Annotated in this window: 97 protein-coding genes and 3 tRNA genes (1 of these 100 running past the window's edge); 41 read left to right on the top strand and 59 right to left on the bottom strand. The window is 48.7% G+C overall.

Annotated elements, in window-relative coordinates; all coding sequences use genetic code 11:
* Positions 1-19: 19 nt before the first annotated feature.
* From J3999_RS05610 to tig, 8 genes are all read right to left on the bottom strand, one after another.
* Positions 20-95, bottom strand: a tRNA-Val gene (locus tag J3999_RS05610).
* Positions 96-183: 88 nt separating this feature from the next.
* Positions 184-260 (bottom strand) — tRNA-Asp (locus tag J3999_RS05615).
* 1 nt (position 261) lies between these two features.
* Positions 262-337 (bottom strand) — tRNA-Val (locus tag J3999_RS05620).
* Between the two features lie 121 nt (positions 338-458).
* Complete coding sequence (locus tag J3999_RS05625; protein ID WP_173286989.1) at positions 459-731, bottom strand: HU family DNA-binding protein; 273 nt, start codon at positions 729-731, stop codon at positions 459-461.
* A 105-nt stretch (positions 732-836) separates the two neighbouring features.
* Positions 837-3,248, bottom strand: coding sequence for an endopeptidase La (gene lon, locus J3999_RS05630; protein WP_371811869.1), 2,412 nt, complete (start codon positions 3,246-3,248; stop codon positions 837-839).
* A gap of 183 nt (positions 3,249-3,431) precedes the next feature.
* Entirely contained in the window at positions 3,432-4,685 is a 1,254-nt protein-coding gene (gene clpX / locus J3999_RS05635; protein ID WP_208126955.1) for an ATP-dependent Clp protease ATP-binding subunit ClpX, read from the bottom strand.
* 17 nt (positions 4,686-4,702) lie between these two features.
* Positions 4,703-5,302, bottom strand: a complete 600-nt coding sequence (clpP, locus tag J3999_RS05640; RefSeq protein WP_208126956.1) for an ATP-dependent Clp endopeptidase proteolytic subunit ClpP — start codon at positions 5,300-5,302, stop codon at positions 4,703-4,705.
* 281 nt (positions 5,303-5,583) lie between these two features.
* Entirely contained in the window at positions 5,584-6,903 is a 1,320-nt protein-coding gene (gene tig, locus J3999_RS05645; protein ID WP_208126957.1) for a trigger factor, read from the bottom strand.
* Positions 6,904-7,201: 298 nt separating this feature from the next.
* Between tig and J3999_RS05650 the strand changes: the two genes are divergently transcribed.
* On the top strand, positions 7,202-7,411 hold the full coding sequence (locus tag J3999_RS05650) for a DUF2892 domain-containing protein (protein WP_173284956.1): 210 nt from the start codon (positions 7,202-7,204) through the stop codon (positions 7,409-7,411).
* 108 nt (positions 7,412-7,519) lie between these two features.
* Here the strand turns inward: J3999_RS05650 and J3999_RS05655 are convergent, their stop codons facing one another.
* The 4 genes from J3999_RS05655 to J3999_RS05670 all read right to left on the bottom strand — a co-directional run bounded on the left by J3999_RS05655 (position 7,520) and on the right by J3999_RS05670 (position 14,255).
* Positions 7,520-8,677, bottom strand: a complete 1,158-nt coding sequence (locus tag J3999_RS05655) for a peptidoglycan-binding protein (RefSeq protein WP_208126958.1) — start codon at positions 8,675-8,677, stop codon at positions 7,520-7,522.
* A gap of 271 nt (positions 8,678-8,948) precedes the next feature.
* Positions 8,949-11,525 carry a bifunctional aconitate hydratase 2/2-methylisocitrate dehydratase gene (gene acnB / locus J3999_RS05660; RefSeq protein ID WP_208126959.1) on the bottom strand — a complete coding sequence of 859 codons (2,577 nt, stop codon included), beginning with the start codon at positions 11,523-11,525 and terminating at the stop codon, positions 8,949-8,951.
* Between the two features lie 123 nt (positions 11,526-11,648).
* Entirely contained in the window at positions 11,649-13,493 is a 1,845-nt protein-coding gene (locus J3999_RS05665) for a cyclic nucleotide-binding domain-containing protein (protein ID WP_208126960.1), read from the bottom strand.
* A gap of 186 nt (positions 13,494-13,679) precedes the next feature.
* On the bottom strand, positions 13,680-14,255 hold the full coding sequence (locus tag J3999_RS05670; protein ID WP_208126961.1) for a hypothetical protein: 576 nt from the start codon (positions 14,253-14,255) through the stop codon (positions 13,680-13,682).
* A 505-nt stretch (positions 14,256-14,760) separates the two neighbouring features.
* Between J3999_RS05670 and purB the strand changes: the two genes are divergently transcribed.
* Complete coding sequence (gene purB, locus J3999_RS05675; RefSeq protein WP_208126962.1) at positions 14,761-16,161, top strand: adenylosuccinate lyase; 1,401 nt, start codon at positions 14,761-14,763, stop codon at positions 16,159-16,161.
* Between the two features lie 68 nt (positions 16,162-16,229).
* Here purB and J3999_RS05680 read toward each other — a convergent pair whose 3' ends face one another.
* The 4 genes from J3999_RS05680 to J3999_RS05695 are packed head-to-tail and all read right to left on the bottom strand — an operon-like array spanning position 16,230 to position 21,560.
* On the bottom strand, positions 16,230-17,375 hold the full coding sequence (locus J3999_RS05680; protein WP_208126963.1) for an ABC transporter permease: 1,146 nt from the start codon (positions 17,373-17,375) through the stop codon (positions 16,230-16,232).
* Positions 17,372-18,529, bottom strand: coding sequence for an ABC transporter permease (locus tag J3999_RS05685; protein WP_243755330.1), 1,158 nt, complete (start codon positions 18,527-18,529; stop codon positions 17,372-17,374). Before J3999_RS05685 ends, J3999_RS05680 begins: the two co-directional genes overlap by 4 nt.
* A gap of 7 nt (positions 18,530-18,536) precedes the next feature.
* On the bottom strand, positions 18,537-20,480 hold the full coding sequence (locus tag J3999_RS05690) for an ATP-binding cassette domain-containing protein (RefSeq protein WP_208126964.1): 1,944 nt from the start codon (positions 20,478-20,480) through the stop codon (positions 18,537-18,539).
* 3 nt (positions 20,481-20,483) lie between these two features.
* Positions 20,484-21,560, bottom strand: coding sequence for an HlyD family secretion protein (locus J3999_RS05695; protein WP_208126965.1), 1,077 nt, complete (start codon positions 21,558-21,560; stop codon positions 20,484-20,486).
* 369 nt (positions 21,561-21,929) lie between these two features.
* Here J3999_RS05695 and J3999_RS05700 point away from each other — a divergent pair, with 369 nt between their 5' ends.
* The 3 genes from J3999_RS05700 to J3999_RS05710 all read left to right on the top strand — a co-directional run bounded on the left by J3999_RS05700 (position 21,930) and on the right by J3999_RS05710 (position 24,182).
* Positions 21,930-22,316, top strand: a complete 387-nt coding sequence (locus J3999_RS05700; RefSeq protein WP_208126966.1) for a DUF6858 family protein — start codon at positions 21,930-21,932, stop codon at positions 22,314-22,316.
* A 192-nt stretch (positions 22,317-22,508) separates the two neighbouring features.
* The gene (locus J3999_RS05705; RefSeq protein ID WP_208126967.1) at positions 22,509-23,678 is read left to right on the top strand and encodes a cupin domain-containing protein; all 1,170 of its coding nucleotides are present in this window, start codon (positions 22,509-22,511) and stop codon (positions 23,676-23,678) included.
* 39 nt (positions 23,679-23,717) lie between these two features.
* On the top strand, positions 23,718-24,182 hold the full coding sequence (locus J3999_RS05710; protein WP_208126968.1) for a DUF1810 domain-containing protein: 465 nt from the start codon (positions 23,718-23,720) through the stop codon (positions 24,180-24,182).
* Between the two features lie 7 nt (positions 24,183-24,189).
* Here the strand turns inward: J3999_RS05710 and J3999_RS05715 are convergent, their stop codons facing one another.
* From J3999_RS05715 to dnaE, 20 genes are all read right to left on the bottom strand, one after another.
* Positions 24,190-26,091, bottom strand: coding sequence for a TIGR00341 family protein (locus tag J3999_RS05715; protein ID WP_208126969.1), 1,902 nt, complete (start codon positions 26,089-26,091; stop codon positions 24,190-24,192).
* Positions 26,092-26,347: 256 nt separating this feature from the next.
* Positions 26,348-31,873, bottom strand: a complete 5,526-nt coding sequence (locus J3999_RS05720; RefSeq protein WP_208126970.1) for a hypothetical protein — start codon at positions 31,871-31,873, stop codon at positions 26,348-26,350.
* A 516-nt stretch (positions 31,874-32,389) separates the two neighbouring features.
* The gene (locus tag J3999_RS05725) at positions 32,390-33,220 is read right to left on the bottom strand and encodes an EAL domain-containing protein (RefSeq protein ID WP_371811862.1); all 831 of its coding nucleotides are present in this window, start codon (positions 33,218-33,220) and stop codon (positions 32,390-32,392) included.
* Positions 33,221-33,384: 164 nt separating this feature from the next.
* The gene (locus tag J3999_RS05730) at positions 33,385-36,306 is read right to left on the bottom strand and encodes an insulinase family protein (protein ID WP_208126971.1); all 2,922 of its coding nucleotides are present in this window, start codon (positions 36,304-36,306) and stop codon (positions 33,385-33,387) included.
* Between the two features lie 194 nt (positions 36,307-36,500).
* On the bottom strand, positions 36,501-38,591 hold the full coding sequence (gene pnp / locus J3999_RS05735) for a polyribonucleotide nucleotidyltransferase (RefSeq protein ID WP_208126972.1): 2,091 nt from the start codon (positions 38,589-38,591) through the stop codon (positions 36,501-36,503).
* A 271-nt stretch (positions 38,592-38,862) separates the two neighbouring features.
* Complete coding sequence (locus tag J3999_RS05740) at positions 38,863-39,354, bottom strand: hypothetical protein (protein ID WP_208126973.1); 492 nt, start codon at positions 39,352-39,354, stop codon at positions 38,863-38,865.
* A 145-nt stretch (positions 39,355-39,499) separates the two neighbouring features.
* Positions 39,500-39,766: a 30S ribosomal protein S15 gene (gene rpsO / locus J3999_RS05745; RefSeq protein WP_173284928.1), complete on the bottom strand. Its 267-nt coding sequence runs from the start codon at positions 39,764-39,766 to the stop codon at positions 39,500-39,502.
* A 346-nt stretch (positions 39,767-40,112) separates the two neighbouring features.
* Positions 40,113-40,604: a Crp/Fnr family transcriptional regulator gene (locus tag J3999_RS05750; protein ID WP_208126974.1), complete on the bottom strand. Its 492-nt coding sequence runs from the start codon at positions 40,602-40,604 to the stop codon at positions 40,113-40,115.
* Between the two features lie 24 nt (positions 40,605-40,628).
* Positions 40,629-41,510, bottom strand: coding sequence for a methyltransferase domain-containing protein (locus tag J3999_RS05755; protein WP_208126975.1), 882 nt, complete (start codon positions 41,508-41,510; stop codon positions 40,629-40,631).
* 24 nt (positions 41,511-41,534) lie between these two features.
* Positions 41,535-42,431, bottom strand: coding sequence for a tRNA pseudouridine(55) synthase TruB (truB, locus tag J3999_RS05760; protein WP_208126976.1), 897 nt, complete (start codon positions 42,429-42,431; stop codon positions 41,535-41,537).
* Positions 42,432-42,447: 16 nt separating this feature from the next.
* Entirely contained in the window at positions 42,448-42,813 is a 366-nt protein-coding gene (gene rbfA, locus J3999_RS05765) for a 30S ribosome-binding factor RbfA (protein WP_173284920.1), read from the bottom strand.
* Between the two features lie 90 nt (positions 42,814-42,903).
* Positions 42,904-45,402 (bottom strand): translation initiation factor IF-2, encoded by a 2,499-nt coding sequence (gene infB, locus J3999_RS05770; RefSeq protein WP_208126977.1) that lies wholly within the window; start codon positions 45,400-45,402, stop codon positions 42,904-42,906.
* A gap of 17 nt (positions 45,403-45,419) precedes the next feature.
* Positions 45,420-46,907 (bottom strand): transcription termination factor NusA, encoded by a 1,488-nt coding sequence (nusA, locus tag J3999_RS05775; RefSeq protein ID WP_208126978.1) that lies wholly within the window; start codon positions 46,905-46,907, stop codon positions 45,420-45,422.
* A gap of 61 nt (positions 46,908-46,968) precedes the next feature.
* Positions 46,969-47,421 carry a ribosome maturation factor RimP gene (rimP, locus tag J3999_RS05780; RefSeq protein WP_208126979.1) on the bottom strand — a complete coding sequence of 151 codons (453 nt, stop codon included), beginning with the start codon at positions 47,419-47,421 and terminating at the stop codon, positions 46,969-46,971.
* Between the two features lie 215 nt (positions 47,422-47,636).
* Complete coding sequence (locus J3999_RS05785; RefSeq protein ID WP_208126980.1) at positions 47,637-48,296, bottom strand: 3'-5' exonuclease; 660 nt, start codon at positions 48,294-48,296, stop codon at positions 47,637-47,639.
* Positions 48,297-48,306: 10 nt separating this feature from the next.
* A complete protein-coding gene (locus J3999_RS05790; RefSeq protein WP_208126981.1) occupies positions 48,307-50,220 on the bottom strand; it encodes a putative nucleotidyltransferase substrate binding domain-containing protein in 1,914 nt (637 codons plus the stop codon).
* A gap of 117 nt (positions 50,221-50,337) precedes the next feature.
* Positions 50,338-51,993, bottom strand: a complete 1,656-nt coding sequence (locus J3999_RS05795) for a cation acetate symporter (RefSeq protein ID WP_208126982.1) — start codon at positions 51,991-51,993, stop codon at positions 50,338-50,340.
* Positions 51,993-52,298: a DUF485 domain-containing protein gene (locus tag J3999_RS05800; RefSeq protein ID WP_208126983.1), complete on the bottom strand. Its 306-nt coding sequence runs from the start codon at positions 52,296-52,298 to the stop codon at positions 51,993-51,995. Before J3999_RS05800 ends, J3999_RS05795 begins: the two co-directional genes overlap by 1 nt.
* Positions 52,299-52,574: 276 nt before the next feature.
* Positions 52,575-54,524 (bottom strand): acetate--CoA ligase, encoded by a 1,950-nt coding sequence (gene acs, locus J3999_RS05805; RefSeq protein WP_208126984.1) that lies wholly within the window; start codon positions 54,522-54,524, stop codon positions 52,575-52,577.
* Between the two features lie 192 nt (positions 54,525-54,716).
* The gene (dnaE, locus tag J3999_RS05810) at positions 54,717-58,190 is read right to left on the bottom strand and encodes a DNA polymerase III subunit alpha (RefSeq protein WP_208126985.1); all 3,474 of its coding nucleotides are present in this window, start codon (positions 58,188-58,190) and stop codon (positions 54,717-54,719) included.
* 200 nt (positions 58,191-58,390) lie between these two features.
* Between dnaE and aat the strand changes: the two genes are divergently transcribed.
* The 7 genes from aat to infA all read left to right on the top strand — a co-directional run bounded on the left by aat (position 58,391) and on the right by infA (position 63,393).
* Positions 58,391-59,170 carry a leucyl/phenylalanyl-tRNA--protein transferase gene (gene aat / locus J3999_RS05815; RefSeq protein WP_208126986.1) on the top strand — a complete coding sequence of 260 codons (780 nt, stop codon included), beginning with the start codon at positions 58,391-58,393 and terminating at the stop codon, positions 59,168-59,170.
* 314 nt (positions 59,171-59,484) lie between these two features.
* Positions 59,485-59,874: a succinate dehydrogenase, cytochrome b556 subunit gene (gene sdhC, locus J3999_RS05820; protein ID WP_208126987.1), complete on the top strand. Its 390-nt coding sequence runs from the start codon at positions 59,485-59,487 to the stop codon at positions 59,872-59,874.
* A gap of 31 nt (positions 59,875-59,905) precedes the next feature.
* On the top strand, positions 59,906-60,259 hold the full coding sequence (gene sdhD, locus J3999_RS05825; RefSeq protein ID WP_208126988.1) for a succinate dehydrogenase, hydrophobic membrane anchor protein: 354 nt from the start codon (positions 59,906-59,908) through the stop codon (positions 60,257-60,259).
* 14 nt (positions 60,260-60,273) lie between these two features.
* Positions 60,274-62,094 (top strand): succinate dehydrogenase flavoprotein subunit, encoded by a 1,821-nt coding sequence (gene sdhA, locus J3999_RS05830; RefSeq protein WP_208126989.1) that lies wholly within the window; start codon positions 60,274-60,276, stop codon positions 62,092-62,094.
* 18 nt (positions 62,095-62,112) lie between these two features.
* The gene (locus tag J3999_RS05835) at positions 62,113-62,823 is read left to right on the top strand and encodes a succinate dehydrogenase iron-sulfur subunit (protein WP_208126990.1); all 711 of its coding nucleotides are present in this window, start codon (positions 62,113-62,115) and stop codon (positions 62,821-62,823) included.
* 2 nt (positions 62,824-62,825) lie between these two features.
* Positions 62,826-63,119: a succinate dehydrogenase assembly factor 2 gene (locus J3999_RS05840; RefSeq protein ID WP_208126991.1), complete on the top strand. Its 294-nt coding sequence runs from the start codon at positions 62,826-62,828 to the stop codon at positions 63,117-63,119.
* Between the two features lie 55 nt (positions 63,120-63,174).
* Positions 63,175-63,393, top strand: a complete 219-nt coding sequence (gene infA, locus J3999_RS05845) for a translation initiation factor IF-1 (RefSeq protein WP_173284891.1) — start codon at positions 63,175-63,177, stop codon at positions 63,391-63,393.
* Positions 63,394-63,566: 173 nt separating this feature from the next.
* On the opposite strand, the gene clpA is transcribed toward infA, so the two are convergent.
* The 3 genes from clpA to J3999_RS05860 form a co-directional block, all read right to left on the bottom strand.
* A complete protein-coding gene (gene clpA, locus J3999_RS05850; RefSeq protein ID WP_208126992.1) occupies positions 63,567-65,810 on the bottom strand; it encodes an ATP-dependent Clp protease ATP-binding subunit ClpA in 2,244 nt (747 codons plus the stop codon).
* A complete protein-coding gene (gene clpS / locus J3999_RS05855) occupies positions 65,810-66,127 on the bottom strand; it encodes an ATP-dependent Clp protease adapter ClpS (RefSeq protein WP_173284887.1) in 318 nt (105 codons plus the stop codon). Before clpS ends, clpA begins: the two co-directional genes overlap by 1 nt.
* A gap of 87 nt (positions 66,128-66,214) precedes the next feature.
* Positions 66,215-67,123, bottom strand: a complete 909-nt coding sequence (locus tag J3999_RS05860; protein ID WP_208126993.1) for a DnaJ C-terminal domain-containing protein — start codon at positions 67,121-67,123, stop codon at positions 66,215-66,217.
* Positions 67,124-67,388: 265 nt separating this feature from the next.
* Here J3999_RS05860 and J3999_RS05865 point away from each other — a divergent pair, with 265 nt between their 5' ends.
* From J3999_RS05865 to J3999_RS05875, 3 genes are all read left to right on the top strand, one after another.
* Complete coding sequence (locus J3999_RS05865) at positions 67,389-67,955, top strand: alkylphosphonate utilization protein (RefSeq protein WP_208126994.1); 567 nt, start codon at positions 67,389-67,391, stop codon at positions 67,953-67,955.
* A gap of 76 nt (positions 67,956-68,031) precedes the next feature.
* Positions 68,032-68,748 carry a YebC/PmpR family DNA-binding transcriptional regulator gene (locus J3999_RS05870; RefSeq protein WP_208126995.1) on the top strand — a complete coding sequence of 239 codons (717 nt, stop codon included), beginning with the start codon at positions 68,032-68,034 and terminating at the stop codon, positions 68,746-68,748.
* A gap of 512 nt (positions 68,749-69,260) precedes the next feature.
* A complete protein-coding gene (locus tag J3999_RS05875; RefSeq protein WP_208126996.1) occupies positions 69,261-69,674 on the top strand; it encodes an H-NS family nucleoid-associated regulatory protein in 414 nt (137 codons plus the stop codon).
* Positions 69,675-69,898: 224 nt separating this feature from the next.
* On the opposite strand, the gene J3999_RS05880 is transcribed toward J3999_RS05875, so the two are convergent.
* Positions 69,899-72,124, bottom strand: a complete 2,226-nt coding sequence (locus tag J3999_RS05880; protein ID WP_208126997.1) for an NADP-dependent isocitrate dehydrogenase — start codon at positions 72,122-72,124, stop codon at positions 69,899-69,901.
* Positions 72,125-72,375: 251 nt separating this feature from the next.
* Between J3999_RS05880 and J3999_RS05885 the strand changes: the two genes are divergently transcribed.
* From J3999_RS05885 to J3999_RS05900, 4 genes are all read left to right on the top strand, one after another.
* Positions 72,376-73,110: an rRNA large subunit pseudouridine synthase E gene (locus J3999_RS05885; RefSeq protein WP_208126998.1), complete on the top strand. Its 735-nt coding sequence runs from the start codon at positions 72,376-72,378 to the stop codon at positions 73,108-73,110.
* Between the two features lie 105 nt (positions 73,111-73,215).
* Positions 73,216-74,337 (top strand): tRNA 2-thiouridine(34) synthase MnmA, encoded by a 1,122-nt coding sequence (gene mnmA / locus J3999_RS05890; RefSeq protein ID WP_208126999.1) that lies wholly within the window; start codon positions 73,216-73,218, stop codon positions 74,335-74,337.
* Positions 74,338-74,393: 56 nt separating this feature from the next.
* Positions 74,394-75,092, top strand: coding sequence for a high frequency lysogenization protein HflD (gene hflD, locus J3999_RS05895; RefSeq protein WP_208127000.1), 699 nt, complete (start codon positions 74,394-74,396; stop codon positions 75,090-75,092).
* Between the two features lie 56 nt (positions 75,093-75,148).
* Positions 75,149-75,433: a cupin domain-containing protein gene (locus J3999_RS05900; RefSeq protein ID WP_243755331.1), complete on the top strand. Its 285-nt coding sequence runs from the start codon at positions 75,149-75,151 to the stop codon at positions 75,431-75,433.
* Between the two features lie 96 nt (positions 75,434-75,529).
* Here J3999_RS05900 and J3999_RS05905 read toward each other — a convergent pair whose 3' ends face one another.
* From J3999_RS05905 to mutL, 10 genes are all read right to left on the bottom strand, one after another.
* Positions 75,530-77,431: a SurA N-terminal domain-containing protein gene (locus J3999_RS05905; protein WP_208127001.1), complete on the bottom strand. Its 1,902-nt coding sequence runs from the start codon at positions 77,429-77,431 to the stop codon at positions 75,530-75,532.
* 219 nt (positions 77,432-77,650) lie between these two features.
* Positions 77,651-78,973, bottom strand: a complete 1,323-nt coding sequence (locus J3999_RS05910) for an adenylosuccinate synthase (protein WP_173284866.1) — start codon at positions 78,971-78,973, stop codon at positions 77,651-77,653.
* Positions 78,974-79,092: 119 nt separating this feature from the next.
* Complete coding sequence (locus J3999_RS05915; protein WP_208127002.1) at positions 79,093-80,259, bottom strand: ATP phosphoribosyltransferase regulatory subunit; 1,167 nt, start codon at positions 80,257-80,259, stop codon at positions 79,093-79,095.
* Positions 80,260-80,324: 65 nt separating this feature from the next.
* Complete coding sequence (locus J3999_RS05920) at positions 80,325-80,510, bottom strand: DUF2065 domain-containing protein (protein ID WP_173284860.1); 186 nt, start codon at positions 80,508-80,510, stop codon at positions 80,325-80,327.
* 39 nt (positions 80,511-80,549) lie between these two features.
* Entirely contained in the window at positions 80,550-81,419 is an 870-nt protein-coding gene (gene hflC / locus J3999_RS05925) for a protease modulator HflC (RefSeq protein WP_173284857.1), read from the bottom strand.
* Complete coding sequence (hflK, locus tag J3999_RS05930) at positions 81,419-82,624, bottom strand: FtsH protease activity modulator HflK (RefSeq protein WP_208127003.1); 1,206 nt, start codon at positions 82,622-82,624, stop codon at positions 81,419-81,421. The genes hflC and hflK overlap by 1 nt, the downstream gene beginning before the upstream one ends.
* A 159-nt stretch (positions 82,625-82,783) precedes the next feature.
* Positions 82,784-84,124: a ribosome rescue GTPase HflX gene (hflX, locus tag J3999_RS05935; RefSeq protein ID WP_208127004.1), complete on the bottom strand. Its 1,341-nt coding sequence runs from the start codon at positions 84,122-84,124 to the stop codon at positions 82,784-82,786.
* A gap of 111 nt (positions 84,125-84,235) precedes the next feature.
* Positions 84,236-84,508, bottom strand: coding sequence for an RNA chaperone Hfq (gene hfq, locus J3999_RS05940; RefSeq protein ID WP_173284851.1), 273 nt, complete (start codon positions 84,506-84,508; stop codon positions 84,236-84,238).
* Positions 84,509-84,831: 323 nt separating this feature from the next.
* Positions 84,832-85,830 (bottom strand): tRNA (adenosine(37)-N6)-dimethylallyltransferase MiaA, encoded by a 999-nt coding sequence (gene miaA, locus J3999_RS05945; protein WP_371811863.1) that lies wholly within the window; start codon positions 85,828-85,830, stop codon positions 84,832-84,834.
* Positions 85,831-85,844: 14 nt separating this feature from the next.
* Positions 85,845-87,785 carry a DNA mismatch repair endonuclease MutL gene (gene mutL / locus J3999_RS05950; RefSeq protein WP_208127005.1) on the bottom strand — a complete coding sequence of 647 codons (1,941 nt, stop codon included), beginning with the start codon at positions 87,783-87,785 and terminating at the stop codon, positions 85,845-85,847.
* 229 nt (positions 87,786-88,014) lie between these two features.
* Here mutL and apbC point away from each other — a divergent pair, with 229 nt between their 5' ends.
* From apbC to J3999_RS05990, 8 genes are all read left to right on the top strand, one after another.
* The gene (gene apbC / locus J3999_RS05955; RefSeq protein WP_208127006.1) at positions 88,015-89,145 is read left to right on the top strand and encodes an iron-sulfur cluster carrier protein ApbC; all 1,131 of its coding nucleotides are present in this window, start codon (positions 88,015-88,017) and stop codon (positions 89,143-89,145) included.
* Between the two features lie 212 nt (positions 89,146-89,357).
* Complete coding sequence (gene metG / locus J3999_RS05960) at positions 89,358-91,466, top strand: methionine--tRNA ligase (RefSeq protein WP_208127007.1); 2,109 nt, start codon at positions 89,358-89,360, stop codon at positions 91,464-91,466.
* A gap of 85 nt (positions 91,467-91,551) precedes the next feature.
* Entirely contained in the window at positions 91,552-92,127 is a 576-nt protein-coding gene (gene rsxA / locus J3999_RS05965; protein ID WP_173284844.1) for an electron transport complex subunit RsxA, read from the top strand.
* Entirely contained in the window at positions 92,127-92,735 is a 609-nt protein-coding gene (gene rsxB, locus J3999_RS05970) for an electron transport complex subunit RsxB (protein WP_173284842.1), read from the top strand. The genes rsxA and rsxB overlap by 1 nt, the downstream gene beginning before the upstream one ends.
* The gene (gene rsxC / locus J3999_RS05975) at positions 92,736-95,243 is read left to right on the top strand and encodes an electron transport complex subunit RsxC (RefSeq protein WP_208127008.1); all 2,508 of its coding nucleotides are present in this window, start codon (positions 92,736-92,738) and stop codon (positions 95,241-95,243) included.
* Entirely contained in the window at positions 95,243-96,301 is a 1,059-nt protein-coding gene (locus tag J3999_RS05980; protein ID WP_243755332.1) for an RnfABCDGE type electron transport complex subunit D, read from the top strand. Before rsxC ends, J3999_RS05980 begins: the two co-directional genes overlap by 1 nt.
* Positions 96,302-96,310: 9 nt before the next feature.
* Positions 96,311-96,967, top strand: a complete 657-nt coding sequence (rsxG, locus tag J3999_RS05985; protein ID WP_371811864.1) for an electron transport complex subunit RsxG — start codon at positions 96,311-96,313, stop codon at positions 96,965-96,967.
* Positions 96,960-97,724, top strand: a complete 765-nt coding sequence (locus J3999_RS05990) for an electron transport complex subunit E (protein ID WP_208127009.1) — start codon at positions 96,960-96,962, stop codon at positions 97,722-97,724. The genes rsxG and J3999_RS05990 overlap by 8 nt, the downstream gene beginning before the upstream one ends.
* Position 97,725: 1 nt before the next feature.
* Here J3999_RS05990 and J3999_RS05995 read toward each other — a convergent pair whose 3' ends face one another.
* A complete protein-coding gene (locus J3999_RS05995) occupies positions 97,726-98,814 on the bottom strand; it encodes a sialidase family protein (protein ID WP_243755333.1) in 1,089 nt (362 codons plus the stop codon).
* Positions 98,815-99,079: 265 nt separating this feature from the next.
* On the opposite strand from J3999_RS05995, the gene nth reads away from it, so the two are divergent.
* The 10 genes from nth to J3999_RS06045 all read left to right on the top strand — a co-directional run bounded on the left by nth (position 99,080) and on the right by J3999_RS06045 (position 105,436).
* Positions 99,080-99,712, top strand: coding sequence for an endonuclease III (gene nth / locus J3999_RS06000; protein ID WP_208127010.1), 633 nt, complete (start codon positions 99,080-99,082; stop codon positions 99,710-99,712).
* A gap of 15 nt (positions 99,713-99,727) precedes the next feature.
* A complete protein-coding gene (locus J3999_RS06005; RefSeq protein WP_208127011.1) occupies positions 99,728-100,159 on the top strand; it encodes a DUF1841 family protein in 432 nt (143 codons plus the stop codon).
* Positions 100,160-100,169: 10 nt separating this feature from the next.
* Positions 100,170-100,673, top strand: coding sequence for an RNase H family protein (locus tag J3999_RS06010; RefSeq protein ID WP_208127012.1), 504 nt, complete (start codon positions 100,170-100,172; stop codon positions 100,671-100,673).
* A 151-nt stretch (positions 100,674-100,824) separates the two neighbouring features.
* Positions 100,825-101,553, top strand: coding sequence for an NYN domain-containing protein (locus tag J3999_RS06015; RefSeq protein ID WP_208127013.1), 729 nt, complete (start codon positions 100,825-100,827; stop codon positions 101,551-101,553).
* Positions 101,554-101,677: 124 nt separating this feature from the next.
* On the top strand, positions 101,678-102,004 hold the full coding sequence (locus J3999_RS06020) for a hypothetical protein (RefSeq protein WP_208127014.1): 327 nt from the start codon (positions 101,678-101,680) through the stop codon (positions 102,002-102,004).
* A gap of 44 nt (positions 102,005-102,048) precedes the next feature.
* On the top strand, positions 102,049-102,432 hold the full coding sequence (locus J3999_RS06025) for a DUF4260 domain-containing protein (RefSeq protein WP_208127015.1): 384 nt from the start codon (positions 102,049-102,051) through the stop codon (positions 102,430-102,432).
* A 458-nt stretch (positions 102,433-102,890) separates the two neighbouring features.
* On the top strand, positions 102,891-103,262 hold the full coding sequence (locus J3999_RS06030; RefSeq protein ID WP_208127016.1) for a TIR domain-containing protein: 372 nt from the start codon (positions 102,891-102,893) through the stop codon (positions 103,260-103,262).
* A complete protein-coding gene (locus J3999_RS06035) occupies positions 103,262-104,248 on the top strand; it encodes a caspase family protein (RefSeq protein WP_208127017.1) in 987 nt (328 codons plus the stop codon). Before J3999_RS06030 ends, J3999_RS06035 begins: the two co-directional genes overlap by 1 nt.
* A gap of 114 nt (positions 104,249-104,362) precedes the next feature.
* A complete protein-coding gene (locus tag J3999_RS06040) occupies positions 104,363-104,938 on the top strand; it encodes a potassium channel family protein (RefSeq protein WP_208127018.1) in 576 nt (191 codons plus the stop codon).
* A gap of 87 nt (positions 104,939-105,025) precedes the next feature.
* Positions 105,026-105,436: a hypothetical protein gene (locus J3999_RS06045; protein ID WP_208127019.1), complete on the top strand. Its 411-nt coding sequence runs from the start codon at positions 105,026-105,028 to the stop codon at positions 105,434-105,436.
* Between the two features lie 40 nt (positions 105,437-105,476).
* On the opposite strand, the gene J3999_RS06050 is transcribed toward J3999_RS06045, so the two are convergent.
* From J3999_RS06050 to J3999_RS06065, 4 genes are read right to left on the bottom strand one after another with little or no spacing between them, the layout of a single operon-like run.
* A complete protein-coding gene (locus J3999_RS06050) occupies positions 105,477-106,598 on the bottom strand; it encodes an ABC transporter permease (RefSeq protein ID WP_208127020.1) in 1,122 nt (373 codons plus the stop codon).
* Complete coding sequence (locus J3999_RS06055; protein WP_208127021.1) at positions 106,598-107,728, bottom strand: ABC transporter permease; 1,131 nt, start codon at positions 107,726-107,728, stop codon at positions 106,598-106,600. Before J3999_RS06055 ends, J3999_RS06050 begins: the two co-directional genes overlap by 1 nt.
* Positions 107,725-109,506, bottom strand: a complete 1,782-nt coding sequence (locus J3999_RS06060; RefSeq protein WP_208127022.1) for an ATP-binding cassette domain-containing protein — start codon at positions 109,504-109,506, stop codon at positions 107,725-107,727. Before J3999_RS06060 ends, J3999_RS06055 begins: the two co-directional genes overlap by 4 nt.
* A 16-nt stretch (positions 109,507-109,522) precedes the next feature.
* A complete protein-coding gene (locus J3999_RS06065; protein ID WP_208127023.1) occupies positions 109,523-110,572 on the bottom strand; it encodes an efflux RND transporter periplasmic adaptor subunit in 1,050 nt (349 codons plus the stop codon).
* Between the two features lie 237 nt (positions 110,573-110,809).
* Here J3999_RS06065 and gpt point away from each other — a divergent pair, with 237 nt between their 5' ends.
* The 4 genes from gpt to J3999_RS06085 all read left to right on the top strand — a co-directional run bounded on the left by gpt (position 110,810) and on the right by J3999_RS06085 (position 113,676).
* Positions 110,810-111,289: a xanthine phosphoribosyltransferase gene (gene gpt / locus J3999_RS06070; protein WP_208127024.1), complete on the top strand. Its 480-nt coding sequence runs from the start codon at positions 110,810-110,812 to the stop codon at positions 111,287-111,289.
* A gap of 115 nt (positions 111,290-111,404) precedes the next feature.
* Entirely contained in the window at positions 111,405-112,550 is a 1,146-nt protein-coding gene (locus J3999_RS06075) for an SO_0444 family Cu/Zn efflux transporter (RefSeq protein WP_208127025.1), read from the top strand.
* A gap of 277 nt (positions 112,551-112,827) precedes the next feature.
* Entirely contained in the window at positions 112,828-113,040 is a 213-nt protein-coding gene (locus J3999_RS06080; protein ID WP_173284812.1) for a cold-shock protein, read from the top strand.
* Between the two features lie 234 nt (positions 113,041-113,274).
* A complete protein-coding gene (locus J3999_RS06085) occupies positions 113,275-113,676 on the top strand; it encodes a hypothetical protein (protein WP_208127026.1) in 402 nt (133 codons plus the stop codon).
* Positions 113,677-113,715: 39 nt separating this feature from the next.
* Here J3999_RS06085 and J3999_RS06090 read toward each other — a convergent pair whose 3' ends face one another.
* The 4 genes in view from J3999_RS06090 to J3999_RS06105 are tightly spaced (at most 49 nt apart) and all read right to left on the bottom strand, a layout consistent with a single transcriptional unit that may run on beyond the window.
* Positions 113,716-113,859 (bottom strand): hypothetical protein, encoded by a 144-nt coding sequence (locus tag J3999_RS06090; RefSeq protein ID WP_208127027.1) that lies wholly within the window; start codon positions 113,857-113,859, stop codon positions 113,716-113,718.
* A gap of 16 nt (positions 113,860-113,875) precedes the next feature.
* On the bottom strand, positions 113,876-114,493 hold the full coding sequence (locus tag J3999_RS06095; RefSeq protein ID WP_208127028.1) for a LysE family translocator: 618 nt from the start codon (positions 114,491-114,493) through the stop codon (positions 113,876-113,878).
* 49 nt (positions 114,494-114,542) lie between these two features.
* Positions 114,543-115,262, bottom strand: coding sequence for an SIMPL domain-containing protein (locus J3999_RS06100; protein ID WP_208127029.1), 720 nt, complete (start codon positions 115,260-115,262; stop codon positions 114,543-114,545).
* Positions 115,263-115,290: 28 nt separating this feature from the next.
* Positions 115,291-115,343, bottom strand: the 3' portion of a protein-coding gene (locus J3999_RS06105) for a DUF3010 family protein (protein WP_208127030.1). Its footprint extends 445 nt past the window's final position; the window shows 53 of its 498 coding nt (coding positions 446-498); its start codon lies beyond the right edge, outside the window; its stop codon occupies positions 115,291-115,293.

Raw genomic sequence — 115,343 nt, forward strand, 5'->3', positions numbered from 1 at the left:
ACTACCGCTCCGAATTGTATGGTGGGTGATACTGGGCTCGAACCAGTGACCCTCGCCTTGTAAGGGCGATGCTCTCCCAACTGAGCTAATCACCCGGAGTGAAGGCAAAATACATTGCCTTTCAACCGAATGCAAGTTTACGAACTTGCATAAAAAAACGAGTTATAAACTCGTTTCAGAAACTGGCGGAGCGGACGGGATTCGAACCCGCGACCCCCTGCGTGACAGGCAGGTATTCTAACCAGCTGAACTACCGCTCCGTGGTGGGTGATACTGGGCTCGAACCAGTGACCCTCGCCTTGTAAGGGCGATGCTCTCCCAACTGAGCTAATCACCCAATTAGACTGGCTTTCAACCGTTTTGGTTAAGTGCCTCGCTAATTGATGTGGCGTATTATAGGGTGTTCGGAGAGCATGTCAAACGTTTTTTAAGACTTTTTTACGGTTTTATTTACCGACTTAATTAACCGCGTCTTTAAGTGCTTTACCTGGCTTGAATTTTGGAACCTTAGCCGCAGGAATCTGCATCTCTTTACCTGTTTGCGGGTTACGACCAGTACGCGCAGCGCGCTCACCAACAGCAAAAGTACCAAAACCTAGAATGGCAACAGAATCGCCAGAGCTTAGTGCTTTAGTGATCGCGTTAACAGTCGCATCCAATGCTTTACCTGCATCCGCTTTAGTTAGTCCTGATTCTTCTGCGATTGCACTGATTAGTTCAGATTTATTCATCATTTTCTCCATGAGTTTTCGTTTTATAGTATCCAGCTGAAAAGCTTTAGCATTTATAGCAATCTAGACTCTACAGTGTCAAGGAAAAACACCTAAAAACGCCAATTAATGATGGGCTGAGGCATTTTCAACAGCTGTTTCATGATCCGAATCATTAAATCCCTCTACTGGAGCAGCTTCTGCACCTTCTTGTGGCAGGGCTTCGGGCATCTTTGTCAAGGCGATTTTCAGTACTTCTTCAACCCATTGCACCGGACAGATATTCAATTCGTTTTTGATTTCCTGAGGCACATCGGCCAAATCACGAACGTTATCTTTCGGAATCAATACCGTCTTAATCCCCCCTCTCAAGGCCGCCAAAAGCTTCTCTTTTAAACCACCGATCGGCAAAACTTCGCCACGCAATGTAATTTCACCCGTCATGGCCACATCGGCTTTAACCGGCGTATTGGTTAATACAGAGGTAATCGCCGTACAGATTGCGATACCGGCACTTGGCCCATCTTTCTTGATTGCGCCTTCCGGAAAATGCAGATGTAAATCGAAATTTTCATAAAACTCTTCTTTCAGACCCAGTTTCGCAGAACGCGAACGAATAACGCTCATCGCCGCCTGTACTGACTCCTGCATGACAGATCCCAACTGACCGGTACTGGACAATTTGCCTTTTCCAGGCATGGCGGTCGCTTCGATTCGCAGCAAATCCCCGCCGACACGCGTCCAGGCCAGACCTGCCACCTGACCGATACGGTTCTCGTCATCCGCCAGACCAATACGATATTTGGCGACGCCCAGATACTCTTCCAGATTATCCTGCTCGACCGCAACCGGTGCTTTTGCCTCGCCGGTATCCAGCTTTTTGACGACTTTACGGCAAATTTTGGCCAAATCACGCGCTAGAAGGCGCACACCGGCCTCCCGCGTATAGGTTTGAATAATGCCCAGAATCGCCTCTTCGCTGACTTCGATTTCGGCTTTTTTCAATCCATGATCTTTAATCGCTTTTGGCAGCAGGTGCTTCTGAGCGATATTCAGTTTTTCCGCCTCGGTATAACCGGCCAGATTGATAACTTCCATACGGTCAAGCAAAGCTTCCGGAATATCCATTGAGTTGGATGTCGCGATAAAAAGCACATCCGAAAGATCGTAATCCACTTCCAGATAATGATCGTTGAAAGTATGGTTCTGTTCAGGATCCAGTACTTCCAGAAGCGCCGAAGCCGGATCGCCACGCATATCACTGGACATTTTATCGATCTCGTCCAGCAGGAACAGCGGATTGCGCGTACCGGCAGAATGCATTTTCTGAATAATTTTTCCCGGTAAAGCGCCAATATAGGTCTTACGATGCCCGCGAATCTCGGCTTCATCCCTTACACCACCGAGCGCCATACGGACATATTTGCGGTTGGTTGCTTCGGCAATCGACTTAGCCAGCGAAGTTTTACCAACCCCTGGTGGCCCGACCAGACAAAGAATCGGCCCTTTCATCTTGCGCATACGCTTCTGCACCGCCAGGTACTCAACGATTCGTTCTTTAACCTTTTCCAAACCGTAGTGCTGCTCATCCAGAATCTTCTGTGCACGATTCAGATCCTTGGAGACGCGGCTGCGTTTTTTCCAAGGCACCTCAAGCAACCAGTCCAGATAATTACGCACAACGGTGGCTTCCGAAGACTGGGCTGGCATCATTCGCAATTTTTTCAATTCGGATTTGGCCTTGCTTTTAGCTTCTTCAGGCATCCCAACTTCTTCAATCTTCTGAGCCAATTGATCCGCTTCACTCATCTCTTCCTCTTCACCGGAGAGTTCATAGTGGATCGCTTTGATTTTTTCGTTCAGATAGTACTCGCGTTGAGTCTTATCCATCTGTTTTTTAACGCGGGAGGTGATGCGTCTTTCCGATTCCAGAATTTCCAGCTCGGTTTCCACTATCATCAAAATCTTTTCCAGCCGATCGCTGATGGTCACCATTTCAAGAAGTGACTGTTTCATTTCCAGATCAATTGCGATATTGGCGGAAATCAGATCGACCAGTCGGGACGGATCATCTTCGTTTTGCACCGAACGTTTGACTTCAGAAGGCACTTTTTTCTTCAAATCCGCATAGGTAGAAAAACGTTCTTTAAGTGCACGAATAAGAACCTTAACATCCAACTGATCACCCTTTTCGACGGCCATTTCTTCAATATCGCCCAGCAGAACACTGTGATCCATATGCAAGGCGGTCAGGCGAAAGCGCTGAATCCCTTCGACTAAGACCTTAACGGTACCATCCGGTAACTTAATCAATTGCAGGATATTGGCCATGGTTCCGACCTGATACAGATCTTCCAAGGCAGGGACATCAAGATCCGCACGTTTTTGTGCTACCAAAAAGATCTTCTTATCCCCGTCCATCGCTTCATTCAAAGCCTGGATCGACTTTTCACGCCCGACAAAAAGCGGCATGACATTTCCGGGAAATACCACTACATCCCTTAGAGGCAAAACTAACACATTCATTTTCATACTGATTTGATCCATATCCATCGCTCTCATCCCTTTTGTTTTTATTATTTTCCCACCCGTCCGATTCCTCTATTGGACGCAAGATAATTAAGTTGAATTTGCCCCTGATAGCAAAAAACCCAGCCAAAGCCGGGTTTTGAGGTTCAAAACGCAATGCAACCGTTGGTCCACAATCAAGAAATCGATCGCTTACTCGCTTGCCGCTTTTTGCTCTGACTCTTTATAAACCAGCATTGGCGTCTTTTTACCTAGCACGACTGCTTTATTGATAATGACTTTTTCAACATTTTTCAAGCTTGGCAGGTCATACATTGTTTCAAGAAGAATTTGTTCAAGAATCGAACGCAGTCCACGCGCACCGGTTTTACGGGCAATCGCCAGAGATGAAATCTCTTCCACCGCATCCTTACGGAACTGCAATTCAACACCTTCAAGTTCAAACATTTTCTGGAACTGTTTAACCAAGGCGTTTTTAGGCTCGGTCAAAATCTGCACCAGCGCCTTGATATCCAACTCTTCAAGCGAAGCGATCATCGGCAAACGACCGACGAATTCCGGAATCAGACCGAACTTGACCAGATCTTCCGGCTCGATCTGCTTGAACTTGTCCGACAATGTCGGCTTGTTGTCGCTGGAACGAACAGTAGCCGAGAAACCGATACCGGTATCGGTTTCGGTTCTCTGCTCGACAATACGGTCCAGCCCTTCAAAAGCACCACCGACAATAAACAGAATTTTCGACGTATCGACCTGAATCAGTTCCTGATTAGGGTGTTTTCGACCACCGTGCGGAGGGACAGATGCCACCGTACCTTCAATTAATTTCAGTAACGCCTGCTGAACACCCTCACCGGATACGTCTCGGGTAATCGAAGGGTTCTCCGATTTACGGGTAATCTTGTCGATTTCATCGATATAGATAATACCGCGTTCCGCTTTTTCCGGATCGTTGTCGCAACGCTGCAACAGTTTCAGCAGAATACTTTCGACATCTTCACCCACATAACCCGCTTCTGTAAGCGTAGTGGCGTCCGCCATGGCAAAAGGCACATCCAGAAGTCGTGCCAATGTCTGCGCCAGCAAAGTCTTACCTGATCCTGTCGGACCGATCAGCAAAATATTACTCTTAGTCAGCTCAACATCATCTTTAACATGCGATGTTTGCAGACGCTTGTAATGGTTATAAACCGCTACCGACAAAACCTTTTTCGCCTGTTCCTGGCCGATAACGTAATCGTCCAGAGTCGTTTTAATCTCATGCGGCGTCGGAAGATTCTGCAGATCCAGCTCGGTGAAATCGCTGTGTCCGAACTCTTCATCAAGAATATCGTTACAGAGTTCGACACATTCGTCACAAATATATACAGATGGCCCCGCAATCAGCTTGCGAACCTCTTCTTGCCCTTTCCCGCAGAAGGAACATTTTAGATTTTCATCACTCATTTTCTACCACCCGAGAATTAGCGCTCACTGAGAACTTTATCGATCAAACCGTATTCACAAGCCGCATCCGCACTTAAGAAGTTATCACGATCCGTATCTTTTTCAATTGTTTTAATATCCTGCCCGGTATGATCGGCCAACGCCTGATTTAAACGTTTTTTAATATCCAGAATTTCTTGTGCATGGATCTGGATATCACTGGCCTGACCTTGAAAACCGCCCAATGGCTGATGGATCATCACTCTTGAATTAGGCAAAGCATAACGCTTACCTTTAGTTCCGGCCGACAAAAGGAAAGCGCCCATACTTGCTGCCTGCCCGATACACATGGTACTGACGTCAGGCTTGATGAAACGCATCGTATCATAAATCGCCATACCGGCTGTGACGCTGCCGCCTGGAGAATTGATATACAAACTGATGTCTTTGTCAGGATTTTCAGATTCAAGGAATAACAACTGCGCGACAATCAAATTAGCCATATGATCTTCGACAGGCCCTACCAGAAAAATTACCCGCTCTTTTAGCAGACGGGAATAAATGTCGAATGATCGTTCCCCACGGCTGGTCTGTTCAATAACCATTGGGATTAATGCGTTTTGAATCGAACTATCCATAAATCTCTATGTATCCTTTAGGCAATTTTTTATTTTTTCCCCGCAAAAGTATGCCAGCCTGTTTGCAAGGTTTCCGTTTTCGGCAAGATCAAAAGCCGATAACACTCCAAAATCACTCAAAGTGCTTTCAACCCCTTGTTTTCAGCTATCTTAGCTTTTTTACGGGCAAAAAAAAACTTAACCTCGATGACAAATCAAAGATTACATCACCAAGATTAAGTTTTTTTGTGGTTTTACTTTAGATTCCTGGTGGCGGAAAATTATTCCGCCAAAGGTAAAGCTTAACCCGCGAAGTTACGATTCAGAACTTCTTCGAAAGATTTGCTGACTTCAGAAACCTTCGCTTGCTCTTTAACCATTTCAGCAACTTTGTTTTCTACCAGTACTGAACGGATCTCGAAACGAGCACCTGGGTTTTGCGCATACCACTTGATCACTTCTTCAGGATCTTCATAAGATGACGCCTGTTCAGAGATGTAGGCTTCAACTTCTTCGTCCGAGGCTTCAAGGCTGTTCGCTTTGATGATATCACCAAGGATCAAACCAAGCTTAACGCGTTTCTTGGCATCTTCTTCAAACATTGACGCTTCCAGTTTAACATCTTCAGCTTGCATACCTTGCTGCTGCATATTCTGAAGCGCACGATCCATAAGACCTTTAACTTCCTGATCAACCAGCGACTTAGGCATTTCAACATCAACCACCTGCTGAAGTGCTTCCAGTACAGCAGTACGGTTATGAGCTTCAACAGCACGATCAAGTTCTTTGGTCATGCTCTCTTTGATCTCATTCTTCAACGCTTCTTCGGTACCTTCTTCAACACCGAACGATTTAACGAATTCTTCGTCGATATCAGGAAGTTGCTTGGTTGAAATCGAGTGAACAGTGATATCAAAAGTTGCCGCTTTACCTTTCAGGTTTTCAGCATGGTACTCTTCTGGGAAAGTAACTTCGATAGTTTTCTCTTCACCTTTTTTCATACCAACGATTCCGTCTTCAAAACCAGGAATCATGCGGCCAGAACCGATTTCAAGCGGAACGTTTTCAGCAGAACCGCCTTCAAAGGCTTCACCGTCTACTTTACCGACGAAATCGATAATTACCTGCTCGCCTTTTTTCACTTTCTTAGCGGCACTCTTAGAAGGCTTCCACGCCATACGTTGTTCACGCAGACGGTTAACCATAGTGTCGACATCTTCATCAGTCACTTCAGACTTAATAACTTCCGCTTCAACAGAAGAGAATTCAGGAAGAGTGATTTCCGGATAAACTTCGAAACGCGCAATGAAAGTCACTTCGTTGTCGTTATCTTTCAGATCGTCAAATAGCGGATAACCAGCTACCTGCAAAGACTCTTGCTCGACCGCATCATAAAATGCTTTCTGTAGAGCTTCGCCCATAAGCTCTTGACGAACTTCAGCACCATGACGTTGTTTCACCAGTTTCATCGGAACTTTTCCAGGACGGAAACCGTCGATGCGAACTTTACGGCGGATTTCGTTTAAACGTTTTTCAACTTTTGCAGCCATATCTTCGGTTGCGAAAGTCACTGTCATTTTGTGTTCAAGGCCTTGTTCCGGCTTTTCTACAGTTACTTGCATTTTATTTCTCAAAGTTCAAAGTTAATTCAAATTAACCGACCGCCTTCTGATTTCTCAGGCAGCACGGAGCAAATTTAGGGACAAAATTATACTGACTAAACAATGAAAATTAAAGCAAAAGAATAAAACCCTTGAAAAAACAACAACAAAAGTCCTGTAATCAAAATTTCAACAACAAAAGTTTAATGCTAAAATAGCGCCAAATTGTGTATCCGAGCTCAATTAAGCGGAAAACAACACAAGAAAGGTTTAAATAAAATTCAAAACTCCACGAGTTTCTAACCGAGGTTTACTTAATATGTCAGTAGAAAAAATCGTTCTATTATTAGCGGGTACTATGGTTCTGGCCGGCTCTATCCTTACTGTTTACCATGCGCCGGAATGGGTATATCTAACCGGTTTTGTCGGCGCAAACCTGCTGTTTGCCGGTATGACGGGATTCTGTCCGATGGTGAAAATCCTGCGCAAATTCGGTGTTAAAAGCGGTAACGCCTTCCACCGCTCATAATTGCGAATTCGGAAGTTTCAGATCGTTTACAAACAGCGATCATAAAAAAACCGCTCAATTACGAGCGGTTTTTTATTTTCCAACGTATTGAAGAACAACAGCAACTGGCTATTTCATAATCCCCATAAAATGCAGCACCTCGAAAGTAATCGCTCCTTCAGCCAGGTTATTATCCCGCTGATAGCGACTTAACGTCTTGGCTGTATTCGGCCCCCACAAGCCATCGATAACATCAAGATCGTTTGGCGGGCTAGGTTTCAGATACCCTTCTTTCTCAAGCACAATTTGAATACGCTTGACCAACTCTTCGCTTCTTTCCGCCTTACAGACCACTTTGCGCGTTTCCGTGCGAGCCTCTTCGATCTTGACGCGTTTTTCAACGGTTTCGTATTTTGCCGCCGAAGTTACCTGCATCGTTTTCGGTTTGGCAATCAACTCCTTGGAAGTGACTGTTTTATACTTGGCCGGGATTGTTTTATAAACGACTTTTTCAGGCTCAACCAGTACTTTGCGCTGAACTTTTTTGGTTTCGGCCGGAATCAACTCCTTGGTAACCGATTTGGCCTTAACCAGCTTTTTCTGTTTAACGGTTTTATATTCATCTGCAACTTTAACCAGGCAGCGATATTCACCGTCTTTCAAAGTTGCACCCGGAGAAGTTTTAAAACACGGCTGCCACTCTTCGTAGCCATCCTTAACCTTAATACGAACATCGCGAATTTCATATTCGGCCGGAACCGACACCCATCGTTCACGGGCAGGCGTAACAACAATTTCTTCAGTTACAGTTTTATATTTGGCCGGAACCACCTTATCGACTAACTTCTGTTCAGGCTCAATCTCGATTCGTTTTTCAACCGTTTTATATTCGGCAGGTTCGAATTCCTGATGTGTTGACTCCGGCTCGACCAGAATACGCTCTTTATCAATGCGATACTGAGCAGGAATAGTCAGTTGTGCCGTACATGCCTTATAAATTCGCCCATCGATATTGCCGGCAATCGACGAATCATCGATTGTCATAGCCTCAGGCTGCGTCTGCTGTTTTTTCAATAAAGCGAATACTTCCGCTTGTTTCTTCTGTCGCGACTGCTCCGCCAGAATCCTCTCGCGCTCTTCCGCCTTGGCTTTTGCAATCAATAAATCGATATCTGCGGGAGAAACAACCTCTTTTTTCGTCTCTTCCTGCTGAACCTGATCCGATGGCACACACCCGAATAATCCCGTTATCGTTAAGGAAAGCGCCGTCAATTTAAAAAGTTTCATCCGTTAAATACCTTATTGATTTTAACCATCACCGTATTCTAACTGATACCGGCGCAAAATAAATCTCATTCCCGGTTATTAGATAATTTGTTTTGTTTTTGCTTCCACTTATATGAAATTCAAGGCAAAGGAGCTATTGTTTGTTTTTATTAAATGTATGATGGGGTAATAACTCTACGCATCATTAGATTCATTGTGCCGAATATAAAAAAAGCCGCTTGAGCGTTGAGTTCTCAAGCGGCTTTAATCGCCAACGAAAATGCTGTATGGATTAGGCTACAGCAACTCCGATTTCATCCAATGATTTCGGCGATTCAACCTTGTAATCCGCCATTTCATCAAATTGCAGATAACGATAGATATCGCCGGACATGGTATTCAGCATGGATACAGCGTCCATGTATTCCTGGACCGTCGGAATCTTACCGGTGGCCGCACAGACCGCAGCAAGCTCTGCCGAACCAAGATATACGTTCGCCCCATTCCCCAGACGGTTCGGGAAGTTACGTGTCGAGGTTGAGAAGACCGTTGCGCCATCCGCTACACGAGCCTGGTTACCCATACACAGCGAACAACCCGGCATCTCGGTACGAGCACCGACTTTACCGTAAGTGCTGTAGTAACCTTCTTCAATCAGCTGACGCTCGTCCATTTTAGTCGGTGGCGCGATCCATAGGCGGGTTGGAACATTTGACATACCTTCCAGTACTTTACCTGCGGCACGATAGTGACCAATATTGGTCATACAGGAACCGATAAAGACTTCGTCAATTTTGTCGCCCTGAACTTCTGACAACAACTTAACGTCATCCGGATCGTTCGGACATGCAACGATCGGTTCTTTAATGTCAGCCAGGTCAATCTCGATGACTTCCGCATATTGCGCATCGCCATCTGCTTCCAGTAGCTCAGGGTTGTCAATCCAAGCCTGCATTGCATCGCGACGACGCAACAAGGTACGCGCATCCTGATAACCGTTTTCAACCATCCAGTCGATCAGCGCCATATTGGACTTCAGATATTCAATAATAGGCTCTTGACCCAGTTTGACCACACAACCGTTCGCCGAACGTTCTGCAGAGGCATCGGAAAGTTCAAACGCCTGTTCAACTTTCAAATGCTCCAAACCTTCAATTTCCAGTACACGACCGTTAAAGCAGTTGATTTTGCCTTTTTTCTCAACCGTTAACAGACCTTGCTGAATGGCTGCATATGGGATCGCGTTAACCAGATCACGCAAGGTAATACCCGGTTGCATTTCGCCTTTAAAACGCACCAGTACCGATTCCGGCATATTCAAAGGCATAACACCAAGTGCGGCGGCAAATGCAACCAGACCGGAACCGGCCGGGAAAGAGATGCCTATCGGGAAACGGGTATGCGAATCGCCCCCGGTACCGACTGAATCCGGAAGAAGCAGACGGTTCAACCATGAGTGAATAACACCGTCACCAGGACGAAGCGCAACCCCCCCGCGACTGGTCATGAAATCCGGAAGCGTATGCTGTAACTTAACATCAACCGGCTTAGGATAAGCAGCTGTATGACAGAAAGACTGCATAACCAGGTCTGCCGAAAAACCAAGACACGCAAGTTCTTTCATTTCATCACGCGTCATGGCTCCGGTTGTATCCTGTGAACCAACGGTCGTCATATGCGGTTCGCAGAACATGCCTGGACGCACACCTTCAATTCCACACGCTTTACCGACCATTTTCTGAGCGAGAGTATAGCCGTGATCTGCTTGTGATTTATCCTGCGGACGGATGAATTTATCTGAAGGTTCCAGCCCCAATGAACGACGGGCTTTATCTGTCAGTCCACGGCCGATAATCAGAGGAACACGACCACCGGCACGTACTTCATCCGGCATGGTATCCGGCGCCAGTTCGAAAGTTGAGATCGTTTCACCGGCTTCGTTAGTGATCTTACCTTCATACGGATAGATGGTAATCACATCACCCATATTCATTGAATCGACCTCACACTCAATCGGCAAAGAACCTGAATCTTCGGCGGTATTGAAGAAGATCGGAGCAATCTTCCCACCTAGAACCACACCACCCTGACGTTTATTCGGTACATACGGAATATCGTCACCGAAATACCACATCACCGAGTTCATGGCCGATTTACGCGAAGAACCGGTCCCGACAACGTCACCAACGTATGCAACAGGATGCCCTTTTGCTTTAAGGGATTCGATTGTGCCTTGAACATCTTCCATACGTGCCGCAAGCATTTCTTTAGCGTGCAACGGGATATCCGGACGCGACCAGGCCGCCGTTGCCGGAGACAGATCATCGGTATTGGTTTCGCCGTCTACTTTAAAGACGGTAACTGTAATGCTTTCCGGCATTTTAGGCTTGGCTTCAAACCATTCCGCATCCGCCCAAGACTGCATGACGGCCTGAGCCGCTGCATTGCCGGCCTGAGCTTTTTCTTCGACATCATGGAATGCTTCGTATACAAGAAGTGTTTTAGATAGCGCTTTAACCGCTTCTTCCACTACGGCCGCGTTGTCCGAATCCAGACAATCGATCAACGGTTGAACATTGTATCCGCCCATCATGGTTCCAAGAAGGAAAGTCGCTTTTTCTGGAGTAATAAGATCAACCTGAGTCTTGCCAGCAGCAACATCCGCCAAAAAACTCGCTTTGACATAAGAGGCTTCGTCAACACCCGGTGGAACACGCTCCACCAGCAAATCCATAACGAACTCTTCCTCTCCGGCAGGCGGGTTCTTAATCAATTCAATCAGCTGCGCAGTCTGCTCGGCATCCAGTGCCAGAGGAGGAATGCCCTCTGCTTCACGCTCGACAACATGTTTGCGATAAGCGTCTAACATAATCACTATTACTCCAAGTTTTTAAAAAAATCGTGGCGACATTTTACCACAATTTGCCGTCTCCACAGCCGATGAATAACGAAAACTAATGGCTGCCAAGGGCATTTTCATTTCGATCAAACTTCAGGTCGTTTCGATCGCCTTAAATAGTAGTGCTGCAAGAAAGCCCAACAAGGTAATAAAACCAATAATTGAACCTCCTTTATGATAAGCCTCGGGCAGCATGGTTTCAGCAATAACCGTCAGCATGGCACCCGCCGCCATACCGTTTATCAAGGCGAAAGTCGCATCGTCCGCGTCATGCAGAAACACCACGCCGAAAGCGGCGCCAACACCGGTAAAAAGCATCAAGCTGAACCAGGCCATAAAAATTCTCAGAAAAGGAATCCCCTGAGCGCGCATACTGGCCGAGCTCGATAACGCCTCGGGAAAGTTGGATAAGAACAACCCCATAATTAGGCTTAAACTGACTGCCGATTCCAACGTCATCAGACCGCCGATGGTCAGAGATTCTGGAATCCCGTCCAGAAAGATACCGAGCCAGATGGCCAAGTAGGCGGTGTGCTTCGGGAGCACCGGTTCCTGCCATTCGGACAGATTCGGTAATCGATCAGGCCAGAGGTGCCGAACCGTCTGATTCAACCAGATGTGTGCCTGAGGAGTTGATAAATTCTGATTTTCGACCAGATAAGTGTCGATGGCATCGTTTTTTATAAATTTTTTCAGCACGCTTCTCAGCGCCTCGGACTGTTTAAGCAACTGGGCAAAGACATTTCTTTTCAAAACCCAGTATTCAATATCGGTTTTGGCTTCAACCGTCATTGCTTCTTTAGCTCCAAGCAGAAAAGCCCGGACTCCGAAAAAATCCCCGCCGGAATGGGTTTGTATCAAGCCGGTTTTATCGTGCGGGTTCCAGTAATTGACAACCCCTTCTTCCAGCCAATACAGCTGGTCGGAGTGCACACGACCTTTATACAACGTATCGCCTGCTTTCAGCGTGCGCCATTCAAACCCCCGGGCAAACAGTTTCAACTCTTCCTCGGGAAGGGATTTAATCCATGGCAACCGCTGAGCCAGTTTGAACAGGGAAAAGTTCAGCTCGTGTTCAGGATAATGATGCGGTTCAAGCTCGCGGTACTGCAACAGATGAGCTTGAATGTCGCAGAGATATTCCTGCGCCTGTTGTCGAGAAAAGAAATGACGCTGTTGCAAATATTCCAGCAACTCCGTGTTATAGCGATCTTCTTGAACATAAAAATCGAGCAGCGTTTGATAGAGTTCCGGACTTTCCTGCAACACATCGTTAACACAGTGATAATCGACACACCACAAGATACAATCGGATTTGGCAACCGCCATGGTTGCATTATTCAATCCTGTAAAAAAGGCCATGCGCCCAAAGGTATCGCCCTTTTCCAACTGAATAATTTTCTGTAGATGTTTTTGCGGATCGAGAATTGATACCACACCGTCACACAAAACATAAAAAGAACCGGCACGGTCGCCGTGATGGTAGATAATCTGTCCGGCTTTCACCTCAACCACATCAATCGCCGCAACCAATTGGTGAAGACTTTTTTCGTCCAGTGAGTGAAAAATATTCAGGCGTTTCAAGGAACGCAACATTTCAGTTCTCTGCCGGCGAACACGATTGCGGAAAAACTGCAGGGTCGTCGCGCGCTTGCGCAAAAAACCACCCTTTTGATTTAACAGATAGTTCAGCCCTAAATAGACCAGACTACCGATAATCGCCCCCACACTGACCGTTAACGCCATGCCTGAATTCAGCATAGGCGCAAAAAGATCGATGGTCAGTGCAAAGAGCAGTGCTCCGGCACCGAATGCCATCAACAACGCAATATGGCGCTGCCCCGGTTGCCAAACATAAGTAACCAACGCGCCTAACGGCAGAGAAACCGCGCTGATAATACCAATCCAGAATGCTTGTACAGCAACAGATTCAAGCAAAACTTTCTCCCAAAATAACGGTCTGAAAAATTATCGCCCTTATCTTAATCGTTTACAGAGACAGTTTGATGAAAGCACCGCAAAAAGTTTTCAGCCTGCTATTCTTTTAACTCTTTAATGACATAAATTACAGTGCTAAAGCAAGCGTACCGACTCGCAGAGGATAAAAGGCGTGAAGGGCTTAGTTTAATGCTGAACTGCGACCTCTTTGAGATCGAGCGGGTAGATTCTTTTATCTATTGCGCACTCCTCATTAAATGAAGTCACTCCGGCGTTGTAAGACAGACTCATCTGGTTATATTTTTCCAACATATTGTTATAACCGACCAGCTTTTCTTGCAAATCCGCTACCTTCTGGTTGTATTGCTGTAACAGCGTATTATGCTGTTCATAATTTTCTTTCTCGACCAAAGAGTGCGTTTGCTCTTGCTCAATTTCCTGTTTAATTTGTTCGATTTCTTGGTTCTGCTCGTCAATCTGTTCTCTTTGCAGAACAATTGATGCCTGTAAGTCCTTAAGCGCATTTTTCTGTTGCTCAAAACTGGTCTGCATTTCCATGCAACTTTGCAGTTTTTCAGGCGTCAACACCTCATAGCCGTTTTGGCTGCCATACTCTCGTAACCCGGAAAAAGTACTGTACTCCACCTTTTTCTCGGCAACGGGTTGTTCTTGCTGGGTCGAACAGCCGCTCGTTAAAACTAATCCGACACCAGCTAGCAAGCTCATCGCTAGCGATATTGAATGTGTAGAAAGTCTCTGCATAAATCCCCCTTGAATATTTAAACGCGCTCGCAACCTTGGTTTATCTTATTAAGACTCTCACTGCCTCTCAGAAGAGCTTTACAGACACATGCAAAGCGCCATGCCCGTTCGGAAAAACCCTATTAATACAGCAATTAAAAGATATTTATACAATTAAAGCCTACACAAATGAGAGTCGCAGTTAACCAATCTTAATCCTCTTGGATTCTATAGACCTCCCCGGATAATGACAAATACAGAGTAAATAATATTTATTTCAGATCATTTTTATCCTTTGTACCGGTCTAAATCCGTTTGCTTCCGCAGTTTCAGCAAGACCATTCGTCAAGGGCATCGCTCCCTCTGTAACACAACACTAAATACTTGCTCGTGCACGGCGATTTTTAATGATTTTCCTCCTCAACAAGTCTCTTGCCTGCTTTAGACGGAATCCGAGCAGAATCCACAAAGACTTTAGGCTATAATGTCGAACTGTTTTTCATCTTATTAACAAAGGGTTTGTGGAATGTTACTGTCTGAATTGACTGCGATTTCCCCGGTAGACGGCCGTTATGGCGCTCGTCTTGGTAATCTGAAAGAAATTTTCAGTGAATATGGTCTGATTAAAAACCGCGTAAAAGTGGAAGTTTTCTGGCTGCGTATGTTAGCCAACCACCCGCAAATTAAAGAAGTGCCTCAGTTGAGTTCCGAAGCGGAGCAACATCTGATGAAACTGGTCGACGAATTCACACTGGAAATGGCGCAAAGAGTCAAAGAGATCGAACGCACCACTAACCATGATGTGAAAGCGGTCGAATACCTGATTAAAGAACATTTCGCAGACAACGAAGAACTTATGTCTGTCAGCGAGTTTGTCCACTTTGCCTGTACTTCGGAAGACATCAATAACCTGTCCTATGCACTTATGCTTAAAGACGCGCGTGAGTTCGTCATTATTCCGGGTATGGATGAAGTCATCGGCAAAATTTCCGAAATGGCGGCAGATATGGCCGACATTCCGATGCTGTCCCGTACTCACGGCCAACCTGCGTCTCCTACGACTGCCGGTAAAGAGTTCGCCAATGTCGCCTACCGCCTGCAACGCCAAGCCAAGCAGCTTATGGAAGTGCGTATCATGGGTAAAATCAACGGTGCGACCGGTAACTACAATGCGCATCTGGCTGCCTATCCTGAAATTAACTGGTACGAGCTTTCGGAACAGTTTGTTAACAGTTTGGGTCTGATGTGGAATCCGTATACCATTCAGATCGAACCACATGACTATATTGCCGAATACTTCCATGTTATGCAGCGCTTCAACACTATTCTGATCGATTTCGATCGCGATGTCTGGGCCTACATTTCAAACGGCTTCTTCCGCCAGAAGACGGTTGCCGGCGAAATCGGTTCCTCGGCCATGCCGCATAAGGTCAACCCGATCGACTTCGAAAACTCCGAAGGAAATCTGGGGATCGCCAATGCTATTTTCGATCACCTTGGACAGAAGCTTCCGATTTCACGCTGGCAGCGAGATCTGACGGATTCCACCGTCCTGCGTAATCTGGGTGTCGGTGTTGCGCACACAATGATTTCCCTGCAAGCGACCATGAAAGGTCTTGGCAAACTTGAAGTGGATGCTAAAGCGATGGCAAACGACCTGGATAATAACTGGGAAGTCCTGGCTGAAGCGATTCAAACGGTTATGCGCCGTCACGGCTTTGAAAAGCCTTATGAGAAGCTTAAAGATCTGACTCGCGGTCAACGCGTCAACAAAGAGATCATGCAAAACTTTGTCGACTCTCTGGAAGGACTTCCTGAAGATGCCAAACAGCGCTTGCGTGAAATGACTCCGGCAACCTATATCGGTAACGCCGCACAGCAGGCCGCCAATATCGAATTGGCTTTAACCATGGTCAAAGGCCGTTAAGCGTTAAAACTGCTATTGATAGAAAAGCCGGCTTCTGCCGGCTTTTTTTTGCGCTGTTTTTTTTCAGCTTATCTTTCGAACTGTCGATGAAACAGCCAGATACCAAACAGAAACAGTACGCTGCCGATCGCGAACAGGGACAGCAGATCCTGCCAGATCAGACTCAAGTCATTTCCTTTCAGAATAATTCCGAAGCCCATATTGATGTAGTAATACAGCGGCGATAATTGAATCAATGGCTGTTCCCATTCAGGCATGGCTTCCGGCGGAGTAAAAGCCCCGGATAACAGAACAATCGGCATAATCAACAGGATCGAGACAATCATTACCTGCGCCAGGTTTTTACTGATTGTGGCTATGAAAATACCTAAACCGGACATGGCGTAAATATAGACTGCAGAAACAAGAAAAAATAACCAGTACTCCCCCTGAAAAGGTACCTCGAACACGGGAATGACAATCAGAAACAGTGACATTGCAATCCCACTTAACAGTATCATCTGCACCGCTAAAATTTTCGGCAACAGGATTTGAAATGGCGTTAAAGGCGCAATCGAAAGCTGTTCAATTGTCCCTCTCTCTTTTTCCTTGACCAGAATCGCTGCGGTCAGAAACAGTGACAGCATACTCAGCACCGTCATCATTTCCGAGATCGACATAAACCAGGAACTTTTCCCGTCCGGGTTATAAAGAATAATCTGTCTCGCCTCGATTGCCGGAACTTGCATCTGATCAGGCGAAACTACTTTAAGCCGACTTAACATCCACTCCTGATTGGAATGGGCATTTGCCAACCCGACGTAACTGTCCGCCAGGTTCCCCAAGATGACATTACTGGCATCCAGCTGAAAACCGATTGAGGTGGATACGCCATTCAGTAAATTTCTTTCGAAATTTTCCGGAATATCCAGCACGCCGAGCAGCAAGCCTTCGTCCAGTAAATACTGAGCCTGTTTTTCGTCCGTGACCTGTCCTTTCATATCAAAATAAGGCTGTCGCAGTTTATTCAGCCACTCGCGACTGCTCAGAGACTGATCATGATCCATGTAGCCCATGGGGGCATTGATCAAATCAAAACTGACGCCTTTACCACCGATGAAAACCTCACCGGTAAAAAAGTACAGCGTCGCCAATACCAGAATAAGATCACGACTGAACTGCAGCAGCTCTTTTTGGGTCAAGGCAAAAATTCTGCGCCACCATAAAATACTCATTCATCCACCCTCTTATGGAAGCGCAATATCGCCAGACTCCAAAACAAAAGTACAAACCCGAACAGAATCAGAATATTAAACCAAAGCTCTGACCACCCTTGTCCTTTCAGAAAGGCTCCCCAAATGATCTCCAACTGATACATTGCCGGAAAGGCGTGTGCTTCGACCACCGCTTCGGCCGACATGGATTCAACCGGCATCATCAAACCGGAATACATAATTCCCGGGATCATGGTTCCCAGCATGGAAATCAGCGCCGCCGCGGCCTGGGATTTTACGAAGGTCGAAACCAGTATGCCGATCGCAGCCGCACTGGCGACATAAAACAGATTTGCTACCAGCAGCAACGACAACTCGCCCTTGAATGGCGCTTCAAAAATCCATAGCGCCAACAGGCAGAGAATCGAAATATTGATATAGGAGATCAAAACATAAGGCAGCAGTTTGCCGGTAATAAACTCGGCACGGGAAACCGTCGAGGCGTAAATATTGAAAATCGAGCCGGTTTCCTTTTCGCGTACAACGCCCAATGCAGCGAGCATTGCCGGAGAAACCAGCATTACCAGAATAATCAGTCCTGTCCCGGTTGACCAGATACTTTTCAGCTCATTGTTGTACAGGTAGCGGGTTTCAAGACTCACCGGCGACAGCATGGCTTGAACCTCATGTTCGGTCATACCGCTGTTTTTCATGGCCCATGACCGCATTAACTGCGCATTATAATGGCCGTTGATCGCCGCAAGATAACCGGAAACCATTGATGCGCGATAAGTAAACATACCGTCAATCAATGCCTGAATCTGCGCTCTTTGTCCTCTTTTAATCTTTTGCGAAAACTCCGGCGGAATCACCAGCACAAAACGGATATCCGCCTTGGCGACCAGGGTCTCGGTTTCCTTGGTCGAACGGGCATGACCTTTATAGTCGAAATAGCGCGAACTGGTAAATTTGTACGAGTACTCGCGACTCTCGTCAGAATTATCATAATCGACAATCACAAACGGCATTTTTTCGACATCAAAACTTAAACCGAACCCCAGTACCAGCATCATGACCACCGGAAAAATAAACGCCATCGAGAAATAAACACGATCACGCCATATTTCAAGCCACTCTTTATACGCAAGGGTTTTTACAGTATGCAAATTCATCATGATTTCACTAAGCTTCCCTGCTATGGCTAGATTCGATTTTTTCGATAAAAACATCCTCTAGAGATGGCTGAAGGATCATCACATCGGTGATTTCAATGCCTTTATCGGCCAGCAGAGCGGCGACATCTTTGCCAACCGTTTCCGGCTCCTGACTGAAAAGCCGGACGCGACTGCCGTACAGCGCCACTTCCGAATAACCGTTACTCTCAAGAATGGATTGTGCCTGATAAGGACGGGAAACTTTAAGGCTCAGTACCTGACCTTTCTGTTGTTTAAGCGTTGCCTTGAGATTTTTCGGCGAATCATAGGCCACAACTTTGCCCGCCTGCATTAAGGCCAAACGATTACAGTGCTCAGCCTCAAGCATATAGTGGGTCGTCACCAGAATAGCCACTTGCAACTCTCCGGCGAGTTGTACCAGAATCCGCCAGAATTCCCTGCGGCCGATCGGATCGACGCCGGAGGTCGGTTCATCAAGAAACAAGACCTTCGGCTGGTGAATTAACGCACACCCTAATGCCAGACGTTGCCGCTTGCCCATTGGCAGACTGCCTGCGGAGGTATTGCATTCCTTTTGAAGATGACCGATCTGCAAGACCCACTGATGCCTTTCTTTAAGGCGTTTACCGCTCAGCCCGTAAATTCTGCCGAACAGATCGATATTCTCACTGACCGTCAAATCCAGATAGAGCGAAAAGGCCTGCGACATATAGCCGATACTCTCTTTGATCGACATGGACGAGGTAGCCATATTATGTCCGGCAACAAATCCCGCGCCCCCCGACGGCGGCAAAATCCCGGTCAGCATTTTTATAACGGTACTTTTCCCCGCACCATTTGCCCCGAGCAGTCCGAAAATTTCCCCGGCACGCACATCGAACGAAACCTGATCGACGGCGGTAAAGCTGTCAAAACGGCGAACTAAATCCTCGGCTCGAATTAATGTATCTTGAGAATCCGTGCTTACAGCTTCTTTTCTATGCGAGGAGCGATTTTCGGTCAGGCGCATCTGTGGCGTGTTTTGCGAACGGTTATCGAGCTTTTGGATGAATATCTCCTCAAGACCGATCGGGGAATAAGACCAGCTTTCAGTGCCGTCTTGCAGAATCATGCCCAAGCGCCGTTCCGCTTCGGCGGACTGCAGTGCAAAGCCGCCGATACGGATCATATCGCCGAGCTCTTCAACATGTTCGAAAGCGTCGTTGAGCGCCGGCAGGAGTTCTCGGCTTCTGGCGCTTTCGATTTCAATCAGCCAGCCGGGAGTACGACGGATAATCTCGTCGGCTGTCCCCTGATCCAGCACTTTTCCCTGATGCATCATAGACAGGCGGTTAAAACGACTGGCTTCATCCATATAGGCGGTTGAAATCAGTGCCGTCATACCTTCCTCACGCACCAATTGGTTCAGCATTTCCCAGAAATCCCGTCGCGAAACCGGATCGACTCCTGTTGTCGGCTCGTCCAGAATCAGCAGTCTCGGCTGATGAATCAGGGTACAAACCAAACCGAGTTTCTGTTTCATGCCGCCGGAAAGGTTTTTCATAGCACGGTTTTTAAAGGAAGACAATCCTGCTACATCGAGCAGTTTCGCCTTCCGTGTATGTAGAATCTCCGGCGCCACGCCACGCAGATTGGCAAAGAAATCGATGTTTTCATCAATACTCAAATCCGGATACAGATTAAGACCGAGTCCTTGAGGCATAAACCCGAGTTGCCGCTTGATGCGATTAGCGGACGCTTCCGAGTCGATTTTCTCTCCAAATACCGTGATTTCACCTTTTTCGAAGCGCAAAACACCTGATACGGCTTGCATTAAAGTACTTTTTCCGGCGCCGTCGGGACCGATCAAACCGTATATTTCCCCACTTTGAATGGTCAGCGAAACGTCTTCTACGGCGATCGTTTTTTTAAAGCGTTTCCCGAAGCTTTTTACTTCAACCGCTGTCTGCATGGCTTATTGCACCTGTATAAAGGCATCGGCAGGTAAACCGGGGGTGATTCTCTGCTGAGGATTCTCGTCAAGATACAGTTTGATCGCATATACCAGCTTGACGCGTTCATCCAGTGTCTGAACCTCTTTCGGAGTAAATTCCGTTTGTGCGGCAATATAACGGACCGTTGCCGGGAAGTCGCGATTAGGAATGGAATCGATGCGAATATTCGCTTTTTGACCTAAATGCACCAGGCCTACCTTTCCCTCGGCGATGTAACCTTTGAGATAGACCTCTTGCAAATTAACAATGTTGAACAGGCTGGCACCGGACGCGATAACCTCGCCCTGATTAACCAGTCTGGTCGTCACGATTCCGTCGGCCGGAGAACGGATCTGCATATCGTCCAACACACTCATCGCTTCCATCAGCGTTGCCTGAGCCTGCAAGGTGGATGCCTTTACGGCCATCACTTCCTGTTGTTTTGCTTCAACCTGTTGCCAGCCAAGTAGCGTTTCGTTAAGCGCTTTCTGCGACTGATTCAATGCGGTTCGGGCAATACGGACATCGTCATCGGCAATCCTTTTGGCCAATAACGCACTTTCGTGCTGATGTTTCTGCACGGTACCGCGCTGATACAGCTGTTTATAGCGTTTTTCATCCAGCGCTGCCTGGCGGGCTTTGGCTATGGCACTGTTCAGTACCGCCTCGGCATGTTTGACCGATGACTCGGCGGTTTCAATCTGTAAAGGAACCTGCTCTTTAAGCACGTTCAAGGCTGTTTGAGCGGCCTTCAAACTGGCCTCAGCCGCACCGTAAGCCGCAGCAGCCTGAGTCACTCGGGCGCGCACCTGAGCGTCGTCCAACAGTGCCAATAGTTGACCGCTCTTAACCTCATCACCTTCCCGAACCTTGAGTTGCAAAACCTTTCCGGCAACTTTGGTCGACGCCAGATAGTTATCAGCCTCAGTACGACCGTTCAGTTTTACAGTCCCATCGGGAAGACTGTTGTCCTGCTGCAAATAATAGAAATACCCCGTCGCGGAGGCAGCAACGATCAAAACCAATAGAATCAATGGCGCCTTATATTTTGTAATCATGACACTATCCATGTGTGGAAATAAGAAGATATGGAAAACAGAGAGACGAGAACAGAATCACGGAACCGCGAAACAACATTCAGAATCTACGAACGATAATCTCATACCTCAGTACAAATTAGTATGATCAATATCAAGCGGCCTCTAAATAAGCTTATATCAAAGCCGTTTAAATCGCTGTTATAACGCCATAATCCCTAATATTTATCTAAATCAGCACTCTACTTGCGTATCTTTTCATAGCGATTGCCATCACGGATTGGCAGCATTTATTAGCGCTTATAAATTTTTTCGAATAGCTTGTTTATAAATTATTCCTATAATACATAAAATAATTTAATACCAAGATTCAACACCCGAGGACTTGCTATGCAACAGAAAATCTTTAAAGAAAAATACCCTATTTTCTCTCTTGAATTCACCAAGGCAGAAGCCAAATTCGATACGGTTCCGGCAATCCTGGATTACCTTCAAGAGCAGGTAGACAATCACCCTAAAGCAGTTTTTATTGCCCGTTTTGACCATTTCAGCCACACGAAAAACATCGGTGGTGAAATTGGCGCCGGCATCGAAGATGCACAAAACCTGATTCTCTGCTTCGGTATGCAACTGCCTTCGGCTGATCCGGTTGCGGTTCGACCACGTTCAATCGGTGTTACCGATATGGGCGATAAATTCATCGTCAACTTTATGGAAGCACCAAACCCGATCGCCAACGACACTATGGAAGCCTGGGTTAAATCTCTGGTCAAATAAGATTTAAATTCATCAGTAAACTCCCCCTGACAGCAAAGCCTGCGCACTCCCCTAAAGTGACTCTCCTATTTTTTTGCAGGCTTTGTCTTTTTCCGCTTCCTGCCCTATTAATTACCTCCTTGTCGTCGCGTTAATTCGGTATCATTAGCGTCATTAACTTTCCAATCTATTGATGCAGAATAAAGAGCCGACATGATTCATTTTGAACAACTTGACCTTCCGACTTTTCTCAAAGATTACTGGCAGAAAAAACCAATTCTTTTACGTAATGCTTTGCCCGGTTTTGAAACGCCAATCAGTGCTGAAGAACTGGCGGGACTCTCTCTTGAAGAAGAAATCGAAAGTCGTATTGTTGTCCAGCATGGTACTGAAGATTACGAACTCAAACGCGGCCCTTTTACCGAAGATGACTACGCTGCCTTGCCTGAACAGAACTGGACACTATTGGTTCAAGGATGTGACCGTCTTCTTCCGGAAGTCGCCGATATTCTGAACGACTTTGACTTTCTACCGCGATGGCGCATCGATGACATTATGATCAGCTATGCAACTCAGGGTGGCAATGTAGGCCCGCATTTCGATCACTATGACGTTTTTCTGTTGCAGGCTGCCGGACAGCGACACTGGCATCTTACGACTCAGGAGTGTACAGAGGACAATTACATTCAAGGGGTAGACCTGCGGCTGATGAAAACCTTTGCAGTTGAACAGGACTTCATCCTCAATCCCGGCGACATCCTCTATTTACCGCCAAAGATCGGCCACCATGGCGTGGCACTCGATGATCAGTGCATGACTTTCTCTGTCGGCTATCGTTCCTACCGAGGACAAGAGTTGTGGGACAGTCTCGGCGATCATCTGTCGGAAATGTCACTTTTCAAGGAGCTCTATTTCGACCCTGAAATGCCGGCGAATCTGAACCCCGGCGAAGTGACTAGGGACGCGGCTCTACAGGCCAAAAAACTGCTTGCCGACAAACTTCAGGACGATAAGTTACTGCACACCTGGTTTGCGCGTTTTGCAACACAATTGGATCAGAGCGCCGCCCAGCAGCTTCCGGAACCGCTAAGTGCAGAGGAAACCCCGACACAACAGGAGTTTATCGACGCCTTGCACGGTGAACACGGCCTGATTAAGGATGCCGTGTGCCGTTTTGCCTATACTCAGATTGATGACGAAACGAGCCTGTATATCAATGGCGCCATCTGGAACTCTTTTGGCGCTGACGCGGAATTTATCCGCCTGCTTGCTGACAACAACTTCCTGACTCAGGAAATGCTGACGCCTTATCTGCAAACAGACCAGGTTCAGGCTCTGCTGTTCGACCTTTGGAAACTGCAGTATCTGGTCTTTATCGAATAAAGCCGGACATCCGATCAATTTCTGCTGCGGAGAATTACAATGGATGACGTTTTGAAAAAGGACGACCTTTCGGATGATCCTTATAAGCTGCAACGCTTTATCGACGGGCAGAGTCAGGTTTACGACACCGTCCTGAGTGAACTTCATGCAGGCCATAAGCAAACCCACTGGATGTGGTTTATTTTCCCGCAGCTGGATGGCCTCGGCAGCCGTCCATGGACAGTTTTCTATTCGATTAAAAGTATCGGGGAGGCACGCGCTTATCTGGAACACCCTTTGTTAGGCGAACGCCTGATCAAATGTACCGAAACGGTTATGCAGCACCGAACTAAATCCTTGCTGGAGATCTTCGGCAAACCGGATAACCGTAAATTCTGCTCCTGCATGACGCTCTTTGCCGCAGTCAGCGATAAGCCTGTTTTCCAACAGGCGATCGATAGCTTCTGTAATGGACAGGCGGATGAGAACTCACTGGCTCTTATCCGCAAACTGACGTATTCCTGAAACCGCTCTAACGTAATATCGACAATGCCGCTTCCAGCTGAATCTCGCGGTCAAGACGACGTTCCATTTCATCTTTGATCCGATCAACGTCCTCCGTTTGCAGATTATGATCGGCAACCAGAACCGCGTTGATTTTCAAAGGATCGCCGCGGCGAATATGCACCGAGCGGATTTCCACTTTCGTCTGCTGCTGGACAAGTACAACCCCTTCCAGTTGCGACACCATGCGCTGCTCTTGCACCATCGAATAGAAAGCCCAGCTCAAGGGCAAACTGACCAAGGCCACGACCATCAGTGAAAGCACCAGACCGCGTTTGGCCAGATGGAACGGACTGAAACCAAGAAGTAAAAAGGTCGCGGCGGCGGCCAGTACGATTCCGAAAAGGTTGGTAATAAACAGCAGCATAGCGCCGGAAAAGACATGCCAGTCCCACCAGCCGATACCGATACCGGAGATGACTAGCGGCGGAACCAGTGCGACGGCAATGGCGACACCCGCAAGGCTCTTCGCAACCTCGGAGCGTGCGCTGGCATAGGCACCGGCTACACCGGAAATAATCGCTACAGCAAGATCCAGCAAGGTAGGACTTAAACGCGCACCGATCTCGGAATTAAGGGATTGCAGCGGCATCACCCAGGTAAACAGCGTCGCTCCGAACAAGGTCAATAATATCCCGAAAATCAAGGTTTTGGAGCTGGTTACAATCAGATCCACTTCCTGACGCAGTACCCCCATAGAGAGCGATATAATCGGTGCCATCAAAGGAGCAAGAATCATCGCACCAATAATCACCGGCGCGGAATTGGCAAACAGCCCCACCGTTGCCAAAAGCGATGAAAGCGCCATTAGTACCAGATAGGTCTGGGTAAATTTGGCGCTCTCCTTGAGGCCGATAAAAGTCTCTTTAACCTCCTCCGGATCGGTATGGTAAATCCACGGCAAGGGACGAGCAATCAAAGAGCTGACAAGCTTACCTTTGGGCAGGCTTTTAACCCGAAAAGACTCTTTGGTTTCAGTCGACCGGCTTGAGGGCAGTCCTTGATGTAATAATCCGATCTGCGTCGGTTTGACGACACATTGCAGTTTTTCCGATTCCGCTTCTTCGGAATCAAGCCGAATACTGACCGGCTTCTGAAAAACAATGTCCAGGGTTTGCGTTTTAATATGTCCCAAATAATTATTCAGCGGCATATCTCTTTTGCTTACTGGTAGCAAACGGGTAATCACGAAATGCAATATTTCAGAAATGGAACGCGGTGAAATCACCACCGCATGCATACTTGGTTCATCAATATCGCTATTGGCAATGACTCTGTGACTAAAGGCATTATCACTGGGTTTATAAACCACGCACAAACCGAGTGCCGCAGTCTGTAATTGCGACTCTTTTCCGGTTGTGAAATTCACCTCAAACAGCCGCCCCCTGATCATATGCAGCATAAGGTGCCAGATGAAAAGCAGGCGCGCCACAAAATGCTTCTGGATTTTTAACGCAGGTTGCATCGCTTCCCTGTCACCGGCGAGAACCGAAGACAGGACCAGTTCGTTATTACAGTAAAGGTTATCCACGATTCTTGGTGTATCGCAACCATCAATGTCCTGCAGCGCCTTATCCAAATTATCGGCAATCTTGAAGCGTTTTTTCGCGAACGGCGCCTGCGGATGCGGAAGCAATCCAATATCGATTTCCTCTACCTCTTCAAGAAAGATTTTAAGGTTACGGTCCGCGAGACTTAAAAGATATAAATCATCGGTGTTGAGTGATGCGACGTGTAAATCTCTAAATTGGATCACGCCCTGAAAATGCCATCCCTTCTGTTCGCAATAGCGCTCGGTATTCTGCCATAGCGTTTCGGGGGTATGGGAATCACAAATAAGCCAGATGTTTTGGATGGTGAACTCGGCCATTACGCCTCCATCAGTTTGAATTGCTAGCTATCATCTCAAAAATTCACAGGAGTGCGTATAAAAGCTTAAACTTATTGAGCGAGTCCAAGTTTTACGGATTGTATAGAGGCGGAAATTACCGCTTGGAAAAGAAAACCGGTGCAAGGCGCCTGATGAACGCACTGAGCACCGGTGAGGTATAAAACCAATTCGGCCCGAAGAATGCGGGCCTCTTTGGATGGCGGGTAGTCCTGATTTTCAGGTCACGACAAGCGTCTTAGACAAATGCAGGTGGAACCGGCCACTGTCTATCCAAATGCGCCTGATTAACCGCCAGAAATTTGTTGATTTTACCGATACCGTGATCGATGAAATCATCCGGATGAACCGGACTTTGCTGGGCGGTGTTTTCCATTCCCGTACGCTGTTTGAAATTACGATCCAACCCACGATTCATAATATCACCGCTAATCGATGGCGAATTATGCCCGCCCTGACCTTTAATGTCGTCCCAAAGCAGTGCGTGACCGATTTCATGACTCAGGGTCTCACCGATCAAACGGCCGAATACTTTAATGGCCACAGGAATCAAACCGTCTTCATCTGTTGTGATGCTGCTTTCGAGCTGCAGAACAATACCTTGCGTTTCCGTATCGACGTCGATGGCATTCGGCAATTGATACACGCCGGGATAGAGTACGATCGTTTCGTTGAACAGATCGGATGAAGAAGATCCGGTTGTGACGCCGGCAACGCCGTTATTGCCCGGATCGGTATTTTTAATCTGCGTGCTGACCACCATCGTGTTCGGGACATGCGCCGGAACGCTCTCGCTGTAACCGCCGAACTTCCAGAATACGCGAACATTCGCGGTCGACAATAGCTGATCGGATACCTTTTTCATTTCATCAACGACATTTGATTTCACGCTTAATAGCTGGAATGCGTTGAGCGCGGCATTAAACAGACCGGCATCCTCGTCAACCGTAACGCACTGAGGCACTGAAAGTTGCACTCGTTTGCTGACCAGTGTATTACCGCCGGCATCCGCAAGTTTTGCTATCAACACCTGCTTACCGGGTTTAATTCCTTTAACACGGGTCAGCAGCGCATTCGGCGAATCCACTTTAAGTGCGCTTGCATCTTCGGCTACCCATTGAAGCGTCGCGCCTTCCGGCGCGTTTTGCAGACTGGCGCCGACTTCGATAATCAGAGATTTATCGTTTTTCGCAGGATTGAAAGCACGAACCTCGGCAGTTAGATTACTAGAAAGAACTATTTGCGGTTGCATACTGTCGTTCGATGTCTTGGCGTCGACTTCAATTTTTTCGCCATCGGGTTTGGCGATTTTTACCGAGGCCTTGTTTGCGCCGGCAGTTTTGGTCAACTCCTTGGCTTCACTGGTCGCCGTCGATTTACTGTCTTTGGCGGTCGGTTCGCCAACCATTGAACTCAACGCTTTATAGGCAAGCTGATTTGCCTGATCTTTGCTGATCTGCCCGCTCTTCTGAGCCTCCTGAACCGCTTTCAATGTTTTACCGATATCCTTTTTCATCGCATTCTGTTTTTGGAAATCTACAGCCATTCCTGCCAGATCGGTTACGCTTTTCGATGTGGTTTTCAGCGCTTCCAGCGCATTGGTCTGAGTACCGGAAAGCCCGGTCATATCCTTAAAGGCTTCGCTTTTACCCAGAAGTTCAAAGGCGGCCCCCAGCCCTGTCGGATCAGGCGCATTCGGTGCATTTTGCATGGTAATAATATTCGCTGGAAGATCCTTGACCTGAAGGTCACCGATATCGCTGCGGCGGCTTTCCGTCGAGAGCGGATTGATCGCTGTCGGTGTCGTGCCGCAAGGAACGTCTTCAAAGCGCCAGTGACGACTGTCATCAATTTCTTCACAACTGTTGCATTTACCCATTACCGATTCCGCATAAACGCCTTTAGTCGGCACACTGATACGGTATGGATCCGGACGTGTCGTCGGCTTGTAGTAAGCCATCAGATTGGTAATACTCTTGAAGACCGGATCCAATCGCTCACCGGGGACGACCTTCAAGACCAGGTTATTGCCAACCACGCCGATCACTTTATTCTCGACGACGCTGGCAACACTCTTACTGCCCGAATTCGGGGCAATATAACCGTCCAGAAGACCGAACAGACGGCTCGAATCCAAACTTGACCAGATGACCTTATGCGCCATCTCCATATGTTCATTGAGAAAGCCGAGCAGTTCTGTCGCCGCTGCACGATCCTCCTTACGTGGATCGCGTAATTCGGCGTCTGACAGCGGCGTATACATCAAGGCCGCATCGGTAACGTAGTCGACATCGATATCAAACAGGCCGGAGACTTTGACATCGATCACGTTTATCACATCATTGTTGATCCGCGCATTGCGAATAATGCTTCCTCCTGAATACGCCGTCCGGTAATGCAGGTAAGCAGCACGCAAAATAATTTTCGATGACGCATGCACTTGCGTATTGGCGCGCAAACGCAAATATTGAATCTGCCGCCGGGTGATCTGCTGCATACTGCGGCTGGCAATTTTGACCTGAATCTGTGCACCGCGGCGGTAGTTAGAAAGTTGAGTATAATCCAGATCCAAACGCACTTCCGATCCGTCTTCCGCCACCGCATAGATGTCGATCTTCTCAATGAATTTACGTACGATATCGGCGGCATAGTCCGCCTCGAAAACGGCATCTTTCTCTGCTTCGGTTAAAGGGACTTCCTTGTCGTAGCTAATTTTGAAAACTCTGTCGAACCACGGGAACCAGTGCTTAAGCTCGATGGTTTCGGTAATCGTTTTTGTCTGTTCCTCAATCGAAGCGATATAGGGACGCTGCAATTCAAAAGTCATTGAAAAATGCCCGCTGAACATCTTAATGGTTTCATCGGCATAACTGCCGATCGGCATATCCGAATCCGCATAATGACTGCTAATCCTTTCAATGGCATCAAAACCGCGCTGCAATTTCTGCCCGGCAACCGCTCTACGCAAAGTATTTTTCCAGCGCAGCACCTTGGCATAATCGAAGTGACTCATCGGTAAAGGCACAAACAGGCACTCCTGCACATCTACCAATTCCTGTTCGATCGCATAGTGCTTGAGCACTTCAAAATATTCGACCGTCATCGCATGGCAATGGTTGTTGTTTTTAATCACCTCTGTCTGCGCACTCACAGTTTCATGCTGACCGACCGTCTGCACAACGGTGCTGCGCTGACTGCGCAACGCCGAAGCTGACTGTGAAATACTGTCCTGCAGACGGTTAAGCGTACTGCCGGAAAGATTTCGCGCCGAATCCTGCGAAGCGGATGACGACGACGAACTGCCCGAATGCGAAACGCCTCCAAATAAGCCGCCGACAAACTTGCCGACCGAGCCCATAATTCCCCCACCGATCCCGGCACTGGTCCCGCTGGTTTCGTTATGCGAACTGGCGCGGATATTTTCCGAAAAAGTGGAATTAATGATTTCGCTGATATCCCGGTCGCGGGAAATGTCGGCCGCGAGCGATTCAGTAACCGTTTGTGCTTCCGAACGTTGCGCACGCTCTTCCCGATCCCAATCGATAATGGCGATCTGTTTTTCCTGACAGGGAGCCAGTGGCAGGCTATACAGCAGATCGCCCAACGAATAGCCGTCCGCCTTCCATTTTTGTTTAAAGTGCAGAATATGTCCGTGTGCAATGGTTGTATTCTCATACACTGTCGGCGTATCGTCCCAGTCGACGCTGTTTTCAGCACTCAACTGCTTGCGCCCCGGATGATTGCTAATGTATTCGGCCTGAATAGCTTCAATCTTACTGATTGCTGTAAAAATTCGCCGTTTAATGGTCTGCAATCCGGCACGGATCGCATCATAATGTTCGATGAAATAGCGGTCATCGAGCGAGATAAAAAGATCGGAACCAGACTGATAAAAATTATGGAACTTTTCCAAAAGCCCGGTAAACGCGCTGATACTCGCGATATAAGTGTCATAGTTGGCACGGATAGACAGAATCTCTCCTAGCGTAAAAACCGCTTTGTTACGCAAAGTTTCTCGTATATCGTCAAATTGCTGAACCAGACAAAGAATGCCCATAGTTGCAGTTTTACGCGTCGGGCAAGGTTCGAAATTATGCGAATCTTTGCCCGCTGCCTGCGAAAGCTGGTGAATCAGATCGCGCAGATAACCGAGCAACTCCTCCTGATCCTGAACTTCTTTGCTGGCGTGATCAATGCTCAGCAACATTTTTTCAGCGCGTTTCTGCGTAAGAGAGATCACTTCGCCTTCGACATTTGACTGCTGCATGATTTCTCTGACATCCTCGACAAAACGCAGCAACAGTTTAGGAAGTACCTTGTCTGCAAAAAGATGATGCGTCGGATCAAACTGCGCATACCGCTCGATATGCCCCAACAGCGAAAGAATGGTGGCACGATTCAGTGAATCTTCAGCGCTGAGGGTTTCGCAGTAACTACTTGCTTCTTCCGCGCCGTTTTTGCCGCAGTAAGCCGCAGCCAGTTCATGATGCAAACGCTGCAGCTTGGCGCGGCGTCGAGCCTGCTCGGCCAGAAACTTGGCAATCGCCGTAAAATCAAAAGTTTTCGGCGTAGCCAGCTTGATATTATCGATCCCCGTGGCGATTTTTAAATGATACACCGGCTTGTCGAATGTTGCCGTCGCCACGCTGGCAACCTTCAATGTCTTGGGCTGGACACTGATCTCGGCGCCTGATGCGTCAGTCGAATGATCGGATGATTGTGTAGCTGTCGCAACGCTCACTTGTTCCTCTTCATCAACGGTAATCGGCAGCAGATCCATTGAGCTCATCGAGTTGTTCATACGGTTAAACACCGTAAAGAGTTCGTCGGAGATCGAATCAAGCTCGGTAATGAACTGTCTGCTCTCCTTGGAGGTAATCGTCAATCCACGGATTTCCGGTTCGGTCGTGCGTACCGTATGATAAAAACTGAACTCTTCCAGTGTCCGGTTGGGAATCGTGAAATCGACGCACTGCCCGCCGATGTCCTGAGAAAAGGTTCCGTTACCGATCATATCTTTGGCTTCAGGTAATTTTGGCGTACCTTCCGTACTGCTCACTGTCGCTTGCAAATTTGCCAGATCCGCAACCAGAATAAGTGTTTCCGGAATTTTTTTATCTTCCAGCTCGACATGAACCGGCGCATCCTGCAGACCGGCGAGCAGTCCGTACGCCTGCTCATATTCCCGGCTGTCGGCGCGCCCGAAAAAACGTCCGCTCTGATCGGTCTGTAAGGTCAATACCGGCTGAAAGCTGTCATCATTGATCACTGCCGAAGATTCGTCGCTGGCCATAATCACAATCTGCACACCGGCAACTTTATTTTCACCGGAAATGTCGACCAGTTTTCCGCTGATATTACGCTGAATTTCCCGAATCTGATCGCATTCGCCACCGGGACAAAATTCAACGATTTTAGGGTCTACCTGAATACGAAAAGGCGTGCTGTCGTCTTCGGCACTTTCCGCAATGTCCGCGGCATAGAGACTGCCGATACTGTAGTTCTGACTGCCAAGCAGTGCACCATCTGGGGCGAACACTTCGATTTTGATCGACTTCCCCTGAAGCAAATCTTCCTTAGGCAAGGCAAAGCGGAATGCACCTCCGCCCCCGACATCGACACGGTCTTTGGAAAAGACCGTCTGCTGGGAGATCAGCTGACTGTAGCTGATCTTAAGAAAATGTCCGATGTATGGATCATCAATTCCATCAATCACCTGATTATTTACCGGCTGTAAAAAACCGTTGACGCTGACACTGCTCATGACGCACTCCTAAATAAAACAAAATGGCAGGAAGGAGTTCCATACTACATTGCCAATACATTTTATTATTGATTCACATCAATTCTGCAAGTCGATAAATTTTACTCCTATTTAAAAGAGCTTTGTGAGAGACACGATTAAGCGTCAATTATTTTCGTATACAGGCACGAGTCCACCATAGATAATGCAGGGAGGCTTCAAATAAAACAACAACATTTCACACTTGAGTGAGCAATAGCGGTTAAGCGCAGGCGTTCAAATACGCTCCCATTATTCAATCAAGTCAATGTCGATGCTGGCGGAGAATTGCATGTAAAGAAATGAAACAGAGGAAGCGATGCAAATTTTGTAATCTGTTGATCAGATAGCACGATTCTAGTGGGATTATGGCGTGCACGAGTTTGTTACAAGGCACTGAAACGCAACATAATACACAACCCGAACGGGTCAAGCATTAAGGTCGCATACGAAGGAAAAGATCACTCTCAAGAAAGATTTTTACAGCTGTACGACCGATCATAAATATACAGACCAGTCGTCGATAACCGGCAGCGATTCAAAGCCGGGTTTTGCAAACAGATACCCTTGATACAGTGACACCCCTAAAGTGCGGATAAAATCTAACTCTTCACGGGTCTCAACCCCTTCGGCCAGTACAGTGACATTCAGTTCCTGACAAGTTTGCACCAGATGTCTGACAATCACCTGCTTAACCGGGTTGGAATCAATATCGTGTATTAACTCCCGGTCGATCTTAAGTATCTGCGGTACAAAGCTGGCCAGCATATTCAGCCCAGCATGCCCGGCGCCGAAATCATCGAGCGCAACGATAAACCCTTGCGCCTGATAGTAGCGGAAAATATTGGTCAGATGTTTTCGATCCACCACCTCTTCGGATTCGGTGACTTCAAACATTAATAGGTGCGTCGGGAAATTCACCTCATTCGCCGCGCGCAAGGTACTTTGAATACAGTGCTCCGGCTGATAAACCGCATTCGGCAGGAAATTGATGCTTAGAACCTTATCCAATCCAAGTTCACTGGCGATACGGATCGCCTTCTGACGGCAGATCTGATCGAAAGCATAGCGGTTTTTTTCGTTGATTCTGGAGAGTATTTCTCCAGCTGGCTCGTTATTAACACCCCGCACAAGTGCTTCGTATCCGAAAATTTCCTGCTTATCGAGATCGACAATCGGCTGAAAGGCATAACTGAAATCGAAATCAATGCAGGCCGCGCACTTTTCGCAATCCAATGTGAATTTACGCCCCGCGGAATCACGGTAACGCAACAAATTCTCGCCTTTCATCAGTTCTAAAGTACCGAATTTCTGCTCCACTTCTTTCACTCTCGATACACTCTCTCGACATAGCCCAAAAGTCATTTTAGCTTACCATAAAGTAAAGACGACATAACTTGAGGCAAATAAAAAAACCGTCAGTAATAGCCTCACTTGCAAATATAGCGCAAGCGAGACAAGCACAGACGGTTCGTTGGGGCTAATCCTGATTGTTACAGCTGGAAGCAGTCGAAGCCTTGATCTTTAAGCATTTCCTGCGACGCAGCCTGCGTCAGGACGGCATAGGATGCCCGCTCTGCTTTGAAATACTTGTCAGCCAACTCACGCAATTCCTCAATGGTCGTTGAAATAACGCCTTGACGGTAAGCCATACGGATCTCATAAGTACGGCCGTACAACTCCTGGAAAAACGCTTTTTTCACTTCACCGGCCGGCGATCCCGGTTTGTCCATTGCCGAAATCACATTCAGAATCGCCTCATCGACTTTCGCCTGAGTTGCTTCAGCAGACATCAACCAATCCTTGGCGCGTGCAAAGTCGTCGTAAGTTTCCAGCAAACGCGGATCGCGATAAGAATAGAAGACAAATCCGGAGGCTTCAGGGTTGTAAGTCGCTCCGCCGCCATAGGCACCGCCCTTTTCACGCACCGCAGTATGTAAAAAGCCGTTGCGCAGACAAGCACCCAATACGGCCAGTTTCGGAGCGTCCGGATGTCCGGCTGCCACCGTCGGATAGGCCATGGCACAGAAGTTGACCTGAGTACTGGTAATCCACGCCTGTTTGACAGCCTTTCCGGAAGCGCTCAAATTAAATTCGGTCCGTGAGCCGGCCGTAGCCTTATCCTGCCAGAAGGATTCTACAGCCGCCAAGGCATTGTCGATGCCGTTCTCGTCACTGACGACCAGCGCCTGCTTCGAAGCCGAAGCGATCTTATCGGCAATCCCCTTAAGATCGCTGGACAGCTGTTCAATCTTTTCCGGCGACGCCTGAAGATCCTGATAGAACTCTTTAATAAAACGAATACCGGCAAACCCGCTGCGTTCGAATTTCCAGCGGGCGATCGGTGAGAACTGCTGCATCGACGCCATCATGGCGTGCATATGGCCGCTGCCGGTAATACCTTGATCAATGCCGGCACGAATATGCGCAAACAGATCCTGCAAACGGCTATGCTCCGAATAATTCGGCTGGTAAAGCGTCTCGGCGAGCAATTCGCTCATAGCAGAGACATTGCGGTCCAATGCTTTGGAACTCAATACATAGTGGCTATGGAAACGGTCGCTATCGGTCAGATCCTCGCGCAGCGCCGTTCTGGCACCAAATCCGCCGGTCACCGCGGCCTGATACGCCTGAGTTTCAAGATAACCACGCCCGGCCGAACCGATTTCGGTCAGGGTACTGCTGAACAGCGGCATAATCGCCTGTTCGTGCTGGCTTAATTCCGGCAGCTGCATAATCATCTGCTGGTAAGTGATACCGTTACTGCCGCAGACAAAATCGGTCACCGGGAGAGCGCCGAGACAACGTTTTTCGCCCTGCGGATTTTTAATATCAACCGGAATATCCTCTTTAGTCACCTCAGGCAACAGCGAAGGGTCATCGTGCATTCCCTGACGTTCATGCAGAGCCAAAGCCTGTTCAACAATTTCCTGCTTTTCTTCATCCGTCAATCGAGCCTGGATCTGGGCTAGTTTTTCTTTTTCCGCCTGCTCTTTTTGCGCCGACAATTCCTTATCCGGAACCATCGTTAAGGTGACTCTGTGCGGGTTATCCAGCAACCAGCTCTGAACCAGCCCCGGGATAAAATTCGGATTCTTGATCTCTTCTTCGAGTTCTTTCAACGCCGCGTCGACATCCAGCAGAGCGATCGGATCGCCGCCATGCATTGCACCGGACAAAGCATGCAGGATCAACTGCAGACCGTACGGGTAAGAGTCGCCACCGACTTCGCGTTGAGAAAGTTCCAGCTGATGCAGCATCGCTTCCAACTGTCCCTGATCAACGCCTTCCTTGGCAATGCGTTGCAATTCATCGAGAATCAGTTTTTCGAAGGCCTCGGTATGCTCCGCCTCAGAACCCTGCACACCAAGCACAAACGCCATCTCTTTATTGGATTCTTCGAAACCGCAAAGCGGTGACGGTGCTTCGGCCAGATCGGTGTTTTCCAAAACCTGACGCATTGGTGAGGCGGAGTTATCCAGCAGAACGGCCGACAAAAGATGCCCTTTCAAGACTTCCAAAGGATCTTTGTTTTCACCAAGCAACCAGGCAACATTGATATAGGTTTTTTTCGCCGTTTCCTCCTCATCCAGAGCGTAGCTGTGCTGCACACGCTTTGGTTCGGCGTACCGCTGTTCGGTCGATACTTCGATCTGTTTTACCGCATCTTTGAAACGTTGCAGAGCCAGTGCTTCAAACTGTTCCTGATGTTCATAGGCAGAAATATCACCATAGGTCATAAACACTGAATTGGACGGGTGGTAATGCAACTGATGGAAATCTTTAAGCTGCTGATAGGTCAAATCCGGAATATCTTCCGGCTCCCCTCCGGAATTGTAGTGATAAGTACTGCTCGGATAGAGTTCTGTTGTCAGCGTCTGCCACAAGGTAGAAACCGGTGAACTCATGGCGCCTTTCATCTCGTTGAAAACAACCCCTTTATAGGTCAGTTTCGATTGCGGGTTATCCATCTCTTCAAACTCGAAACGGTGTCCTTCCTGCGCAAAATCCAGTGGATCGAGATTCGGAAAGAAAACCGCATCCAGATAGACCTGAAGCAGATTTTGGAAATCCTTGCGATTCTCGGTGGCAAACGGATAGGCGGTCCAGTCGCTCGAGGTGAAAGCATTCATAAATGTGTTCAGGGAACGGCGGATCATCATAAAGAAAGGATCGCGCACAGGGTATTTTTCCGACCCGCACAACACCGTATGCTCAAGAATATGCGCTACACCGGTGGAATCCATCGGTAACGTACGTAAAGCCACCATAAAGACATTCTGCGGATCGTCTGCCGCCAGGTGGTAATGCTCGGCTCCGGTGATTTTATGGCGGTAGTGTTCAACCGAAAGTTTCAGGGTTTCGATTTCTGTTGCACCGATATATTCAAAGGCGGGATGTAGTTTTTGACTCATATATTTATATCTCTGTTGTTTGCAGTCCGAAGTAAAATACAGCAGGATTCCGAGTTTAAAAACTCACCACATCCCTTTGATTTTATTATTGTTTCAACAAATTAATCGCGTGTACTTCGGAGCAAATTTCTTTCCTTCTGTAGACAAAAAAGCCATTCATAAGAATGGCTTTTCAGGACAATGATTACAACCGCTTAGTCTTCAACGGCCGTCATTGAAAGCTTGACTCGTCCCTGCTTGTCGATGTCGGTCAGTTTGACACGGATCTCCTGACCCTCTTTCAGATAATCGTTAACGTCTTCAACACGCTCTTTGGCGATCTGTGAAACATGCACCAGACCTTCGCGACCCGGCATGTAAGCGACGAAAGCACCGAAATCAACAATCTTCTTAACCACTGCGTCATAAGTTTTTCCGATTTCCGGTTCAGCGATAATTTCGTTGATCTTGTCGATCGCGATTTGCGCAGCGTCACCGTCAACAGCGGCAATTTTCACATTACCATCGTCATCCAGCTCGATAACACAACCGCTCTCTTCGGTAATCGAACGAATCGTTGCCCCGCCTTTACCGATGATTTCGCGTACTTTTTCCGGCTTCACTTTCATGGTGAAGAAGCGTGGTGCCGTTGTAGCGACTTCCTGATTCGAGTGCGTGATCGCCTTGGCCATTTCACCGAGAATATGCAGGCGTCCGGCTTTTGCCTGATCCAATGCAATGCGCATAATTTCTTCGGTGATACCGTTGATCTTGATGTCCATCTGCAGAGCGGTGATCCCTTGATCGGTACCGGCTACTTTGAAGTCCATGTCGCCCAGGTGATCTTCGTCACCCAGGATGTCGGACAGAACCGCAAAACCGGATTCTTCCTTGATCAAGCCCATCGCAATACCCGCGACCGGAGAAGCAATCGGAACACCGGCATGCATCAGAGACATGGAGGTACCGCATACAGAAGCCATGGAGCTTGAACCGTTAGATTCGGTAATTTCCGATACTACACGGATGGTATAAGGGAATTCCGCTTCGGTCGGCAGCATTGCAGCAACACCACGACGCGCCAACATACCGTGACCGATTTCACGACGCCCAGGACTACCGACACGACCGCATTCGCCCACCGAGAATGGAGGGAAGTTGTAATGCAGCATAAAACGGTCATGGTAGGAACCGGTCAGTTCGTCAACAATCTTGGCATCTTTTTCCGTACCGAGCGTGGTTACCACCAGAGCCTGGGTTTCACCGCGGGTAAACAGCGCTGAACCGTGAACCTGAGGAAGAACACCGACCTGACAGTCGATCTGACGAACCGTCTGAGTGTCACGCCCGTCGATACGCTTCTCACCGGCGATAATACGGCCGCGAACAATACTTTTCTGTACCTTGGCAAACATCCCTTCGATCTCTTTGTCGCTGAAACCGTCAGGATTTTCATCACTTTGTACCAAAGTTTCCAATGCTTTGCTTTTCGCAGCATCCAAAGCCGCATAGCGATCCATTTTGTCAGAGATCAGATACGCTTCGGCAACATCGGCTTCTACCAGATTGAAAACTGCGTCTTTCAATTCGGTATTTTCCGCAGGTGGCTGCCAATCCCATGAAGGCTTACCGGCTTCAGCAGCAAAGCTTTCGATCGCTTCGATCGCGACCTGCATTTCCTGATGACCGTGAACCACGGCACCCAGCATGATGTCTTCAGATAGCTCGGACGCTTCGGACTCTACCATCAGAACCGCTTCCTTGGTACCGGCGACACTCAACTCAAGATCCGATTCCATCAGTTCTTCTTTACTCGGATTCAGCAGGTATTCACCATCCTTGTAACCGATAATTGCCGCACCGATCGGGCCGTTGAACGGAATCCCGGAAATCGCCAAAGCGGCCGAGGTTCCCAGCATAGCCGGAACTTCGGAACCGACTTCTGGATCCAGAGCGACTACGGTCGCAATAATCTGCACTTCGTTATAGAAACCCTTCGGGAAAAGTGGACGGATCGGACGGTCGATCAAACGTGAAGTAAGAGTCTCGTTTTCGGATGGACGCCCTTCGCGTTTCAAGAAGCCGCCAGGAATCTTACCGGCCGCGTAGGCTTTCTCCTGGTAATTAACCGTTAACGGAAAGAAGTCCTGACCTTCGTTGGCGCTTTTCGCAGCAACGACCGTAACCAGAACGCGGGTATCCCCCATGCCGATCATAACGGCACCATCGGCCTGACGCGCGATTTCACCGGTTTCTAGAGTAACTTGATGTTTTCCGTATTGGAAAGCCGCAGTGATTTTTGACATGCAAAATCCTTTAATTAGGTTTCAGAAGATAAACTTGAGTCCGAAACCTGAATCCCTAAAACAGCGTTAAAGCGGACGATAAAACGCATGCTTGATAAAACATCTGCCTTAGGGATTCAGGCTTGTTAGGGTTTACAGACTCAATTCAAACAATAAATCGGTTACAGGGCTAACATTCTACTGACTTTGACAAAAAAATAGGACAGAAAAAACAATTTTTTCTGTCCTATTTTCGCACTGTGCACAGGGCGCTCTGACATAACCTGACAATTTACCAGAGCTTCTCGCCCGATTCGAGCTTGTGCTGAAGCCATTCCTGAAAGGCCGGCGGTCCATGTGCCAGCGTCAACGGATTCTTGACCAGTTTGCGTCGATTAACCGGCTGTTGCTGATAAATCAGCGGTCGCATCTTCTGCTCGGCATAACTTTTTAGCCAATTCAACGTTTCCTGCGGAATTTCCCGGCCGACCGGAACGGCAAGATCAACTTCCATCCCCTGCCATTGCAAAATGCTGTCGATTACCAGCGCGCCGCACTGGTCGGGTCTGAAATCGTCCGGAAGGTAAGAGTCCTCTTTAACCCATGCGCATTCAAACTTCCGGCACGGATCTACCGGCCGGTTGTGATAATCGTCACAACCACTGCCGGTACTATGTGGGCAGGGTCTTCCCGGATAAGCTTCGCAGCCTTTGACCTTTATTTGCACCCAGCCGTCACAACAGGCGGTACACGGCTGACACACTCTATTTGTTTTCAGTGTCATTTCTTCTCCTCTAAAAGAGGCTATAAACTATCACACGCAAGAATGCTTGTCACATAACGGTAATATTTATTTAGCGGATACAAAAAAACCCCGACAATGCGGGGTTTTTTCAGTCATCCAAAGTGGATTACAAGTGCGTAAAAGCTTACTTACGTAGACCTAGACGCTTGATCAATGAAAGGTATCTTTCACCGTCTTTCTTGTGAAGGTAATCCAAAAGCTTACGACGACGGCTAACCAAACGCAAAAGACCAGTACGAGAATGGTTATCTTGTTTGTGTGCTTTAAAGTGCTCAGTTAGGTAAGTAATACGGTGAGTTAGAAGTGCTACTTGAACTTCTGGTGAACCAGTATCGTTTTCACAAGTCGCGTATTCAGCGATGATTTTTGCTTTAGTTTCAGCATCAAACATGGGTTATCTCCAATTAGATCGGTTTTAATAAAAGCTTATTTCCGCAACCGATGACAGAAATAAGCCGTGAATTTTAATGGTTTTCTTTGAAAAGTCAAACAGAACAAAGGGTTATCAAACTATAAATTTAACCCAAACACCGAAAACATAAAAATTGAGATAAAACATTTCTAGCCAAGGCGAAGGCGGCAGGCAATAGTTATCTATCTCCAAATCTACGGCCGAGCCTCCTCTGCCTTTCTGAAGACGATAAAAAGCCCTCAATCAAGGCGCACTAAGCGCAGTTTAGTAAAACTAAATAAGCGAAGTGCAACAAAGAGTGAGGGCTTTTTAGCTCTTTCAGAAACTATTGACGGCCAAAACCGTGCATGTAATGTCCCAGCGCGGAGATATCTTCGCCCATATGGCGTACCAGATTATCCAGACTGACGATCGTGTTCTCCAGAATGTTTACCGCAATAAACGGCTCTTCGACTTTCAAACGGTCATACATAGGACGGGTCAACATCAGAATGGTCACCCCTTCCTTACCGCAGGCTTTCATTCGCAAATCACGAGGTTTGCGGTCGAAGAAAGACATTTCACCGATTAGAGAACCTTCACCTTGAGTACCTACTGCAACATTGTCCTTGTCAGGACCAATAAACTGTACGCGACCATTCATAACGAAGCCAAGTGCGTCTCCGACTTCCCCGATATCAAAAATCACTTCGTCTTTTTTGAAATCTCTTTCCTGCAGATAAGCCATCAGCTTTTCCACTTCCTCAAGGGTCAAAGATTCACAGATCAAGTGATTCTGGAAAAAACGGAACAACTCTTTGGCAGTCATCGATAACATAGGCACTCCTTTTCTTGTCTTTTTTTATTTGTCATCACCGAGCGGTTTGCGAGCGATAAAAGTATTCAGTGGTCGTCCATCGTCCAACCGCTGTATTCTATCAACAATCATTTCAAAACCTGAAAAAACTTGCTGCAGCTCGCCTTGTTTCAGTAAAAAATTCGGATTTTTAGGGGACTCGATCGGCTCACCGATATCAACAAAGGTCTGCCAGAGAAGATAACCGCCAGGTGCCAGCTGTTTTTTCAATTGCGGCAAGAGTTCACGGTTCAGATAGCGAACACCTACAATGACGTCGAAATGTCGTCCTTTAACCTCTTCGGGGATGCAGCTTGCCTGTTTCAGGTCACAACACTTGAACTGAAGCTGAGCACCACTGGCACGAGCCAATTCTTTAGCACGCTTTAATACCCGACTTTCCTTGTCGATCGCCACCACCTGAGTACGCTGCTTGGCAAGAAAAACCGCATCACGCCCCCCGCCGCAGCCGATATCCAGAACCAGTGGACGTTGCTTTTCCGGCATTCTTCCCTGCAGTTCAGAAAGCCAGTTAGCGGCAAATTCCTGTACCACCGAACTGGGTTTCCAGAGCATTTTCGACTCTTTCCCGCTACACCAGAACTCGGTCAGCTGTTGCGACCAGAAATCAATATCTTCATGATTCTGAAAAACCAGAGAGCCTTTAACCTCATACCCTTTGGCATCGAGAAAAAGCGTGGCGGTATCGATCTGATCCTTGTCGCCAACCAGAAACAGTTCAGCCGGAGGTGCCGGAAGCTGGTTAAGACTCTCAAAAAGGGATTCGAAAGGCATCGAAGTCGATTCTTTAAGGTGTCCCGACTGATAATCCGCAACCGGGCGCAGATCCAAAATGCCATCGGCGGTAATAAAACGCATCTGTTCCATGATTGGGCCCTTAATCACTACTATTTAAAGGTTAAACAAACGCTTGGGTTTGAGGAGTTGCTTCTCTTCATGCCACTCGCCGACTCCAATGCAGACATTTTGCTCGTTATAAAAACGTACCAACTCACTGTCCGGCTGCGGCAGGCGCAGCATACCGCCATGCAACAGATGCTTGCTCTGTTCTGCATTGAGGTGAACCGCCGGAAGATGTTGCAGCGCAATATCGATCGGTTTCAGACACCTTTCTTTCTGTTCTTCAATCTCTTCAAGCGTCAGCATGTCATCGCCGCTGAGGCTACCGGTCTGGGTACGATGCAACGCGGTCAAGTGACCGAGAGTGCCCAAGGCTTTAGCGATATCTTCACCCAGGGTTCTGACGTAGGTTCCCTTTGAGCACAGTACATCAAACACCAACACCCGTTCTTGCAAACTCTTGAGCTGGATGTCAAAGACGGTGATTTTTCGCGCCGGTCTTTCTATTTCGATGCCTTGGCGTGCATACCAGTAGAGCGGCTTGCCCTGATGTTTCAAGGCCGAATACATCGGCGGAATCTGTTCGATCTGACCCATAAACTGCTGCAGAACCTGCGCGACCTTTTGCTCATTCAATTCAGGAACTTCGGCGGTAGCGACAATTTCCCCTTCGGTATCACCGGTATCGCTCTGTTCACCGAGTTTCAGAGTCGCCGTATAGCGCTTATTGGAGTCGAGAAGCAGGCCGGAAACTTTGGTTGCCTCGCCGAGACAGACCGGAAGCAGACCGGTTGCGAATGGGTCCAGAGCGCCGGTATGCCCCGCCTTTTCCGCATTAAAAATACGTCTGACCTGTTGCATAATGCCGTTGGACGAGACTCCGGCCGGCTTATTAAGAAGAACGATACCGTTCACCTTTTGTTTTGGAGGATTGCGATACTGAGCCATGAATTCCGTGCTTATGTTATTTTTTATTGAGCGCCTTATTGATCAGGTCTTCCATGTATTGGACATTTTCTGGAACCGTATCGAAATAGAAACGCAGATCCGGAACAATGCGCAATTTCAGGCGCTTGCCGATTTCGGAACGCAGAAATCCTTTGGCTTTATCCAGCGCTTTCAGGGTCTGCTCGACTTCCGGATCCGTCGAGTTATGGCCGATCAGGGAAAAGTGAATTTTTGCGATACTCAGGTCTTTGGAAACCTGACAATCGGTAATCGTAATATTTTGAAAGCGCGGGTCTTTCGCTTCCTGTAATAGCAGAGTCGCTAGAGTTCTGCGGACTTCCTGAGCTACGCGAACCGGGCGACTGACAGTAGAGTTTGCCATCTATGTAATCCTTTTAAACGATGTGAATACTAAAATGCCCCGTTTACAACAAACGAGGCATTGATCGGAAATTAATTGTCTCGTCTTGAATTAATCAAGCGTACGCTTAACTTCTACTCGTTCATAACATTCGATCTGGTCACCGACCTTAACGTCATTATAGTCTTTAACGCCGATACCACACTCCATGCCTTTCTGCACTTCGTTGACATCGTCTTTAAAGCGACGTAGCGACTCCAGAACGCCCTCGTAGATAACCACGTTATCACGCAGTACGCGAATCGGGTTATTACGCTTAACGTTACCTTCGGTAACCATACAACCGGCAATCGCTCCGATCTTAGGCGCTTTAAAGACGTCACGAACATCTGCAACACCGACGATATCTTCACGGAAGTCCGGAGCCAGCTTACCTTCAACCGCACGTTTCACTTCGTCAACGATTTCATAGATAACGCTGTAGTATTTCAGGCTGATGCCTTCGCTATCGATAATACGTTTGGCAGAAGCATCGGCACGAACGTTGAAACCGACAACCAGCGCTTCGGAAGCCAGAGCCAGGTTGGCATCCGTCTCGGAAATACCACCTACGCCGGAAGCGATCACATTAACCTTAACTTCGTCGTTGGACAGTTTAACCAATGCATCGGTAATCGCTTCGATCGAACCTTGAACGTCCGCTTTAAGGATAATGTTGATATTCTGGATATCCCCTTCGGCCATCTTGTTGAACATATTGTCCAGCTTCGCTTTCTGCTGACGGGCAATTTTCAACTCTTTGTGTTTGGCCTGACGGTACATAGCCGCTTCACGCGCTTTACGTTCAGTATCAACCGTGATCATTTCATCCCCGGCAACCGGAACACCTGAAAGCCCAAGAATTTCCACCGGAATCGAAGGACCGGCTTCGTCAACGCTTTCACCAGTATCACTGACTAACGCTCGAACACGGCCATATTCCATACCGCATAGCGCGATATCGCCTTTCTTCAAAGTACCGGACTGAACCAGAACCGTAGCAACCGGACCGCGCCCTTTATCCAGACGTGATTCGATAACAACACCTTTTGCGTGACCTTCGGTCGGTGCTTCAAGCTCAAGGATTTCCGCCTGCAACGAAATCGCATCCAGAAGATCGTCGATCCCCATACCGGTTTTCGCTGAAACCGGAATAAACTGCACGTCTCCGCCCCAATCTTCCGGAACAACTTCTTCCGCAACCAATTCTTGTTTTACACGCTCAGGGTTAGCCGATTCTTTATCCATCTTGTTGACGGCAACGACAATACCGACACCGGACGCTTTGGCGTGCTGGATCGCTTCTTTAGTCTGCGGCATAACACCGTCATCCGCCGCAACCACGATAACGACCACGTCGGTAACCTTGGCACCACGTGCACGCATGGCGGTGAAAGCCGCGTGACCCGGAGTATCGATAAAGGTCAAACCACCCATAGGGGTATCTACATGGTAAGCACCGATGTGCTGTGTAATTCCACCGGCCTCGCCATGAGCGACTTTAGCGTTACGGATATAATCCAGCAACGAGGTCTTACCATGGTCAACGTGACCCATAATGGTTACAACCGGAGAACGCTTAACCGTCGCACCGTGGTATTCCTGTGAAGTAACTTCGTCTTCGATAGTTGTTTCGGTAAAGGCAACGGCCTTGTGGCCCATTTCATCTACGATCAACATCGCAGTTTCCTGATCCAACACCTGGTTAATGGTCGCCATAGTCCCCAGTTCCATCATCATGTACTTGATGATTTCACCTGACTTGATCGACATAGCGTCAGCCAGAGCAGCCAGAGTGATGCTTTCCGGAACCTTAACTTCACGGACTACCGGTGCAGTCGGTTTCTGGAAGGCGTGCTCATTTACCTTGGACTTGCTGTTGCGTTTGGAACCACGCGCTCCAAGACGTGAAGGCTTGTTCTCGTCATCCAGGTCAATGCGCTTGCCGGCTTTTTTCTTAGGTGCAACAGCTTTTTTACCTTTGCCACCATCTTTAGCCTGGCCCATTTCGCGATTTTCCTGATGTTTTTTATCTTTTTTCTTCTTAGCCGCTTTTGAATGATCTTCCTTCGGAGGCAGAGGTGCAACCTCGCTTTCCTGAGAAGGATCTTCCGAGCCAGCTGCAACCGGAGTGTTTTCATCTGTTGCAACAGATTCTGCACCCGCTGTTTCAATGTTCTGTTCAACCGCTTGAGCTTCGATTTCCGGCGCAACTGTTTCCAGTTGCGTCTCTTCGATCACGTCTTCCGATTCGTCGACCATAGTCGGCTCTTCTTTTTTAACGTAGGTGCGTTTCTTACGAACTTCTACATTAACGGTACGCTTTCCGCTGCCCGAACCCGTTGACAGATTCAATGTCTGCTTACGACGCAGGGTCACTTTTTTAGGTGCACCTTCTGCCTTTTCTCCGTGCAGACTCTTCAGATAATTCAATAGTGTCAATTTTTCTTCTTCGGTAATGGAGTCATCCTCACTTTTACCTTTGACACCTGAATCAGCCAACTGAGTCAGTAGCTTATCAACAGAAAGGTTGAGCGTTTCTGCAAACTTCTTAATTGTAACTTCAGCCATTAACCTCTCCCTTTGTGTTATTCGAACCAAGGCGCACGCGCTTTAAGAATCAACTCCGCCGCCTCTTTTTCATCTATTTCCAGAATTTCCAATACCTCGTCAGTACCTAGTTCTGCCAGATCTTCCTGAGTAATGACACCGTTCGAAGCGAGTTTTTTCGCCATGTCCAGATTCATTCCTTCGAGGTCGATCAAGTCTTGCGCCGGTTCAGCCAGCGCTTGTTTTTCTTCTTCAGCGATTGCCATCGTCAACAGCGCATCTTTCGCACGCTGTTTAAGTTCGGTAACGATCTCTTCGTCAAAGCCATCAATTTCCAGCATTTCTCCAGCCGGGACATAAGCCACTTCTTCCAAAGAGGTAAAACCTTCGGCAACCAATACTTCGGCAATTTCTTCATCAACATCCAGGCTGTTGATAAAGATATCGATCTGGCCTTTAGACTCAAGCTCATGCTTCTCGTTCATTTCGGACTGGGTCATTACGTTCAGTTCCCAACCGGTCAATTCCGAAGCCAGACGGATATTCTGGCCGTTCTTACCAATCGCCTGTGACAGCTGTTCGTCTTCAACCGCCAGATCCATAGTGTGCTTATCTTCGTCTACCATGATCGAGGTAACTTCGGCAGGCGCCATCGCATTGATAACAAACTGGGCATCATTAGCGTCCCACATAATGATATCGATACGTTCACCGTTCAGTTCGTTGGTTACTGCCTGAACACGACCGCCACGCATACCGACGCAAGCTCCGATCGGATCAAGACGGGGATCGTTGGCACGAACGGCAATTTTGGCACGGAAGCCGACATCACGCGCTGCACTCATTACATCGATCAATTCGTCGGAAATTTCCGGCACTTCGATCTTGAACAATTCAATCAGCATTTCTTTACAGCCACGTGACATAAACAGCTGAGGGCCGCGCGGACGGAATTCAACCGTCTGTAGATATCCGCGGACACGGTCGCCCATACGGAAAGTTTCGCGGCCAACCAGTTCGCTGCGTGGAATAATCGCGTCAACATTGTCACCCATATCCAGGATGACATCACCACGATCGATTCGTTTAACCTGACCGGTCAGGATTTCACCAACGCGTTTTTCGTAGACTTCTACAATCTTCTTACGCTCGGCTTCACGAACTTTCTGGATAATGACCTGTTTGGCAGTCTGCGCACCGATACGACCGAAATCGATTGATTCGATCTCTTCTTCGATGTACTCGCCGACCTCAGCGCCTGGTTTTTCGTCGACAGCGTCCATGTGGCGGATGTACCAGCCCACTTTATCTTCGATATAGACGTCGTCTTCGATAACTTCCCAACGACGATAGGTTTTATAGTCACCCGTGATACGGTTGATTTCCACGCGCGCGTCGATTTCATCATCGTAGCTGCGTCGGGTTGCTGTTGCCAAAGCGGTTTCGATAGCGTCAAAGATAATTTCTTTTTCAACGCCCTTTTCATTGGCCATAATTTCAACAACGGCTAATACTTCCTTGCTCATTCTCGTTCGCCTTACCTAAAACTGTAAAAACTGATAAAAAACGTAAACTTATTCGGTTAACTTAAAATTCCGGCACCAGATTGGCTTTTTCAATCTCGGCGAATGGAATCGGATAAATTTCGCCGTCCACCTCGATCTCGACACCTTGGTCATCAACCTTAAGCATTTTCCCTTTAAAACGCTTGCGCCCGAGAATATCGACCGCGCTGCGAATCTGAACCGTCTGCCCCTGATAACGGGCAAACTGTTCCGGTTTGAACAGCTGGCGATCCAGACCCGGCGAAGAGACCTCAAGATTATAGGCACCGGAGATCGGATCTTCGACATCCATAATCGCGCTGACCTGATGACTGATATCGGCACAGTCGTCAACATTAATGCCGCCTTCCCGATCGACAAAAAGGCGCAGAGTCGAGTGCCGACCCGCAGAGATATATTCCAATCCCCAAAATTCAAAGCCCATCGACTCAATCGTCGGCCTTAAAGCATTTTCAAGTTTCTCTTCTAATCTCACCGATGTTATTCCAAGGTTTCGTGAATTCAAATAACAAAAAACCCCGTAAAAACGGGGTTCTTTTATCATTTAAGCCGCTGCGAGGATTATAAAAACCACAACGCTTAAGAATTTTTAAAAAGAATACGGGAATAATAATGACAAGGCGCTTAAATGTCAAGATTCGCGTGCCATATATTGCGTAGTTCCACATCACCAGGACTCCTTCAGATACATCATAATGATGTTTGCTGCAATTTACGCAGCTTAACAAAAATCAGTGCCGTCATCAGCGCATCATTAAAGGCATTATGCTGTCCGAAATTCGGCAACTGTAAATGCTTAAGGATTTCCTCGAAAGACAGATCCACTGCTGGCTGATAAACCCCGTACAAATGTTCTTTGGCACGTAACTCATAATAAAGCTCGGAAACCTCAATCCGCGGATTCGGTAATTCGACTCCCAACCACGGCTTAATGACACTATTGACCATGGCAACATCAAATTCCAGATAATAACCTACCAGAGTCGCGCCACGGATAAAATGCAGAAAACGGCTGATCGCCTCCTCTTCGCTCAAGAGCTGGGCCTGTTGCTGCTGCAAGTCCTGATTGCGAATCTGATGCACCTTAATGCTTTCTTCGCTGATCGCATCCGCCTGTTCTATCAGAAAATTGATTCCCTGACTGGTCAAGATGCGGTCACCGGAGATTCTGACCGCACTCAGAGAAACGATGCGATCCCTGGCTGGATTCAGACCGGTCGTTTCACAGTCGAAGCAGACATAATCCCCTTCGAGCGTTTCATTAAAAACAAACTGGTACGCTGAATCCTTAAGACCGCGACGGTTGCGTTCCCGGCGGTGCTGTGCGATTTTCTTCTTCAACCAGTTCATCTGTTCCGCCTCACAGCAATTCACGCAGTTTAAAATGCTGTTGCAGAAAACTTTTGAACTGATTGACGACCTGCAGTGCCTGCTTGAGAATATCTTGCTGCAGATGCGTTAAATCGTCCAACGCCACGTCATTATTCAGTTCGCTGTCCCCGGCTTGACCCGGGGCGGCATTGTCCTTTTGCCGCAGCATAGCGTCAAGACGCAGTCCGTTAAAGTAATTCAGGGTCTCGCCCAGCTCAATCCCCTGCGCTGTTTCAAAAACTCCAAGATCCATTAATGCCTTGATACGCCAATGCGTATTACACTCTTTGATTCCGTTTTCCAAAGCCAGAACCCGGATACCGTGAACAATCGGAAAAATGGCGCCTTTTTTGATATCAATGACGGCACCTTTTTCCGATTGACGGGTGATAAAACCGCCAAAAAAACTCACCGGGGTTTCAAACTGCAACGCAACCTTGGCAAAATGCCGCAAAAAAAGCGGCGTATCCGTAAGACGCTGCGCCATGAATTTACGCTGTACGTCGAGTAGAGCCTCTTCGCCGAAAACAATTTGTGCATCGGCAAAAATAGCCAGATGCATAAAGGTTTCCATAGATGGCTTGTCCAACCAGTCGCGTAATTGCGCCTTGAAACCGGTTTGCGCTTGCCGCCATGTCGGTTGATTGAGCATCACCCCGCCCGGACAAGGCGGAAAACCGAGTTGCAGCATTGCCTGAGTAAACGCTGCGGAGAAATCCCATAACTGCCTTTTTTCATCAGCATTAATGTCATCGACAAACAGCAGCGCATTATCTTGATCGGTTCTCAACAACTGCTCGGAGCGTCCTTCCGACCCCAGCAGCAAAACCGCCACCTTGGAATGCAGGCCTTCCGGCAGCAGTAGCGAAATCAGCCGCTGGATGATTTTACGGTGCAGCTCGTTCACCAGCTTGGCGATATAGTGCACCTTAATCCCTTTCAGGTGCAAGGTCGCGACCAAATCGTCCAATTGATTGGAAAGTTCGGCCAGATCCTCGACAGAGTTCGCCTGTTCGATCTTAAGCAACACCAGAGCCGATTGATTGGCAAACACCCCCATCAGATCCTTCAGGTGCAAAAAACCCGAATATGCTATTTCGCCGTTGTTTTTCTCGCGGCGAACAACCAGCCGGTCAATCTGGAAACGGGTCATTTTCAGTAACGCATTGAACAGATAGTCCAGCTCATGGACTGTCTGTAAAGGCTTATTAGCCAAGTCTCGAGCCCTGAATTCAAGCGCCGAAGGAACAGAATCCTCTTCGAACTGTCGGGCTGTAAAGCGCAAAATATCGGTCGAGGTTAAAATCGCCCAGCGCTCGTCGAGGCTCTCATGCGCCTCACCCAATTCAATCAGGCAACAGTCCGTCTTATTCTGCACCATTTGTCGCGCCGCTTCGGACACACTGGCATCCGCATTAACCACAACCAACGGTTGAATCGGTGCAGAACAGACGGCCTCCATCATCACCTCGGTTGCTGCAACCCGCTGCCGCTGCTGATGCCAGGCATTGAGTTTATCGACAATATTGGAATAAAAATGCGCCTTGAATTCGGCAAAGGATTGCAACGTCTCAAGGAACACCGCTTGTGGAACGCGGTACAAAATCGCTTCTTCCAGCACCTTATACTGAGTAACGGAAGCCTGATTCGTTTCACTGCGAAGCAGCGAAGTTTCGTTAAAGTAGGCCCCGTTCGCGTATTTGGCCATGACTTTGCCGTCCTGAGCTTCCTGAATCACGCCCTTTATCACCAGCAGTAAACAAGGTTCGGACAACTCGACATATTCGCCTTTAGGGTAATAAAGCACATCGAATGTCTGTGCAATCGCCATCAATTGCGATTCCGGCAGACGGTCAAACGGTGTTACATTCTGTAAAAACTGATAATGCTGCTCGATGGCCATACAAAGTTCCCTGTTGAAGAAATTTTAATATAACAACTCTGTTTGCTTCGGCAATAAAAAAAGGGAGGCTGGTTAAAACCAGCCTCCCTTTTTTCAAGCGAAATTAACCTAAGTTAATTAGTGCTCGGATGCAGATTCTGCACCAATCCCGGTTTGCGAGCGAATGAACTGCGCTTCGAAACCTTCTTTATCTTCTTTTGCACGAGCGGACTTATCGGTAATTGAGAAGAACCAGATCGAAACAAAAGCGATAGCCACGGTAAACAGAGCCGGGAATTTGTATGGAACAATCGCTTCACCCATTTGCAGGATTTGCGTCCACACAACCGGACCTAGAACAACCATTACAACTGCCGAGATCAGACCTAGCCAACCACCGATAACCGCACCACGAGTTGTCATTCCTGACCAGAACATGGACATGATCAATACCGGGAAGTTTGCCGATGCCGCGATGGTAAAGGCCAGAGCAACCACGAATGCGATGTTCTGATCTTTAAACCCGATACCGAACACAATTGCCAGAGCACCGATAATCAGTGTCGAAATACGGGCAACCTTGGTTTCCTGCGCTTCAGTCGCGTTTTTATTGATAACGTTTGCATAGATATCATGCGATAGCGCTGAAGCCCCTGCCAGCGTCAGACCTGAAACCACTGCAAGAATGGTGGCAAAAGCAACCGCTGAGATAAAGCCTAGGAAGAAGTCACCACCGACAACATGCGACAGGTGAATCGCTGCCATGTTGTTACCGCCAACCAGCTTATCACCGGCAAAGTATTCAGAACCGACGACCAGAGCAACCGCACCGAAACCGATAATGAATGCCAGGATGTAGAAGTAACCGATGAAACCGGTTGCGAAGAACACGGATTTACGCGCTTCTTTTGCATCCGGAACGGTAAAGAATCGCATCAGGATGTGCGGCAGACCCGCAGTACCGAACATCAGGGCAATACCCAGTGAAATCGCATTAACCGGATCGGAGACAAAACCACCGGAGAACAGGATATTCATATCGCCATTACGGTTTTCAACAGCTGTCTTAAACAGTGTTTCGAAGCTGAAGTCCATGTAGTACATAACCATGATGGCGATGAAAGTCGCACCGGCTAGCAGCAGAACCGCTTTGATGATCTGTACCCAAGTCGTCGCCAACATACCACCGAAAGTAACATAAGCGATGATCAGCGCACCCACCAATAGAACCGCATAGTTGAAGTCCAGACCGAACAATAGCTCGATAAGTTTACCGGCACCCACCATTTGAGCGATCAGATACAGGATAACAACGGCAATACCACCGAAAGCCGCTAGGACACGAATCGGCGTTTGTTTAAAGCGGTAAGCGGCAACATCGGCAAAGGTAAACTTACCAAGGTTACGCAGACGCTCGGACATCAAGAACAGCATAATCGGCCAACCAACCAGGAAACCGATTGCGAAAATCAAACCGTCATACCCTTTAAGGTATACCATCCCGGTAATACCCAGGAAGGACGCCGCTGACATATAGTCACCCGCCAGTGCCAGACCGTTCTGAAAACCAGTGATACCACCGCCGGCCGCATAGAAATCCTTAGCGGATTTGGTACGTTGCGCCGCCCAGTAGGTGATATAAAGAGTACCGCCAACAAAAATAATGAACATGGTGATCGCAGGCCAGTTAACCGGCTGTTTTTCGCCACCTTCAATCGCTCCGGCAGCCATAGCAGCCACAGGCAATAAAGCCAGTGCAATAAAAGCACCTAAGTATTTAAAGACTTGTGCCATTACTCCACCTCTTTCTTGATTTTTGCAGTCAGGTCGTCAAAATCCGCATTCGCTTTTTTGACATAGTATCCGGTTAACAGGAAGGCAAAAATAATGATTGCCACACCCAACGGGAACCCGATGGAAATATGTTCGCCGGAAACAATGGTGGTAAAAAATTCAGGGTTGAATGCCAATAGCAAAATAAAGCCGTAGTATACGACCAGCATTGCTCCGGATAGAATCCAGGCAAGGCTCGAACGCTCCTTGACCAGTTGTTGATACTCTGGAAGATTTTTAATCTTCTCGATTTTCTCTTGATCCAAAATCAGTCTCCTCGGTTTTTGGTGAGATTTAAATTTTTTTTATTAAAACAGACACTCTTTGGCGCTGATGGTGGGATTATCCCTTGCTAAGCGGACTCTTAGAAATAAGTATTTTTTATTAACTTACAGTTTTTTTAGATGCCAACGAGAGTCTGTACTTAACGACAAAAAGCCCTCGATTAAAGTGGAATTCAATCGAGGGCCAGTTGTTAATGACGGCTTTTACCGATCCTGCCCTGTAAAAGAGCGAATCCAGCAAAAGCCTGTAAAAGCCGATTACTTCTTCTGGAATTGATCCAGAATGGTCGGATCTTCCAAAGTCGAAGTATCCTGAGTAATCTCTTCGCCTTTGGCAATTGCACGCAACAGACGACGCATGATCTTACCTGAACGAGTTTTTGGCAAGTTGGTACCGAAACGGATATCATCCGGTTTGGCAATCGGTCCGATCTCCTGCGATACCCAGTTGCGCAGCTCCTGAACCAGTGCTTCACGCTCATCGCCTTCAGGAAGATCGACATTCAAAACCACGAAAGCGGCAACCGCCTCCCCTTTGACATCGTGCGGACGACCGACAACCGCCGCCTCGGCCACTTTAGCGTGCGATACCAGCGCAGATTCGATTTCCATGGTTCCCAAACGGTGACCGGAAACGTTAAGAACGTCGTCAACACGCCCCAGAATCCAGAAATAACCGTCGGCATCGCGGTGCGCACTGTCACCCACAACATAATAAGGTTTGCCTTCCAGCGGGAAATAAGTGTTGCGGTAACGCTCTTCATCACCCCAGACATTTCGAATCATTGACGGCCAAGGTTTCTTGATCGCCAGCAAGCCACCTTCGTTGCCGATCAGCTCATTCCCTTCTTCATCCAGAATCACCGCATCAATACCCGGAAGCGGCTGAGTACAGGAGCCCGGCTTCAAAGGAGTTACCGGGAAAGGTGCAATCATATGCGCACCGGTTTCGGTCTGCCACCAGGTATCGATAATCGGGCAACGACCTTGACCGATAACATCGTGATACCACATCCAGGCTTCCGGATTGATTGGCTCACCTACCGTACCAAGCAGACGCAGCTTTTCAAGATCGTATTGCTTAGGAAGGTCGGCACCGAATTTCATCAACGCACGAATTGCCGTCGGAGCGGTATAGAAAACAGTAACGCCGTGGTCCTGACAGACCTGCCAGAAACGCCCGGCATCCGGATAAGTCGGAACACCTTCGAACATAACCATGGTCGCGCCGACCGAAAGCGGCCCGTAAGCGACATAAGAGTGCCCGGTAATCCAGCCCACATCGGCGGTACACCAGAAAACGTCGTTATCGTTAAGGTCAAACATCCACTCATTGGTTACATGCGCGTTCAGCAGATAACCGCCCGAGCTGTGTTGTACACCTTTCGGCTTACCGGTCGAACCGGAAGTATACAGAAGAAACAGCGGATGTTCAGAATCCACCGCAACAGGGTCATGGTAGTTGCTCATGCCGGCTTCGGCTTCCAGCCAGTCAATATCGCGCCCTTCCTGCATCTCAACTTCATCGTCGGTACGACGATAAACAATTACCTTCTTAACCTGTTCACAACCTTTTTCCAGGGCCGTGTCCACTGCGTGTTTCAAAGGAATCGTTTTGCCACCGCGGCGACTGCCGTTGGTGGTGATCACCATCTTGGCTCCGGCATCAACAATACGGTCACGCAATGCTTCGGCAGAGAAGCCACCGAAGACGACTGAGTGGATAGCACCGATACGGGCACACGCCTGCATCGCAATGACGGCCTGCGGGATCATCGGCATATAGATGATAACGCGGTCGCCTTTCTCAACACCTTGAGCGGTCAGGGTATTGGCAAAACGGCACACCTGGTCGTGCAGTTCTTTATAGGTATAGCGTTCGATATCGCCGCGGTCGCCTTCGAAAATAATTGCCGTTTTATCGCTCTTATCCTGCAGATGACGATCGATACAGTTATAGGAAACATTCAATTCACCGTCGGTGAACCATTTGTAGTGCGGGGCTTTAGAGTCATCCAGACCAACGGTGAAGGGTTTACTCCAGCTCAGTTTCTCGCGCGCCAGATCGGACCAAAAACCCACATGGTCTTCGGCAGCCTTGGCACGCATTTCAGCCAGTTTTTCCTCACTGACCGAAAACGTCTTTTTAATTTCATCGCTGACTTCAAATACGCGATTTTCCGTTAGGATTGATTCAATATTCGACATGAATACTCCGCATCTATTCTGATTAAGTAAACAGGAATACCGGCCGCAAAAAGGTCCTGACCGGTAATACAAAGAAAAAGTAGTGCAAGTTTATCACTTGAAAAAGGAGATAAAACCCCAAATGGTCAAAAAGAGCCAATTCTTCAGTAAAAATCGGAGTGAAAGTGACTGTACACCGTCATTTTACTGACTTTATCTGGAAAGTACCTTCGGTTGCCACCCTTGAGCGTTGAGCACTTCAAGCAAATCGTCATCCGGGTAATACAGCTGTCGGGTTTTCAGAAGCGCCTGAGCCTGCTGGTTGCGATACTGTATCTGCAACGGCAAACCGATCTCGTTGCAGAATGGTGAAACCATCTGCTGCAACGTCTGCATACGCTGTTCGTCAAGGTCGTCTACCTTTACATTCAACTCCAGCGCCAGCCCTTTTTCGACTCGGGCTTCCGCAAGACTGACGATCTGTTCGGCTTCAAATTTTACGCCGCCGTTAAAGGTATCTTCGCGAACTTCACCGTAAACCATGATCACCTTGTCGACCGCCAGTTCATTTTGAATCTGTTCGTAAATCGCCGGACGCATGGTTACGTCCATCCGCGAAGTTTTATCATCGATGGTGACAATCGCCATCTTGGTGCCCTTTTTGGTAATTTTGACTCGCAAGTCAACCACCAGTCCGGCGCCCCAACGTTTTTTCCAGCGCTCCGGCTTCATCTGAATAAGAGGCGAATCAACCAGACCGTTAATTTCCTCCTGATAGATATCAATCGGATGACCGGTCATATACAGACCCAGCGTATCTTTCTCGCCTTTGAGACGTAATTTCTGCGACATTTCGGCAACATCAGCCAGTTGCGAAGTACTCTCCTGCTCCTCAGCAAACATGTCGCCGAACAGATCATTCTGTCCGGTCTCGTTATTTTTAAGCTGCTGCTCAGCCTGCTTCATCGCGGTCGGAATGGTTTCCAACATGGCCTGGCGGTTTTCGTGCAGGACATCCATTGCGCCGGAACGCACCAGCGCTTCGACCACGCGCTTATTGACCTTTTTACCGGCTCGCAGACAGAAATCGAACAGATCCTTGAAAGGACCGTTTTCGCGGCGTTCGGCAATCACGCCTTCAAGTGCCGCGCCTCCGACGCCTTTAATCGCCCCCAGACCGTAATTAACGGTGCGATCACCATAAGGTTTGAAATGAATTTCGCCGGTGTTGATATTTGGCGGCAGCACCGTCAAGGTCATTGCCAGACATTCATTCACCATATGAACCACTTTTTCAGTGTTATCCATATCCGAGGAAATCTGTGCGGCCATGAATTCGGCCGGGTAATGGGTTTTTAACCACGCAGACTGATAAGAAACCAAAGCGTAAGCGGCAGAGTGGGATTTGTTGAAACCGTAACCGGCGAACTTCTCCACCAGGTCAAAGATCTTCATCGCCAGGTCGCCATCCACACCTATACCGATTGCACCCTCTTTAAATACCGAGCGCTGTTTGGCCATCTCTTCCGGTTTCTTTTTACCCATCGCACGGCGCAGCAAATCCGCACCACCGAGTGAGTAACCGGCTAGCACCTGAGCGATCTGCATAACCTGCTCCTGATAGAGAATAACCCCATAGGTCGGCTCCAGAATCGGCTGCAAGCTTTCGTGTTGATATTGCGGATCCGGATAGGCTACCGCCTCTTTTCCGTGTTTACGGTTGATAAAGTTATCTACCATCCCGGAATCCAGCGGTCCCGGACGGAAAAGAGCAACCAAAGCGATAATATCTTCAAAACAGTCAGGGCGCAGTTTGACGATCAGATTCTGCATCCCGGAAGATTCCAGCTGGAAAATCCCGGTGGTCTTACCGGTCTTGATCAGATCGAAAGTCGGCTCGTCGTCGATCGGAATACGCGCTATATCCAGAAACCCTTCATCGCCCGGCTGCTTGTCGCCGTTAATCGACTGTAACGCCCAGTCGATAATGGTCAGCGTACGCAGCCCCAAAAAGTCGAACTTGACCAGACCGGCGTATTCGACGTCGTTTTTATCCAACTGGGTTACCACGCCGCTTCCGTCCGCTTCGCACGACAGAGGACAGAAATGATCCAAAGGCTTCGGACCGATGACCACCCCACCGGCGTGCTTACCGGTGTTTCGCACGGTACCTTCCAGCTTAAGCGCCAACTCCAACAGCTGTGCTGCATCTTCATCGGAATCGCGTTTGGCCTGCATGTCCGGTTCTTGTTCGATGGCGTCCTTGAGCTTGATCCCCAGCTCGTTCGGGATCAGTTTGGCGATCCCGTCAACCGCTCCGTAACCAAGCCCCAATACACGACCGACATCACGCACCACCGCCTTGGCGGCCATGGTTCCGAAAGTGACGATCTGCGAAACGTGATCGCGTCCGTAATGACGCGAGACATAATCGATCACCTCGTCACGACGGTCCATACAGAAATCGACGTCGAAATCGGGCATGGAAACACGTTCCGGGTTCAGGAAACGTTCGAAAAGCAAGTCATATTCAATCGGATCAAGATCGGTAATTTTAAGTGCATAAGCAACCAGGGAACCGGCACCGGAACCACGCCCCGGACCGACCGGAATCTGATGGTTTTTAGCCCACTGAATGAAGTCGGCAACGATCAGGAAATACCCCGGGAACCCCATCTGCAGAATAATATCCAGCTCGAATTTGATCCGGTCGTAATACTCTTTTCTCTTTTGCTGTTGAACTTCGACAGATTCTCCACCGAACAGAAAATCCAGACGTTCGTCTAATCCTTTATGACTTTCCTGGATGAAAAACTCATCCATCGTCATACCTTCGGGAATCGGGAAGTCCGGAAGGAAATAGGTTCCCAGTGTCAGATTAAGACTACAGCGTTTCGCAATCTCAACCGTATTGGCAATCGCCTCCGGAATATCCGCAAAAAGTGCGATCATCTCTTCAGAAGTACGGAAATACTGTTGCGGAGAATAGCGTTTCGGCCGTTTCGGATCTTCCAGAACAAAACCGTCGTGAATACAGGTACGAACTTCGTGCGCTTCGAAATCTTCCTCTCTGGCGAAACGGACATCGTTGGTCGCCACTACCGGCAACTGCCACTGCTCGGCAATCTGCAGCGCCAGCTGAATATAAGCCTCTTCATGTTCGCGCTCAGTACGGATCAACTCTAGATAATAGCGATCCGGAAAATACTTTTGCCACCAGTTAAGGCGCTCTTCGATCAACTCCTGATTCTGCGACAGCAATGCACTGCCGACATCCCCTAGACGACCGGCCGATAATGCGATCAAACCTTCATTCAACTCGGCAAGCATCGTTTTCGGAATTATGCCGATTTCCGCATACTGATAGGTTTTCTGATGGTGCAGGTTGGACTGCGAAATCATATGCGACAGGTTGAGATACCCTTCCTCGTTCTGAACCAGAAGAACCACCGGAAAGACTGCGCCCTGTTCATCTTCGAGCAATACTTCGGCACCGAGAACCGGTTTAACGCCCGCCCCCATAGCCGCGCCATAGAATTTCACCAAAGCGAACATATTGTTAATATCGGTCAATGCCACTGCCGGCTGATTGTCGGTTTGCGCCAGAGAAACAAGCGGCTTAATACCAAGTGTCCCGTCGATCACGGAATATTCGGAATGAAGGTGAAGATGAACAAATTGAGGCATAACTTAAGGGTGTTTTTCTTATGTCGGTCAGAATTGATGAGATCACCTATTGTAAACCTTAGTCCAGCAAGATGCTGGAGTAAAAGTGCAATAAAGCTGTCCCTTTGTTTTGGCATAATTCCGCTGGTACTTAACTAACGACCGTTAATAACGTAAAATAGATCGCTCTTCCACTTACCCGGTTATGGACATAGCAGCAGATGAACGACTCCATTGAGATCGGACAGGCCCCTTTCTGGCTTTCTCCCGAAAACATCGCCTTCCCTCCGAGCGAATTGGCTCTGGATGAGCCGGACGGTCTTCTGGCAATAGGCGGTGACCTGACCCCGCAATGGCTGTTGCATGCCTACAAAAATGGAATCTTTCCGTGGTTCAATGCCGACGACCCGATTCTCTGGTGGACACCGAACCCGCGCAGCGTGCTTAAGATCAAAAACCTGAAAATCAGCCGCAGTCTGCGCAAAAGCTGGCGCGACAAGGTGCTGAGCGGCGAGTATAAAATCACCCTCGACACAGCATTCCAAAAGGTCATGCAAAATTGCGCTTCGATCCCGCGCAAAGATCAGGACGGAACCTGGATTAACCACAAAATGATCTCGTCCTATCTACAGTTGCACCATCACGGTTATGCTCATTCGGTTGAAGTCTGGGACGGCGATCAGTTAATCGGCGGATTGTACGGACTTGCCATCGGAAAGATCTTCTTTGGTGAATCCATGTTCGCCCACAAAACCGACGCCTCCAAACTGGCCCTGATGGCAATCTGTTTTCAGCTCGAAGAATGGGGCTTTGAATGGATCGACACCCAGGTCGAGACGTCTCACCTGAGCAGCCTCGGTGCCACATTGCTAGGTCGCGATGCCTTCGAGGCCGGTCTGCGCTATTTTACCCGCCAGTCTTTCCCACCCACAAACTGGGATTTCGAACTCGACTGGCCGTCAGTACTGGATGTTTTTCGCACCCGCTACTCTAATTCCTAATCACTGGCAGCGTTTATGGATGCCTACCATGGAACAAGGCTAAAACGACAGTCAAACATCAAGGGCGGTCATGCGAAAAACTGCGCCACACCTAGAGACATAGACTTAAAATGCTTAGATAACCTTTTATTTTAATTCAGTTTATTCATATACAAATCCTGCCCTGCACATAAATTGTATACAAACAAATGGTGTACCCGTGCGTAGAGTTCAGTAGAATGGAGTCAACGTTTCAGAAATCCTGCAACCGGCCCCTTACCCATTGAGGTACAACGGTTTAAAAGCTTCAGGAGTAAACTTCAGGACCTCATGCCATGTATCAAAGCAACGACCCCCGTCCAAGATCACTGAATCTGCTGGCTTTCCATTTCCCGCTCAACGCCTGGCTCTCGGTTCTGCACCGAATTACCGGTCTACTGCTGATTGTCAGTCTTATCGGCTATCTGGCACTGGCCAATCTGATCTGGTTACACCCCGACGTCCGGCTGAGCGCGATCAACCAGCACTGGATTCCATTATGTATGCACAGCGTCTTTTGGGCTGCGGTCAGCTTCCATTGGTTAACCGGGCTACGCCATCTTCTTGCCGAAAAGCTTTATGACACGACCTGGTATTCCAGACTGGCGAGCCCGCTATGCAATTCGCTAGTACTTCTTGTCTGGTTACTGATCTGCCTGTTCAGCTGGCAAACGATCTGGAACTGAAACCGACCAAGTAAAGGAGATGCCGATCAAAATGCTTTCACTTAAGCGACTCACCGGTTCCAAAGCCCATATCTGGCAACGAATCAGCGCTGTTTACCTGCTGTTCTACGTTCCTCTTATGGCGCTGTATATTGCATTTCTCCCGGAAACCAATTCCTTGGAGAACATTGTAGGGAATCTTCTGTACTACTGTTTTTTCGGGTATTTGAGTATCGTCGCCTATCTGCTGCTTCTGGTGCACGCCTGGATCGGAGGCAGAGACATTCTTATCGACTATATTCCGCGAAATCGATTAACCCTTTGGCTTAACCTGTACTACCTGTTATTGATCGTAGTTACCGCCGACCTGCTTGCCCTGATCGTTTCGGTTAACCCTTACCTATAGACACTGGATCCCTTATGACGCAAGAAGCCACCCTTCAGGAATATGAGTTTGACGCCGTCGTCATTGGAGCCGGCGGCGCCGGTATGCGCGCAGCCCTCCAGCTTACAGAAGCCGGACACAAGGTTGCCATGATCAGCAAGGTGTTTCCGACCCGCTCACATACCGTCGCCGCTCAAGGTGGGATCAATGCCGCGCTGGGCAATGTCACCGAGGACAAGTGGCAGTGGCATATGTATGACACCATCAAGGGAAGCGATTACCTCGGCGATCAGGATGCTATCGAATTCATGTGTCGGGAAGCCAACCAAATCGTCCGTGAACTGGAGCATTTCGGCGTTCCTTTCTCGCGTCTTGAAAACGGCAAAATTTACCAGCGCGCTTTTGGCGGTCAATCCCAGAATTACGGGGAGAAACAGGCTAAACGCACTTGCGCTGCAGCCGACCGAACCGGACATGCGATTCTGCATTCGCTGTATCAGCAGAACCTGCGCGCTGGTACGGAAATGTTCGTTGAACATTTTGCCCTGGATCTTATTATTGACGACGACGAAACTGTCTGCGGCGTACTGATACAGAATCTGCACGATTCCGCCCTCAAGGCTGTCTGGGCCAAACATGTTCTGCTCGCAACCGGGGGCGCAGGACAGATTTTCCGTACCAATTCCAATGCCAGTATCAATACCGGCGACGGTTTAGGTATGGTTCAGCGCGCCGGGATTCCTCTGCAGGATATGGAATTCTGGCAGTTCCACCCTACCGGAGTGGCCGGTAAGGGAATGCTGATTTCCGAAGCAACCCGTGGCGAAGGCGGGATTTTACGTAACGCCGACGGCGAAGCCTTTATGGTTCGCTACGCACCGAAGGTGAAAGAACTGGCTTCGCGAGACGTAGTTGCACGCGCTATTGCCGTCGAAGTCGAGGAAGGACGCGGCTGCGGGCCGCAAAAAGATCATGTACTGCTTGATCTGACACACCTGCCGCACGACGTCATTGAAAACCGTCTTCCCGGAATCCGTGATATCAGCCGGACTTTTCTTGGAATCGACCCGATCGAAGCTCCGATCCCGATCTTTCCCACCTGTCACTATATGATGGGCGGCATTCCAACTAACCTTAACGGGCAAGTCGTCAAACCGGATATCCCGTATCCCGAAAATCGTTCGGGGCAAAGCGTCGACACACAGATACCGGTTCCAGGGCTGTACGCGATCGGCGAATGTGCCTGCGTATCGGTTCACGGCGCCAACCGGCTCGGCGGAAACTCTTTGCTCGATATTATCGTCTTCGGTCGCAAAGCGGCTCAAGAGATCGGTAAACAGCTGCAAAACAACCCGGAAATAGCAACAAGACCGTTTCAGCATAATCTGAATGCCTTGCTGCAACGCTACCAACGATGGTTGCAAACATCCCCGTCAGAATCCGCACATGATTCGGTTTTTGCCATCGCCGCCGATATGCAGAAAATAATGGAGAGCGGATGCGGCGTTTTTCGCGATCACCAACACATGCAACAGACGGTCGAGCAACTGCGTCAGCTGGAACAGCGTTTTGCCCAGGTACAAATCCAGGATGACAGCGCCGTGTTCAATTTCGAGCGCTGCAGCGCGCTGGAACTCGAAAACCTGCTGGCCGTCGCCAAGGCGACCGCCTGCAGCGCTCTGGCCCGAGAAGAAAGCCGCGGAGCCCATACCCGGGTCGACTTTAGCGAACGCGACGACGAGAACTGGTTGAAACACAGTCTGTTCTATCCGCAAAACGAAAGCATACTTTTCAAACCGGTCAACCGCCAACCCACACAACACGCACCCTTCGAGCCCCAGAAACGGGTCTATTGAAGCGCACAGGTACCGACTATGCAGATTCTAATCGATCGTTACAACCCGCAGAGCGATTCCGCTCCCTATACCCAGACTTACCATCTGAATGACGCAGAGGTCGGCGAAGACACCATGCTGCTTGAATTGCTGCAGCAACTGCGCATCCAAGACCCGACACTCGGATTTCGTTCGAGCTGTCAGGAAGGTGTCTGCGGCTCGGACGGAATGAATGTCAACGGCAACAACTGCTTGAGTTGCATCACACTGGTCAAACCGTTAGGCGATAAAATTCATATCCGCCCGCTTCCCAGCTTTCCGATTATTAAAGATCTTATCGTCGATATGCAGTTGTTTTACGATCAGTATAAAAACGTCGAACCGTTCCTGAAAGGCGATGAGCACTTGTCTCGCGATCCGGAACACGAAATACTGCAAACGCCGGAAGAACGCGAAAAACTCGATGGCAGCTATGAATGCATTCTATGCGCCTGCTGTTCCAGCAGCTGTCCCTCTTTCTGGTGGAACCCGGATCTGTTCCCCGGTCCTGCGGCATTGCTGGCGGCAAACCGTTTTGTCATCGATTCACGCGACATCACCACAATCGATCGACTTGAGTCCCTCGATAAGGCGGAAAAAGCATTCCGTTGCCGGCATATTCAGAACTGCACCGCAGCCTGTCCAAAAGGTCTGAATCCAAGCCGAGCGATTCAAGGCTTGAAACACGCGATTGTCAAAAACCGCTCTTAGAGATGAACGATACCGATTTACAACAGAGTTTTGAACTCTGGAAAAAACAGATGCGTTTTGCCGCCAAACGCGGCAATCTGGAAACGGAGCTGCTGCTGGTGAATTTCATTAATCAGTTGCAATCCTATCCGCAGGAAGATCGTCAACGCCTGCAACAATTGCTGGCGCAAAATGATCAGGACCTGTTTTGCTGGTTGCTTCAGACTTCCGAGCACCCCAATCCTGCATGCGACGACTCGATTCCCGTTCACTTTCGTTCTCTGATCCAACAGATTAAGACAGTTTATTTGAGTTAAAACGTTTTTTTTGTTAAAATCCCGCCCGATTTCAACTAAGGGTTATTTTAAAAATATGGCAAAACAAGACGTTATTGAATTTGATGGTGTTGTTATTGAAACACTTCCAAACACCATGTTCCGTGTAGAATTGGAAAACGGGCACCAGGTACTGGCGCACATTTCCGGCCGCATGCGTAAGAACTACATCCGTATTCTTGCAGGTGATTCCGTTAAAGTAGAACTGACGCCTTACGATCTGACTAAAGGTCGTATCACCTACCGCGGAAAATAATCGGTCTCCCAGACCTTTTAGCAGATTCTAGCAAAACCCTTAGTAAAAAACCCCGAACAGAATTTCTGCTCGGGGTTTTTATTTTCGCGTACGCCTCTTCAATCAAGGCGATACCGATAAAAACTTCGGCGCTTGCGGACGCATCTCTACGCCCACTCTACACCTCAGTCAAGCTACAGTATTTCTATCTCCAGATCATCCTTTTGCGGATTGACGACTACTTTTGCGATACCGCCTTGCTGCAGGTCGCCGAACAATAACATTTCCGCCAGCGGCTGTTTGAGTTTATCCTGAATTAAACGCCCCATCGGTCTCGCGCCCATCAACGGATCATAGCCGTGTTTCGCCAGCCAGGCACGCGCTTCATCGCTCAAGTTCAATTCCACTTTCTTCTCTTGGAGCGCATTTTCCAACTGATAGATGAACTTGTTGACCACCGACTCCATCGATTCCTGACTCAGACGATTAAACTGAATCACACCATCAAGACGGTTGCGGAATTCCGGCGTGAAAACCTTTTTCAGTTCCGAATCGAAGTCCAGTGTATGGTCCTGCTCGGTGAAACCGATACTGGCGCGGGACATCTGCTCGGCCCCGACATTCGATGTCATAATCAGCGTAATATTGCGAAAATCCGCCTTACGCCCGTTATTGTCGGTCAGGGTACCGTGATCCATAACCTGCAGCAGCAGATTAAAGACATCCGGATGCGCCTTCTCAATCTCGTCAAGCAACACGATGGCGTGCGGATTCTTACTGACCGCTTCAGTCAGCAAACCGCCCTGATCGAAGCCGACATAGCCCGGAGGCGCCCCGATCAGTCGAGATACCGTATGCCGTTCCATGTATTCGGACATATCAAAGCGTAGCATCTCTACGCCCATCAGCTTCGCCAGCTGCTGGCTCAACTCCGTCTTACCGACGCCTGTCGGGCCGGCAAACAGGAAAGAGGCCGTCGGCTTATTCGGCTCCCCGAGACCTGAACGCGCCAGCTTGATTGCCTTGGCAACCTGATCGATGGCGTGATCCTGGCCGAAAACCACCCTCTTCAGATTGGCTTCCAGATCTTTGAGCGTATCGCGTTCCTTCTGAGTAATCTGAGTCACTGGAATACGTGCGATTGATGCGACCACCTGCTGTACTTCATGAACGCCAATCTGCTTTCTACGCTTGGAAGGCGCAACCAGCGCCTGTTTTGCACCGGCTTCATCAATTACGTCGATCGCCTTATCCGGAAGATGACGGTCGGTTATGTAGCGAGCCGAAAGTGCTACCGCTTCCCTCAATGCCGGAAGCGTGTATTTGACATCATGATGCGCTTCGTACTTGTCTTTGAGCCCTTTTAGAATGGCAAAACTCTCTTCAACCGTCGGCTCTTTGATATCGACTTTCTGGAAACGACGCGCCAATGCACGATCTTTCTCGAAGATACCGCGGAATTCATCGTAGGTGGTTGCGCCGATACAACGTAAATTTCCCGAGGAAAGCGCCGGTTTCATCAGGTTCGAAGCATCCATGGCACCGCCCTGTACCGCTCCGGCACCGATAATGGTATGAATTTCATCGATAAACAGGATCGCATGATCCAACTCCTGCAAAGCTTTGAGAACTGCCTTGAAACGCTTTTCAAAATCCCCTCTGTAACGCGTTCCGGCGAGCAAGGCCCCCATATCGAGGCTGAAAACCACGGCGTCTTCCAGAATCTTTGGAACCTGTTGATGCACGATGCGATAAGCCAGCCCTTCGGCAACGGCCGTTTTACCGACTCCCGGCTCACCAACCAGCAACGGATTATTTTTTCTGCGCCGACTTAAAACCTCCATCGTACGACCGATTTCCCAGTCGCGACCGATGATCGGATCGATTTTGCCGTTTTCCGCCTGTTCGTTCAGATTGACCGCAAACGATTTCAACGGCGAAGAGGAACTGTTTTCTTGTGCACTGTCATCCGCATTCTGCAAGTCCTCGCCCGACATCGGCATATCCTCGCCGTCGTGAACACTGACGCCATGCGACAGATAATTGGTGACATTAAGACGATCTACGCCGTGCGATTCCAGGACATAAACCGCCTGCGACTCCTGCTCACTCAGAATCGATGCCAGCACGTGAGTCGGCAAGACTTCTGGATAGCCGTTACTCTGCACAAAATAGATTGCACGCTCAATGACGCGCTGAAAACTCATCGTCGGTTGCAGTTCATGCGCGTGCTCGACTTCGCCTTCCGACTCCAGATACTTTTCCAATTCGTCGATCAACTGATCAGGATGTGCACCGCACGCCAGTATGACTTCCTGAACCGACGGCGCTTCCAGAAGTTGAACCAGAAGGTGCTCTAAAGTGACAAATTCATGTCGGTACTCGTTGGCGACACCAAATGCGCCGCTGAGAATATGCTGTAATTCTTTACTTAACATCACGCCACCTCCATCTGGCATCTGAGCGGGAATTCGTGCTCACGGGCATAGGCGTTCACCTGACGCACCTTCATTTCGGCGACTTCCCGGCTATAAACGCCGCAAACACCTTTACCTTCATGATGCACCTTAAGCATCACGGCCTGTGCGCGTAATTCGTCCATACCGAAAAATCGCTGCAGAACTTCAATAACGAATTCCATGGTCGTATAGTCGTCATTCAATAAGACAACCTGATAACGACGCGGTGGTTTGGTTTTGGGTTTTGCTCGATCCAGCAATAGATTGCCATCATCATAATCGTGCGATTCAGACATTTAAATTCTCTTTAATATGTAATGCGTTATGCGTATGACTCATTTTATGGATGCAAAATTGAAAAATTCAAGCCGCCTTTAGCCTTTTCAAACCGGAATGACTTTTGCATACAGGTCGCCGGGCGGATTGACTTCGTCGGCGGGCAATCCCATACCGCGGAAGCGAATGTAATCGCTGAAGTCCGCATCCGCCGGAATCGTCCATTCCACCCGGCCGCTCGGACTGTCGAGATACAGCGCTTTTCCGGGCTGCAAAAACAGCGTAGAAACCTCAAATTGCGCATAAATATCATCACCGTCGAGTCGGAAACGCTTTTCGTCAATTTGGATATTGAAACGGACCAGATAATCACCTGCTTTGCCGCCAAAAAGTCCTTTATAACCTTTGCCGCGCAAGCGAAAAGTTTTCCCTTCAAACGCCTGACGGGTAAATTTCATCTGCAGCTTAAGTCCCGGAATATAGAAACTGCCCAGACGCAACAAGCGTATCGCGTAGCGCAATGTCATCGGATAGACCACTTCGCGATGCTTGCCGTCTACAGGGCGCTGACCGTAACTATCGAAATGAAACCGGTACTCGTGCTTATCAGCTCGTTCGGAAGTGCGTTGCGAACTGTCGCTTTGACCGTCGCCGTATGCTTTACGCTTTTGCCGATAAACGAAATCCTCGCCATCTCTGGAACCTTGCCCAGGTCGTGTTGAATCACAGGAGAAATCATGCGACCTATCCGGCCGAACGGACGCTCCCCACAAATCCGATTGCCGCCGGGTATGCTGCTCGTAAGCGCGGCAATAGTCGTCACGATAACGGTCAAGCACTTCATAGGCTTCCGCAACCTGTTGGAAACGGGCTTGCGCATTGTGAATTTTTGAAACGTCAGGATGGAATCGCCGTGCCATTTTCCGATAAGCCTGCTTAACCGCTTTAGGGCAGGCACCGTAGTGCACGCCTAAAACAGCAAAATAATCGACACTGGAATCAAAATGGTTAATCAAAACGAAATCCGACCGTTGGAATAATTTGCGGAACGAGCCATAAACAAGCCATAGCTAAACCGTATTTTATAGCAAGAATAAATTCTACACTCAGATTCTAAGTCGATTTTCTTTTTTAGCCAATCGACTTTGGCAACCGTACAAATACTTAAAAAACAGCTTAAATTCGCGGGAATAAACACATCCCGGTTTATTTAGCCTGCGGAAGTACCGTGAATTGTGCATAATATTGGCTTTATTTTTTGAGGTAAGTTGGAGAAAAATAATGAGCATTGAACAACAACTAATGCAGCGCAGCGAAGGGAAATGTGAACTTTGCGGCGCAACTGAAAATTTATCGGTCATGGCTGTTGAACCTTCAGACGGTTCGGCAGACGAGTCAATTCTGGTTTGCGGTACCTGTCGTAGCCAGGTTGAAAATCCGGATTCTGTCGACACCAACCACTGGCGCTGTTTAAACGATGCCATCTGGAACCCGAACCCTGCCGTTCAGGTCGTTGCCTACCGCATGCTGAATCAACTCGCTTCCGAAGGCTGGCCGCAGGAATTGATGGACATGATGTACATGGAAGACGCTACCCGCGAATGGGCTCTTAAAGGCATAGTCGCGGCGGAAGATCAGATCAAAATCGTCGACAGCAACGGTAATCAGTTGAATGAAGGTGATGACGTAACCCTGATCAAAGATCTGGACGTTAAAGGTGCCGGCTTTACCGCAAAACGCGGAACTCTGGTCAAAAACATCCACCTTACCGACAATCCGAAGCACATCGAAGGAAAAATCAACGGCAGCCAGATCGTCATTGTCGCAGCCTTTACCAAAAAAGCTTAAGGCATAAAACGTCTTTCGTTTTATAACGCCGAACGTGTAAAATCTGCAGAATTCAAAAACTTCATCGGAGAACCCTATGGGAAGAGCATATCAAAACCGCAAAGAGTCAATGGCCAAAACCTCGGACCAGAAAGCCAAGGTTTACAGTAAATACTCGAAAGAGATTTATATGTGCGCCAAAAACGGCGGTGTCGAACCTGAAAGCAATCTTGCGCTTGCTGGTCTGATCGATCGCGCTAAAAAAGAACAGGTCCCGGCTCATGTTATCGACAAGGCGCTGGATAAAGCCAAAGGCGGCGGCGGTGAAGACTTTGCGGTAGCGCGCTATGAAGGTTACGGTCCGGCCAACACGATGGTGATTGTCGAATGTCTGACCGACAACCCGAACCGTACTTTCGGTGATGTTCGCGGCTGCTTTACCAAAGTCAAAGCCAAAATCGGTACTCAGGGATCGGTAAGCCATATGTTCGACCATTCGGCGATTCTTTCTTTTGCCGGTGAAGACGACGAAGCAGTTCTTGAAGCGCTGTTAATGGCCGATGTCGATGTCAGCGACGTTGAAGCGGAAGATGGCAAGATCACTGTATTCGTCCCTCAAAACGAATACAACAACGCTAAAAAAGCGCTGATGGAAAACTTCGACGGCATCGAATTTGAAGTCGATGAAATTCAATTCATTCCGAAAATGACCAAACAGATCGACGGTGAAGACCTTGAATTGTTCGAGAAATTCATCGATCTTCTGGAAAATGTCGACGACGTTCAAAACATCTATTACGATGCCGAATTTTAAAATTCGCAGACAGTAAAATAAAACCCGGTTATCCGGGTTTTTTTATTTCCGAATTTCCCCTCCGCACCGCAATCAATTCAAAAAACAGTCCACTTCCGAAAAACTGTTGTAAGACCCGCATCCAAGCACCGCTAAAGCGTGCCCCCCCCTTTTCTCTAGCGGTAAGCTCTATGTAAATAGGAATAACTCAGGCTGCAAAGACTATCGGCAAACCGCTATCTCCTAACTTTCTCCGGTCTAATTAAGTTTATATTTATTGGTAACTAACTATTCGGTTATAAAATATCAGCCTTTAAATTAGTGACCAGGATCAATGATATTTCCGTAATAGAAGGCAAAAACAAACCGATATTAATAATTAAAAACGCTAATTAAATTGATTTAAATCACTTTTATTTTGTTTTAATTATTCGTTAGAATAAACTTCAATTTTTCGTACTGTAAAACGAAGAAAAAATAAAAATAAACAATAAATTTTGGAATAACAAATAAACCGTTTTGGGAGTAAACAAATGGATTCAAACGAATTTATCAAAATCGCCATGCATCGCAAACGCCTGCGTGCAGCGGTAAAAAACCTTGGATTGAATGATTTACAGAAACTGGCTAGCGACATCAATGAATTGCTTGCTGAGCGTGAACAGGAAATCGAACAACAAAAAGCCGAACAACAGCAGAAAATAGCCAAAATCGAAGAGATGAAAAGCTTGCTCAGCGAACAGGGACTGTCGGTTGAAGACCTTTTGGATATGGATGCCGTCGAAACTACAGCGAAAAAGCCTGCTACACGCACCGTTGAACCGAAATATCGAATCCTTGATGAAAACGGACAGGAACATCTCTGGACTGGCCGTGGTCGTGCGCCAAAAGTATTCCAAAAATACTTTGACCAGGGAAATTCAAAAGAGAGTTGTCTGATTAAATAAAAATGCGCTTAGCGCATTCAATCAATGCAAACAAAGCCGGGATAATTCCCGGTTTTTTTGTCTTCTGCATTGCCAATAGTTTTTTACATCGATACACCATCAACGTTTAACCGATAATTAATCAATGGTTAATCGACAGCTAAAATATAGCGACAAAAAAAGCGGCTCAAGGCCGCTTTATTGTCCGAATTTCAGACATCACTCTGAAATATCACCGACAGGAATTAAATTCCGTCGATAATTGCGTTCAGACTTGCGCTTGGACGCATTACCGCTGAAGCTTTATCCTGCTCCGGCTTATAATAACCGCCCAGATCGACGGCCTGCCCTTGAACACGGTTCAACTCTTCAACAATCTGTGTTTCCTGCGCCGCCATTGCCTCGGCGACCGGAGCAAATCGTGCTTTAAGATCCTCATCCTGATCCTGCGCAGCCAGTTCCTGAGCCCAGTACATCGCAAGATAGAAGTGCGAACCGCGGTTATCCAACTCACCTACTTTACGAGATGGTGATTTGTTGTTATTCAGGAAAGAACCGGTGGCACGATCCAGTGTTTCGGCAAGAACCTGAGCTTTCGGATTAGCGAAATTCTGTGCCAGATGTTCCAGAGAAACCGATAAGGCCAAAAATTCGCCCAAAGAATCCCAACGCAGGTGATTCTCTTTAACCAGCTGCTGGACGTGTTTAGGTGCCGATCCGCCGGCACCGGTCTCGAACAGACCGCCGCCGTTCATCAAAGGGACAATCGACAGCATTTTCGCCGAAGTTCCCAACTCAAGAATCGGGAACAGGTCAGTCAGGTAGTCACGCAGAACATTACCGGTAACCGAGATAACGTCTTTACCGTCTTTAACATGACGTAAAGTAAAACGAGTCGCTTCGGCCGGCGCCATAATATGAATTTCCAGACCGCTTACATCGTGGTGCGCCAGATATTCGTTAACCTTGTTAATCAGTTCATGATCGTGCGCACGTTCGCTGTCCAGCCAGAAAACTGCCGGCGCACCGGTTGCGCGGGCGCGAGATACGGCCAGTTTAACCCAGTCCTGAATCGGCGCATCCTTAGCCTGACACATACGGAAAATATCGCCCTGCTCGACATTCTGTTGCAGCAGCACTTCTCCGGCATCGTTCACCGCGCGAATCACGCCCTTGCCTTCTGCCTGGAAAGTTTTGTCATGCGAACCGTACTCTTCGGCCTTCTGAGCCATCAGACCGACATTCGGCACGCTTCCCATGGTTGTCGGATCAAAAGCACCATAGTGTTTGCAGAAACGGATAGTTTCTTCATACACGCTGGCATAACAGCGATCCGGAATGACTGCAATCGTATCCTGAGTCTGTCCCTCTTTGTTCCACATTTTCCCTGAATTACGGATCATCGCCGGCATGGAAGCATCGACGATCACATCCGAAGGAACGTGCAGATTGGTAATCCCTTTATCAGAATCCACCATCGCGATATCCGGACCGTTTTCGATCACCGCAGCCAAATCTGCTTCGATCTCTGATCGTTTTGCTTCATCCAAAGTGGCGATTTTGGCGTAAACATCGCCCAAACCGTTATTCGGATTGACACCCAGCTGCGCGAAAGTGTCGGCATGTTTGTTGAAGACCTCTTCAAAGAAGACCGCTACGGCCTGTCCGAAGATAATCGGATCGGAAACCTTCATCATGGTCGCTTTCATATGCAGAGAGAACAGAACATTTTGCTCTTTCGCTTCGGCAATCGCCTCTTTAAGGAATTTACGCAGTGCCGCTTGTGACATGACCGATGCATCCAGAACTTCACCTTTCTGCAAAGGCGCGGTACCTTTTAACTCTTTTACCGAACCGTCTTCACCGACATATTCGATACGGAAATTCGACGCTTCCGGCAAGGTGATCGACTTTTCGGAACCGTAGAAATCACCTTCGGACATATGCGCCACTTTGGTTTTCGACTCCTTAATCCAGGCTCCCATCGAATGCGGATTCTGCTTGGCGTAATTTTTTACCGAAGCCGGTGCACGGCGGTCAGAGTTACCTTCACGCAATACCGGGTTAACCGCAGAACCGAGAACTTTGGCATAAGTCGCTTTGATTTTTTCCTCTTCGTCGTTGCTCGGATTGGCCGGGTAATCCGGCAGCGCGTAACCTTTAGCCTGCAACTCGGCAATTGCAGCGGTCAGCTGAGGAATCGAAGCGGAGATGTTCGGCAACTTGATGATATTGGCTTCCGGCGTTTGCGCCAGCTGACCAAGTTCGGTCAAAGCATCACCGATTCGCTGTTCTTCTGTCAGATATTCCGGGAAATTAGCAAGAATTCGTCCCGCCAGTGAGATATCGCGGGTTTCCACTGCAACGTCAGCCGCCTGAGTAAAGGCCTGTACCATCGGCAGAAAGGAGAAAGTTGCCAGCATTGGCGCTTCGTCGGTCAGTGTATAGATGATTTTAGCTTGATCTGTCATGCAAATAATTCCTAGAGTTTGACTGAGTAAGGCGCGAATCAAATTTCTCCGCCCCTTTCCTTGAAGATAAATTTTTTCCATTTTACCGCACGGACGGGTAAAAATTAAGGAAACCTTCAGTCAAAGTCCCCATAAAATGCGTCTTTGCAGCGCCCCGTGGCAATATTTCATCTTAAAGAAATTTAAGCTTAATCCCCGGAAGCTTTATAATTTGTTTTCCAGTTTAATTTAACGTTCAAAATCCCCCGCTCATGTCGATATCCATCCTGCTTTTTAACAAGCCCTACAATGTTCTCTGCCAGTTTACCGATCACAGCGATCTGGCCGAGCAACGTCAGACTCTGGCAGAATTTATCGATCGGAAAGACTTTTATGCTGCCGGACGCCTCGACCGGGACTCCGAAGGTCTGCTACTCTTGACGGATAACGGCAAACTGCAACAGCGAATCGCCGACCCGGAATTTAAACTGCCCAAAACCTATCTGGTACAGGTCGAAGGCGAGATCGACGCTCAGGCACTATCCCGCTTACAGTCAGGTGTTGTTTTAAAAGACGGTAAAACTCAGCCCGCACAAGCGCGAAAGGTCAATGAACCCAAATGGCTGTGGCCGAGAACCCCACCAATCAGAGAGCGTAAAAACATCCCGACTTCCTGGCTAGAATTGACCATCAGGGAAGGAAAGAACCGTCAGGTCAGACGAATGACCGCTGCGGTCGGCTTTCCGACCTTGCGTCTGATCCGTGTTGCTATAGGCCCGTGGAAACTGGGGAACCTTGAACCCGGCGCAACGCTCGCTCTGAGTCTTGATGAGGTTAAAAGCGCTCTGCCGGCAGGATTTCTCAGCGACAGCGAAAAAAAAGTTCCCGGTAACAGAACGCCTCCTGGCCGTCGTTCCGATAAAAGACACTCGACAAAAAACGCACAACCGCGGCGTAAGCAGTCCGGAGACAGGGCTAACAATCAGCAGCGCCGTCGTAAGTCATAAATACGCCACTCATCCGGGAATTTTTTCAGCACAGTATTTTGCTGTTTGCCGCATCTGTTAAAATAAGCGCATTTTTATTAACTCTATCAGCAACAGGATCAAAAAATGGATAACTCAGCAACAAAAGTCATTGTCGGATTATCGGGCGGCGTAGATTCGTCCGTTGCGGCACTGCTCCTCAAACAGCAGGGTTATCAGGTTGAAGGCCTGTTTATGAAAAACTGGGAAGGTGACGATACCGAAGACTACTGCCCGGCGGCAGAGGATCTTAAAGATGTACTGGCAATCGCTGAAAAACTGGATATTCCGGTGCATGTCGAAAACTTTTCCAAAGCCTACTGGGACAATGTCTTCGAACACTTTTTAAGCGAGTACGCTGCTGGACGCACGCCAAACCCGGATATTCTGTGCAACAAAGAAGTTAAGTTTAAAGCCTTTCTACAGCATGCCATGGAACTGGGCGCGGATTACATCGCCACCGGGCATTATGCGCGCATTGCCCGTGACGAAGACGGTCAGTGTCATATGCTTAAGGGACTTGACGATAATAAAGATCAGACCTACTTCTTATATACCCTGCAGCAACACCAGTTGCAAAAATCGCTATTCCCGGTCGGAGAACTGAATAAACCGGATGTTCGCCGTCTGGCGGAAGAAGCCGGGCTGATCACCCATGATAAAAAAGACAGCACCGGAATCTGTTTTATCGGCGAACGTAAATTCAAAGACTTCCTGCAGCGTTTCCTTCCTGCACAGCCCGGAGACATCGTCGACGACCAGGGTAATGTAATCGGTAAACACGACGGCCTGATGTACCATACGCTCGGCCAACGTAAGGGGTTGGGAATCGGTGGCGGTCATGGTCACGGCAACGATCCATGGTATGCCGCGGATAAAGATCTACAGAACAACCGATTGATAGCAGTACAGGGCAAAGAACACCCACTGCTTCAGCATCGCTATCTGGTCGCAGGAACACTTGACTGGGTCAGCGGTGAAACGCCAACGATCAACCACCCACTGAAGGCGAAAATCCGCTACCGTCAACCGGAACAGCCATGTCGCATCATCGAAGAAAAAGGCGGCCGTATTCTGGTCGAATTCGACGAGGATCAAACAGCGATCGCACCGGGACAATCGGTGGTATTTTATAACGGCGATGAATGTCTCGGCGGCGGTGTAATCGAACAGCGACTGCATCAGGCGGATGCCGCCACGCTGGACTAAAACGGCAAGATCCGCTATAAAACGAGCATGCATAAAAACACAGGCAAAGGAGACTTATGAGCGATTACAGCCAACAGGATCGGACTCTGGCATTAGTCGGAATCTATCAATGTGCCAAAATGGTTCACGATCTGGCAAGTACAGGAGAAACCGATGACAAAGCTTTTGCCGCCAGTATCCAATCGCTCTTTGTAGACAATCCAAGCAGTACCTTAAATGTTTTCGGAGACACGGCCGACAACCTTCAACTCGGTGTCGAAACCTTACTCGCTCAGATGAAGGCGGACATGGCCTCTGAAAACCGCAATCTGGTAATTACCCGTTATGTCTTGAATCTGATGATTCTGGCTAAGAAACTCAAACAACAGGAAACTCCTTTGAACCAGATTGCCACAGTGCTGGATACTGCCAAAGCACAACAGGAACACTTCGGCGATCTGCATGAGAATATGATTGCCACCATCGCCCGAGCCTATACGGAAAATGTCAGCAACCTTCAGCCAAGAATTATGGTCAACGGACATCATAATTACTTGGGCAATCAGCGCATCGCCAATAAGATTCGTGCCCTGCTGCTGGCGGGTATTCGCTCGACACTTTTATGGTATCAGGTCGGCGGCACGCGCTGGAACCTGATCTGGTCGCGCAAAAAGTATTTGCAGGACGCCAAAATTTTGTATCGCCCTCAAACGAATACCTCATCCAGCGACAAAATTACCAACCTGTTCTCGGACCGGGAAGACGATCAACACTAATTATTGGGCGCGTTTACGGTACAACATAACCAAGTATTGAAAAAATAGGAACTTATATGCAAACCGATATGAAAATTGAAGTCGTCCACAACCCGGATCAAGAAACCCTGCAACAATTTGGCTGCGCAAACTGGCCGATATGGGAAAAAGAGGTCTCGCGCTTTCCCTGGACTTACGACGCCAAAGAAGTCTGCCTGATTCTGGAAGGCGAAGTCACCGTTACTCCGCAAAACGGCGATGCCGTACTCATCCGAGCCGGCGATCTGGTCACTTTTCCTGAAGGCATGTCCTGCGAATGGCATGTAACCAAGCCGATTCGCAAACACTATAACTTTTATTAATCGCTGTAAGGCTTTATCCTCGTTATATAACCCTGTTTTCAGAATATAAAAAAACCCGCATCAGCGGGTTTTTTCGTTTTAGAACCTGAAACAAGCTTACTTCAGTGTCTGATAGACCTTCAGCTTCTCAATATCGGCACTCGCTTTAAGTGCGTTCAGACGCGCCGCCAACTCGGCATTACCGTTCAACTCCAGATAGGCGTTCTTAAGGTTATCACGCTGTTGAGCGGTTAATTCCTGAGATTTCACACCTTTGAGCTGAATCAGAACACTATCGCCGGTCTGTAGCTGATATTTATGCCATACCGACTCGCCGTTCTGCGGCTTCTTGATTTTGAAAACTTCAGCCAGCATCTGCGGCAAAATGTTTTTCGAATCACGTCCAACCCAGCCGACGGTATGCCATTCGATACCGTTATTCATCAATGATTCGGGAGACTCGCCCTGCTGTACTTTCGTCAGTAGAGAATCCGCCAGTTTAGACGATTCGGCAACCGCCGCCTCACGCACCAGCTGCTGTTTGATTTCGTCAGCTACTTCGGACAGAGCCTTTTGACGCTCTTCCTGATAAGTATTGACACGAAGTACCACCGCGCGGTTATTACCCAACTCAATTGCTGTAGAATTCAGTTTGGATTTCAGAACATCGTTCGAAAACGCCGCCTGAGATACTTTCGGATTGGACGTCAGCTCATCCACTCCACCATGACGACCGAAGAATTCACTGCTCTGAACCTTAAGACCCAAGGCTTCTGCAGCCGGCTGTAAAGTATCAGGCTGTTCATAAACCATCGTATTCATCTTATCGAGAAGATCGTAGTATTGCTTTTCCGCTTCCTGGTTACGATATTCGGCCACAACCTGATCTCGGATATCAGCTAACGGTTTAACCGATTGAGGCTGAACTTTCTCCAACTTAATTAGGTGGTAACCGAACTCGGTTTTAATCGGTTCAGAAATCGTACCGACCTGCATCGAGAAGACTGCCTGATCGAACTCCGGAACCATCATTCCCTGCTCGAAACTGCCCAATTCACCACCGGATAAAGCCGAGCCAGGGTCTTCGGAATAGGTTTTTGCCAGCTCGGCAAAATCTTCGCCTGCATCCAGCTTGGTCTTGATCTCATTAATCTTTTCCAACGCTTTCTGCTCGGATTCTTCACCTTCCTGAGTACGAATCAGAATATGACTGGCCTGACGTTTTTCAGGTGTGGTAAACAGTGATTTGTTCTGATTGTAGAACGCTTCAATCGCATCGTCGGTGACTGCAATATTTTTGGCGATCTGCTGCTGGGAAAGGTCAATGTAATCAACTTTAACCTTCTCAGATTCGATGTAATCGGCTTTATGGGCTTCGAAATACTCAGCGACCTGCTGTTCACTGACAGTCACTTGATCCATAAACGGACGCTGATCAACACGAATGTAATTAATTTCACGCTGTTGCGCTTGTAATTCAGCAAGCTGAGACACTTCCGCATCGGTTGCAAAACTTGAGCTCATCAGCAGATTATTGAACTGGTTTTCCAGAAGGAACTGACGCTGTTCATGTTCGAAACGCGCGACGCTGAAACCGTTGCGACTCAAAATTTCCTTATAAACCTTATCGGAAAACTTGCCTTCTTCCTGAAACACCGGAGCGGACTGAATTGCTGCCGCAAGCTGAGGATCGGAAATGACCATCTTTTGGGAATCGGCCCACTGCTCGATCAACTTCGATTCGATCAACGCATCCAGTACCTGGTTACGCAGGTCTTCATCCTTAACGACGGTGTCGTACATATCACCGAACTGCTGTTGAAGGCGCTGTTTTTGCGCATTGTATAGCGTCAGAAACTCACCACTACCGATACTTTCTCCGTTGACTTCGGCGACATCGACACTTTTGTCTCCCTGAGCGTATTGTTCAATACCAAATAGAGCAAAAACCAAGATAATAATTCCGATAATCACCCAAGCGATCCAGCCTTGGGCACGATCTCGAATTGCTTGTAACATGCGCTTTCCTTCGTTAGCAAAATACACAAAATAAAGTCCTGCTATGATACCAATCTCAGCGCGGCGTTTCATTATATTTACGCCAAACGGAGCGGCTTTCTGCGCAAAAGAGTACAGATAAAATGACTTTGCCGAAATCCATATAAAAATTACGGCCAAAAACAAAAAACCCAGGCATAAACCTGGGTTTTTGAGATCGAAAATCTGTTGGGATTTGAATTAGATTTCGAAAGGATCGTCCAGTACCAATGTTTCCGCGCGGTCCGGTCCGGTTGAAAGGATCGATACTTTAACGCCGACCTCTTTTTCCAGATAACGAATATAGTCTTGGGCCTCTTTAGGCAGTGCTTCCCAGGAAGCGATACCGACCGTCGAGGTTTTCCAACCCGGAAGAGTAATGTAATTTGGCTCGCAACGTTCGTATTCGTCGGCACTTGACGGAGGTAGCATCAGTGTTTCGCCATCTTTGTTGTAGGAAACACAGATTTTAACCTCTTCCAGTTCATCCATAACGTCGAGTTTAGTCAGGCAGATACCAGTCAAGCCGTTGATCTGCGCCGAACGACGCAATGCAACCGCATCGAACCAACCGCAGCGACGCTGACGTCCGGTAGTTGCACCGAACTCATGACCGCGAGTCCCCAACTCTTTACCGGTTTCATCCCCTTCATCGGTTACACAGTCGTAACACAATTCGGTTGGGAAAGGTCCGCCACCGACTCGGGTTGCGTACGCTTTGGTGATACCCAATACATAATCCAGATGAGTCGGACCGATACCGGCACCGGCAGCTGCACCACCGGCGGTAGTATTGGAAGAAGTTACGTACGGATAGGTTCCCTGATCGATATCCAGAAGCGTCCCTTGAGCGCCTTCAAACATCAGGTTTTTACCTTCGCGGTTATACTGATCGATCAGATTCGGAATATCAGCCAGCATCGGTACGATTAGATTTGCGTAATCCTGACACTTGTCCCACAACTCGTCGAAGTCTACCGGATCAGTCTTGTAGTAGTTTTCCAGCGCAAAGTTATGGAACGCAAGCGTCTCTTGCAGTTTTGCTTTAAAGGCTTCCATATTACGGAAGTCTCCGGCACGCAGACCGCGGCGAGCAACCTTATCTTCATACGCCGGACCTATGCCGCGACCGGTAGTACCGATTGCTTTTTTACCACGTGCCGCTTCACGCGCCTGATCCAAAGCGACATGGTAGTCCAGGATCAAAGGACAAGCGTCACTGATCTTCAAACGCTGTTTAACCTGAAGACCGCCCGCTTCAAGCTGAGCAACCTCTTTTTGCAAGGCATCCGGAGCCAGTACAACACCGTTACCGATAAAACACTCAACCTCTTCACGCAGGATTCCGGAAGGGATCAGATGCAAAACTGTCTTATGACCATCAATTACCAGGGTATGGCCGGCATTATGCCCACCTTGGAAACGAACCACTGCCGCAACGCGGTCAGTTAACAAATCAACAATTTTTCCTTTACCTTCGTCACCCCATTGAGTGCCGACAACAACGATATTGCGTTTGGTCATAATTTTTCTTCTTAGCTTAAGTTTACAAAACAAGAGAGGCGCTGGCATTTTGCCGAGGCCTCTCTGTCAAATTCTGTTGCAAGGCTGCTTTACAGCGGTAGCATTAATTACCTGAAACCTTACTTCACCGTCCAGGCATCATTCTCTTTGACAAGTTGCTGGCTTCCGGCCGGTACTTGTCCGGCATCATAAGATTTGATTACTTTGATGCCCTGCTGTTTCAACTGACGGATGGCGACTTGCAGATCAACATCCGAATCGCAAGGAGCATAGACGGTTTGTGTAGCCGTTTCATCCGTGTCTTCCAACAGATCCAGCGCCCCGCGCAAATCCAGACTGAAACCGGTCGCCGGCAGGGCCAGGCCGAAATCGGCACCGATATCATCATATCGACCGCCCTTGGCAATCGGCTGCAGGAAACCGCAGGCGCTGTAGGCCGCAAAAATAATTCCGGTGTGATACTGGTAACCGCGAATGTCGGCCAGATCCAAATGAATATCAACGGAATGCATCTTGCCCAGGTGATCGATCATGCCCTGCAAGTGATTCAGATAATCATCCATTGCCGACGAAAGACCGGCAAAACCTGCATTAGCCTTACCGATCACATCCTGTGCGTTGCCGCAGTACGCCAATAGCTGATTGAAACGCTGCGCCCATTCGCTGTCACTCAAATGCTCTGCGACAAAAGCGTTGAATTCCGGAATCGCTTTGCGCTCAAGAATATCAATCAAATCTTTGGACTGGTTAGCATTCAGACCCGCCAACGCAATCAATTCATCCACAATGCCTACATGCCCCAGACTCAACTTGATATCCAGTTTCATGCGACTCATACTTTCCAGCATCAACTCGACAATTTCGATATCACTGTCCAGGCCACTGTGACCGAAAATTTCCGCACCGACCTGAATCGGGCTGCGTGAACCTTTGGCTTTATTATTGCGGGTTTTCAGAACCTCACCGACATAGCACAGGCGTGAAATTTCTCCCTGCGCCTTCAGACGGTTGGAAACAATACGCGCAACCTGAGGAGTCATATCCGCACGAACCCCCATCATACGACCGCTTTCCTGATCGGTGAAACGGCACGTATCAATCGCCATATGGCGAGCCGTACCGGTCAATAGAGAATCGGTAAATTCCGCTAGCGGAGGCAACACCAGATCATAACCGGACAGGTGAAAGCCATCGATTAACTGGCGGCGGTAAAATTCAAGCTTTTGTGCTTGAGGCGGTAACAGGTCTTCCAGGCCTTCAGGCGTGAACCACGTCGATTGTTGCATTGTGAACTTCTTTTAAATCTCTTAAATTTGTCTGAGCCGACGTATTGTAAAACAATTTCGTCCGCTTAACTAAAAATTAGTAGCAGAATCATGCCGATGGCAATGGAGATCAAACCCATTATCCGCAAGACATTTTCAGGCTGCATAACCGCTTCACTCATAACCTTTTTCCAGAAATGCGGAAAGGCAAACGGCATCAGGCCTTCCAGAATGAAGACCAGAGCAATGGCGGCCAGTAACGTCTCTAACATGATTCCATAAAAAAGGTGGGTTACCCCACCTTCTCGATATTACTCAGCGGATGGCTGGGCACGGTTATTAAAGTATTTGAAGAAATCCGAGTTCGGATCAACCACCATCACATCTGACTTATCCTTAAACGACTTCTGATAAGCATTGATGCTGTGATAGAAAGAGTAGAACTCAGGATCTAGGTTATACGCCTTGGCGTAAATATCCGCGGCTTGAGCATCCCCCTCACCTCGAATAATCTCAGCCTGGGAATATGCTTCGGCAAGAATAACCGATCGCTGACGATCCGCATCGGCGCGAATTTTTTCCGCTGCCTCGGCACCTTTGGAACGCAAATCCTTAGCAACACGCTTACGCTCGGCTTCCATACGACGGTAAACCGACTCGGAAATATCCTGCGCCAGATCGATACGTTTAATACGAACGTCTTCGATCTCGATCCCGAAAGACTCAGCGGTTTTCGCGGTAGCGGTTTTGATCTTCTGAGCAATCTCGACACGCTCTCCGGAAATCACTTCCTTAACGGTACGGTTACCAAACTCGGCACGCAAGCCGTCTTTAACGATCTGTCCAAGACGCATACCCGCCAGACGGAAATCTCCGTTCATAGTGGTATAGAACTTGGCAACATCCTGGATCTTCCAACGTACGAAAGAATCCACCTCAAGGTTTTTCTTCTCGCTGGTCAGGAAACGTTCAGGCGCAGAATCCAGTGTCTGCAAACGCGAATCGAAGCGGCGAACGTTGTTGACGAATGGCATTTTGAAATGCAGACCAGGTTTAACATCCGCTTTGACAATTTCACCCAGACGTAGAACGACTGCGGTTTCCCATTGATTAACGATATAAACGGAACTACTGCCGATAAACAACACTACGGCAACTAAAATCGATAAGACTGCTTTCATTAACGTAGCTCCCTATTTCTTAGGTAATCGCGTATATTCGAAGTCGGTTTGCTGGTTGTATTCGTACTGGTGCTGTTCGAACTCTGAGTTTGTGCAGCAGTGGTATCCATATTCGGCTGAATTCTCATCTGCTGGGAGCCAACCATTTTATCCAGCGGAAGATAAAGCAGATTGTTGGCATCCGAAGAACCGACATAAATCTTCGAAGTCGAGCCCAGTACGTTTGATACCGCATCAATATACAAGCGGTTACGGGTAACTTCCGGAGCTTTCTTATATTCGCTGACAATGCTGGTAAAGCGTGATGATTCACCTTTTGCCTGTGCAATCACCTGATCGTGATACGCGCTGGCTTCTTCCAGCTGACGTGCCGCCTTACCGCGGGCAATCGGCAAAATTTCGTTAGAGTAGGCTTCAGCTTCGTTAATCAGACGTTCACGGTCCTCACGCGCCTTGACCACATCGGCAAATGCCGCCTGAACCTGTTCCGGTGGCTGTGCATCCTGCAGGTTGACCGAGGTAATCAGCAACCCGGTAGTATAGGCATCCAATCGCTCTTGCGCCAATTCCTGTACACGAGCAACCACTTCGTTACGCCCTTCGGTCAAGACAAAGTCCATACGGCTTTGACCGACCACTTCACGCAAGGCACTTTCGACAACCATACGCAGTGTTGGATCCGGATCAGCTGTTTCGAAAAGATATTGGTTGGCACTGCGTACCTGATACTGCACGGCGATCTTAAGATCGACAATATTTTCGTCTTTTGTCAGCATCAAAGACTCATTCGGAACATTGCCGGCGCGGTTACGGACATCGGAACGGTAACCGATTTCAGCGGTACGGATCTGATCCACGTTGACAATAGTCACGTTCTCAATCGGATACGGCAGATGCCAGTGCGGCCCCGCTTTGGTTTCATCAACATAAGCACCGAAGCGTGTGACAACACCGCGTTCAGCAGGATCGACAATGTAAATACCGGAAAGCAACCAGACAACAACAATAACTGCGAAAATAGCTGTTCCGCCGATTCCGCCGATTCCACCTGAAGAGCCGCCGCCGTTCAGTTTCTCCGCCGCCTTTTTCAGCAGCTTTGTCAGATCGTCGTCTCCGCCACGATTCGGTTTACGGTTACCGCCGCCATTATTTCCTGAATTACCCCAGGGATCTTGTCCTGGTTTACCTGGTTCATTCCAAGCCATTCAACCTTCTCCATGCGTTAGCATTTAAATCGTTTGCCCTTCTGCTCACGACTTATCATTAAGTACTTTTGAGCAAATTTCGACAAGAGTTCGACTATTGTAGATAGTCTAAAAGCAAAAGTCATCTATTAAGGAATTTTATTAAGACTCACAACCTCCTTATAAGGCCGTTAACTCAAGGTTACCCTCCGATGACTCCTGCTCCTCAAGGACCTCAGCTTTTATAAACTGCGGCCACTCTTTAATAGTATTCCATTCCTGCTCTGTCAGGCTCATTTTAAACAGACTGTTCCCCTGCTCATCAAAACCTTCTTCAAGAATAGTGCCCAGCTGGTACAACTGAGCACGCTGCTTACCGGCCGTTACATCCAGCACCAGTTCTACCGTATAGAAGCGCCCCTTGAAAAAAGAGGCAACCGCGTCCATCATCAGCTCGATTCCCTGCCCCTCTTTGGCGGAAATCCAAACCCTTTTCGGTGTATAGCCGTCTTCGTCGTAATCGACCTTTGGTTCCATAGACGGCTCAAGTGCATCAATCTTATTAAAGATCATCAGCTGCGGTACATCCTGCGCACCGACCTCGGCGATTACCTCGACGACATCGGCAATTTTCTCTTCGCGATGTGGATCTGCTGCATCAATCAGATGAATCAACAGACTGGCTTCACGGGCTTCTTCGAGCGTCGACCGAAAAGCAGTGACCAGATCGTGCGGGATATGGCGGATAAAACCAACCGTGTCGGCAAAAATCACTTCACCGGCACCCGGCAGACGAACTTTACGCAAAGTCGAATCCAGCGTCGCAAACAGACGGTCTTCCGCATAGACGCCGGCCGACGTCAGATAATTGAAGAGCGTTGATTTACCGGCATTGGTATAACCGACAATCGTGACCGTCGGTAATTCCGAACGTTTACGTGAGCGACGCCCAAGATCTCGCTGTTTACGAACTTTTTCGATTTTCGCTTCGAGCTGCTTGATTCGCCCCTGAACCAGACGGCGGTCTGTTTCCAGCTGAGTTTCCCCCGGACCTCGCGCGCCGATACCGCCCTGACGGTCCAAGTGACTCCAACCACGTACAAGACGTGTAGCCATGCGTTTCAGCTGTGCCAGCTCGACCTGCAACTTCCCTTCATGCGAACGCGCTCTTTGCGCAAAGATATCCAGAATCAGGCCGATACGATCCAACACCTGACATTCGAGATAGTCGCTGAGATTACGTTCCTGAGCCGGGGTCAAGGCATGATTGACGATGACGACATCGGCATCAAAAAGCTCGACAGCATCCTTAATCTCTTCGGCCTTACCTTTACCGATAAAATACTTAGGGTCGGGGTGACTGCGTTTGGTTGTCACCAGAGTACAGATTTCCGCACCGGCAGATTCGACTAACTCGTAGAGTTCATCGACTTCTTCTCGGTCGGCTTCATTGTGGAAGTCAACGTGAACCAGAACCGCTCGTTCCAGTTCACGTCTTTCTAGACGATCAAATAATTCCATTAAGTTTCCGTTGCTGGCTGAATCCTAGCCTTTAGAGGGCGGCTATTATAAAGCAACAGAAACTTGTTGAACACTCGGAGAATTAAGGGAATCAAATCGCGCGGGATCGGCTTATTCGCCTTCAGAGTTATTGGCGTTCTGCTCGTGACCGAACTCATAAGGTTTCGGATCACGCATTGGCACAATCGTAGAGATGGCATGCTTGTATACCATCTGAGTAACATTAGATCGAAGAAGCACTACAAACTGGTCGAACGAATCCACTTTACCCTGAAGTTTGACACCATTTACCAAATAGATCGAAACATTGATACGCTCTTTACGAAGCGCGTTTAGATAAGGGTCCTGAATCGGCAGTGCCTTAGTCACTTTTTTATTCTCCATCCTGATTCCTATTATTGTTATTTTTTATTGTTTTTTTTCAGTCACATTTTCACTGAAAGAACGCCGTCACGAATCCATTCTTCGCAACCCGGGTCTAGTTTAACCTGTAAAAACCGAAAACTGACTGTTTTTTAAGGATTTAACCCTGCAAAAAACCGTAGTTAAGGTGTTTTCGCGATATTTTTACGTATTAAACAGCAAGAGGATAACATACGCTATTAAAAATTTTATTAATAAAACTGATACCCCTACCAGTTAAGGGTTGCGACACCTTCTGACAGACTGTAAAAATCCGTCCGCCGACATGCACATTGACAAATCCATCACTGGCCTAAAAGTCGGCAAACACTGTCTAAACGCTGTTGCAATGTCGTCGCAAACGGATCGATTACCAGCATACCCTCTTCCTTGCGCAGCCAAGTCAACTGACGCTTCGCTAACTGGCGCGTCGCCACCACCCCTTTATGCACAAACGTTTCGTAGTCGTACTCACCCTCGAGATAACTCCAGGCCTGGCGATAACCGACGCAACGTATTGAAGGCAACTCTTCATGCAGTTCAGGGCTTGTACGCAGAGCTTCAACTTCTTTGATAAAGCCTGCATCCAGCATCTGCATAAAGCGCGTTTCTATCTGCCGGTGCAGTTGCGCACGGTTTTCAGGAATCAACCCCACTTTTAGTAACGTGAATGCGCTTAAGGCTTTTTTGGTCGGCTCGGCGCGCAGTTCGGTCAACGTCTTACCGGAAGCTCGATAAACTTCCAGAGCGCGAATCAGGCGCTGCGGATCGTTCGGATGAATGCGCTGAGCAGAAACCGGATCGATCTCTGCCAATTGAACATGCAGACTCTGCGGATCTTCCCGCCACTGCCGCTGCAAATCTTCGCGAATCGCCGGATCCGCCTGAGGCAATTCATTCATACCCTGCTGCAAACTGTTGAAATACATCATAGTTCCACCAACCATGACTGGCAAACGACCTCGACTGAATATTTCTGCAACAAGGCGATGAACATCTTCGACAAATTCCGATGCGGAATAAGAGTCGGCCGGATCGACAATATCGATCAGATGATGCGGAACCGCTTCAAGCTCTTCGACTGAAGGTTTTGCTGAACCGATATCCATTCCCCGATAAATCAGCGCCGAATCGACACTGATAATTTCAATTTCCAGACAATGCGCCAGCGCCATCGACAACTGACTCTTACCGGAAGCCGTCGGCCCCATTAAGGCCAAGACTTTTTTCTCGGCAATCAAGCGAGACAGCAACTCTTGAGAATCACTGCAATAACTACAATCTAACTCTTTGAATTCATTCACCTTAAGCCACCAAGCTATTGTCCGCGCATAAACAGTTTATCGAGTTGTTCCATAGACAACTGAACCCAGGTCGGACGTCCGTGATTACATTGATCGATCTTGTCGGTCTGTTCCATCTGGCGTAGCAACTCGTTCATTTCCGGTACCGTCAATTTGCGATTGGCACGCACAGAGCCGTGACAAGCCATGGTAGAGAGAATACTGTCGATACGTTCTTCGACAACACTCGACTCACCGAATTCGGCAAAATCCGCCAGCATATCCTTAAGCAGACGAACCACATCCGACTTGGCCAACAGAGCAGGTACCGCCGTAACTTTCAGCTGTTCGGGCCCCATTGCCTCAAGCTCAAATCCCAGGTCACTAAATGTCTTTTCAAACTCTTCCCAAACCAGAACCTGCGAAACATCCAGCGTGACCGCCATCGGAACCAACAGCGGCTGGCTTTGTAATCTGAGCTGCCTCCACTGCTGTTTAAAACGTTCATAAACCACTCTTTCATGTGCCGCATGCATGTCGACCAAAACCAGTCCATGCCTATTTTCCGACAAGATAAACACACCGTGCAGCTGCGCCTTGGCAAAGCCCAATGGCGGCACCGGACTTTCCTCGTCACCGGCTGACTCGCTATGATAAACCGCAGCTTCGGCTTCCTGGACCTGATTTTCTCCATAGAAACGCCGCTCTTCGATCAGCCTGGAAAGATCCCGCGCCTGTTCGCTACGCGCCCCAAAAGAGGAAACAAGCGGCTGTTGAAACTGCCTGGCCGCTTCAAGTTCGTCCGCTGAAGCGCTGTCATACCTTTGCGTAAAATTCAAATGCATCGGCTTGGCTTCGGGTTTAAGGTTCAAATCCTGCGCAGTTCCCAGTGATTTCCCGCTGCCGGGCTGAAGACTTTCCGAAGCCGCCAAAGGCTTGCCGACCGCATCGCGTACCGAACGTCGTAAAAAGTCATACACTTCCCGGTTACGGGCAAAACGTACTTCGTGCTTGGCCGGATGTACATTGACATCAAGCTGTTCCGGCGGCACATTCAGGAACAGTACATAAGCGGCATGACGCCCGTGATACAGGACATCGGCATACGCCTGCTTCAGTGCAAAAGAGAGATTGCGATCCTTGACGACGCGTCCGTTAACGAAAAGGTACTGCATATCGGTCTGCGAGCGGTTGAAAGTTGGCAGACCGACCCAACCGGTCAAATGCCAGTCATCGGTATTGAATTCGATTTCCAGAGAATGCTCGACGAACTCTTGTCCCAAAAGATTCTTCAAACGGTTCTGCAAGCTTAACTCATCCTGACAGGCGGGAAGATGACGTACCATCTTTCCGTTGTGAACCAGCTTGAAACCGACTTGCGGATGACTGAGGATAATGCGTTTCACCAACTGCTCAATCTGCAGAAACTCGGTGCGCGGGGCTCTGAGAAACTTTTTTCGCGCCGGGGTATTAAAAAACAGGTTGTTTACCTTTACCGACGTCCCCTGCTGACCGGCCGATGGCTCCGGACCATGCCAGTTGCCGTCACCGCGCGCACTGATCTGCCAGGCGCTTTTATCGTGCACCGTACGACTGCGCAGAGTAAAGTCCGAAACCGAACTGATACTGGCCAGCGCCTCGCCGCGAAAACCGAGCGATCTAACCGCAACCAGCTCCTGCATCGAATAGATCTTACTGGTTGCATGCCGACTCACCGCCAGCAACAGCTCTTCCTTTGGAATCCCCCGGCCGTTATCAATTACTTCGATCGACTGATTCCCTCCTTCCTGAAGGTGTATTTCAATCTGATCCGCGCCAGAATCCAATGCATTTTCCAGCAATTCCTTGACCGCAGATGCCGGTCGCTCCACCACCTCTCCGGCGGCGATCTGGTCAGCGAGATTCCCCGGCAGGGTTTCAATCGCACGGATCGGTGCATGGGTCTGATATTCTGCCAACCAGGCTAATAAACTCATATATCCACTCTCAAAAACTTTGCCGCTGATTCTTCTCGAAAGATTTTCTATTTTCAAAGCGGCTTATTATAACGTCCTTTTCCCGGGAGAAAGCGTCACATCCCATAGAATGCATAAAGCATTCGTTGCCGGAAACTGTTAAAATACGCAGTTTTTTAATCGACCGATATTTTAGGTATTTCAGTCAGCGGACAAACGCTTAGACGCTGGGTAACAAAAGGATACAGACATGGGATTTTTAGGCAAACTGTTTGGCGGCGCATCCAAAATCAGCGAAGAACTCCAGGAAGCGATCGAGGCGCAGATCAAAACCTATAATCTGCCGCACACCGAGCAGAACCTGATCGAGTTGAAAGCCCTTAAAGCCATGCACCTCAAAGGCGATGAAATCACGCTCGAAATCAGCCTGCCTTATCCGTGCAAGAGTTTGTGGCCTTCCATCGAACAGAACCTGAGTCACTGTCTGAAACAACTGGACGACATTTCGACGGTGAGCATCGAATTCAAAACCGAAATCGTTGCCCACGATGTTCAGAAAGGCACTACGCCAATGCCGAACGTCAAAAACATTATCGCGGTCGCCTCCGGTAAAGGCGGTGTCGGCAAATCGACAACGGCAGTCAATCTCGCTCTGGCCCTGCAACAGGAAGGCGCACAGGTCGGTATTCTGGATGCCGATATCTACGGCCCGAGTATCCCGACCATGCTCAACATCAAGGATAAACCGCAGACCAAAGACGGCAAAAGCATGCAACCGCTGGAAGCTTACGGACTGCAGGCGATGTCGATCGGCGCGTTGATCGACGAAGATTCCCCGATGATCTGGCGCGGCCCGATCGTCACCCAGACACTGACTCAACTGCTCAAAGAAACCAACTGGGACGAGCTTGATTATCTGGTTATTGACCTGCCTCCTGGGACCGGTGATGTTCAATTGACGCTGGCGCAGCAGATTCCGGTTACCGGTGCGGTGATCGTCACTACTCCGCAACAGATCTCGCTGATCGACGCCAAAAAAGGCCTGAAGATGTTCCAGAAGGTTGAAATTCCGATTCTCGGCATTATCGAAAACATGAGTACACATATCTGTTCGCAATGTGGCCACGAAGAAGCGATCTTCGGTTCGAACGGCGGCGAAGAGATGGCTAAAAAATATCATGTCGATTTCCTCGGCGCCTTGCCTCTGGATAAACGCATCCGCGAAGAAGCCGATCAAGGGGCTCCAACGGTCACAGCCGAACCGGGGAGCGAAATTGCCGGTAAATACCGTAATATCGCACACCAGATCGGCGCGCAGATCGGGGTCAAAAAACGCAACTACGCCGGCGTATTCCCGGAAATCGTGATCCAAAACACCTGATCGACGCCCGCCTCTTTTGCACCGCTTTAGAGGCGGACAAACTCCAGCAAAAATCTGAAAAAGCCATTACAATACACGGCTATTTTGCGCTAAACCGACCGCATCAATTCACGTTCGTCGGACCGCCCTTTCCAAGCATCTGGATTCGGCGACGTATTAGCGTTTAAACGTTTTCACGCACAGCAAATAATTAATAAGGACTGCAGCAGACTATGGCAACGCCTCCACATCCTCGCAAAATCTTGATTACCAGTGCCCTTCCGTATGCCAATGGACCGATCCATCTTGGGCATATGGTTGAATATATCCAAACCGATATCTGGTCACGTTTTCAGAAAATGCGCGGTCATGACTGCGTCTATGTCTGTGCCGACGATGCGCACGGGACTCCGATTATGTTGCGTGCCGAAGCCGAAGGCATTACCCCGGAAGCCTTAATTGCCAAATCATCCGAAGAGCACCAGGCCGATTTTGCCGGATTTAACGTCGCATTCGACCATTATCACAGCACCAACTCTCCGGAAAACAAATATTACGCCGAGTTGATCTATAACCGTCTTAAAGAGAAAGGTTATATTGCACGCAAATCGATCTCGCAGTTCTATGATCCGGAAAAATCCATGTTCCTTCCGGACCGTTTCGTCAAGGGAACCTGTCCGAAGTGCGGGGCCGAGGATCAGTATGGCGATAACTGTGAAGCCTGTGGCGCAACCTATGCACCGACCGATCTGGTCAATCCGAAATCCGCGGTTTCCGGTGCTACGCCGATTGAAAAAGACTCCGACCACCTGTTCTTCGAACTGGATCAGTTTGCCGACATGCTGAAAAGCTGGACCCGCGAAGGTCACCTGCAGACTCAGATCGCCAACAAAATTGATGAATGGCTGGATAGCGGTCTGCGCGGCTGGGATATCTCCCGCGACGCACCTTACTTCGGTTTTGAAATTCCGGGCGAGAAAGATAAATACTTCTATGTCTGGCTGGATGCGCCGATCGGCTATATGTCGAGCTTCAAAGCCTATTGCGAAAAATCCGGATTAGATTTTGACGAATATTGGGCTAAAGACTCCAAGGCCGAGTTGTATCACTTCATCGGTAAGGACATTATTAACTTCCACGCCCTTTTCTGGCCGGCAATGCTTTCCGGAGCCGATTTCCGTACCCCGGATGCGGTCTGGGCGCACGGCTTCCTGACCGTTGACGGTCAGAAAATGTCCAAGTCGCGCGGTACCTTCATTATGGCCAAGACGTATCTGGAACATCTGAATCCGGAATATCTGCGTTATTACTTCGCAGCCAAGCTGACCAGCCGTATCGACGATATCGACCTTAACCTGGAAGATTTTGCCCAGCGCGTGAACTCGGATCTAGTCGGTAAAGTCATCAATATCGCCAGTCGTTGCGCCGGTTTCGTCAAGAAAAAATTCAACGGCAAACTGGCCGAAAGCTGGTCGGATTCTGCTAACGAACTGTACCTGCAGTTCGCTAATGCTTCCGAAGAGATCGCAGGTCTGTACGAAAAACGCGAGTACGGACACGCCATGCGCGAAATTATGGCGCTGGCCGATCGCGCCAATGAATATATTGCCGAAACCGCCCCTTGGGTTCTGGCTAAAGAAGAAGGGAAAGAAGCCGAGTTGCACGAATCGGTTTCGGTCGGGATCAACCTTTTCCGTGTTCTGATGAGCTATCTGGCGCCGGTTATTCCGGCAACAGCGGAAAAATCACTGGCATTCCTCAACCTGGAATCCTGGGAATGGGAAGCAGTGCATCAGCCGTTAATGGGTCATGAAATCAACAAATTCAAAGCTTTGATGACGCGTCTGGAAATGCCGGCTATCGAGAAAATGGTTGAAGCCTCAGCCCAATCTCTGACGGCTAAATCAGTTCCGGACGGCAAAAAAGACGACAGTAAACCGAAGAAACAATCCCAAGAGAAAAAGATGAGCGAAAACAAGCAAACGGCCGAAACCGGCGAATTCGACCCACTGGCGGAAACCATCACTATTGACGACTTTGCTAAAATCGATCTGCGCATTGCCAAAATTGTCAACGCCGAAGCGGTTCCGGAAGCAGACAAACTGATCAAACTGACTCTGGATATCGGTTTTGAACAGCGTCAGGTATTTGCCGGCATCAAGGCCGCCTACAATCCGGAAGACCTGATCGGTAAACTGACGGTCATGGTCGCCAATCTGGCGCCACGCAAAATGCGTTTCGGGCTGTCCGAAGGAATGGTTCTGGCCGCCGGCCCGGGCGGATCGGATCTTTATATTCTGAACCCGGATGACGGCGCTAAACCGGGTATGCGTGTCAAATAATGTTTCATTACGGATGTTAAGCGCTGAATGATCCTTGCCGATCAGACATTCAGCCTCGAACATTCAAAACACTTTAGGGATACAGATGCAGGATTACGCAATCATTTTGATTAGTACCGTTTTGGTCAATAACTTTGTATTGGTCAAATTCCTCGGTCTGTGTCCCTTTATGGGAGTTTCCAAAAAAACCGATGCCGCTCTGGGCATGGGTCTGGCGACAACCTTCGTACTGACGCTGTCGTCTGTTCTCAGTTACATTATCTACACCTATCTTCTACAGCCTTTCGGGCTTGAATACCTGCAAACAATTGCCTTTATACTGGCCATCGCGGCGGTCGTCGGCTTTACCGAAATGGCGATTCACAAGACTTCGCCGGTACTGTATCAGGTGCTGGGTATTTATCTACCGCTGATTACCACCAACTGCGCCGTTCTCGGGGTTGCTTTGTTGAATGTCGGAGAACAGAACGACTTTATCGAATCGGCTTTTTACGGTATGGGCGCGGCGATTGGCTTTACCCTGGTCATGGTTCTGTTCGCCTCTATCCGTGAACGTCTTGAAGTAGCGGATATCCCCGGCCCTTTTAAAGGGGCTCCGATTGCCTTGATTACCGCCGGCTTAATGTCGATGGCCTTTATGGGCTTCGGAGGTCTGGTCTGATGGATTGGATTCACGGGCTTGAAGCGCTGGGAATTTTTCTTGCGCTGGCACTGCTGTTTGGACTGGCACTTGGCTATGCGGCTGTGCGCTTCAAAGTCGAAGGCAACCCGATGGCCGATCAGATCGACAAGGAACTGCCGCAAACGCAATGCGGCCAGTGCGGTTTTCCGGGCTGCCGTCCATATGCAGAGGCGTTGGCCAACGGTGAATCCGAGGTCAATCTGTGCGTTCCCGGCGGGACCGAAGTCATGATCAAAATTTCCGAAATCACTGGACGCGAGCAGAAAGCGATGGAAGACACCTCGGCGGATGAAAAAGCGAAGGAAACCGCCTTTATCGACGAGGATCTTTGTATCGGTTGCGTGCTATGCATTAAAGAGTGTCCGGTCGATGCGATTCTCGGGGCCACGAAAATGATGCATACCGTGATCCAGCAGGAGTGCACCGGCTGTGAACTGTGCGTCCCGGTTTGTCCGGTGGATTGCATCGAAATGCGTCCGCAGGAAGTCAATCTGAAAAACTGGCAATGGCCGGCACCGAACGAACCTAAAAGCGCACTGCCGAACGACTCCAAGCCTCTGGCAAATCTGTTGCAGGAGAATTCGTAAATGAGTCTGCTGCAATCACTGGCGAACACCCTGGCACCGATCTATCCGATGGCAAAACGCTTGCTGTACCGTTTTCATGGCGGCGTATTTCCGCAATACCATAAATCGCTCAGTGCACGTAATCCGGTTCATGCCCGCTTCATTCCGCAGGAGTTGATTCTTCCGCTGGCCCAGCCGGTCGGTGAAGAAGCGAAACCCCTGGTCGAAGTCGGCGAACAAATCCGTAAAAACCAGTTGATCGCCCGTGCCGACAGCAGCGCCGACAAGAAATTGGTGGTTCCGGTGCATGCCCCGACATCCGGAGTGATCGCCGCCATCGAACCGCGCACTCTGCCGCACGCGTCCGGATTGCGATCGCTGTGTATCGTAATCAAGCCTGATGGTCGCGATGACACCATCGACAACGCTTTGAACAGCAACGGCGAATGGCCGGCAGAACCTCAGCCGTTGAAAGATATCCTCGCCGATTCCGGTATTATCGGTATGGGCGGCGCCGGCTTCCCGACTTACGCCAAACTGCCGCGGGAAAAAGGCAAAATCCGTACGCTGATTATCAACGGCGCCGAATGCGAACCTTTTATCAGCTGTGACGACCTGTTGATGCAAACCCATGCCGAGGAAATTTTGCTCGGCGCGCAGATCACGGCTCATGCTCTCGGGATCGACGAAATCGTTTGCGGTATCGAAAACAATAAACCGCAAGCGATTCATCAGATGCAAACGGCCATCGAACAGCTCTCCGGCTCGCAACCAACTCCGGTTGCCAGCCGCATCCACGAAGTCGCTACCGTTTATCCGATGGGTGGACAGAAGCAACTGGTATACGAAATTACCGGAGTGGAACTGGCCGCGCGCGGCCATGCGATTGACCAGGGCATTCTAATGATGAACGTCGCGACCCTGCGCGCCCTGTACCGCGCCGTCGCCTTCGGAGAACCTCTGACTTCGCGTCTGGTGACGGTCAGTGGCCAGGGATTGCACAAAGGATTTAATATTGATGCGTTGATCGGAACCCCTTTCAACGCTCTGGCCGAACTTGCCGAGCCGAAATCGACGCTTGATTACCCGCTGATTATGGGTGGCCCGATGATGGGGGTACAGATGCCTGATAACGCGGTACCTGTAATAAAAACCACCAACTGTATTCTTGCCAACCCGCCTGAACCGAGAGAAATGCAGATGCCGTGCATCCGTTGCGGCGAATGTATGGACGCCTGCCCGGTCAATCTGCTGCCGCAACAGATGTATTGGCACGCTCAGGGGCATGAATATGAAAAGGTTGAAAAACTGAATGTGTTCGACTGTATCGAATGCGGCTGTTGCAGCTATGTCTGTCCGAGCCATATTCCGCTGGTACAGTACTACCGTCACGCCAAAGCCGAGATCAAACTGCTCAATGCCGAGAAAGAAGCGGCGGAAGTGGCCAAAAAACGCCATGAATTCAAACTGGCGCGTATCGAACGTGAAAAAGCCGAACGCGAAGCGCGACTGAAAGCGAAAAAAGAAGCTGTCAAAAAGCAAACTGCCGATAAACCGCAAGCCGACTCGGAAACTTCCGCCAAATCCGCAGCTGCCGCCCGTGCCGCCGCAGCGAAAGCAGCAGCCTCTAAAAAAGCGTCTGCTGACTCGGGCGACAAGCCGTTAAGCGCCCGCGAAAAAGCGATACTGGCGGCACAAAAAGCCGCCGCCAACAAACAGGGACAGACCGACAAAGACAAGAAAGTCAAAGGCCAGAGCCTAACGACCGGCAAAGACAAGGAAGCACAGGCAGAAGCGGCTAAAAAACGCGCCATGGCAGCGGCCAAAGCAGCCGCCGCTAAAAAGCAGACAGCGGAAAAAGACGCATCGCAGGAAAACAAGCCTTTAAGTGCTCGCGACAAGGCGATTGCTGCTGCCAAAGCGGCCGCTGCTAAGAAAGCCGCACAAAAGCGTGGCGAAGAAAACGTAGCTGCGGCAGTAACCGAAACTGATACCGCTCAGAATTCCGATCAAAAATCTGATCACAGTAAAACACACAAAAGCAGCGCTCGCGACAAGGCAATTGCTACAGCCAAGGCGGCAGCGGCCAGAAAGAAAGCGCAAAAAAATGAAACAGATTCTTCCGAAGCAGCTGACACCCAAACAACCGATTTAACTGCGGATACCCAGGAGACTTCGCCAGCACTGGAAAAAGAGCAGGCGCGCCGCGCCGCTATCGAAAAAGCCAAAGCGGCTGCTCAGTCGCGCAAACTGACGCAAAGAAAACAGGAACAACATAGCGATAAATCCGAAAACGTCGTAAGCGAAAAAACGTCATCAAAGACAGGCGATACGGAAGACGCTGAACAGATTTCTGCGCAGCAGAGTGATCACGAAAAGACAAAAGACGATGCCAAGTCGGCGGCCAAAAAAGCCGCTATGGCCGCCGCAAAACGTGCGGCTGAAAAACGCGCTCAACAGCGTGCTGAACAAAAACTGGCCGAGAGCAAAGCCGGCGACGGAAAAGAACAAGAAGAGGAAACGCATTGATGAATCCGGCAAGCATGCCTATCCCCCCTTCCTCGCCTTATGCGCACAACGATCAGACCGTGCGCAAGGTGATGCTGCAGGTTCAGCTCGCTGCCATGCCGGCACTGCTGATGCACATTTACCTGTTCGGTTTCGGTATTGTCGTTCAATGGCTGCTGGCGGTCGTTACCTACCTGATCGTTGAATACAGTATGCTCAAGCTGCGCGGCCGTCCGGTAATTCCTTTTCTGACCGATCTCAGCGCGCTGATTACCGTCACCGGTCTGGTGTTCTGTATTCCGCCGACGGCTCCCTGGTGGGTGGTTGTCACCGGCTCGGCCTTTGCGCTGATCTTCGGAAAGCATATCTACGGAGGTCTGGGTTACAACCCTTTCAACCCAGCGATGCTTGGTTACGCTTTCTTGATTATCTCTTTCCCGGTACAGATGACCACTTGGATTATGCCGTCGGAAATCAACGGCCACTATCTTGGTTTTATGGACGCGATTGAGGTCATTTTCACTGGCGCTTTAACTTCCGCCGACTTTGATATGCTCACCGGCGCAACGCCTCTGAACGAGATGCGTATCGGCATCGCTCAAGGAGTCACCGTTGCCGAAACGCTGGCTCCGATCGCCGGTCATACCAGCCAGACGCATTACTGGCTCGGTCTGAACAGCTGGGCATGGATCAATATCGCCTTTCTGGTCGGCGGTATTTATCTGCTGTATAAGCGTACGATCCGCTGGCAGTTTCCGGTCGGTTTTTTAGGTTCCCTGTTTCTGATGGCGTGGATTTTCCACGGCTATAATCCGGAAATGTACCCGCCGGCAAGCTTTGTTCTGTTGAGCGGCGGAACCATGCTGGCCGCGTTTTTCATCATTACCGATCCGGTCTCCGCCAGCACAACCCCTGTCGGGCGTTTCATCTACGCCTGCGGTATCGGGGTTCTGGTGTATGTAATCCGTTCCTGGGGAACTTTCCCCGACGGATTGGCTTTTGCCATACTGCTGATGAATATCGCTGTTCCTCTAATCGACCAGTACACCCAACCGCGCGTGTTCGGGCATAAGCGATAGGAGAGAGTTGTGAGCCAAAAATCGCAAAAACCGATGTTCAATTCCGCTCTGTTTCGCGCCATGGGCAACTCGGCCGGAAAACTCAGCGCCTTTGTGGTGATCTGCATTATTCTGCTGCTTGGCGTTCGCGCCCTGACCGGACCAAAAATCGATGCCGCCGAACGGCAGAATCTACTGGATCGCTTCAATGAAGTTTTGCCGGCGGAATACTATGATAACGATCCTCTGGCAGATACTAAATTGCTCAAAGACCCTAAAATTCTGGCTCGTCTCGGCGCCAAAGATCCGGTAACGGTCTATCGGGCACGCAAGGGAATTGAACCGACCGGTGCGATTTTTCAAGCCATTGCGCCAAATGGTTACAGTGGTAACATTTATATTCTGATTGGCGTCTTTCCTGATGGTCAGGTTTCCGGCGTACGTGTTCTCAAACATGCGGAAACCCCCGGACTCGGCGATAAAATCGAATTGCAGAAACATGATTGGATTCTCTCTTTCGACCGCCGCATCCTGACCCCCGGCAACCAGTATGATTGGGCAGTGAAGAAAGACGGCGGTGATTTCGATCAGTTCACCGGTGCGACCATTACGCCGCGCGCTGTCGTCGGAGCCGTTAAACATGCGCTTGAAGTGGTCAACGAGTTAGGAGATAAGCTGTATGACTGATACCAATACTCTGGCGGATACTCCGAATTCAACCGCCGCAGATGCCATTGAAACAACGCCGAACGTCTGGCAGGCAAAAAAAGCCGAATACAAAAAGATTATGCTCAACGGCCTGTGGCAGAACAACCAGGCCATGGTCGCCCTGCTGGGCCTGTGTCCGCTGCTGGCAGTATCCAACAACGCCGTTAACGGTTTGGGGCTCGGACTGGCAACGCTGGCGGTATTACTGGTTTCCAATACGCTGGTTTCCCTGATTCGCAGTCACGTCTCCGATGAAATCCGTATTCCGGTGTATATCGCCATTATCGCGACGGCCGTCACCATGATCGACCTGCTGATGAACGCCTATTTCCATACCTTACACGGCATACTGGGCATCTTTATCCCGCTGATCGTGACCAACTGTGCGATTCTCGGCCGCGCCGAAGCCTATGCCTCAAAAAACAGCGTCGATAAAGCCATCGTTGACGGTTTCTTTATGGGACTGGGCTTTTTGGTGGTACTGGTTCTGCTGGGCGCCTTGCGCGAGATTATCGGTTCTGGAACGCTGTTTGACCAAGCGCATCTGATGTTCGGCGAAACGGCGCGCAACTGGACCATCACCTTCAGCGACGACTATCAAGGTGTTCTGCTGGCAATTCTGCCGCCGGGAGCTTTTATCGGTTTGGGTCTGCTGATCGCGGCCAAAAACTATATCGACCAGAAAAAAGCCGCCAAACTGCAGAACGACCTCGGCATTAAAATCGCTATCAAATAGTTTATGATCCAGTCTGTTGCAGCAGCCAATCTTCGTAAAACTCAAGACGTAATTCGGACTGCATGGTCGTCAGCCAGATTTTGCCCGGCGAGACTTCAAACAAATAGGGATAAGCCAGCCAGGCCCCTTTGCATTGCGCCACAATCAACGGATCACTCCAGCTCTCTCCGTCATCTTCAGAATAACACACTGCCAACTCCTCGCGGTGCCATGAAGCAGCCACTTCCGAGAACTGCCCGCCGCGTCGCGGAAACTCCGTTTCACCCTGAGGATAGAGCGTGTTATAGACCATTAACAGACGCCCGCTTGCCAGACGTTTCAACATCGCCGGCGAACTGCTCGCCTCGATCCCCGGATGAATCTGCGTCCAACTGCGCCCGTCATCATAGGAATAGGCGTGCCAGAAGTAATCCTGATTGGTTCTAATGCAATACCAAACCCTGTCAGGCAATTCAACCAGCGTCCCTTCATAGCAGCCACCGTGATGGCCGCGTCCGCCGATATCAAGTTTGTTGCTCGCATGCCAACTCAAACCGTCATCGTCGGAACGGAAACTCAAACTGTAATGGCGCGCCTGCTGATAATCCAGGTTCTGCGCCGACAGCACGATCGCCCCGGATTCAAGCTGAATCATGGTCGAACTGACCGCCGCATAACCGGTCTGAATTCGTATCGGTTCCTGCCAACTCCGTCCTCCGTCTTCACTGCGAACAACATAGTGATATAAACGGGAATTCTTTGTCGGCGCATTGCGCTTTTTAACCCAGTTGAAATGGTACTCCTCGGCATTCAGGAAAGAGAGAATAACGGTACCATCCCGAGTACAAAGCAGGCTGTGCGCATCGGTCGCTTTGAATGGCATCTGCTCGGAAAATAGCTCAAATGCCTGCCAATCTTTGCCGTCGTTCGCGGACAGATAAGCGGTTTTCCCGTGGATACAGAGCAGATCCCCGTCGCAGTTGCGGATAAAAGGCCCGTTATGCTCGATGCTCAACGGACGAATACCCTCCGCCAAGAAAACCGGCGCATCGGTTTTCGGCGCTTTGGAAAAATTCAGTTTTATCTGCGGGTACTCGATCATTTTCTGCATTCGTATGTCTCTTGCTGTCGTCGCCCTAGGCTGTGATAGGTTGCTGCAATAGGTTGTAAAAGGCTTCGATAAATTCTTATCTCACTTATGTATGAATTATGGCGCATCCGTATCCTGACGTTCAATCATCGCAAAAGAATTTCCGGCCAGACAAGCAAGTGCGTCAAACAGGAAATTTATCAAGATAATTTGGACTCGACCGACAAATCCGCTATGATTCTGCCACCGAGCTACGATTGATAAAATTCCGTGAAAACACCGTCTTATGAATAAACAGAAACGATTAGAAATATTCCAACGCCTCAGCGAAGCGATTCCGGAACCGGAAACCGAGCTGGAGTATTCCAGTACTTTTGAGCTGCTGATCGCGGTGATTCTTTCCGCCCAGGCAACCGACAAAGGCGTCAATATCGCCACCCGCAAGCTGTTTCCGGTAGCCAATACGCCGGAAGCGATCTATGCCTTGGGCGTAGACGGTCTTAAAGAGTACATCAAAACCATCGGTCTGTTTAACTCCAAAGCGGAAAACATTATCAAAGCCTGCAAAATGCTGGTAGAACTGCACGGCTCGGTGGTTCCGGACAATCGTAAAGATCTTGAAGCCCTGCCGGGTGTCGGCCGCAAGACGGCGAATGTCGTTCTCAATACCGCTTTCGGTCAGCCAACCATGGCAGTCGATACACATATCTTTCGCGTCTCCAACCGCACTAAACTGGCGCCGGGTAAAACCGTGCTTGAAGTGGAAAAGAAACTGCTCAAAAATGTACCGAAAGAGTATCTGATCCCGGCACATCACCTGCTGATTCTGCACGGCCGTTATACCTGCACCGCTCGTAAACCGCGCTGCGGCGCCTGCTGTATCTACGATTTGTGCGAATACAAAGAAAAAACCGAGTAATAACCGGATAATCTCATGCTATATACATCCGAAAGAGACAAATTACGCCTGTTCTATGTCGAATGCTGGAAAAAGGCACGCAACGGCCTGCCGATGGACCCGATGGAGCAGATGGTCGCGCGCGTGATCGAAATGCACCCGGAATATCACGCCATGCTGGAAAACGAAAAACTCGGCAACGAGTACAAGCCGGAAGACGGCGAAACCAATCCGTTTCTGCACATGGGCATGCACCTCGGCCTGCAGGAACAGGTGGTTATGGATCGTCCGGCCGGCATCAAAGCGGTCTATCAGCAACTGGGGGAAAAGCTCGGCGATGTGATGCAGACCGAACACGCCATGATGGACTGTCTCGGCGAAATGATGTGGCAGGCGCAACGCTCGCAGTCCGAGCCGGACGAAATGGCCTACCTCAAGTGCCTGCAAGAACTGCTGGTCAAATATTAAGGCGCATTTCTTGGATTTCCGGCAGCACACCCCTTATGCTTTGCGCGAGCTGCAATCCGAATATGAATTTCAACTTTATAGCGACGGAGCCTACTTCAAGCAATGCCAGCTTGGCGGCTGGGGTCTCGCCATCTATAACAAAACCGGACAGCTCATCGACAGCCTTTCTGGCGTACAGATTTCCCATTCCAGTCTGGAAATGGAACTGATCGCAGCGATTAAGGCATTACAGTGGCAACTACAGCAACACCCCGGCAGCCCGATCGCCCTTTTCACCGACGCACAGATTCTGCTGGAAGGCCTGTTTGATAAATACCCGAAATGGCAGGAAAACAACTGGCATTCGGCCAACGGCAACCCGGTCGTTTATGCCGAACTCTGGCAACAACTCTACTCTCTGGCACAAAGCGCCCCCGTCGATTTTTACTGGATTAAAGGCCATACCACCAACAAACAAAACCAGCTTGCCGATCAGCTCGCCAGAGAAAAAATCCTCCAATCACAGCAATCCTGAATAAACTGCACAAGAACGGATATATACAACTAAAAACTGCAAAAGAGCGTCTTAAAAAGATCGTTATTGCAAAGTCTATCAAATTTGTTTCCAATAGCTTTTAACAAGGTAATATGGCTTAGACAGAATCTTCTAACGAAAAGGAAACAATATGGCTAAGAGAAGCCGTATAGCTCTGCTTATTGATTGCGACAACGTCAGCTACAATTCAATTGAAGGTGTGCTTGAGGAACTCGCCAAATATGGAACCGTGAATGTCCGCCATGCCCATGGAGACTGGAATAATCAAAGCCTTTCCGGCTGGCGCGACAAACTGCATCCGAATGCGATAAGACCGATGCAGCAATTCGCTTATACCAAAGGAAAAAATGCCACCGATTCGGCCATGATTATTGATGCCATGGATTTACTTTACAGTGGCAATGTCGATGCTTTCGCCTTAATGACCAGTGACAGTGACTTTACCCCGTTGGTTCTGAGAATGCTTGAAAGCGGTCTGCCGGTATACGGCTTTGGTGAAAAGAAAACCCCGCAGCCGTTTGTTGATGCCTGCTCCACATTTATCTACACAGAGAACCTGGATTTGGAGAAAGACGAACAATCAAACTCACCGATCCACCAAACCAAGCGAAGCAAGAATGAATTGCGCGGAGACACCGCTCTTGTACGATTGTTGCGGACCGCGGTAGAACAGACTTCGGACGACGATGGTTGGGCACACATGAGTAAAGTCGGACACTATATCTCCAATAACAGTTCATTTTCACCGGTCAATTACGGATTTAAAAAAGTGAGTGATCTGATCAGAGCCAGCGAGCTTTTCGATATTGAGATGCGCAACGACGGTTCTGCAATGTATATAAGAGACGCGCGCCAATAAGGTTGTAGGAAGAGAATTTAACAGCCCTGTTTTCACCTCAAAGCAATTACTTTCCAACCGAGCCATGCAGTTTTATTGCCGGTTAGTATCCATCAACAAATACACACTGCAGGATAGAAACTTAATGAATAACGCGACACCGATAATCAGGTTATTTTTTGCCAAGATGAAGCCCGAATTTTTTCAGTTATCCGAGGATGAGCAAAAACAGTTCATGGCTCGAGACAGGGCAAACCTTGACGCTCTGGGAATGAAAGCTGTTTCAATGATCGACTGCACTGCACATGACCCACAATGGGACTACATTGGTGTAGAAAGCTGGCCATCATTGCAAGCGGTCGAGGAACGGGAAAAATTCGAGAATGAAGAACTGCAGATTTCTCGCTATGTCGACTATAAAGTTCATTTGGGCGTTGAGCAATCCTTTGATGATTATGGTCAAAGCCAATAAACAACGACCTCTACCCTCTAAAACGTTGTAAACAAGAGAACTCTATGTCATTTGTAACAGGACAAGTAAAAACGGTTTTGCGGCTTGAAGGCTTATCGATTATGTTGCTCTCGGCACTGGTTTTCCATCAGTACAGCGCAGACTGGATACTGTTTGCCTGGCTGTTTCTAGTGCCGGATCTAGCGTTTTTAGGCTATATATTCAATTCCAAATTCGGAGCAATCTTATACAACACAACCCACTCGATGATTGGACCGGCCCTGTTACTGGCCTTAGGACTGCTTAGCGATACCGATTTAGCCATTTCCGTGGCCCTTGTCTGGTTTGCGCACATCGGTTTTGACCGCGCCTTAGGTTATGGTTTGAAATACGGCAGTGGTTTTACCGACACCCATTTGGGAAAAATCGGTTCCGAAAGAAATACCTGATCAACAGGCGCAACCCCCTTTTGTAAAAAGCGTTGATGCCCTTCTATCCAGTTCAATGTCGAAATGTCCAAGACGCAAACGCAAGGGTAAAGAGCGCAATCAGCATCATCGGGCAGATTTGCGGTCATACCGCCAACATACAAAACCAGCTTGCCGATCAACTGGCTCGTGAAACCATTGTAAATGCGCATTCAGCCTAACTAAAGAACCCATTAAGTACTGGATTTAATCCACTTAAAAAACTATTATGGATGCAGTTTACAGATTTACGGCAATGCTATTTAGGTCAAATAAAATCGCACCTAAATCCCATAACCCGTTAAAAAACAAAGAATTTTCAAAGTAAACACATCCTAAATACTGATATAAAACGGCAGTTTTATTACTGCTTCAAATACACTTCTTACAAGTATTAGGATGTCTAATAATAGTTATGCACAATCAAAGGAAACTGAACTATGGCAAGTAAGAAAACTATCTTTGTTGCTTTTGCAATCGAAGACGAAAAAATTCGGAACATGATTAAGGGGCAATCCTTAAATACGGATTCTCCTTTCGAGTACATAGATATGTCTGTTAAAGAGGCATACGACGAAGAATGGAAGAAAAAAGTTCGAACTCGGATACTCCGGTCTGATGGTGTTTTAGCAATAGTTAGCGAAAATTCATTAAAATCAAGTGGACAGAAGTGGGAAATTAAGTGCGCGAAAGACGAGAAAGTAAAAGTTCGCGGAATTTGGGCATACAAAGGTGATCGTACCAATATCGAAGGTTTGAATACGATGGTTTGGACGTGGGACAACATTGCTAACTGGATTGATAGCCTCTAATGCGAAAAGCTCTTATTGTTGGAATCGACTATTATACAAACGTCAGCCCCCTTTTTGGCTGTGTTAACGATTCATTTTCGGTCAAAGCTATGTTGGACCGTCATGCAGACGGTTCCGTAAATTTCGGAGTGAAGCACCTCGTATCGACTGGTCCCAACGATACATGTGACCGCGAAGAGCTGCGTAGTGCAATCCAAGAATTGTTTTCCGGCGATGGCGAAGTTGCTGTTTTGTATTTTGCTGGCCATGGACATATCGAGGCTACCGGTGGTTACCTTTGTTCTTCCGATATTAAAACAGGAAATGATGGTGTTCCGTTAGCAGAGATAATGGTTATGGCTAACCAGTCTAGAATACAGAACAGGGTAATAGTTCTAGACAGTTGTCATAGTGGTGTTGCAGGGGGAAGTGCTTTACAGCAAAAAGTCGCAGAGATAAGTGACGGTGTAACAATTTTAACCGCCTCAACAGCGGAGCAATATGCAACAGAAGAAAACGGTGCAGGTGTTTTTACTAGCCTTTTAGTTGATGCTTTAGGAGGGGCTGCCGGAAACCTTGTCGGCGATGTAACTCCTGGTGGTGTTTACGCACATGTAGATCAGTCGCTTGGCCCTTGGGCTCAACGGCCGGTATTCAAAACTAATGTAAACCGTTTTGTATCTCTACGAAAAGTCCAACCTCCATTGGCAATTACTGAACTCCGTCGTATTTCTGAATTTTTCCCTTCTTCGGGCTTCCAGTTTCAGCTTGATCCAACATATGAACCTGAACGCCACGAATCATGGGAAAAAGATCCTCAAGGTATTCCACCTCCTGATCCAGAACACAATGCAATTTTTGAGATATTACAAAAGTACAATCGTGTTGGCTTAGTCGTTCCAGAAGGTGCACCACATATGTGGCACGCAGCCATGGAGAGTAAGTCCGTTCGTCTAACAGTTCTTGGGGAACACTACCGCAGCTTGGCTCATAAAGGACTAATATAGTTTTTTTCGTGTGTTTCTGCAAAAAAATGCATAACAAAGCGCTGCTGCTGGACAAATTTTCCGCTGCGCTCCAAATTTGCCGCAGAGCGCGGCGTTAGCCAAATAGGATCATTGATGCCACAACCCGTAATGAAATTAAAAATAGCCCCGGTAAAGAGCGCAGTTCGTGACCTTCGCAGCAATATGCGTTGGATTATCGTCATCGCTACTGTTTGGGTGCTTTATACACTTGCCAGTTCTGCTGTAATCCGTATATGGGAGGATTGGGGGTATTGGCACTCGTGCTATTTCACTCTGATCAATATGACTACCGTTGGCTTCGGTGATGTCGTTCCTATAACGCAGCAAGGAAAGGTAGTGGCGGGGGTGAATTCCGTCGTTGGCTTGACGCTTTTTGGTGTCTTCGTAGCATCGATAACGATGGCGCTTCAGCCATCTTCGTTCGATGGCACAGCAGAGTTGAAAGATGTTGCAGTGCCTGGAAGCAAGAGTGTTGAAGATGATGGGACAAATGAAGAGAAAGTAGGTCGCTTTCTTGAGGCTGTGAACGGACTTGTTTCACTTAGTGACGAGGCGGGTGATGGTCGTCACCGGGACTATCCGAAGATCGTTGACATTCTTGTTGATGTGGATGGTGATACCGATAGAAGCAAGTACATACATCTACACGTCAGGATCAGAAATGGCTAACAAAGCCATTAAATTCGCTCCCTGCGGTCGCCGGACGCTCGTTCCTCGCGCCGTTTATGGCGGGCGTTATAACGCTCAAGGTAGATCGTGACAGGCAAGAGAATTACAAACAACCATAGCTTTGATTGTGAAGTTTTAGCTAATAATACAGTTGAATATTTCTCGGCTTTTTATACGGATGAGAGTAGAAACGACGTTTTAATGCTCGTTTTAAAGCTTAAGGAAATCGCACTCTATCAGCGCTTCTTTCTTGATGCGGCACTTGGCTTTTGGGAAGAATGGGACGAGGAAGACACCTTCTACGATTTAGAGGATTTAGAGCATGTCGATCTTGCAAATGAGCTAAATCTTCTAGGAAAGAAAGTGTTGTCAATTACTTGTAAAGGCTCCTTTGAAGAATTCTCCTCAATAGAATTTGTATTCGAGGGAGTGAATTTATTATTAAAATTCAGTGATCATAATGACATTGAGTCAGATATTGTGCTGGAAAGGTTATAACAAGCGCCTGCAATTTGCCCTCCTGCAGTTGAGGCGGACGCTAGGCATTACGGTGTCTGAATAACCATGCGGCAGAGGAAAGCGTAAACAGTGCTATCAGCATCATCGGCCAGATTTGCGGCCAAAGGGTTTCCAGGCTTAGATCCTGCAGGAAAACGCCACGCACCACGACCAGAAAATAGCGCAGTGGATCGACATAGGTCAGCCACTGGATGACATCAGGCATATTGTCGATCGGCGTTGCAAAGCCGGATAGAATCACCGCCGGCACCATAAACATAAAGGCCCCCAGTAGCGCTTGCTGCTGCGTAGTGGAGAGCGCCGAAATCATCAGCCCTACTCCAATCGCGGACAAAAGAAAGAAGATCAACGCGAATTGCAGCAGGAAGTATTCTCCGCGAAAAGGCACGTCAAACCAGAACACCGCTATCAGAATAATAATATTACTTTCCAGCAGGCCGATCATCAGCCCCGGCAGGGATTTTCCGATCAGAATTTCCAACGGCACAGCCGGTGTGACCAGAAGTTGATCAAAAGTCCCCTCTTCGCGCTCACGCGCTACCGACAAAGCGGTGACGAGCAGCGAAACAACCAGCACAATCAAAGCGACGATTCCGGGTACAAAAAACCAGTTACTTTTCAGGTTTTCATTAAACCAGTTACGTTGAACCAAACTAACCGGCGCCTGATTCAACTGGTGGGCTTGAGCCCATTGCTCGTTAAAAGTCTTAATGACCTGCATGATATCGTTTTGCGCCAGCAAGGCGGTATTGGAATTGCGCCCATCGACAATGACTTGCAACTGGGTTGTCCCGGTCTCTTGCAAGCGGGATGAAAAGTCGCTGGGAAAATTCAATATTATCAACGCCTTTTTATTATCAATCAAAGGCGCAACCTCTCTTTGATGGTGCAACTGTGCGACGATTTCAAAGGTGTCGGAACCGGCCAGATGGCCGATAATCTCCTGCGAAATAATTCCCTGATCCTGATTAAAGATTGCCACCGGCGCTTGCTTAAGATCAAAGGTGGCGGCATAACCGAAAACAAACAGCTGAATTATTGGCGGCCCGATAACCACAAAACGTGCGCGTTTATCTTGCAGCAAAACACGAAACTCTTTGATTGTCAGCGCCCAGATACGCGCCCAGGATAACCAAGCCATTAATCCAGCCTCTTATGCGATTTTTTCAGAACAATCAGGGTAAGAATGATGCCCATGACGAACAATGCCAGCAGGTTCGGTACCAGCACCCAGAGTATATCCCCGGCCAGAAATTCGGTTTGCAGCAAGGCAACAAAATAGCGCGCCGGAACGATATGCGTTACCGCCTGAATAAACAGTGGCGTACTGCCGATATCAAAAATAAAACCGGATAGCAGAAACGCCGGCAAAAAGGTGACGATAATCGCGATCTGTCCGGCGACAAACTGCGTTTTGCCGACGGTGGAAATCAAGATACCCATCGACAAAGCCACCCACAGAAAGAGTGCCGAGCTGAGAAAAAGAAGCCACAGCGAGCCGCGCAGCGGTACATCAAACAGAAAGAGCGCCATAACCAGACTTAACAGCATGCCGCCCATTCCTAAAATAAAGTACGGAATAACCTTGCTCAACAGCAGTTCCTGAATGGAAATCGGCGTTACCAGCAACGCTTCCATCGTTCCCCTCTCCCATTCGCGGGCCACCACCAGAGAAGTCAGCAAAGCCCCGATCAGCGTCATAATGATGGCAATCAATCCCGGAACCAGAAAGTAGCGGCTATTGACCTGCGCATTAAACCAGATACGGTTAACCGTCTCGACCGGCTGCAGCACCCGAATACCCCGTTCTGCGCCGTAGGCGATCAGCCAGGTCTGCCAGGTGCCCTGCACATAACCGTTAATCAAATTGGCGGTATTGGAGTCCACTCCGTTGACGAGCAGCTGAACCGGTGCCGTACCGGGTTGATGAAAATCGGCGGCGAAATTGCTTTGCAAAATCAGCAGAGCCTTGATTTTTCCGGTTTGCATGGCCTGCTTACCCTGAGCCAAGTTCTCGAAAGTCTGAGGTGTAAAGTAATCGTTTTGATGAAAATGGCTGACGAAATCCTGAGATTCGGCCGAAGGCTGCTGTTGGACAATTCCGATCTTGATATGTTTGGCATCCAGGTTAACGCCGTAACCGAAAATCAACAATAGAATAACCGGCAGTATAAAAGCGATGCTGATACTGCTTGGATCGCGAATAATCTGCAGAAACTCTTTATGGATCAACCCGCGTATGCGCATCCATTTTAAAGACATTCCGCTCATGGCTTCGTCTCCGCGGCCTTATCCGCTTCGATAATACGGATAAACGCTTCTTCCATAACGCTGTGCCCGGCTTCCTGTTTAATTTCTGCCGGCGTGCCGAGCGCCATAATCCGACCGTTGGCCATAATCGCCATACGGTCGCAATATTCGGCCTCTTCCATAAAGTGCGTGGTTACCATAATGGTCACTCCCGCTTCGGCCAGCGCATTGATTTTATTCCAGAAATCCCGTCTTCCCATAGGATCGACGCCGGAAGTCGGTTCATCCAGAAACAGGATATCCGGCTCATGCATTAACGCGCAGGCCATCGCCAAACGCTGCTTAAAGCCGAGCGGAAGATCCCGGCTCGGCTGCTTAAGAAGATGCTGCAGTTCAAAAGTCTCAATCGCCCATTCCATGCGCTGTTGACGCTTTTTTCCTTTCAATCCGTAAACCTTGCTGTAAAAAGCGAGGTTTTGTGCCACCGACATAACGCCGTACAGAGAAAATTTCTGCGACATATACCCCAATTTAGCACGCGCCTGAGCTCGAGCATGACGCAGATTAAGCCCGGCGACCTGCAAGTGTCCTTCCGTGGCTGGAAGCAGTCCGCACAGCATGCGGAAAGTGGTGGTTTTTCCGGCGCCGTTGGCACCGAGCAAACCGAAAATTTCACCGCGCTGAACCTTGAAAGACAAATGATCCACGGCGACAAAGTCACCGAATCGACAGACCAGTTGATCAACTTCTATGGCGGGCCGATCATCAAATTCGCTCGCAATGATTTCCGGCGTATCAAGCGTTGGCGGATCGGATTGCGGCGCCGATTCAGTCTGCTGATTAAGCAGGTCGACAAAGGCATCTTCAAAGCGGGCTTCGACCGCTTCGATTTTCAGATCATGCAGCTTCGATTGACCGGCTACTGTGTTGTGATGCAAAAATTCATTCGGTGTTTGCAGTGCTTCTCGGGTCAGTATGCGAATATCATCGCCGAGAATCAGCGCATCCTGAACCCAAGGTTGCGCCGCCATTTGGTTTTTCAACTGGCGTTTGCCGCCTGGTGCGCGAGAAGAAACCAGAAAAGTTCGATTGTTCAATGGCCGGGTAAAATGCTGCGGCGGCCCCTGCGCCAGCAAACGCCCTTCATGCAAAAGCTTGATGTCATGACAGCGTTCCGCTTCGTCCAGATAGGCGGTGCTGAGCAGAACGCTCATGCCTTGTTCTTCAACCGCCTGATAGACGATCTGCCACAATTCACGGCGCGAAACCGGATCGACTCCGACGGTCGGTTCGTCCAGCAACAGCAAATCGGGGGATTTCAACAGCGTACAAGCCAGACCGAGCTTTTGTTTCATACCACCGGAAAGGTTGCCGGCCAGACGATTGCCGAAAGGCGCCAGTCCGCTCATTGCCAGCAGCTTCTCGAAACGCTCCGGTCGTTGTGCTTGCGCCAGCCCCTGCAGATCGGCATACAGGCGAAGATTCTCCAGCACTGTCAAATCCTGATACAGACCGAACTGTTGAGGCATATAACCGATAACCGACTGAATTCCCAGCGGCGCTTCGGCAACCTCCATCCCCAGAACATTAATGCTGCCTTTATCCAGTGTCAGCAGACCGGCAATCAGACGCATCAGCGTGGTTTTACCGGCCGCATCGGCACCGATCAGCCCGGTTACCTGTCCGGGCCGAATATCGAAGCTGACATCGGACAGCGCATCAATGACCCGCCCCGGCAAAGTGAACTGTTTGCTGACGCCCTTGATGATAAGCGGCGATGACGAGGTCATCACAGTCATGCGTTATTTGCTCCGTTCATTGCGGGAGCACTTGGCCCGAAGATTGAGACACATCGCAATCCGGTGCAGACTCAGGAAGCTTTTGCAGATCGATTGTGACCGTCGCCGGCATCCCCAGTCTTAATTCATGCGAAGGATCACAACTGTATATGCGGGCTTGATAAACCAGCTGGGTTCGAAGTTCTTCGGTTTGCACGCTTTTCGGCGTAAACTCGGCTACCGGAGAGATATAACCGACCCAGCCGCGATAGGTTTTACCGGGATAGCTGTCCGTTAAAATCTCGGCTGGCATGCCCAGTTTTATTTTTCCCAGATCATTTTCGGCGATATAAGCCCGAACCCACTTGGGGTTTTGCACGGCGAGCGTCATGACCACTTGCTGTGGCTGTGCCAGGTCACCGCGCTCCAGAACACGATCGCGGACTATGCCGCCTATCGGCGAGCGCAAAACGGTATCGTCGAAATCTTTTTGCGCCAGCGCTACCTGAGCCTGAGCCTGTGCGATCTGGGCACGTACCCGAACAAGATCTTCATCGCGCGCACCCAATTCGGCAACCTTCCAGGCGTCATAAGCAGCAATCTCCTGATGGTGCAAGGCTTTGGCTTTAGCTTTGGCATTGTCGACTGCGTCCTGAGAAGCCAATTTTTTCGGCAGCAATGATTTCAAACGCTCATAACTGCTTTGCGCCTGCTGCGCTTCCGTCCGGGTCGCGAGATAGGTATTTTTGGCTTGTGCAATCTCTTCGGCGCGATTGCCGGAGAGCAACTTATCGAGTTCGGCCTGTAAAGCGCTGACATTGGCTTTAGCCGAATCCAGTTTTGCCTGATAGCGGGTTGAATCGATAGCCGCCAGTTCCTGACCGGGCTTGACTTCGGATCCCTCGGTAACCAGCATTTCCCGAATTTGGCCGCTAACCTGAAAAGCCAGATTCACTTGACGCAAATCGACGTTGCCGTAAAGCGTAAGCTGGTTGGGCTGCGGTTCAACGGTTTTATGCAGGTAATGCCAGACAAAGTACGCGGAGACGACCAACAGGACAAGCCCCAATAGAAAACGTTTTTTCATTAAAACTCCGAAACGTCGATAGATCGTGTGTTGATGTGTATCGTTAAATTAACACAAAGCACTGAAACCCGGAAAGGTAAAAGGGACGCTCTTTGTTAATGGAGTTAGCCGCAAATAATTCATCGTAACAAAGGAGCGAAAAGAGGCACGTAAAACGTTTCGCCATCAAAATGACCATCAAAACGAATTATCTACTAAAATATGCGCATTCTCATTTCAATAACTGAAGACCACTCTATGAGCGAGAAAAAGTGCATTATTTCCTGGGATCGTCTGCATCGCGATTGTCGCGAGCTGTCGCTACGAATTAACGAAATGGATCGCAAATGGGATGGCATTATTGCCATTACCCGCGGCGGAATGATTCCGGCGGCAATACTGGCTAGAGAACTCGGTATTCGCGTCGTGGACAGCATTTCAGTTAGAACTTACAGTCATCAGCAGATTGAAGAACCGGTTATCCTGAATGATGTTAATGCCACCGAAGACGGGGAAAATTTTCTGCTAATCGACGACCTGGTCGATACCGGTGTAACCGCCGAATTTGTCCGAAAACGTTTACCTAAAGCGTATTTCGCGACCGTGTATGCAAAACCCGAAGGCCGCCCTTTAGTCGATACCTTTATTACCGAAGTTCCGCAAGACACCTGGATCTATTTTCCTTGGGATTTGCACTTGGATTACGTTAAGCCAATCGCCAAAGAAGCCGACGAATAACGACAGACGCTTTCAATTCCGCCGTAAGGAATTCGCAATTTCCGGCGATATCGAATTTGAATGCTTGAATGTTATACTGCCTTGAATCCAAAACCATCAGATTTAGGGGGGGCGAATGGCTTTTTTTGAAAACTTTTTAAATCTGGCTCTGGAATCTGCACCGTGGCTGGTGCTCGGTCTGATTCTGGGCGGTTTGATTAAAAACCTGCTCCCGCTGGAATTTCTGCACAAGCACCTGAGCCAGAGTTCACTCTCTTCCGTCGGTAAAGCAACGCTTTTGGGCGCGCCTCTGCCACTGTGTTCCTGCGGTGTGGTTCCGGCTGCGGTCGGACTCCGTCAGGCCGGCGCGTCACGCCCGGCAACCGTCTCATTTCTGATTTCCACACCGGAAACCGGCGTCGATTCGCTGAGCGTTACCTATGCACTGCTCGGTCCGGTCATGCTGGTCGCGCGTTTTATCAGCGCCCTTTTTTCCGCGCTGTTTTCCGGCTGGCTGGTCTGGTGGTTTGAAAAGCGCCAGTGGATTGAAACTGATCCCGGCCATCCGCAAGAAAAAAGCGAATCAGGCGATTGCTCCAGTTCTTGTTGCAGCTCCGAGAGTGCCCATCAAACAACAAGTTCCTGCTGCAGTTCACAGAGTAACGCCGCAGAACAGAGTTGTTGCGGCAGCTCTTGCAGTAGTGAAAGCAAACAAGCAGAGGACACATCGATCTGGCGTAAAACCTGTAAAGGACTGAGTTATGCCTTCGGTTCGATGCTGGATGATATTATTTTCTGGCTGCTGCTCGGACTGGGGTTTGCCGCGCTGGTGCAGACGTTTGTTCCGACAGACTTTCTGGCACAATGGGGTAGCGGCCTTGCGGCGATGCTGATGATGCTGTTGATCGGTATTCCGATGTATGTCTGCGCCACCGCCTCGACACCGATTGCGGTTGGACTGATTCTGGCCGGAATCTCGCCCGGTGTCGCGCTGGTTTTCCTGCTGTCCGGTCCGGCGACCAATATCGGTACCCTCGGTATTATCGCCAAAATCCTCGGCAAAAAAACCATGCTGCTGTATCTATCCGGAACTGTCTCCGCAGCTTTAGCCGCAGGTATTATATTGGATCTTATACTGGTGCAAAGCGGGATGAATGTTGTGACCGCCAGCCATCTGGACGAGCACAGTATTTCGATTTGGATTCAGGCTACGGCGCTCTTTATTCTGACACTGGCGGCATTGAATAATCTCAAAAATAAATTCCGCATCGCAAAGCACTGATCAATCAGGGGCATTTATTACGTATAAGTGCCCTAAAAAGCCATTATTTTAAAAACTTATCCCATTCTTCCTAAACTTAACTGGACATTTCCTTCGCAAAGCTATAGATTAACCCTGTTGGAAAGAAGTCTTTTATTTACATCCTACATTTCGCTGTTTCAATTTAGTAACACCCGTCCTGCAGTTTTTAAGTACCAGTCTGATTTTCCAAGTTTAAGCTTTTAGAAGACATCAAGCCTAAAAGTAACAATTGATTTAAAATTCAGGAAAAACTGTCATGTCTAATGAAACAGTCAAAGGAACCGTTAAATGGTTCAACGAAACTAAAGGTTTCGGTTTTATCCAACAAGAAAACGGCCCAGATGTATTTGCACACTTCAGCGCAATTACCGGTTCAGGTTTCAAAACCCTAGCCGAAGGTCAGCAAGTTGAGTTCACTGTAACTCAAGGCCAGAAAGGCCCTCAAGCAGAGAATATCGTTGTACTGTAATCTTTGCAGATAGATCGAATACCTCGAAAAGGCAGGCGTTAAAACCTGCCTTTTTTATTGCCTGCCGTTTTTCATCCCCATCTTTCACTGCTCCATGCTCCGCCATCAAAAATCATAAATTAAGCTGATACAGGCATAATCCGATTCATGCCGTAAAAGTGTTGACGTTTTGATTCATACAGATAAACTAACAAACGTTAGTTAGATAACTGTAAATAATTAATGGAAGTAAATATGAATAGAATTTTGAACAAAGTATGGGGCTATTGGTTGATTACCGATCTTTTACTGATTCTTGAGGTAACGGTTTGGCAAGGTTACGGTTTGATGGCCGCAGCCGCATTGACGCTATTGCAGACTCTGCACTTTTTTACGGAAAATCCGAGAATTTCGGCGTTTCCGGTTCAGGTTCGTATCGCCTATCTGCTTTTATTGGTTATCGCTTTCTGGCCGCCGTTGTACTGGCTACTGTATCCGGTAATCCTCGGGACAACCGCAATGGTACTGTTTGATTACTGCTTCCTGGCGCGCTTTATGTCTCTCATGCCCTGGAATCATAATCAACGTTTCTCATGGTCGATGATCTATCAGACGTTTTTCAGCAAGCCTGTCGAAGGCTCTGTAATGAAGAATTGAGATTTGATCTTCCGACTGGAGATCAGAAAGAATCCGTAATCAACTAACAGCAAAATCAGTCTTATTGATTTGAATCTGACTCTTATGAGTTCCTTTTTCCGCCGCAAATGCCAACTTGCGGCGGCTTTTTATAAGCAGAAAAATTTCGGCAGTTTGCCAAATCTGTCCCGCTTTTTCCTGCACAATCCTCTCTTAAGGGCTAAAAAGCGTTGACAGCCAATCCGACAGCACTGATCAGCATAATCACTCCGGCAAAACGGTTCAGACTTCGCTCCAGAGCGTGACTCTGCAGCCAGCGCCTAGCCTGTGTCGCCAGTAAGGCGTAAAACGCCATTACCGCTGCTATCACACCGATAATGATCGAAGTTGCCAGAACCCCATCCTGCAAAGCAATCTGCTCGACGGAGAGAAACGTCTGTAAAAAACCGATATAAAACAGTATCACTTTCGGGTCGGCAAAGATGGTCATGAACCCACACGCAAAACGAGCGCCCGCTGCAGAGATTTCGGCTTCGGAAACTTTGTCGGCACGGGGTTTTCTCGACCAGTAGCGCCATCCGAGCCAGCACAAATAGAAAACACCGAAAAGTTGAATTCCTTTGAAGACGAATGGAAACGCTTCAAACACGGCGCTCATGCCGAACAGTGCCAACAATACAAACAGCAGATCGCCGCTGATGATCCCGAGAATAATCGGAACAGCGCTCCGGAAACCGGAGGCAAGTGATTGGGAAACCGTCAACAGAACACCCGGCCCGGGCGTGACGGCCAGAAAAAACATCGCAATCGCCAGAGCAACGGCACTGTATAAGGTCATAAATTTACCGTAAATTTAAACCGGGCAAACAACAACGGCCTGCCGACCCTTAATCGGATAAATAATAGGTGACGGTTGAAACCACGCGTACTTTTTTGATATAGGGCGTATTCTTGTCGCGGGGGATAATGCTGAACTGCCCCTGAGAGGCGGATTTGATCTTGCCGAGAACGCTCGATGAATCTTTGGCGAATTTATTGGCCACTTCACGCGCATTGCGTGTTGCCTCTTCAACCATCTCAGGTTTAACCTCATTCAAGCGGGTAAACAGATATTCTGTTCTCGACTCGTAATTATTGCCGGAAAGAACCACGCCCTGCTTACCCAGCTCCGAAAGGCGACTCTGCAAGGCTCTGACCCGTTCAATATTATGGGAATAGACCGTGACCGTCTGCGAAGCGGTATAACGGAATTCAGCGCGCCCCTGACCGCCGAACTGCTGAGCGAGTTTGTCGGTGATTCCCGGTGCGGAAAAAGAAATTTCCGATGTTTCCACACCACCCGTTTGCAGGAAAGCGCTGACTTTGCGGCTATTATCTTCCAACGTCTGATAAACCTTGGTCAGGTCGTTATCCGCAGCGGAGAACTTGATCGGCCAGATGACCACATCAGCAGGAAACTCTTTCTCAGCCAGACCTTTGACCGTTACCACCCGCTCATAGGACTTGTATTCGATTGCCGCTTTACCCAGCAGCCATCCCAGCAACCCCAAAGCGATTACCAGACTGAAACCTAAAATCAGTGCACTCGATTTCGAATTCGCGGTCATACGGCCTCCTGTTTTATGGACGCAAAACTTATTCTACTTCCGTTTCACGTCGCTCTTTGCGTTTTTGAATTTCCAGCAGAC

Source organism: Thiomicrorhabdus sp. 6S3-12 (genome assembly GCF_017571475.1).
Lineage (GTDB): Bacteria > Pseudomonadota > Gammaproteobacteria > Thiomicrospirales > Thiomicrospiraceae > Thiomicrorhabdus.

Coding starts and splice junctions, on each gene's coding strand:
- clpA (WP_208126992.1), bottom strand. CDS start 65,810: ATGTTAAGTAAAGAATTACAGCATATTCTCAGCGGCGCATTTGGTGTC.
- J3999_RS06050 (WP_208127020.1), bottom strand. CDS start 106,598: ATGGCTTGGTTATCCTGGGCGCGTATCTGGGCGCTGACAATCAAAGAG.
- hflK (WP_208127003.1), bottom strand. CDS start 82,624: ATGGCTTGGAATGAACCAGGTAAACCAGGACAAGATCCCTGGGGTAAT.
- J3999_RS05885 (WP_208126998.1), top strand. CDS start 72,376: ATGTCGATATCCATCCTGCTTTTTAACAAGCCCTACAATGTTCTCTGC.
- J3999_RS06095 (WP_208127028.1), bottom strand. CDS start 114,493: ATGACCTTATACAGTGCCGTTGCTCTGGCGATTGCGATGTTTTTTCTG.
- truB (WP_208126976.1), bottom strand. CDS start 42,431: ATGGCTCAGTATCGCAATCCTCCAAAACAAAAGGTGAACGGTATCGTT.
- J3999_RS05700 (WP_208126966.1), top strand. CDS start 21,930: ATGCAACAGAAAATCTTTAAAGAAAAATACCCTATTTTCTCTCTTGAA.
- J3999_RS05870 (WP_208126995.1), top strand. CDS start 68,032: ATGGGAAGAGCATATCAAAACCGCAAAGAGTCAATGGCCAAAACCTCG.
- mutL (WP_208127005.1), bottom strand. CDS start 87,785: ATGAGTTTATTAGCCTGGTTGGCAGAATATCAGACCCATGCACCGATC.
- J3999_RS05695 (WP_208126965.1), bottom strand. CDS start 21,560: ATGATTACAAAATATAAGGCGCCATTGATTCTATTGGTTTTGATCGTT.
- infA (WP_173284891.1), top strand. CDS start 63,175: ATGGCAAAACAAGACGTTATTGAATTTGATGGTGTTGTTATTGAAACA.
- J3999_RS06080 (WP_173284812.1), top strand. CDS start 112,828: ATGTCTAATGAAACAGTCAAAGGAACCGTTAAATGGTTCAACGAAACT.
- J3999_RS05905 (WP_208127001.1), bottom strand. CDS start 77,431: ATGTTACAAGCAATTCGAGATCGTGCCCAAGGCTGGATCGCTTGGGTG.
- clpS (WP_173284887.1), bottom strand. CDS start 66,127: ATGTCTGAATCGCACGATTATGATGATGGCAATCTATTGCTGGATCGA.
- J3999_RS05795 (WP_208126982.1), bottom strand. CDS start 51,993: ATGGCACAAGTCTTTAAATACTTAGGTGCTTTTATTGCACTGGCTTTA.
- J3999_RS05875 (WP_208126996.1), top strand. CDS start 69,261: ATGGATTCAAACGAATTTATCAAAATCGCCATGCATCGCAAACGCCTG.
- J3999_RS06025 (WP_208127015.1), top strand. CDS start 102,049: ATGTCATTTGTAACAGGACAAGTAAAAACGGTTTTGCGGCTTGAAGGC.
- J3999_RS05835 (WP_208126990.1), top strand. CDS start 62,113: ATGCAGATTCTAATCGATCGTTACAACCCGCAGAGCGATTCCGCTCCC.
- J3999_RS05655 (WP_208126958.1), bottom strand. CDS start 8,677: ATGAAACTTTTTAAATTGACGGCGCTTTCCTTAACGATAACGGGATTA.
- J3999_RS06055 (WP_208127021.1), bottom strand. CDS start 107,728: ATGAGCGGAATGTCTTTAAAATGGATGCGCATACGCGGGTTGATCCAT.
- J3999_RS05670 (WP_208126961.1), bottom strand. CDS start 14,255: ATGCAGAGACTTTCTACACATTCAATATCGCTAGCGATGAGCTTGCTA.
- clpP (WP_208126956.1), bottom strand. CDS start 5,302: ATGGATAGTTCGATTCAAAACGCATTAATCCCAATGGTTATTGAACAG.
- mnmA (WP_208126999.1), top strand. CDS start 73,216: ATGGATAACTCAGCAACAAAAGTCATTGTCGGATTATCGGGCGGCGTA.
- J3999_RS05690 (WP_208126964.1), bottom strand. CDS start 20,480: ATGCAGACAGCGGTTGAAGTAAAAAGCTTCGGGAAACGCTTTAAAAAA.
- gpt (WP_208127024.1), top strand. CDS start 110,810: ATGAGCGAGAAAAAGTGCATTATTTCCTGGGATCGTCTGCATCGCGAT.
- J3999_RS05840 (WP_208126991.1), top strand. CDS start 62,826: ATGAACGATACCGATTTACAACAGAGTTTTGAACTCTGGAAAAAACAG.
- hflX (WP_208127004.1), bottom strand. CDS start 84,124: ATGGAATTATTTGATCGTCTAGAAAGACGTGAACTGGAACGAGCGGTT.
- J3999_RS05730 (WP_208126971.1), bottom strand. CDS start 36,306: ATGAGTCAAAAACTACATCCCGCCTTTGAATATATCGGTGCAACAGAA.
- nusA (WP_208126978.1), bottom strand. CDS start 46,907: ATGAGCAAGGAAGTATTAGCCGTTGTTGAAATTATGGCCAATGAAAAG.
- J3999_RS05790 (WP_208126981.1), bottom strand. CDS start 50,220: ATGGCCATCGAGCAGCATTATCAGTTTTTACAGAATGTAACACCGTTT.
- J3999_RS06075 (WP_208127025.1), top strand. CDS start 111,405: ATGGCTTTTTTTGAAAACTTTTTAAATCTGGCTCTGGAATCTGCACCG.
- J3999_RS05910 (WP_173284866.1), bottom strand. CDS start 78,973: ATGACCAAACGCAATATCGTTGTTGTCGGCACTCAATGGGGTGACGAA.
- J3999_RS05785 (WP_208126980.1), bottom strand. CDS start 48,296: ATGAACTGGTTGAAGAAGAAAATCGCACAGCACCGCCGGGAACGCAAC.
- J3999_RS05740 (WP_208126973.1), bottom strand. CDS start 39,354: ATGACACTGAAAACAAATAGAGTGTGTCAGCCGTGTACCGCCTGTTGT.
- J3999_RS06015 (WP_208127013.1), top strand. CDS start 100,825: ATGGCTAAGAGAAGCCGTATAGCTCTGCTTATTGATTGCGACAACGTC.
- J3999_RS06100 (WP_208127029.1), bottom strand. CDS start 115,262: ATGACCGCGAATTCGAAATCGAGTGCACTGATTTTAGGTTTCAGTCTG.
- J3999_RS06005 (WP_208127011.1), top strand. CDS start 99,728: ATGCTATATACATCCGAAAGAGACAAATTACGCCTGTTCTATGTCGAA.
- J3999_RS05880 (WP_208126997.1), bottom strand. CDS start 72,124: ATGACAGATCAAGCTAAAATCATCTATACACTGACCGACGAAGCGCCA.
- J3999_RS05755 (WP_208126975.1), bottom strand. CDS start 41,510: ATGGAACAGATGCGTTTTATTACCGCCGATGGCATTTTGGATCTGCGC.
- metG (WP_208127007.1), top strand. CDS start 89,358: ATGGCAACGCCTCCACATCCTCGCAAAATCTTGATTACCAGTGCCCTT.
- J3999_RS06065 (WP_208127023.1), bottom strand. CDS start 110,572: ATGAAAAAACGTTTTCTATTGGGGCTTGTCCTGTTGGTCGTCTCCGCG.
- J3999_RS05920 (WP_173284860.1), bottom strand. CDS start 80,510: ATGTTAGAGACGTTACTGGCCGCCATTGCTCTGGTCTTCATTCTGGAA.
- J3999_RS05900 (WP_243755331.1), top strand. CDS start 75,149: ATGCAAACCGATATGAAAATTGAAGTCGTCCACAACCCGGATCAAGAA.
- J3999_RS05685 (WP_243755330.1), bottom strand. CDS start 18,529: ATGATGAATTTGCATACTGTAAAAACCCTTGCGTATAAAGAGTGGCTT.
- clpX (WP_208126955.1), bottom strand. CDS start 4,685: ATGAGTGATGAAAATCTAAAATGTTCCTTCTGCGGGAAAGGGCAAGAA.
- J3999_RS05865 (WP_208126994.1), top strand. CDS start 67,389: ATGAGCATTGAACAACAACTAATGCAGCGCAGCGAAGGGAAATGTGAA.
- rpsO (WP_173284928.1), bottom strand. CDS start 39,766: ATGTTTGATGCTGAAACTAAAGCAAAAATCATCGCTGAATACGCGACT.
- rbfA (WP_173284920.1), bottom strand. CDS start 42,813: ATGGCAAACTCTACTGTCAGTCGCCCGGTTCGCGTAGCTCAGGAAGTC.
- J3999_RS06035 (WP_208127017.1), top strand. CDS start 103,262: ATGCGAAAAGCTCTTATTGTTGGAATCGACTATTATACAAACGTCAGC.
- J3999_RS05990 (WP_208127009.1), top strand. CDS start 96,960: ATGACTGATACCAATACTCTGGCGGATACTCCGAATTCAACCGCCGCA.
- J3999_RS05915 (WP_208127002.1), bottom strand. CDS start 80,259: ATGCAACAATCGACGTGGTTCACGCCTGAAGGCCTGGAAGACCTGTTA.
- J3999_RS05750 (WP_208126974.1), bottom strand. CDS start 40,604: ATGTTATCGATGACTGCCAAAGAGTTGTTCCGTTTTTTCCAGAATCAC.
- rsxC (WP_208127008.1), top strand. CDS start 92,736: ATGAGTCTGCTGCAATCACTGGCGAACACCCTGGCACCGATCTATCCG.
- acnB (WP_208126959.1), bottom strand. CDS start 11,525: ATGTTAGACGCTTATCGCAAACATGTTGTCGAGCGTGAAGCAGAGGGC.
- J3999_RS06060 (WP_208127022.1), bottom strand. CDS start 109,506: ATGACTGTGATGACCTCGTCATCGCCGCTTATCATCAAGGGCGTCAGC.
- aat (WP_208126986.1), top strand. CDS start 58,391: ATGAACGACTCCATTGAGATCGGACAGGCCCCTTTCTGGCTTTCTCCC.
- J3999_RS05715 (WP_208126969.1), bottom strand. CDS start 26,091: ATGGCCGAGTTCACCATCCAAAACATCTGGCTTATTTGTGATTCCCAT.
- dnaE (WP_208126985.1), bottom strand. CDS start 58,190: ATGCCTCAATTTGTTCATCTTCACCTTCATTCCGAATATTCCGTGATC.
- infB (WP_208126977.1), bottom strand. CDS start 45,402: ATGGCTGAAGTTACAATTAAGAAGTTTGCAGAAACGCTCAACCTTTCT.
- purB (WP_208126962.1), top strand. CDS start 14,761: ATGTTACTGTCTGAATTGACTGCGATTTCCCCGGTAGACGGCCGTTAT.
- hflD (WP_208127000.1), top strand. CDS start 74,394: ATGAGCGATTACAGCCAACAGGATCGGACTCTGGCATTAGTCGGAATC.
- J3999_RS05980 (WP_243755332.1), top strand. CDS start 95,243: ATGAATCCGGCAAGCATGCCTATCCCCCCTTCCTCGCCTTATGCGCAC.
- J3999_RS05625 (WP_173286989.1), bottom strand. CDS start 731: ATGAATAAATCTGAACTAATCAGTGCAATCGCAGAAGAATCAGGACTA.
- J3999_RS05705 (WP_208126967.1), top strand. CDS start 22,509: ATGATTCATTTTGAACAACTTGACCTTCCGACTTTTCTCAAAGATTAC.
- J3999_RS05650 (WP_173284956.1), top strand. CDS start 7,202: ATGTCAGTAGAAAAAATCGTTCTATTATTAGCGGGTACTATGGTTCTG.
- sdhD (WP_208126988.1), top strand. CDS start 59,906: ATGCTTTCACTTAAGCGACTCACCGGTTCCAAAGCCCATATCTGGCAA.
- acs (WP_208126984.1), bottom strand. CDS start 54,524: ATGTCGAATATTGAATCAATCCTAACGGAAAATCGCGTATTTGAAGTC.
- J3999_RS05720 (WP_208126970.1), bottom strand. CDS start 31,873: ATGAGCAGTGTCAGCGTCAACGGTTTTTTACAGCCGGTAAATAATCAG.
- sdhC (WP_208126987.1), top strand. CDS start 59,485: ATGTATCAAAGCAACGACCCCCGTCCAAGATCACTGAATCTGCTGGCT.
- J3999_RS06040 (WP_208127018.1), top strand. CDS start 104,363: ATGCCACAACCCGTAATGAAATTAAAAATAGCCCCGGTAAAGAGCGCA.
- J3999_RS05680 (WP_208126963.1), bottom strand. CDS start 17,375: ATGAGTATTTTATGGTGGCGCAGAATTTTTGCCTTGACCCAAAAAGAG.
- rsxA (WP_173284844.1), top strand. CDS start 91,552: ATGCAGGATTACGCAATCATTTTGATTAGTACCGTTTTGGTCAATAAC.
- nth (WP_208127010.1), top strand. CDS start 99,080: ATGAATAAACAGAAACGATTAGAAATATTCCAACGCCTCAGCGAAGCG.
- J3999_RS05995 (WP_243755333.1), bottom strand. CDS start 98,814: ATGCAGAAAATGATCGAGTACCCGCAGATAAAACTGAATTTTTCCAAA.
- sdhA (WP_208126989.1), top strand. CDS start 60,274: ATGACGCAAGAAGCCACCCTTCAGGAATATGAGTTTGACGCCGTCGTC.
- J3999_RS06020 (WP_208127014.1), top strand. CDS start 101,678: ATGAATAACGCGACACCGATAATCAGGTTATTTTTTGCCAAGATGAAG.
- pnp (WP_208126972.1), bottom strand. CDS start 38,591: ATGTCAAAAATCACTGCGGCTTTCCAATACGGAAAACATCAAGTTACT.
- J3999_RS05710 (WP_208126968.1), top strand. CDS start 23,718: ATGGATGACGTTTTGAAAAAGGACGACCTTTCGGATGATCCTTATAAG.
- J3999_RS06030 (WP_208127016.1), top strand. CDS start 102,891: ATGGCAAGTAAGAAAACTATCTTTGTTGCTTTTGCAATCGAAGACGAA.
- hfq (WP_173284851.1), bottom strand. CDS start 84,508: ATGGAGAATAAAAAAGTGACTAAGGCACTGCCGATTCAGGACCCTTAT.
- hflC (WP_173284857.1), bottom strand. CDS start 81,419: ATGAAAGCAGTCTTATCGATTTTAGTTGCCGTAGTGTTGTTTATCGGC.
- rsxB (WP_173284842.1), top strand. CDS start 92,127: ATGGATTGGATTCACGGGCTTGAAGCGCTGGGAATTTTTCTTGCGCTG.
- J3999_RS06085 (WP_208127026.1), top strand. CDS start 113,275: ATGAATAGAATTTTGAACAAAGTATGGGGCTATTGGTTGATTACCGAT.
- tig (WP_208126957.1), bottom strand. CDS start 6,903: ATGCAAGTAACTGTAGAAAAGCCGGAACAAGGCCTTGAACACAAAATG.
- apbC (WP_208127006.1), top strand. CDS start 88,015: ATGGGATTTTTAGGCAAACTGTTTGGCGGCGCATCCAAAATCAGCGAA.